We start from the raw sequence: 115,343 nt of genomic DNA, 5'->3' as shown, positions 1-115,343 counted from the left end.
TCCAGTTGCCGGAGAAAAGCGTAGCCTTCGGCCTCGTCCAGGATCAGGTCCAGACCCATGACCCGGACATAGTCCAATACTGGCCCATGAAGTTCTTCAAGCTGCTGCCATACCGCTGGATTCTGGTCCCGGTAGACAACACCTTTCATCAGGTTGACCACAACGACACCCAGATTGGCGTTCCCCTGTGATGGGGCTGATTCATTCTTACTCATTTTGTTATGACGAAGTGATTAATAGGTAAAAAACCATTAACGGGTGAAAATCACCGAAGGCATCCACGCCGCTTTAGTATTCCCGGTATTGTCCAGCCACTGAACCGCTTGATTATGTTCAGCGTTGATTACCGCCCGATCCGATTCAGCCGCGATATGTAAGTAGGCGACCACTTCGCTTAATCCTTTTTTCACCGGGTAGAGTTCCAGCAGTTCTGCCAGGGTGATTTGTGACCGGGTTTGCAGGGCGAAGCGAATCTGGCTTTTCAGGGCCTGCTCATCCACATAGTGCTGATTATAGAGTGCGCTGGTGTCCACATCGCCCTGACCCTCTTCCGGCACTTCATCAATCACCGGGCGCAGGGCAGGGCGGAACAGCCCCCGACCCATGGGCAGCTCCACTTCCGGTTTTAATGGCGACAGTGTGGTGAACAGTTTATCCGGTGGCGGGTGCTGGCGAATGGTGATGGCGTTCTGCTCAATATCCCGGACAATCTCCATAATCCGGCGGTTTTCCAGCCAGGCCTGGTCATCCAGGTAGCGGCGTAACTGTTCCACTAACAGGGCGCAGGTGCTGTTCACTTTTTCCCCGGCTTCCAGCAGACGAAAACGAATGCCGTCCAGCAAAGGGTCTTTATCACTGTTGAGGCTATTGATTTCCGGCAGCCGGAGGACTTTTTGCAATGTCTCCTGCAATTCATCCTGGCTGACCGGGGACATCAGCCAGCTCCAGAATGCCTTGAAGCTGCGCCCCTGGTCCGATTCAGTAATGGCATCCTGCTCCGAGAAAATGGTGTCCAGCATCTGGCCCTTACCGCTGCTGCTGGTGGTGATCCGCTCTCTGACGCCCCGGTCCAGTGCCCGGAAGTTCTCTTCCACCTGACGGAAGTCAGACAACAGCTGCCGTGCGGTATCTTCTGCCTGCAGGAATTTTTCCTTGATACGGGTACCGTCGTGAGGGGTGACATGACCTTCACGAAGCTGGGCAATCTGTCGTTCAATGGCGGTCTTTTCCTGCTCTAATTGTTGAATGCGCAGGGTGGGGTCGGTTTCGGTCTCATCGGCAATTTCCCGCAGTAGCCGGAAAATGGTCAGTAGTCTGGACTCGGTGCCGACAAATTGTTTCTGTTCAAAACTGGCAATCCACTCAATCACTTTTTCGGTGGCGGGCGTCAGGTCAAACAGCGGTTCATCACCCATGCTGGCGGGTGGGTAATACTTTCTTAAATACCCGTGTTCACCGGCAGACCAGTTGTTGAGATAATCCCGCCCTTTTTTGGGGTACCGGTTCTCCCCGGTGGTTTCCCGTAGATGGTGCAGGTAATCGTCCAGCCTGGTGGCCAGCTCTTCTGCCCCCACCGAGCGTTGGTTGGTGGCAATAAAGGCGCGGTGCAGGAAGCTGATAATCAGCGGTGCGCTGTCTGCCTGCAACAGTCGCCAGGCCGGGTGGCTGCGCAGGCCGGAGATACGGTTGAAGTCCATGGGGCAGAATGAGTAATGACAGAGCCAATAATAAATAATGGCTGTGATGGTAGTTGATTACGGAAGCTTATTCCATGACTTCGCTCCTATTCTCTCCCGGTTAGAAATTCTACCTGAATAACTTCCTCTGTTTGCCACAGAGACACGGAGGCTCAGAGGAAAAGATTTTTCTTTTCTCCGCGCATCCGTCTCTCTGTGGCAAGGCTTTTCTTTGCTGGATAACATCGAAAATGTGGCAGTTATTTCAGGGCAGTTCCATAGAGAGCATTCGCCGTTTTTTCCGGTAATGGCGACGATACCTGTTCTCATGCTTACGCCATAAGTCATTTGCCTTTACAATAACCAGCCATAAGATTGATCGAACGAATGCCGGGAAGGATCATGACTGACAGTGGCAAGCAAAAGCATGATGGCACAACGCACTTTGGTTATCGTGATGTGCCAGAGAGTGATAAAGAAGGGCTGGTAGCGGGTGTCTTTCACTCGGTAGCCAGTAGCTATGATGTGATGAATGACCTGATGTCCCTGGGTATTCATCGGCTCTGGAAGCGTTTTACCATTGAGCTTTCTGCCGCCAGGCCCGGTCATGTGGTGCTGGATATCGCCGGGGGGACTGGCGATCTGGCCAGGCAGTTTTCCCGTATCGTTGGAGAAACCGGGCGGGTTGTGCTGGCGGATATCAATGAATCCATGTTGCGCGTCGGTCGGGATCGACTGACTGATCAGGGTATTGTTGGCAATATGGAGTTTGTCCAGGCCAATGCGGAATGCCTGCCTTTCCCGGATAACACCTTTGACTGCATTACCATCTCTTTTGGTCTGCGTAATGTGACGGATAAGAATGCGGCACTTCGCTCTATGTGCCGGGTGTTAAAGCCGGGTGGGCGGTTGCTGGTTCTAGAGTTTTCCAAAACCAACCATCCATTGCTGACCAGGGCTTACGATGCTTATTCGTTCAGTTTGCTGCCAATGATGGGCAAGCTGGTGGCCGGGGACTCCGAAAGTTATCAGTACCTTGCGGAAAGTATTCGCATGCATCCGGATCAGGAGACGCTGGAAGGCATGATGAAACAGGCCGGGTTTGTCAATACGGCCTACCACAATATGACCGGCGGCATTGTGGCGCTGCATAAGGGAGTTAAGCCCTGATGGCCGACTCTGATAACAGCTCTTCTGACAGCTCTGTTGATAACATCGTCGTCAAGATGGGGTTGCTGGCCGCCCTCGAGCGTCAGGTCAATTCACTGTTGGCTCTGGATCCGGTCACCATAAAAAAACTGTCGCACTGGTTTGGTAAGGTGGTGGCTTTTCAGTGCACTTCGCCGCAGTGGTTATGTTATGTCCACTTTGAGCATGACCGTATTCGTCTTGCCAGTACTCTTGGTGAAGAGCGCGAATATGCGGTGGATGCCACCTTTACAGGTTCCAGCATTGCATTTGTCACACTGGCGACGCGCAGGAATCTGCCGTTTGCTGATGTTCCCGGGTTGAGTGTTTCTGGTGATAAGACACTGATTGCTGATTTGCAGCAGATTCACCAGCAGATGGAGTTGGACTGGGAAAGACCGCTTTGCCAGACCTTTGGCGACATCACCGGACATTTTATGGCCCGGGGGCTCCGCTTCGTCGGTGACCATGTTCACCGGGGGCAGCAGCTGGTTATGGACAACCTCGGGGAGTACCTTCAGGAAGAACTTCGCCTGATTCCGTCAAGGATTGAAGTGGAAAGCTTTGCGGAGGAAGTGGGGTGCCTGGCTGAGTCGATGGAGCGGCTGGAGGAGCAATGGCAAACCATACAACCTGCAAAAAATACATCTGATGCCAAATCATAAGTCGGGGGCCTGACGTTGATCCGTTTGTTGAAAATTGTGGCCGCTGTCGCCCGTAACCGGCTGGATAATCTGATTGATTCGGAGCGCTCACCGTTCTGGCTGCGCTGTCTGCTGATTCTGCTGCCCTGGCGCTATGTTATCCGCAATAATGCCCCCCGGGGTGAGCGTGTCCGGCTCTCTCTGGAGGCGCTTGGGCCTATCTTTATCAAGTTCGGGCAAATCCTCTCAACCCGGCGGGACCTGTTGCCGGATGATATCAGTGATGAGTTGTCCCGGCTTCAGGACGATGTTCCGCCGTTTCCCGCCGCCGAAGCGATTGGCATTATTGAGTCCAGCCTGGGCAGCGATGTTGATACCCTGTTTGCCCGTTTTGATCGTGAACCATTGGCTTCTGCCTCGGTGGCCCAGGTTCATACCGCTCAGCTGCATACCGGGGAAGAAGTGGTGGTCAAAGTGATTCGTCCGGGCATTGACCGGGTGATTCGTAAAGACATTGGCTTAATGTATCTGTTTGCCCGCGTGCTGATTGCTTTATCAAAAGACGCTCGTCGTTTGAGGCCGGTGGAAGTGGTGGCCGACTATGAACGTACTATTCTGGATGAGCTTGATCTGTTGCGGGAAGCGGCTAACGCTTCCCAGCTGCGACGTAACTTCCTGACCTCCCCCCTGTTGTTTGTGCCCCAGGTGTACTGGGATTATTGCCGCACAAAAGTGATGGTCGTTGAGCGGATTTACGGGGTGCCTGTTTCCGATATTGCCACGATGAAAGCACAGCATGTGGATATGAAAAAACTGGCAGAACGGGGGGTTGAAATATTCTTCACCCAGGTGTTTCGGGATCGCTTTTTCCATGCGGATATGCATCCGGGCAATATTTTTATTGATACCACCAATCCTGCCGAGCCCCGCTATATCGGGATCGACTGTGGCATTATCGGTACGCTTGAGCCGGAAGATCAGCACTATCTGGCCAGTAACCTGCTGGCTTTCTTTCGGCGGGACTACCGCAAGGTTGCCCAGTTGCATGTGGATTCCGGCTGGGTGCCCAGAGATACGCCGGTAGGAGAGCTTGAAGCGGCGATTCGTACCGTCTGTGAACCGATCTTTGAAAAGCCCCTTAAGGATATCTCCTTCGGCCAGCTGCTGGTCAGGCTCTTTCAGGTGGCTCGCCGCTTTAATATGCAGGTTCAACCGCAGCTGGTGCTGCTGGAGAAGACATTATTGAATGTCGAGGGATTGGGGCGGCAGTTATACCCGGATCTGGATCTCTGGGCCACGGCTCAGCCCTATCTGGAAAAGTGGATGAAAGGCCAGGTCAGCCCAACTGGTATTCTCTGCGATATTAAGGAGCAAAGTGCAGACTGGCTGCTAAGTGCTCCCGTGATGGCCCAGAGAGTGATGTCAACGGTGCGAACCCTGGTTGACCAGCAACAGGCGTTGCATCATCAGCAGGTGAGGGCGGAAAAACGCCAGCAAAAGCAGAGGCGTTTTGGTGTTCTGCTACTTCTGGCAGGCGGGGCGTTGATGGTGACTTCAGGTTCCCTTTTTGTGGAAAAAGAGCTGCTGGATCAGACAATGGTTGGATTACTGGCTGTGGCAATGGGTGGTTGGCTGGTTGTTCGCTAAGAAGGTTGCCAGCTTATACCGTTGCTATGACACCCCCCGGGTCAGGCACGAATCGGCCCATGAACTTTTTTTACTACCGGGGGTCAACATATTGGTATCCATCAGCTATCAGGAGTTGCCCCATGAATTCGGTTCCGGGTGGTTTTGTAAGCCGCGCCCAACCATCAGGCTACGGCGCTACTGAAGCGTCAGGTCCAGATGTGCCTGGACGTTTCTCGGGGCATGACGTTGTTGCTTCCCAGCCTTGTCACCTGTGTGCTGCGCCTCCGCCGTCCTACTCGGAAGCTATGAGGCAGACGCCACAAGCTTTTCCAGACCGTAATAAACCTGTTCCTGAACGTAATCGTAATAATGTGCTTTTGCTCAATAACGTCAGGATGCAGATGAGAGAAGATGCTTTTCAGGTAGAGCGGCGTGCTAACGATAAAGGGTGTTGTGAACAGCTATTTGGCAATGGTTGCTTAGGTGATCTTCTCCAAGCCTGTTGTGTTAGTGCCTGCATGCTAACGTTGTCGTGTCTCGGTGGGTAACAGGGATATGATATCTGATCAGCCGCGTAAGTATGTGAACAAATAAAATGATTGGATAGTGTTATGAAAACAACTCACTGGTTGGATGAGGTTCAGTGGAACGATGATGGCCTGGTGACAGCCATTGCCCAGGACCATAAAACCGCAGAGGTTTTGATGTTGGCCTGGATGAACCGGGAATCGCTGGAACTGACCCTGAAAGAACAGGTTGCCATTTACTGGTCCCGTTCACGGGGCAGGCTATGGCGCAAGGGCGAAAGCTCTGGCCATACGCAACGGCTGGTAGAGTGTCGCCTTGACTGTGATGGCGATGCGATCCTGCTGAAAGTGGAACAAACAGGTGGTATTGCCTGTCACACAGGACGTAAGTCTTGCTTTTATCGTCGCCTCAGGGATAACCATGGAGACGCATCGTGGGATACCGAAGAGCCGGTGTTGCAGGATCCGGCAACGATTTATGGACATCGGTAAAGGCTGTATTCTTTGCTGTAAATCATCCCACAGGTTAAAACATGAACGATATAATCAAAAAATTGACTGAAGTATTAAGCAACCGCAGGCAAGCTGATCCGGATTCCTCTTATGTTGCACAACTTCATAGCAAGGGACTGGACCATATTCTGAAAAAAGTGGGGGAAGAGTCAGCAGAAGTGCTGATTGCCGCCAAGGCATCAGAATATGACCATAATCGGGAGGCGGTTATTTATGAAACGGCTGATCTCTGGTTCCATACCATGGTCATGCTGTCCCATCTTGGGCTTGAGCCTGCTGATGTGTTGAATGAGCTGGATCGTCGTTTCGGGCTTTCCGGTATAGAAGAGAAAGCATCCCGCGGGTAACTGTCTTTCCCGACTTTTCCTGAACGTTTGTTGCAAAATAGCCACGCCCCTGGGAGCCTGACCGAGAATAGCGCCCGTCTAGGCGACCCCGTAGCGAGGATGGCAGAAAATTGAGGATAAAAATTCGGTTTTGTGAGGTGAATAGCGGGGCTATTTGCCGAACAAAAGCGAATTTTTAGACCAATTTGCTGCCACCGCACGACTGTATGGATGCAGGAGCTAGGGCAACGCAGGAGCAGTTGCCGCGTAGGGCAGTCTATTCTCGGACAGGCTCCTGGTGATGGAATGGGGTAATATGTCCTCTCTTTGTGTATTATTTGATCAGCTTTTATGGAGAGCTGAAGGAGTAGAAAATGGGTTTTGGTGGCATCAGTATCTGGCAGTTGCTGATCATTCTGTTGATCGTAGTGATGCTTTTTGGTACGAAAAAGCTTCGTGGAATGGGCAGTGATCTGGGCAATGCAGTAAAAGGTTTTAAAAAAGCACTGGGCTCTGATGAAGAGTCGGAAGGTGAGAAAAATAATGAAAAAAACTCAGGGAAGCCTGAGCTGAAGGCTGGCTCTGTTGAGCAGCGTAATCTGGAGTCTGACCTGGAAAAGTCCAGGCATAAGCAGTCTTGACTGTATATAAGGGCTTTCAGGCCGGTTTTCTGGCGGAAGCTGTTCTTTTGAGCCAGGTGTGATCCCCTCTTGCAGGGGAGCTACAGCTGCCCTTTGGTAATTGAGTGGCGATCGAGAGGTGTGATAGTTCGCTGTGCTTGATATAGGTTTTACAGAGTTGTTATTGGTTGCCGTAATTGCCCTGGTGGTGCTGGGTCCGGAGCGCCTGCCTCAGGCCATCCGGACAACCGCTTACTGGGTGGGCAAAATTCGTCGCAGTTTTCAGTCCGTCAAAGAGGAGCTTGAGCGGGAGATTGATGCCGACGGAATCAAACAGCAATTGCACAATGAAGCTGTCATGAAAGAGTTGAATAAAACTCGCGAACAGTTTCAAAGTCAGATCAATGATCTGAAAAAGTCTGTGAGCATTGATCCTGCCGAAGACCAGACGTCTTCCGGTGTAAATACCTCGTCCGGGGTTGACAGTGGCTCAGTGAGTGGAGATGGCAGTGTTAACCAACAGGCAGTGAATGACACCTCTGCTCGCCTGTCTCAGGAAAAGGGCAGTAACTGACACTCCCCGCCCTGGCGGACGAGGGTTCTTGATCGCTCAAGAACGTTTCTGTTTCACGGTCCGTAGCTCAGGGAACAGGCTTGGTTATCGCATAAAAGTTCCACAGTGGGAGCTTTTACGATGGCGAATCAACCCATGCTCCCCAAGTCTCACACGAACTCCGCAGACTTTACATCCCGTCTGCCCGACGGTAGGTCTACAAAAGACTGGATAAAGTTAGCAAGGAATGAACAAACACTCAAGCGGAGCGCTCTGCGCGCTCCTGTCTTATATCACCGCCCGATTGGGCGATGCTTTACGACGGGTTTGGTAAACTATGTCACAACAAACGTCGGATGATTCTCAACAGACATCAAAAGGTCAGGATAAAGAGCAGCCGCTCGTTCAGCACCTCCTTGAGTTGCGCGGGCGTATCCTGAAAAGCCTGGTTGCCGTGCTGGTGGTTTTTGCCGGGCTGTTTTATTTTGCCAACGATATTTACGTTTATATCTCGGAACCGCTCCGCGCCAGCCTGCCGGAAGGCAGTACCATGATTGCCACCGAGGTGGCCTCACCCTTTCTGGCACCCTTTAAGCTGACCATTGTGCTGTCGCTGTTTATTGCGATTCCATTTATTCTCCATCAGGCGTGGGGCTTTATTGCGCCTGGCCTGTATCGGCATGAAAAAGTCATCGCAATTCCTCTGCTGGTTGCCAGTATTGTGTTGTTTTACCTGGGCATTGCCTTTGCCTACTATGTGGTCTTCCCTTTGATTTTCTCGTTTTTCACCACGGTTGGCCCTGAGTCAGTCACCGTGATGACGGATATCAACAGTTATCTGGATTTTATCCTGAAGTTGTTCTTTGCCTTTGGTATCGCTTTTGAAATCCCTGTGGCGACGGTTCTGCTGGTGTGGTCGGGGGTGACTACGGTCGAAAGCCTCAAGGAAAAGCGCCCATACGTGGTGGTTGGCTGCTTTGTGATCGGTATGATCATGACGCCGCCTGATGTTATTTCACAGTCTCTGCTGGCCATTCCGATGTGGCTGTTGTTTGAGTGCGGAATTCTCTTTGCCCGGTTTGTGAAAAGCCGGAAACCGGATGAGGCAGAAACTTAGTACTCTTTCGCAACGCTTATTATCGTTGTAAGCATTGGTGTTCAATGCAGATATAGAAGTATTGAACCTTTTCTTGTTTTGTCGGTCAAATTCATCTTTAAGCAAAAAATTGAAAGATGATAGGTATATATACCTGGAGTGACAGATGAATCTTAATCCTCATCCTCATCGTTATAGAGAAGTTTGCAGAGCTATTGCTCCCGATTTGCAATCCATGACTTTCGGGTCAGAGCAAGGCTCGGACCCGAAAAATGGCAACGCAGAGAGTGTCAAGGTGTTAACTGGTGTTGAGCCAAAGATTAAACCGGAAACCATTGATCAAACCAGGAAGTTATGTGTCGGCCTGGAACAACACAAGGTGGTTAAGCTGGAGCAGATTCAGACTTATCTTACTGGAGGGGCTGATCTGAATACAGAGATTACCCTCGGCGACTTGAGAGGTTGTAACCCATTGCACTCTGCGGCCATATCAGGCAATGGAGAGGCGGTGGCAGCCATCATTGCCACGGGTAAGGTAAACAATATCAATGTTGTTAATGGACATGGTTTTACGCCACTGGCATTGCTTTGTGGGGCCAGGGCTGAGGACGCCAAATTCATTCGTCGTTTTGACAGTGTATCCGAAGAGCGCAATGGCAGGCGTGTGGGTCTTGAGGCCTTGCTTGGGGCAGGTGCCAATCAGCACATGATGGATAGCAACAGTTGGAAGCCTATTCACCATGCCGCCAGGCACAACTTCCCGGGATTGATCGAACTTCTGGTGGAACAGGACCGGTTCGCTGGTATTGCTGGCATTGCTGGTATTGAGAGCGCCGCACTTTCCACCGATATCATCAATTGCCAGGATCGACAGGGCAATACGCCATTGCACATCGCTGCCAGTAATAACCAACTGCATGCGGTAGAGGTATTAATAAAGCTGGGAGCGAATGTCAACGCGCTCAACAAGGCTAACCAGAAACCATTGCATCGGCTGTGTATGGTTCAAAATAACAATAATACCTACGGAGGTAAGGTAGCCTGTTTGTTGCTGGAGAAAGACCCAGATCATAACTGTCAAGATAAACATGGATTTAACTGGCTTGAATACGCGTGCAGAAACGGCATGGTTTATCTTCTGGTGTATGTTGCAAGCGTGGAAAATTCGGTATTGCACAACCAGGAGAATAAAATCACCGTGGACTTAAATGGTAGATGCAATGTGAATACTGGCAAGAAATCAAGCATAACCCGGAGTCAGTTCGAGCGAGTTATCACGTTGCTCAAGCCACTGTCAGGTGTCGAGGTCTTTGCACCGGAACAATTCTGCGAAGAAGGTGTTCGAGATTCCCGGGTGCAGAATGAGAAAGATACTGATGACGGTCGCATGGATGTGGATGTCAGTGTGGATCAATCGCCATTTCTGCCCCCCTCAATGCAATCAGATTGGAAGGATGACAATAGTTCTTTTGAGTGAACGAAGTTGACCGTGAATGGTATGCCTTGTGTGGCAACTGCTCCAGCAGTTGCCTCTATCCATGCAGTCGCGCGTTGGTAGCAAATTGGTCTGAAAGTCCGATTTTGTTCGACACATAGAACTACTTTCCCCCCAATCTAACAAAACCGTATTTTCCACCAATTTTCTATCATCCTCGTTATGCTCTCTGCTCACCCAGATGGGGTCTCGCCCAGAAGGTTCGGTTGCTATGCTATCCTATGATACGGTTGTTTCAGGGAGGAAGTATGCCATATCCCCACTTATCAGATGGTCAGGAAGCGTTTAATTCTGGCCGGATTTACCATCATTCACCATTTGACGTTCCCATTGAGGTGGTCCAGAACGGCCTGCTCTGGCTACTCTCTGATCCGGTTTTTCACCCACTTAGAGCATCGCTTTCGAGTAATTATTTGTCTGTGGAGGAGTTAAGGGAAGAGCTGGTATCTGGTAAGATCAGGCTACCGTCGGCAGCCATTGATCGGGTACTTGATGAGATTGACCGGCTTGTGGATGATTATCGGAAAGGCGTCGCTTTTTAAGCACTCTGATTTTCCTTTTATATGAATGTGTCAGTTTCAGTTCCCTGCTGATTAACTGTCTTACCAGCGTATGGCTGTTTAGATGAATCTTCTCCTCCTTGAGCAACAACACTTTATTGATGAATGGCATGCAGAGCTGGACCAGCGACAGTTAAGGCATGTGCTGGACGTTCATCAGGCCAGTGAAGGCGATGTGCTGCGTGTTGGCCTGGTGAATGGCAAGATGGGCACGGGGAAAATTACTCATCTGTCTTCAGAAATAATGCGTCTTGAAGTGGAGCTGACTATGCCTCCCCCTCCGGCCTTGCCGTTGACGGTTCTGCTGGCTTTACCCCGGCCCAAAATGCTCAAACGTTCACTCCAGCATCTGACGGCGCTGGGTGTTAAAAAGATTATCCTGATGAACAGTTATCGGGTTGAAAAAAGTTTCTGGCAGTCCCCCTGGTTAAGCCCCGGGAAAGTGCGTGAGCAGCTGATACTGGGTCTTGAACAGGCCCGGGATACGATCATGCCAGAAGTGATTCTGGAAAAGCGTTTCAAACCTTTTGTGGAAGATCGTTTGCCGACCCTGGTGGCAGGAAAGTTGGGACTGGTGGCTCATCCGCTAGGGGGTGAGAGCTGCCCGCATCAGATTTCCAGGCCTGCTGTGCTGGCTATTGGTCCGGAAGGGGGCTTTATTGACTATGAAGTGGATAAACTGGCACAGGCCGGGTTTCAAAGGATCCATCTTGGACCACGTATTTTACGGGTCGAGACGGCGGTAACGGCCATCGTCAGTAAACTTTACGACTGATACTCAACAGAGTATGGTAAAAGTGAGCGTTCTGGCGATAATCCAGTCACTGTCGCTCACTCCATACAGTGGGTTGATAGATATATTAACTGACTGTTTCACAATAAACGGTATCAACACGGCTCTGACTATGGACGGAAAGAGATTAGTAGTTGTAGGTTTGTTCGCTACCCTGCTTTTTACTGCCAATGCATTGGCATCACCTGCAAAGCATCAGCTGTTGGATAAACTTTATGACCAGACAGGACTGGAACGTCAGCTTGACTGGATACACGACAGTATGACTCTTCAGCAGCAGAAATATCCGATTCCTGAGCCAGTTGTGGATACGGTCAATCAGGTGGTCAAAATTCGTTACAGTCCCGACTTTTTTCGGGCTTCCATGAAAGTAACCCTGGATGAAGCGTTGTCGGTGGGTGAATTGGACCGGTTGATTGACTGGTTCGGATCGCCCCTGGGTAAGAAAATTCTCCGCCTTGAGGCTGAAGCCAGTGATCCTGCCAATCAGGCAAAAATGGAGATGTATATCCGGGAAAAACTGTCGGCGGAGCTGCCCAGAAATAACCGGATAATTTTAATAGAAGAGTTGATGGAAGCACTTGATGCTGTTGAGCTGAGTACCGAGCTGGCTGCCAGTGCTTCAGTGGGAGCCCAGAGAATGCTTCGGGAGGTCATGCCCGCAGGTGCCGAGCAGCCAATGAGACCTGCCCAGGTGTTGAAAGCTCAGGAGAAGCCCTATATCCGGAAAGATATGCCGGAAAGAATGCGGGATATCTTTCTTTACACTTATAAATCTCTGCCGGACAGTGATATCCGGAGATATCTCGACTTTGCCCGTAAAAGTGCCATGCAGAACTTCCAGCGTGGACAAATTCAGGCAATATCGCGGATGCTATAGGAGGCTGACCGAGAATAGACTGCCCTCCTCGCTACGTGCGCTATTCTCGGTCAGCCTCAGTTTGACGGGTACAATCTCCGTTCACCCTGAGCGGAGTCGAAGGGTGCTTGGCATGATCTATCAGAGTCCGGAGTTTTCGCCCTTCGACAGGCTCAGGACGAACGGAGTCCGGAGGCACGACAACCCGTCAAATTCATTGAAACCATGTACTAGCTCATCTCCTGAGGGTCAATATCTACCGTCCACTTCAGTTGTCTGGGAAGCCGGTGGCTTTCCAGGTAGCTGACAACGCTACTCACCACCGCGTGTAAATGATTTCTGCTTTTTCCCTGGATAAGAAGGTGCCAGCGGTAGCGTCCCTGACGCTTTTCCATGGGGGCTGGAATCGGACCCAGTAACCGAACATTGCTGCCTTCGGCTGCCCGCTCAGCATAGTGTCTCAACGCTGAGAGTAGGGCTTCACTTTCCCCCTGGTTAACCGACTCTGATCGAACCAGGGTTAAATATCCCTGTGGGGGAAGATTCAGGCTTTTTCTTTCCATAAACAGACTGCTGGCAAAACGGCTGTAATCGTTCATGGACAGAAGCTGGAGCGCAGGGTGTTCCGGATTATAGGTTTGAATAATAACCTGTCCGGGCTTATTCCCCCGTCCTGCTCGCCCCGCCACCTGCATAATCAATTGGCCGGTTCTTTCCGGTCCTCTGAAGTCAGAGCTGAACAGCCCTGCATCGGCATTGACGATGGCAACCAGGGTCACATTCGGGAAGTGGTGACCTTTCGCCAGCATCTGTGTGCCCAGCAGTATGCAGGGTCTGCCGGACTGCACTTCCTCCAGCATATTGCTCAACGCTTGTTTTCTGCGCGTGGTGTCCCGGTCGATTCTCAGCACGGGATAACCGGAGAAGTGTTGGCTGAGGGTCTGCTCTGTCCGCTCCGTACCCTGGCCTACAGGTTGAAGCTTTCTGCTCCGGCACGATGGGCACTGCCATGGGATAGCCTGTTGCAGATCGCAATGATGGCAGTGCATATGGGGAGGGTAACGGTGAATGGTCATGTGCGCATCGCAGTGCGGGCAGTCGATAATGGTGCCGCAGTCCTGACAGATCATGGATGGCGCATAGCCACGACGGTTCAGGAAAACCATCACCTGATTGCCTCGTCCAAGATGAGCAGTCATTCTTTGCAGCAGTTCTGTGGATAAGCCGTCTTTCAGAACCTGGTGGCGCATATCCAGCAGCTCCATGGCGGGTGGACGCGCATTCCCTGCCCTCTGCTTCAGGTGAAGCTGAGTGTATTTTCCCTGATGCGCATTGTGTAGCGTTTCCAGGGAAGGGGTTGCCGATCCAAGGACGACCGGACAGTGGCACTGGCTGCCGCGGAATATGGCAAGATCCCTGGCGTTATATCGCAGGCTTTCCTGCTGCTTATAAGAGCCGTCATGCTCCTCATCAACAATAATAAGCCCAAGGTGTGGCATTGGGGTGAAAATGCCTGAACGGGTGGCAATCAATATGCCAGCCGTGCCCCTGGCCGCTTCGAGCCAGCCTTGTAATCGTTCACCATCGCTGAGCCCCGAATGCAGGCAGGCAACCGGTACCTTGAAACGATCACGAAAGCGCCTGACCGTCTGAGGCGTGAGGCCGATTTCCGGAATCAGCACTAATGTCTGCTTACCGTTGGCCAATGCTGCTGAAATAGCCTGCAGGTACACTTCGGTTTTGCCGCTGCCGGTGATGCCTTCCAGAAGATAAGTGCGATAGGATCCCAGGCAATCGGTAATGGCTTCACAGGCAAACGCCTGTTCTTCGTTCAGCTGAAGGTGAGCAGACTTCAGTGGGTTGGTGGTTTCGGTAAACAGGCGTGGGGAAGGCTCAACATCCCGGGAATGGATCAATCCTTTTTTGGCCAGCTCTTTTAGAGTGCTCTTGCTGAAACCGTATTCATGGAGCTCCGTGGCGCTGATGCCGGCAGGATTTTCACCAATCAGCGTCAGGGCGGCCAGCTGCTTTTTTGATCGCTTCAGCTGGTTTCGTAACTCACTGTCCGGTTCAACCAGGGGGTACCAGAAAGGAATGCTGCCGGTGGATGCCGGTTTTCCCAGGCGCAGGTTTTTCGGCAGAGCCTGGTGCAGGGTTTCTCCGATGCTGTGATGGTAATAACGGGCTGCCCACTGGCATAGCTGGATAATATCCTCTGGTACAAGAGCCCCTTGATCCAGGACAGAAATGACTTGTTTCAGCTTATTGGCAGGAATGTCAGTGCCGGATTCGATGGAGAGCACAATCCCCACCATTTGCCGTGGGCCAAAAGGCACGATAACTCTGCTGCCAGGGTGAATGGCCGTGGCAGAATGCGTGTCTGGTGGTAAGTAGTCGAACAATTGCCTCAGAGGAGAAGGGATGGCGACTCTGATAAATTTTTCTGCAATAAGCCTGGCGGAGACGGATTGTTCGGTGGTTGCTTGATCATTTGCTGCGTCAGAAGTGTCCGCCGGTTTGCTGCTCATTCAGGTTCCATCGTGGTATTTCTATGGGGGAGATGATACAGGAACTGAAAGCTGGCATGAACAGAAACCGGGTCGGGTGGTTTGAGGTTATCCACTTTGATCTCTTCTGCCTCAGTGTTTCAGGAAGGTGTTGGAAGCAGTGGGTTGTAGATAAACTTCTTCAATTGATCGGGCAGTGGCAGTGCTTCAATTGCTGGCCGTACCGGTTGCCCGCTGATATTCAGATTTTCGATCAATCGGTTACGGATGCACGTTCGTGCGCACAGTTGCAGAAGTGTTGGTTGTTGGCATTGTAACTCGGGTATGTGGTTTTTCAGAAGGTAAGTGATTTCGGTTTGTCCTTTCCTGAATGCCCAGGCCAGGGCTGCTGGTGACTGGTGGAGGTTGGCTCCGTGTGTCAGTAAAGTTTTAACGATACTGACATGGCCATTCGAGGAGGCTTGCACCAGGGCTTCAGGAGACTGATGGGGAGTCCCACCGTTGGCCAACAGCATGCTGACAACCTGAATGTGACCCTCACGGGCGGCAATCACGAGGGCATCTGGAGAGTGGTGTGGGATGGCACCATAGGCCAGCAAAGTGTGGACGACCCCTGCATGTCCTCTTGTAGCGGCACAGACCAGGGCCTTGGATAACTGTTGAGGTGTGGCTCCGGTGGTCAGCAATGCGCTGGTGATCTCGACATACCCATTAGTTACGGCATGATCCAGGGCCGCTGGCGACCGATGGAGATTGGCACCTTTGGCTAACAGAGCGTTAACGATCTCAAGCTGTCCCTTTCTTGAGGCATGCACCAGTGCTTCTTGACAATACTCCGGGGGAACTCCTTTGTTCAGCAATGTCTTGACCGTCTCAACGTGACCATTCTCAGCGGCCCACACTAAGGCCTTCGGGCACTGGTTAAGGTCGGCTCCATGGCTCAGCAGGGCGTTGACAATCGTGCTGTGACCCTTTTGGATAGCCCACATCAGGGCTTCTGGTGACTGTTGGGGGGTGGCTCCGTGGGCCAGCAGAGTTTCGACGATCCCGGCATGCCCATTCCGGGCCGCCAGCGACAGGGCAAATGGAGCGAGGCTGGGTGTGGCTCCGTGGGCCAGCAGGATGTCAACGATGTTGGTGTGCCCATTTTTGGCGGCCTTTACCAGGGCGTCTGGCGACTGGTGCACAGTGGCCCCGTGGGTCAGCAGGGTGTTGAAAATCACAAAATGACCATTCTGGGCGGCCCACACCAATGCATCCGGTGACTGATATGGAGTGGCACCGTGGGCCAGCAGAATATCGACGATGTCGGCATACCCCTGGCCGGCTGCCAACGATAAGGCATAGGTAGACAGACTGGGAACAGCTCCATTGGCCAGCAGTTCGTTGACGGTCTCTGTTTGCCCATTCACGGCCGCCCATGCCAGATCATATGGAGGAGGTGAATCGGTTTCGTTGGCTTGCAGCACATTGTGTATTCCGATATAGCCCTGCCTGCTGGCGGCCCACACCAGGTCAATATCATAAAAATACAAGCATTCTATGTTCATGGTATTCACCGGACACAGTTGGGCACTGTTATTTGTGGTTTCATTAATATTGACGATGGATATCCAGTCTACTGCCTCAAGGGCTCTGTCGCCGGTTTTCGTCAGACTTTTTCTGGATGTCCGTTTTTATCCAATAGTTTCTCTTCTGAAACAGAGTGGAAGGTAAAAGAATTGAAACGGTAATTTGTTAATTTTTGTGTACTGTTTTTTTTGTCATTGCAGGTTGTGCTGATGATCGGATAATGGCTTGAAAACTACGTATATGGGACGAACATAAGACTGTTTCCCTCCGCCATAATCTCTGGTAGTATCCACCGCTCTTTACCCTCTCAGCTCATTATGCTGGGGTGGGTTCCGTTTGCGGTGCCTGTCTCCCGAGCCTGATAACACCAGGGCTCTATTGAGAGTCAGGTGGCGGCATACACCAGTTCGAGGAAGCTCAAATGAAGCAGGATATCCATCCTAACTACGAAGAAATCGAAGTTACCTGCAGCTGCGGTAACAAAATCAAAACTCGCTCTACGCTGTGCAAGCCACTGAGCATCGAAGTTTGCTCCAAGTGCCACCCATTCTACACCGGCACTCAGAAGGTGATGGATACCGGCGGCCGTATCGAGCGCTTCAACAAGCGTTTTGGCAAGCTGGGCGCTCGCAAGTAATCGAGCTGACAGCTTACCGACCGAAAGGTTTAAAAAGGCGACTGTTTTGCAGTCGCCTTTTTTGTATGGCCTGATATTTTACCAATTGACCTTGTTCCCCCCATTTCCATCATATATTCTGGGCCTTCATATAACCTCCTCCCCATATCAGTAAAAAACTCATGGAAAAGAAGCAAGCTGCACTTGATTATCACGCTCTTCCAAAACCTGGAAAAATTTCGATTGAAATTACCAAGCCGGCAGAGACCGCGCTGGATCTTTCACTGGCCTATAGCCCGGGTGTCGCGGAGCCGGTGCGGGCGGTTGCCGAAAATCCAGAGGATGTCTACCGTTATACCGGCAAAGGTAATCTGGTTGCGGTAATCAGTAATGGTTCAGCGATTCTTGGTCTGGGTAATCTGGGCGCACTGGCCAGTAAGCCGGTTATGGAAGGCAAGGCTCTGCTGTTTAAACGTTTTGCCGGTGTTAATTCGATCGATATTGAAGTGGAATCTGAGAGTCCGCAGGCGTTTATTGATACGGTGAAGCGAATTGCCTGTACCTTTGGCGGTATTAATCTGGAAGATATCAAAGCACCTGAGTGTTTTGAAATTGAACGTCGTCTGATTGAAGATTGTGATATTCCGGTTTTCCATGATGATCAGCACGGTACCGCGATTGTAACGGCAGCGGCCATGCTTAATGCCCTTGAGATTGCCGGAAAGGATATTGAAGAGGCAAAACTGGTCTGCCTGGGGGCTGGTTCGGCGGCCATTGCCTGTGTGAAACTGCTGATCAGCTGCGGCTTCAAGCCAGAAAATATTCTCATGCTGGACAGCAAGGGCGTCATTCATTCAGAACGGAATGATCTGAACCAGTATAAGGCGATGTTTGCTGTAGAAACACCCTGCCGCACACTGGATGACGCCATTGATGGGGCGGATGCATTCCTTGGCGTTTCCGGTGCCAACCTGTTGTCTCCGGAACAGCTGGCGAAAATGGCTGAAAACCCGATTGTTTTTGCCTGTGCCAATCCTGACCCGGAGATTCGTCCTGAGCTGGCTAAGGCGGTTCGTCCTGATGTCATTATGGCTACCGGGCGCTCAGATTATCCGAATCAGGTCAATAATGTCCTTGGCTTTCCGTTTATCTTCCGGGGGGCGTTGGATGTCCGCGCTTCACGCATTAACGAAGCGATGAAAATTGCGGCCGTGAATGCCATCCGGGAGCTGGCAAAAGAGCCTGTCCCGGAAGTGGTAATGAAGGCGTACGATGGCGTCAGGCTGAGTTTTGGGCCGGACTATATCATTCCCAAACCTATGGATTCCCGACTGCTTGGCAGGGTTTCTGCCGCTGTGGCTCAGGCCGCAGTTGACTCTGGCGTTGCCAGGGCGGAATACCCTGGCCATTACCCTCTGAACTCTGTTGCGGATATTTGATCAATATCAAAAAAGATCTTCCGGTGAAAACTCATGGTCCATCTCACCAAGAGATGGCAGCCCTTCATCACTGTATTGTTGCGGAGCGTTTTCCTGGAGGAAAATTTCAAAAATAGCGTTGGGATCTCCGGGCAGTGCAAGCTGTCCGGTTTCTGGTGAAATTTTCAGGGTGATCATGCCCTCCGGTTGTGCCGGTTTATGTTCCGGTTTGCCTTCCAGGGCGGTGTGCATATAGTCAATCCAGATGGGCAGAGCTGCATTGGCTCCGTATTCCCAGCGCCCGAGGGTTGAAAAGTCGTCCATACCCACCCATACGGCAGTCAGGACATCCGGGTTAAAGCCAACAAACCAGGCATCTTTACTGTCATTGGTGGTTCCGGTCTTACCGGCGATATCCTCCCGTTTTAATTCCCGGGCGCGTCTGCCGGTGCCTTTCCAGATGACATCATTCAGGATGTCGTTCATGATGTAGTTCACTCGGGGTGACATAACGGATTGGGCGATTACCGGCTGATCGTCGGGTTTAGTGAGCAAAGTGTCTTCCTGAATCAGCATTTCCTCAAGCTCTGGATCGCTGAAAAGGGGGGGCTCTTCTTCACCCTCCATGGTGTCTTGATTCAGGCTGGCGATACAGCTTTCATTGCAGGCTATTGCTGCGTTGGCGGCAAAAATAAGTTCGTCATTGGTCTCAATTCGCTGGATAAACCAGGGCTCAATGCGGAAACCGCCATTGGCCAGAACTGCATAGCCAGAAGCCAGTTCCAGCGGTGTCATGGAAACATTGCCCAGGGAAAGTGACAGATCACGGCTTAAAGACTCTTCCTTGAAACCCAGCTGCTTAAGATAGTTAACGGTTTTGCTGATACCCATCTGGCGCAGAACACGGATAGAGACCAGGTTCCTGGAGCGATAGAGACCTTCACGCAGACGCATGGGGCCGTTGAACTTCATATTGTCATTATTTGGCCGCCAGCTATCTTCAAGATTGGCATCATCAAAGACAATTGGTGCATCATTGACGATGGTTGCCGCAGTCATGCCGTTAGCAATGGCTGCTGCATAAACAAAGGGTTTGAATGATGAGCCTGCCTGACGAATGGCCTGCGTGGCGCGGTTATACATGCTGTCATAGAAGTTGTACCCTCCCACCAAAGCCAGAATTGCACCATTTTCCGGGTGCATGGAAATCAGGGCTGCCTGTGCCTGTGGTTCCTGGGCCAGACGATAACTGCCATCTTCTGTAAGCCTGACCCAGATCTGGTCTCCGATTCTCACAACATCCGCAGGTGTTTCAGGTGTACGACCAACGCTGTTTACGGTCAGAAAGGGCTTTGCCCAGCTCAGATTTTCCCAACTGATTTTACCGCTGTTGCCGTCTTTCAGGCCGATTTCAACGTCTTCCTCGCCAACCCGGGTGACCATGGCGGGTAACAGAATACCGGGCGATGGAGTTTTATTGATGCGCTGCTGCCAGCCCTCTTCCGGAATATTATCAAACAGGTTGGTGACCGGGCCCTGGTAACCATGGCGTTCGTTGTAGGCCATTAACCCCTGGGCTACCGAAAGGTTGGCCGCATTTTGCAGCTCGCTGCTGGTGGTGGTGTAGACTTTAAAACCTTCGGTGTAGGCATCCAGACCGTATTGCTCAACCATTTGCTGTCGAACCATCTCGGCGATATAAGGCGCTTCAAGTTCGATTTTTGCGCCATGATAGCGGGCAGTAACCGGCTGGCTGACGGCGTTGCTATATTCTTCATGGGTGACGTAGCCAAGATCTTTCATTCTTCCCAGGATCCAGTCCCGTCGGATCAGGGCCCGTTTGGGGTCATTGATCGGGTTATAGCGGGAAGGTGCTTTTGGTAAACCGGCAATCATGGCAATCTGGGCCAGATTCAACTCATCGATGGCTTTGCCATAGTAAACCTGTGCGGCGGCCTCGACGCCATAAGAGCGGTTTCCCAGGTAAATTTTATTGAGATAGAGTTCAAAGATTTCATCCTTGGACAGTTGCTGTTCTATTTGCAAAGCGAGTAGGATTTCATTGAATTTTCGCGAAAATACCCGCTCGTGGCTCAGGAAGAAGTTCTTGGCCACCTGCATTGTTATGGTACTGCCACCGGACTGAATGCTGCCGGTGCTGACCAGTTGCACAGCGGCCCTCATCAGGCCCATGATGTCAACGCCGGGATGGTAATAAAAACGGTCGTCTTCGGCAGCCATAAAGGCTTTGATCAGGTGTATGGGGGCGTCTTCAAACTGAATGGGGGACCGGCGTTTTTCGCCGAACTCGGCAATGAGAAGATTATCTTGAGAGTAAACTCGCAGAGGTGTCTGTAATTTGGCGTCTCGCAAGGACTCCACAGAAGGTAGCGAAGGACTGAGGTATAAATAGGCACTGGCACTGACAAGCAGAATTCCACTGGCTACTGTTACTAGTGACCAGAGCAGGAATTTAAGAAGTTTAACCGACCGTTTCATGCTGTTAGGGCATCCTGATTAAGCGAAGGCCACCGGCTGAAGTTGTGACATCTTTGAACTGTCTTGTCATAACAAGAGTCGTCCTGACAGCCGTTCGTGACTGAGTATTATATGGTGAAATGGCCATCAGCTGAAAATGTGGTTTTCCTGTACGCGACACCGTCTTGGGTTGCCGAAGGATCTTCCTTAAAAATCCAGTGTTTAGAGTTGGCTGAATGGCGACTGTAATTGCGAAAGTATACAGACTGTTATTAAATTAAGGCCGTTGATCTTATAACTAATAATCAAGGATTGCACCAGTGTTTGGGCTGCTGAAGAAAAAATCAAATGCCGTGTTAGGGGTGGATATAAGCTCGACATCTGTCAAAGTCATTGAGTTAGGGCTGAAAGGCAGTGTTTACCGAGTCGAAGCTTTCTGTGTTGAGCCCCTTCCGCCAGGAGCCGTGGTTGAAAATAATATTCATGAAGTTGATGTCATTGGTGAAGCCGTTGCAAGAGCTCTCTCCCAATCCAGAACTGGCCTGAAAAACGCCGCCGTTGCGGTTTCAGGCGCTGCCGTTATCACCAAAACCATCGATATGGATGCTTCCCTCAGTGAAGATGAGATGGAAACCCAGATTTCTGTTGAGGCAGACCAGTATATTCCTTACGCCATGGATGAAGTGGCCATCGACTTTGAAGTTCAGGGTCTGAACGAAAAAAATCCCGAGCGGGTTGAAGTTTTGCTGGCAGCCTGCCGTCGTGACAATGTTGAAATGCGCGAAGAGGCACTTCGACTTGGTGGATTAACGGCCAGGGTTGTTGATGTCGAAGCCTTTGCCATGGAGCGGGCGTGCGAATTGATTGATGGCCAGCTTGACCTGCCAGATCAGGATCCGGTGCTGGCTATCGTCGATATTGGTGCCACAAAAACCACACTGAATGTGATCAGCCGGGGTAAAACCGTATACACCCGTGAGCAGTTATTCGGTGGACGGCAGTTGACTGATGAGATTCAGCGCCGTTACGGGCTCACCCCTGAAGAAGCCGAGAAAGCCAAGTGCAAAGGGGGGCTGCCTGACGATTATGAACCTGAAGTTCTTGAGCCCTTCCGGGAAACGGTGGTTCAGCAGGTATCACGTTCATTGCAATTCTTTTATTCATCCAGCCAGTTTAATGATGTGGATGCCATTGCCCTGGTAGGAGGATCTGCATCAATCCCGGGTATGGCGGAAATGATTCAGGACAAACTGGGGGTCCCGACCAGGCTGGCAAATCCTTTTGCCGGAATGTCCATGGCAGGGAAAGTGGATAAGGACCAACTGGCCACTGAGGCCCCGGCGCTGATGATCGCCTGTGGCCTTGCCATGAGGAGTTTCGACTGATGGCAAGAATTAACCTTTTACCCTGGCGTGAAGAACTCAGGAAAGAGCGCAAACAGAATTTCATTGCCCTCTGGGCGATAACGGTGCTGGTTGGTATTGGCCTGGTCTTTATCGGTGATCTTTATATCAGCAATAACATCAGTCAGCAGCAGAGCCGTAACCAATATCTGCAAAATGAAATTACGCAGCTTAATCAGCGGATCAGTGAAATCAAGGACCTGAGAACCAAGAAAGAACAACTGCTGGAGAGGATGCAGGTCATTCAAAACCTGCAGGGCAACCGCCCTGTGATTGTTCGCATATTTGACCAGGTCGCACATGTGGTTCCTGAGGGGGTTTATTTCAAGCAGATAACCCTGGAGGGAGATCGTCTGTCGCTGGTCGGGGTTGCCGAGTCCAATAATCGTATCTCTGCCTTGATGAGAAACTTCGATAACTCTGAATGGTTTGCTGAGCCAAATCTGACAGCGGTCAGGAAAGTAGCGGCTAACAGCCAGCGCTGGAATGAGTTTGATCTAACGGTTAAGCAGATCAACCCCACTCAGGCCAAGGGGGGACTATGAACCTTACAGATTCAATACAAAAGCTGAATGAGCTTGATCTGAATGACATTGATTTCGATAACATCGGTTCATGGCCTCTGGGAGCCAGGGTCTTTGTCTGTATTCTGACTCTGGCGTTAGTGCTGGGGCTTGGTTATCAGTTTCACCTGACCGGTTTGCAGAAGCGGTATGATGCTGCTGCCAGTAAAGAGCAGGATTTACGGGAGCAGTATCGAATCAGGGCGTTCCAGTCGGCCAACCTGCAGGCCTACCGCGAACAGATGACGGAAATGGAAAACTCGTTTGGTGCACTGGTGAAACAGCTGCCCAGTGATACAGAGGTGCCCGGGCTGCTTGAAGACATTACCTTTACCGGGCGTGGAGCAGGTCTTCAGATCGAAGAAATAAAACTTCAGGATGAAAATGTCAGCCACTTTTATATAGAGCTGCCAATCAGTATTGGCGTGACCGGCACATACCATGATCTGGGTAACTTCGTCAGTGGTGTCGCCAGTCTTTCGCGAATAGTTACCCTGCATGATTTTGAGATTCGCCCGGGCAAGAATGGTCAGTTAACCATGAACATCCTTGCAAAAACTTACCGCTACAATGATCAGGGGGGGCTATGATGAAGCTGCTTCAACTTGTCTTTGTTGCCGGTGCTGCGCTGATTCTTTCCGGATGTCTGGATGGTGGCCGTGGGTATCAGGATATTGATGACTATATGGCTGAGATGAGGGCCCGTCCTACGGGTAATATTGAGCCATTGCCCAAGTTCAGGCCTTATGAGGCGTTTACTTATCAGGCATCTGCCTTGCGCAGTCCTTTTAAGCAGCCGGTGAAAATTGAACTGACTAAGGAACAGCTCAATAGCAACATCAAGCCAGACCCACACCGTGTTAAGCAGTACCTGGAACAGTTTGAACTGGACTCGTTTCGTTTGGTAGGCTCTATCAGTAACGACGAAGGATTCTGGGGGCTGGTGCGTGGCTCTGACGGTGTTCATCGGGTTCGTGTGGGTGATTTCATGGGGCGTAACCATGGTCGTATCACTTACCTCGATGACCAGGAGTTGCGTGTGACCGAGATAGTTCCTGCTGGTCCAGGTTACTGGATTGAGCGACCAAGAGTTCTCCGCGTTAATTTTAATAATCAGTGATTTTATTTCCTTTATTGTGAATTAATCATCATATTTCCAGCAAGGATGCTGCTGTCACACCCTGAGCGGTTGACAGTGCGCGGCTGGCTGTGTTGAGTTAGTCAACTGTATTCAGGGATGGACGGCTTTTTTTATCTGGGGGATGCTTCAGCATGAGCGGGTATGGTTTTGGGCCATAGTGGCGGAATGGGCTGGATTATTTAACAGTGATGCCGATGAAAAAAACAATTCTAATTCTGAAATAGGTAAGTTAGATGAATATTAGTCCCCTGTTGCAGGCCAGGGCTGTCCGAGGGCTTCTGTATACGTTGCTGGCCATGTTGCCTATTTCCGCGTGGGGTGTCACCCTGAAAAATATGGATTCAGCGGCATTGCCGGGTGAGATGGTTGAGATACGTTTGAGCTTTGATGGCGCGGCACCGGTGGCTCATGGCTACAGCATTGAGAAGCCTCCCCGGATTTCCATAGACCTGCCTTTTACCCGCAGTGAACTCCCCAAGTACAATGAGATTGGTTTTAATAATGCCAAGAGTGTGACTGTGCTTGAGGCCGGAGACAGAACCCGCCTGGTTATTAATCTTCAGCAGCCTACCCGCTTCAGCACCCAGACTGATGGCAGGACGCTCAGCATTTACCTTGGCGAGAATAACAGCACCACGGCGGTGCAAAGGGAGTTACCTCAGCGGAGCCAGTCATCCTATCAAGTCCCGGAAATGCGAAGAGGTATTACCGATATTGATTTCCAGCGAGGTGATGATGGTGAGGGCGAGGTTATCATCGCCCTGTCCGACGCCAGGATTCCGATGGATATGAATGAGCAGGGGGGGCGTATCCGTCTGGAGTTTCAGGGCAATGTATTGCCACAGAACCTGAGAAATCGCCTGGATGTTATCGACTTTGCTACACCGATCAAGTTTATTGATGCCGCTGTTGAGGATGGTAACAGCATTATTACCATAGAGCCCAAGGGAGAGTTTGAGTATCTGGCCTATCAGACAGACAATCTGCTGACTGTCAGTGTCAAGGCTCCAGACCCTAAAGATCGTAGTAGACGAAAAGCAGGGCTCTCCTATAAAGGTGACAAACTGTCGTTAAACTTTCAGGATATTGAAGTCCGGGCGGTGCTTCAGTTGATCGCTGATTTTACCGATCTGAATCTGGTGGCATCGGATACGGTTGGGGGTAATGTAACCCTGCGACTGCAAAATGTTCCCTGGGATCAGGCGCTTGATATTGTGCTTAAGGCTAAAGGGCTCGACAAGCGTTTGGAAGGCAATGTTCTTACCGTGGCGCCGGCAGCGGAAATTGCTGCACGTGAACGTGAGCAGCTGGAGAACGAAAAGCAGATTCGTGAGTTAGCCCCGGTATATACTGATCTGGTTCAGATTAATTACGCCGACGCTGAAGAAATTGCCACGGTACTGAAAGGCGCAGAAGGTGCCAGCCTGCTGACAGAGAGGGGTTCGGTTCAGGTGGTGGCAAGAACCAATAGTCTGTTGATCAAGGATACGCAGGCCAAGCTGGATGAATTAAGAGCTTTGATCGATCAGCTGGATATTCCGATTCGGCAGGTGATGATTGAGGCTCGTATCGTGACACTCAGCTCCAACTTCCAGGAAGAACTGGGTGTTAAGTGGAGTGGGTCAAAAAATGATGCGATCAAGGGCGATAACAGGGATCTCTCGATTGGTGGTGGGCAGGATGATGATGTCTTTACTGACCTGAGTGTAACGGGAGGGGCTTCAAGTGCTATTGCTATCGGCTTCTCCACCAATGGTGGCACGATTTTGAACCTTGAGCTGTCTGCGCTGTTGAGTGATGGTGGCGGTGAAGTCATTTCACAGCCAAAAGTCATTACCGCCGATAAGAAAACGGCGATAATCAAATCAGGTAAAGAAATTCCGTACGAAGAGAAAACCTCCAGTGGGGCCACTTCCGTTGCGTTCAAGGATGCAGTGCTGGGGCTGGAAGTGACACCTCAGATTACCCCGGATGGTCGAGTTATTATGGATATCAAGATCAATAATGACGATACCACTGATCAGGCATCCAATAACGTTCCAATTATTTCCACCAATGAGATTACTACCCAGGTTCTGGTTGAAGATGGTGAAACAGTCGTTCTTGGTGGTGTCTTTAAGCAGAGTAAGAAACAAGGTGTTATCAAAGTACCAGTCCTGGGCGATATTCCCCTGGTTGGTGGTTTGTTCCGCAATAAAACAGAGAGTGATGATAAAGAAGAACTTCTGGTCTTTATAACGCCCAGAATTATTACTGAAGGTGTTTCATTGCGTTAAACTGCTGGCATATAGTCGGCTTTAAAATCTCTGACGGGAGCCTTGGCTCCCGTTTTTTGTTGTCATCACTGCTTACGATGCGCTACGCTCGCTGCACACAGGCAGGAAGTCAGGCTGGCAAAGAGCATGCCATTAACAAATATCTATCTTATTGGTCCCATGGGGGCAGGCAAAAGTACCATTGGCAGGATGCTGGCAAAAGAGCTGGCTCGACCCTTTCTTGACTCGGATCATGTGATTGAAGAACGCAGTGGCGCGGATATTCCCTGGATTTTCGATGTTGAAGGCGAGCTGGGGTTTCGGGACAGGGAAACCCAGGTCATCGAAGATATTTGCACTCAGAAAGGCGTCGTCATGGCAACCGGTGGGGGGGCTGTTGGCCGATTGGAAAACAGACGGCAGTTGAGCACCAATGGGTTTGTGGTTTATTTGAGTACCCCGGTAGCAATTCAATTGCAGAGAACGGAAAAAGACAAACGACGGCCATTGTTGCAACGGGCAGACCGTGCAGAGGTTCTGACCAGGTTGCTTGAAGAGCGTGACCCACTGTATCGGTCGATCGCAGACCTTGTTCTGGACACGGCCACCATGTCACCCCGGCAAGTTATAAAAAAAATCATTCAAACGGTTGGTTTGGGAAAACAGTGAGGGAGTCATCTACCATGCTGGAACTTAAAGTCGATCTGGGAGATAGAAGCTATCCCATTTTTATCGGCTCCGATCTTTTGTCAGACGCTGAGCATTTCCAGTCTTACATTAAAGGTCGGCGTGTTGCCATTGTCACCAACGAGACGATCGCCCCATTCTACCTGGATCTCATTAAGCGCACCCTGGCAAATTATGATTTGACGGTCATCACTTTGCCGGATGGTGAGCAGTATAAAAACCTCGAAACACTCAACCTTATTTTCGATCAGCTGTTGCAGGAACGGCATACCCGCAAAACAACGTTGCTGGCGTTGGGTGGCGGTGTTATTGGGGATATGACCGGTTTTGCTGCGGCCTGCTATCAGCGGGGGGTGGATTTTATTCAGGTACCAACGACACTGCTCTCCCAGGTTGATTCCTCAGTAGGAGGAAAGACCGGGGTCAACCATGCCCTGGGTAAAAACATGATCGGTGCCTTCTATCAGCCCAATGCCGTCATTATCGATACGCTGACACTGAACACATTACCTGACCGGGAGCTATCAGCAGGACTGGCAGAAGTAATCAAATATGGTTTGATTTGCGATCAACCGTTTTATCAGTGGTTGCAGGAAAACATTGGGCGTTTGCTGGATCGTGATCCGGAGGCGCTTTCCTACGCAATCCATCAATCCTGTCAGGACAAGGCCAGAGTGGTCGAGGCGGATGAGACTGAGTCCGGTATTCGTGCCATTCTCAATCTTGGGCACACCTTTGGTCACGCAATAGAAACTCATACCGGTTATGGCTCCTGGCTGCACGGTGAAGCGGTGGCTGCTGGTATGGTGATGGCGGCTGATCTTTCCTGCCGGGAAGGCCATATATCCAGAGAAGACGTCGATGGGCTTATATATTTGCTTGAGCGTGCCATCCTGCCGGTGATGCCTCCTTCTGGTATCAACCCGGATCGCTTTCTTGAGCTAATGGCAGTGGATAAAAAAGTGCTGGATGGCCAGTTGCGGCTGGTGCTTCTGGACTCTGTTGGTCATGCTGTGGTGACGGATGGTTTTAGCCATCAACATTTAATGGACTGCCTTGAGCAGTTCTGTTCCTGAATACTTTCTCAATGGCTGGAGCGTACTCTCCAGCTCTCACTCCATTAGTCATAACTATTCCTGATTGTGTGAATTTGCTGTAAAAAGCTTCGATATATCAATCTATTATTACGGTTTCTACTTGCATTGATGCGGGTCATTTGTGATTGCAGTGACAGCCGTGTAAAATGGCGAGCCGTTTTGCCTGCCAAGTGGCCATAAGCCAGATTTGGTTTTATGCACCTAAGCTGCATAATTATGGCGGGAAGTCCTGTTACCAGAGGCAGAAAGCACACGGGTTACAAAACCGGTTACAAAATAGTTATGGCTCTACAGGGTAGTGTGCCGGTGGTACGCCAAAGATGTTTAAACGATGTGTATTCGCCTGATTCAGAAAGTGGAACATGAAGCCTTCCGGATAGGAGTCAACTTCAAGGTGGAAGCGGGCTCCGGGAAAGTCGGGATGACTTTTGGTTAAGGCGAGGCGAGCCAGAAAAATAATGGGTTGATGAGGTTGGTAGAGAAAGTGCCTATGAAAGCAGGTCTGTATAATCCCGGGGAGTTTCGGGATAACTGTGGTTTCGGGCTGATTGCCCAGATGGAAGGTAAGAAAAGTCACCACCTTCTGAAAACGGCGATTGAAGCACTGACCTGTATGACTCACCGTGGCGGTATTGCTGCCGACGGTAAAACAGGCGACGGTTGTGGTTTGTTGATTCAAACACCGGATACTTTTTTCCGAACGGTTGCGAAAGAAAAGTTTGGCTGCGAGCTGCCCGGCCAATATGCCGTAGGGATGGTCTTTCTCAACACGGACAAGGCCCGGGCGAAAAAAGGCAAAAAAACGCTTGAGAAAGAGTTACAGAAGCAACGGCTCAACGTGGTAGGCTGGCGCCAGGTTCCTGTTAATGTTGACTGCCTGGGCCCCATCGCCAAAGATCTGTTACCAGGCATTGAACAGATTTTTGTTACCCCCGAAGGTGAGCTGGACGAGAAAGAGTTTAATGCCAGGCTCTACATGGCCCGCCGTTACACCAATATGGCGATGGCGGAAGACCAGGATTACTATATCTGCTCACTGTCGCCCAGGGTCATCACCTATAAAGGTTTGATGATGCCGGTGGACCTGCCGACATTTTATCCGGACCTTGGTGATACCCGCTTTGAAACCGCCATCTGTGTATTCCATCAGCGGTTTTCTACCAACACCATGCCGCGCTGGCAGCTGGCTCAGCCATTCCGCATGCTGGCTCACAATGGTGAAATCAATACCATCACCGGTAACCGTAACTGGGCAGAGGCCCGTCGTCAGAAGTTCCAGTCACCGTTGCTGCCAACGCTTGATGATATTTCTCCCCTGGTGAATCGCACCGGCTCTGACTCATCCAGCCTGGACAACATGATGGAGGTGCTGGTTGCGGGTGGTGTGGATCTCTACCGTGCCATTCGCATGCTGGTACCGCCCGCATGGCAAAATGTCGACACCATGGATCCGGACCTCAGGGCGTTCTATGAATACAGTTCCATGCATATGGAGCCCTGGGACGGCCCTGCCGGCCTGGTTATTACCGATGGCCGCAACGCCGTCTGTGCCCTGGACCGTAATGGCTTGCGCCCGTCACGTTGGGTTATTACCAGGAACGGCTACCTGACCGTGGCTTCAGAAGTTGGCGTCCATGGCTATAAGGCTGAAGATGTGGTTGCTAAAGGCAGGGTTGGGCCGGGAGAAGTTCTGGCGATTGATACCGAAACAGGTGAACTGCACCAGGCCCATGATATTGATGACAAACTGAAAGTCCGTCAGCCCTATAAAAAGTGGCTGAAGCAGAACGCCTATCGTATCCGTTCGCACTTCAGTGAAGATGATTACAAGGTTGACCACCTGTCTCCTGAGCAGCTAAACGTCTATCAGAAGATGTTTATGGTCACCTTTGAGGAACGTGATCAGGTGATCCGTCCACTGGTGGAGTCTGGCCAGGAAGCGGTTGGTTCTATGGGCGACGATACACCAATGGCCGTGCTGTCTGGCAGAACCCGAACGGTTTATGACTACTTCCGCCAGCAGTTTGCCCAGGTAACCAACCCGCCTATTGATCCGCTGCGTGAAGCGATTGTCATGTCGCTGGAAACCTGCCTGGGTCGTGAGTTGAACCTGTTTGAAGAAACACCGGAGCATGCTGCCCGGGTCATTCTCAAGTCACCCGTACTGTCCACTGCGAAATTCCTGGACCTGATGAGTGTTCGTCATCAGCATAAGTCCTTTGAGACAGCCACCATCAACCTGACTTACGACCCGTCTATTGGTCTTGAGCAGGCGGTGCTGAATATCTGTGAGCAGGCGGAACAAGCGGTGCAATCCGGCAAGGTATTAATCTGCCTTTCTGACCGCCATATCGATCAGGGACTGCTGCCAGTGCCAGCGGCCATGGCGACGGGTGCCGTGCATCACCGGTTGATTGGCAAAGGCCAGCGTTCTGAGTCGAATATTATTGTTGAAACCGCCTCTGCCCGTGACTCCCACCAGTTTGCGGTGCTGATCGGGTTTGGTGCCACCGCCGTATACCCTTATCTGGCCTATGAAATCATCAATGACCAGATTCGCTCCGGTGAGGTAATGACCGATCCCCGGGAAGCGTACAAGGCTTACCGTAAAGGCATCGGCAAAGGGCTGATGAAAATCCTTTCCAAAATGGGAATCTCGACCATTGCCTCCTATCGGGGAGCGCAGCTGTTTGAAGCCGTGGGTCTTGCCAGAGAGATTGTCGATCTGTGCTTCTGCGGTGTTCAAAGCCGTATTCAGGGAGCCCGTTTCGAAGACTTCCATTATGAACTGGGTCTGCTGGCTGAAACGGCCTGGAAAGCCCGTAAGCCGATTCAGCAGGGCGGCCTGTTGAAGTATGTACACGACAGTGAGTACCACGCTTTCAACCCGGATGTGGTGCAACAGTTACAGGTTGCCGTTAAAACCGGCGACTATCAGGAGTACCGGAAGTACGCCGAACTGGTCAACCAGCGTCCAGTGGCTACTTTGCGTGACCTGCTGGGTCTCAAGCGCAATGATCAGGCACTGGCGGTGGATGAGGTTGAATCTGTTGGCGATATCGTGCGCCGGTTTGACTCTGCGGCCATGAGTCTTGGTGCTTTGTCCCCGGAAGCTCATGAAGCTCTGGCGGAAGCGATGAACCGTCTTGGTGGTCGCTCCAACTCCGGTGAAGGTGGTGAAGATGAAGCCCGCTTCGGCACCAATCGTATGTCCAAAATCAAACAGATTGCCTCGGGTCGTTTTGGCGTAACCCCTCACTACCTGGTGAATGCCGAAGTCCTGCAGATCAAGGTTGCCCAGGGGGCCAAGCCCGGCGAAGGTGGTCAGTTGCCCGGTGGCAAGGTAAATGAGCTGATTGCCCGTCTGCGCTACTCTGTGCCGGGTGTTACCCTTATTTCACCGCCACCGCACCATGATATCTATTCCATCGAGGATCTGGCTCAGCTGATTTATGACCTTAAACAGGTGAATCCCGAGGCGCTGGTTTCCGTCAAGCTGGTATCTGAACCTGGCGTCGGTACTATTGCAGCAGGCGTTGCCAAGGCGTATGCGGATCTGATCACCATCTCCGGTTATGATGGCGGTACTGCTGCAAGTCCTCTGACGTCTATCCGTTATGCCGGTTCACCGTGGGAGCTGGGCCTGAGTGAAGCCCATCAAACGCTGCGTGGCAATGATCTGCGTGGTAAGGTTCGCCTGCAGACGGATGGTGGTCTCAAGACCGGTCTTGATGTAGTCAAGGCGGCCATTCTCGGTGCGGAAAGTTTTGGTTTTGGTACTACACCGATGATTGCCATGGGTTGTAAATACCTGCGTATCTGTCATCTGAATAACTGCGCTACCGGTGTGGCGACTCAGGATAAATCACTCCGGGAAGAGCACTTCAAGGGTGATGTTGAAATGGTTATGAACTTCTTCACCTTTGTTGCTGAAGAAGTGCGTGAGTGGCTGGCCTTGCTGGGTGCCAGAACCCTTGAAGAGGTGGTTGGCCGCACTGAGTTGCTGGAGATTTTGCCGGGCCTGACGGAAAAGCAGCAGAACCTGGACCTGTCCCCGATTCTTGGCAGTGCCGATGTGCCTGCGGACAAGCCCATGACCTGTCAGGTAGATCGTAACCCACCCTACGACCAAGGTGAGTTGGCGGAAGAGATGGTCCGTCAGACGATGGATGTCATCGAAAGCGGAGAAGGTGGTGAGTTCAGTTTTACGGTGGGCAATTGTGATCGCTCCATCGGTGCCCGTCTATCCGGTGAGATTGCCAAACGTTACGGTAACCAGGGCATGGCGGATAACCCCCTGAAGCTGAACCTGACCGGTTCCGCGGGGCAGAGCTTTGGTGTCTGGAACGCGGGTGGTCTGGAGATGCGCCTGGAAGGGGATGCCAACGACTATGTGGGTAAGGGCATGACCGGCGGTAAGCTGGTGATCTATCCGCCGGTTGGCAGCAGTTTTGTCACCCATGAAACCTCTATCATTGGTAACACCTGTCTTTATGGTGCCACCGGTGGAACATTATACGCAGCGGGTCGTGCCGGTGAACGTCTCGGTGTTCGTAACTCTGGTGCCAATGTTGTGGTGGAAGGCGCAGGCGACCACTGTTGTGAATACATGACCGGCGGTCTGGTCACTGTACTGGGCCGGGCGGGTCATAACTTCGGTGCGGGCATGACCGGTGGTTTTGCCTACGTGCTGGATCTGGAAAGAAGTTTTGTTGATCGTTATAACCATGAATTAGTGGATATACATCGCATTGATAATGAAGCCATGGAGCCTTATCAATCACACCTGCTGAGTGTCCTGGAAGACTATGTTGCCGAGACCGGCAGTACCTGGGGGCAGGAGCTGATTGAAGACTTTTATGACTACAGTGGTCGTTTCTGGCTGGTGAAGCCAAAAGCTGCCAGTCTCGATACCTTGCTGGCCAGTACCCACGGTAGCCCTGAGTAATCAGGGTGTCCGCAGGGGGGGCAAACGAACAGGTATTGAATCTACGAACAGCTTTGTGAGGTCAGCGAAATGTCACAGATACCATTAAAAAATGGCAGCAGCCTGAGCCAGAAAGAAAGAAGGCTGAATAACAACTTTCAGTTTGTTGATGTCGGTCGTCATGACCCGGATAAGAAAAGCCTGCGTCAGCGCAAAACAGAATTTGTGGAAATCTACCAACCGTTTGATGAGCGGCAGGTAAAAAATCAGGCGCATCGTTGCCTTTCCTGTGGTAACCCATACTGTGAATGGAAGTGTCCGGTACACAACTACATTCCGGATTGGTTGAAACTGGTCTCTGAAGGTCGTCTTTTTGAAGCGGCAGACCTGTCACACCAGACCAATACACTGCCAGAAGTGTGCGGCCGGGTTTGTCCACAGGATCGCCTCTGTGAAGGTGCCTGTACACTGAATGACGGCTTTGGTGCGGTAACCATCGGGTCTACCGAGAAATACATTACCGACACGGCGCTGGCGCTCGGCTGGCGTCCGGATATGTCCAAGGTGTCCTGGACCGATAAAAAAGTGGCCATCATCGGTGCCGGACCGGCAGGTCTGGGCTGTGCCGATGTACTGGTACGCAATGGTGTGACGCCGGTGGTGTTTGATAAAAACCCGGAAATCGGTGGCTTGTTGACCTTCGGTATTCCAGAGTTCAAGCTGGAAAAGCACGTTATGAGCCGTCGTCGTGAAGTGTTTACTGAAATGGGGATTGAGTTTCAGCTGAACACGGAAATCGGTAAAGACATCACCATGGAGAAGCTGCTTGAGGAGTATGATGCGGTATTCATGGGCATGGGAACTTACACCTATATGAAAGGCGGCTTCCCGGGTGAAGATCTTGAAGGTGTCCATGATGCGCTGCCTTACCTGATTTCCAGTGTGAACCGTAACCTCGGCTTTGAACAGGATCCGGCAGACTTTATTGATATGAAGGGCAAGCGGGTGGTGGTACTGGGTGGCGGTGATACCGCCATGGACTGTAACCGCACGGCGATTCGTCAGGGAGCCAGGTCGGTTACCTGTGCTTATCGTCGTGATGAAGAGAATATGCCTGGCTCCCGCCGTGAAGTTGCCAATGCCAGACAGGAAGGTGTGAACTTCCTGTTTAACCGCCAGCCGGTAGAAATTGTTGGTGATGGCAAGGTAGAGGGCATCCGTCTGGTAACCACTGAACTGGGCGAACCGGATGACAACGGTCGTCGCCGTCCACAGGTAGTAGAAGGCAGTGACCAGATACTGGAAGCGGATGTGGTTCTGGTGGCCTTCGGTTTTCGTCCAAGCCCGGCTGACTGGTTTGAGCAGCACGATATTCAGATTGATGAAGGTGGCCGGGTGGTAGCCCCGGAAAAAGCCAGGTACAAATTCCAGACCAGTAATCCCCAGGTGTTTGCCGGTGGTGATATGGTTCGTGGGTCAGATTTGGTGGTCACCGCCATCTGGGAAGGTCGTCAGGCAGCAGATGGTATTCTTGATTACCTGGATGTCTGATTAATCACTCTTTTTTACGATAATGTAGGGGCGTTTTTCCAATCCGGAAGCGCCCCTGTTTTTTCTACAGCCTGGAATACTGATGGTTCAGGCAACGCTGGTATCGGGACTTTTATGACTCCATTGAAAAATGACCGCTTTCTTCGAGCTTTGCTCAGGGAGCCAGTTGATGTAACTCCCGTCTGGATGATGCGCCAGGCCGGCCGTTATTTACCGGAATACCGGGAAACCAGGGCCCGTGCCGGTGACTTTATGGCCCTGTGCAAGAACGCAGAGCTTGCCTGTGAAGTAACTTTGCAGCCATTGGAACGATTCCCGCTGGATGCGGCGATTCTCTTTTCCGATATTCTCACGATTCCCGATGCCATGGGTCTTGGGCTTTATTTTTCAGCCGGTGAAGGGCCGAAGCTCAAAAAGCCGGTTCGTAATGCCGCTGATGTTGCAGCGCTGACCGTGCCAGACCCGGAAAAAGACCTGGGTTATGTGATGGATGCGGTGAGAACCATTCGGCGTGAACTCAATGGTCGGGTGCCGCTGATTGGTTTTTCCGGCAGCCCCTGGACACTGGCAACCTATATGATTGAAGGTGGCAGTAGCAAAGACTTTCGTCGTATAAAAGCGATGATGTTTGATCAGCCAGAACTGCTGAAGCAAGTGTTGAGCGTGCTTGCCGAGTCAGTGACCAGCTACCTGAATGCCCAGATAGAAGCGGGTGCCCAGGCGGTGCAGATTTTTGATACCTGGGGTGGGGTGCTCAGTTCACAGAACTATCGTGACTTCTCACTGCACTATATGGACAGGATTGTGAAAGGCCTGAAGCGGGAAAATGAAGGCAGAAAAGTGCCGGTTATTCTCTTTACCAAAAATGGTGGGCAGTGGCTTGAAGCGATGGCCGATACCGGTGCCGATGCCCTGGGGTTGGACTGGACAACCGATATGGGTGAAGCACGACAGAGGGTAGGTAACCGGGTGGCGTTACAGGGCAATATGGACCCATCAGCGCTTTATGCATCACCGGAACGTATTCGCCGGGAAGTGGCAACCGTTCTGGAAAAATTTGGCACAGGCAATGGCCATGTGTTCAATCTGGGGCATGGCATTCACCAATATGTTGAGCCGGAAAAGGCGGGTGCCTTTGTGAATGCCGTACATGAACTGTCTGCCCAATATCATGCTTCCGTATAACGCTGTTGCCTGCTGTTAAGGGCCTTTATCAGGGCGCTTTGTACGGTAAACCGGGTAACCGGCTTGGTGAGAATTGAGCTGATACCCAGTTTGCTGGACTGGTGCTTACTGGGAGGGTTACTGACCCCGGTCAGCATAATAATGGCTGGCAATGGGTCAATACCCGGGTCGTCATTGATTCGTTCTGCGACCTGTAAACCTTTCAGCCCGGGCATCTGGTGGTCAAGAATAATGATATCAAATGCCCGGTTCAGGTAAGCTTCGTTACGAATCATGGCAAGGGCTTCCGGGCCATCTTCTGCTTCGATCACCGAAATACCCAATAGATGACATTGCTGGCGGAGCACTTTACGACAGGTTGCACTGTCATCAGCAATCAGTACCCGCATATTTTCATACTGGTTTTGCTGAGGTATTTCATCTTGTCTGGGTTGCTTATTCTCTTCTCCACAGGAGCAGGGCAAAGTAAATGAGAGGATATTGGCCCGTTTACTGACCTTTCCTCCAAGCTGTCGTATAAGACGAGTTGCAAGGTATAGATTCAGCCTCATGACTGTCTCTGCTTTTATCTCGGATAAAGAGTGCTCACCGGATAAATGTTTTTCTGCAATGCTGCTACCGGCAGGGTTTTTGAAACTGAACTCAAACAGCAGTTTACCGGCAGCATCTCTCTGAATAGAAAGTGCAACCTCTCCCGTTTCAGCCTGGCTCAGCCCATAGAACAGAAATGCTTCCAGAATCAATGAGACCCGATAGCCTTCGATATGACATTCGGCGGACATGCTTTCATCAACGAAGCAGATAATTTCAATATTCTGCTGTTCCGCACGATACTGGAAATGATGAATCAGCTCATCCACTGTGTTGTGTATATCAACCAGTCGTGTGTCCGACGTTATTTCCTGGTTTTGAGCCTTAATGCTGGAGGCCAGTAGATTGACCAGGTTGCCCAGTTCATAACCCGCGTAGCGAAGTGTTTGCACGTAGTCTTCCTGCTTCGGGGTCAATGGTGTACTCAGTAACAGCTCTGACATGCCCATCACACCATTCAGTGGCGTTCGCATTTCATGGCCCAGCGATTTCATGGTCTCTTCGTCCAGCTCATCCCGTTGTCGGACGCTATCCGAAAATTTTTCCCTGTTGATCACTTTTCTGTTGACTCTCCCTGACAGCGACAGGAAGCCGAGTGTTAAAGCCAATGTTTGAATCAGTAGCCAGGTCGTGTTTCTGGAAGATATCCCCAATGCACCGGTTTGGTTCAGGGCGAAAATACATTGACTGATGACGAGGGGGACCAGCAACCAGGGTGATATATAGAGGCGATGGGGTTTTACCAGCCAAAAAGACAGGCAGAAGCAGGCATTACCGATCAGCGTCAGTACCAGCAGATGAGTATTTAACATACTACTGTCGCTTAGTGGCAACCAGAGGGCTGATACCAGGTAAATAAACGAGAAAATATTAAAGAAACGGATAAGCAGTGGCCTATGATAGCCAAAGAGGTTTATGGCCAGCTGACAGAAGGTCAGGCTGATTAACAGCAGTGATAATTTGTAGAGCCAGGCTTCTGCGGTGATGGGTATGTAAAACCAGGTGCTCAGATAGCCCTGCCAGGAAGCCATAAAAATGAGTGCAAAGATAGCACCTGAAGCCAGCAGTAGATGAAAAATACGACGGTGATTAGAAGGTGAGAGGCTGTTTGAAGTTTTTGATGGCTGTTTTATCGACAGGAAAAGCCAGGCATTGGCAAGAATCATTGATATCAACAGACCGCTGATTAATCCGGTTTGCCAGTGTTTATACCACTGCTGTTTGATCAACTGATCAAAGCTACCCAGTTTCAGACTATTGCTCAGTTCAGGATGAAACGGTGCTTTAAGGTATATCATTGCGGACTGAGCTGGCAGCAGCGTAAAGCTCGTGGTGTTGACCTGATCCAGTGGCAGTGGTTTAACGACAGTCTTGCCAGTGGCAGCGCTGACGTATGTGAGATAAAGGGTCGGCAGTTCCTGCTGCTGATAATCCACAGACAGGATGGGATGCACTACTTCTGACGTATGGTTGGTAACAGGAAAGCGTAACCAGAGGTTTTGTTGCTGTTCTTCGGTGCGGAGTAAGTTAGGCTGCCATGGGGCAAAGCGGTATTTGAACGCTCCCTCAACCAGCGCATTGATGGATAGTTGTCTAGTGTCGTCAATATAGAACTCTGTACTCGCTCCAGGCTGGAGTAAGTAGGATGATTGATTAATGTCGACATTCGCAGATGCATTCAGGGCGGAGAAAGTAAACGATAAAATAAATAGCAGTGCGAATGTCCATTTTTGCCGTGTAAAGGCTTGATAAAACACTGTTGAAAATTCCGTTTTTCGTATTTATTGCAGAATTATACTGAAAACTGACTGGTTGGACAGTGAATCAGTCGACGGTTTACGCAAGAACAGGAAATTCAGGGGATTTTCCTGAAGTATGACAAAGTGAAAGGCTTTTTTTAAACTGCAGAGAACACAAAGCTCACGAAGAAAAAAGATAAGAAGTTTTATCTTTCTTTGTGGGCTTTGTGTTCTCTGTGGTTAAAAGTCTTTTGCCTGACCTCTGTAACTATGCCTCTTCCCGGACGATGGCTCTATGGCCGATGTCTGTACGATAGTAGACGTCTTTCCAGTCAATGGTTGTGACCGCGTTATAGGCCTGCTGTTGAGCTTCCTTCACGGTCTCGCCCAGGGCGGTCACACAGAGTACCCGGCCGCCATTGGTCAGGGTTTTGCCCTCTTCAACACGGGTTCCGGCCTGGAAGACTTTGGCATTGATGATATTATCGATGCCCGTGATTTCATCACCCTTGCGGTAGGCTTCCGGGTAACCACCGGCTGCCATGACCACGCCAAGGGCAGTGCGGCTGTCCCACTCAATCTCAACCTGATCCAGCTCACCACGGGTACCGGCCAGGCACAGTTCTACCAGGCTGGACTTCAGGCGCATCAGGATGGGTTGGGTTTCCGGGTCACCAAAACGACAGTTGTATTCCAGTACTTTGGGGGTGCCATCAGCATCAATCATTAATCCGGCGTAGAGGAAGCCCCGGTATGGCATGCCTTCGCTGGCCATGCCCTGTACCGTTGGGATGATGACTTCCTTCATGGCTCGGTCATGAATTGTCGGCGTCACCACAGGCGCAGGAGAATATGCACCCATACCGCCGGTATTCGGGCCTTTATCGTCATTGTCACGGGCTTTGTGATCCTGGCTGGTGGCCATGGGGAGAATGTTTTTGCCGTCCACCATGACGATAAAACTGGCTTCTTCGCCGGTAAGAAACTCTTCAATCACCACACGGTGACCGGCTTCACCAAAAGCATTGCCAGCCAGCATGTCGTCAATAGCAGCAAAAGCTTCCTGCTCCGTCTGGGCGAGAATCACGCCTTTACCGGCAGCAAGTCCATCAGCTTTCACCACAATAGGTGTACCCTGTTGTTTGACGTAGGCTTTAGCGGGTTCAATCTCTGTGAAGTTCTGGTAGGCGGCGGTGGGGATATTATGGCGGGCAAGAAAATCTTTGGTGAATGCCTTGGAGCCTTCCAGCTGGGCCGCTGCCTGTGACGGACCAAATATCGCCAGACCTGCTTGTTCAAACTGGTCAACAACGCCCGCCACCAATGGTGCTTCCGGGCCGACAATGGTCAGGTCAATGTTTTCTGACTGGGCAAATTCAACCAGTCTGGTGATATCCAGCACATCGATAGCAACGTTGGATACTTTGTTTTCAGAGGCGGTGCCAGCATTACCGGGAGCGACAAACACTTGTGTAACATTGTCGTCTTGAGCCGCTTTCCATGCCAGGGCATGCTCCCGCCCGCCATTTCCGATGATCAGTACTTTCATAAAGGATGTCCTTTTTTTGAACCACAGAGACCACGGAGTGCACAAAGGTTTTCTTTTTGTGATTTCTGCTGGGGAAAATTTTTCTCAATGGCGGAAATGCCGAACGCCGGTAAATACCATGGCTATGCCTGCCTGGTTGGCGGCGTCAATCACTTCCTGGTCTCGCATGGAGCCACCGGGCTGGATGACCGCAGTAATACCTGCACTGGCTGCGGCGTCAATACCGTCCCGGAATGGGAAGAAGGCATCGGATGCCATCACGGAACCACGAACTTCCAGCCCTTCATCCGCTGCCTTGATGCCGGCAATGCGGGCACTGTAAACACGGCTCATCTGGCCTGCGCCGATACCGATTGTCTGTGAGTGCCTGGCATAGACAATGGCATTGGACTTCACAAATTTCGCGACCTTCCAGGCGAACTGAAGGTCGGCCATTTCCTGCTCGGTCGGGGCGCGATCCGTCACCACTTTCAGATCAGAAGGATCAATAATACGGATATCGGAATCCTGAACCAGCAGGCCGCCATTGACACGCTTGAAATCCGGCAAAGGAGTTGGCTCAGCTGCCAGTTGGCCAGCGGTTAATACCCGAATGTTCTGCTTATTCTGAAGAGTGGCGGCCGCTTCAGCGTCCATTTCGGGAGCGATAATGACTTCCACAAACTGGCGCTCAATAATAGTACGGGCTGTGGTCATATCCAGCTTGCGGTTAAAGGCGATAATGCCGCCGAAGGCAGAGGTTGGATCGGTTTCGTAAGCGCGGTTGTAGGCTTCAAGAATATCTGTGCCGGTTGCCACACCGCAGGGGTTGGCGTGTTTGACGATAACACAGGCTGGCAGATCAAACGCTTTAACGCATTCCAGGGCTGCATCGGTATCGGCAATATTGTTGTAGGAAAGCGCTTTGCCTTGCAGTTGTCTGGCGCTGGAAACCGTGCCTTCAGGCGGGTTCTTTTCTGTGTAGAAGGCGGCTTTCTGGTGCGGGTTTTCACCGTAGCGCAGATCTTCTACTTTAATAAACTGGCTGTTGAAAGTGCGTGGGAAAGCTTCCGGCTCATCGTCATCGCTGTTAATGGCGGTGCCCATGTAGTTGGCAATGGCACCATCGTAGCCGGCTGTATGCTCAAATGCCTTCACGGCCAGATCAAAGCGGGTGGTCAGATCAATCAAGCCATTATTGTCAGCCAGGCTGTCCAGTACGCACTGGTAATCACTGGCGTTCACCACAATGGTGGTATCGCGGTAGTTCTTGGCGGCGGCCCGAACCATGGTCGGGCCGCCAATATCGATGTTCTCAATGGCGGTGGCCAGATCGCAGTCAGGGCGGGCAATGGTTTGCTCGAAGGGGTAGAGGTTGACCACAACCAGGTCGATAGGCTGGATGCCATACTGGTCCATGACGGATTCATCCTGGCCGCTGCGACCCAGAATACCGCCATGAACCTTGGGGTGGAGGGTTTTCACCCTGCCGTCCATCATTTCCGGGAAGCCGGTATAGTCAGAAATCTCAATGGCAGGAATATCGTTCTCAACCAGCAGTGCATAAGTTCCGCCTGTGGACAGAATTTCAACCGAATGCTGTTGCAGTGTCCGGGCGAACTCAACAATTCCTGTTTTGTCGGAAACGCTAATCAGAGCCCGGCGAATCGGGCGTGTCGTGACTGCCATTGTTTCTTACTCACCGCTTGTTGGAATAGATAGTTGGAATAAAAATTCTGGCAGATTTTAGCTGGAAATGATGGCTATTGGCAGGGGGAGAGGGAATAAAGGGGAAATCAGTAGTGTCCTTGGTCCAGAAACTACTGATTAGATTGAAGAGTAGTGAATCAATTAAAGCAGGCCATACTGCTTCAGCTTCTTGCGCAGGGTACCCCGGTTCAGGCCCAGTAATGTGGCCGCGCGGGTCTGGTTGCCCTTGACGTAAGCCATGACCGTTTCCAGCAGAGGTGCTTCTACTTCAGACAGCACCATTTGATAGACATCGGTGACGTCCTGCCCGTCCAGGTGGGCAAAGTAGTTATTCATGGATTTTTCCACACTGTCGCGCAGAGTCTGGGACTCTGGTATTCTCGACGCTGTGGCAAGGCTTCCCCCATGGCCATTTACTGGACGACCTTCTTCTACGATTACTTGTGTTGCCGTCATGCCGCTATGTCCTCTCCGTTACCTTCTGACTTCTTCGCAAAAGTCGACTCTGAAAAACGCTGAAAATACTCCTGAATGCAGGTGCGCTGTTCTTCCGAAGATTCCAGCTTATTAAAATGCCGGCGAAACTCCAGGCCGGATGGCTGGTCCTGCATGTACCAGCCCACATGTTTTCTGGCAATCCGCACAGCCTGGAGCTCCTGGTAAAAAGCGCCGTAGAACTGATGGAGGGCTTCCAGGTGCCTCAAAAGGATTGCCTGAACCTCATTCTGATCCGGGGCTGCCAACCGTTCCCCGTGTTGCAGGTAGTGATTGATCTCCCGGAATATCCAGGGACGGCCCTGGGCGGCACGGCCAATCATTAATGCGCTGGCACCGGTAACGTCCAGCACATGCCGTGCTTTCTCCGGTGAGGTGATGTCACCATTGGCAATCACCGGGATAGTCACCGCCTCAACAATACAGGCGATGGTTTCGTATTCCGCTTCACCGTTATACATGCAGGCCCGGGTGCGGCCATGAACCGCCAGGGCGGCAATGCCACACTGTTCGGCCAGTTTGGCAACCGCAACACCGTTGCGGTTGTCCGGGTCCCAGCCGGTACGAATCTTCAGGGTTACTGGAATATCCACCGCCGCCGTTACTGCTTTCAGGATGGACTCCACCAGATCAATGTCTCGCAGCAGGGCAGAACCGGCCGCCTTATTGCACACCTTCTTGGCAGGGCAACCCATGTTGATATCTATGATCTGGGCTCCAAACTCCTGGTTCAGCCTGGCCGCCTCGGCCATCTGCTCCGGATCACCTCCGGCAATCTGCACGGAGCGTGGTTCGGACTCACAGCTGTGATCCATGCGCAGCCTGGACTTACGGGTATTCCAGAGCTTTGGGTTGCTGGTCACCATCTCCGACACCGCCATGCCTGCACCCATTTTCAGGCAGAGTTTGCGAAACGGACTGTCGGTAACGCCCGCCATGGGTGCCAATACCACCGGGTGAACGATGGAATAAGGACCAATCTTCAACGGTGCTGGCGCTGTGTGTTCTGACAAGAGTTGACCTGACAAAAAAGAAAGCCTCGATCTGATGGATGATGAAACCAACGGGGCATCATACTCTCTACATATTTCACGATAAAGTGAAATTGATCAATATTTGTTCAGCTAAAAGTGGTGGATTTGCTAATGCAAAAACCATTACTCATTTCACCTCAGGCCTTCTGGCGCAGATCAATAATAGAGCCAATGGGTTGTGCATTTTTTGATATAGGTCAGCAAGAAACCGGTTCAATGCAGGCATAAGCACTGAATTTGTTCAATTTGTTGATAGGTCGCATTAAAAGTGGGCATTTTTTGAGCCGTGGAAGGGCTGTTTTTAACCACAAAAGCTACAACGTTATTTTTAGAATGCGTCTTGCACTCCTTGAATGGAACAGCTTTTGGTTCGCGGGAAATCTGTTGAGGCTATATATCTTCTTCCCCAAATAACAGACCTATAAAACGAAAAGGTGAAAACCTTTGAATTCTTCTTGGTTAAAAACATAAAAAAACACCCGATCGAATCGGGTGCATTTAAATCAGTTATCGCTGATGGAGGACTCTCTGTCATTGGAGCCAGAATTAGCAGGAGGCGGTGGTGGTGGAAGTAGTGGGGCGATTTCTTGTTGTTCCGCCTCGATTTCTTCAGTCGTTTCAACATCATCGAGTGCTGTCACCAGTTGCTCAAACTGTCCGGCGGCCTGGTCGATCATGCTCATCAGCTCAGCATTATTGCCAGCTCCTGCCTTGGCTGCATTGACGATGGTTTCTTTTTGGTCAGGTGCCTGACTGATGGCGGCAGAAACAATTTGACCAGTCTGTAGAGGATAAACTTTAACTGCGGCTTCAATCAAAGCAGAAAGGAGTTCTGGCTGATTATTCAGTTGTTGAGCAGCACTGCTGATAACTGATTCAATAGAGGAATTTTCAGCCTGCATTGCTATGGTTAGTGCTTGGTCGGCTGGCATGGTGGCCAGGTCCTGTACCAGATCTGCCTGGGCCATACCAACAATAGCGATCAGCGACAATGCACTTGAGGCAAGTAAGTGTTTTGGTTTCATCCGGGTTCCTGTATGGCAAAGCGCCCTGATGGGCGTGAACGTTTAGGAATTACCATGGGAAGCGATGATTCATTGAAAATAAACAACAATTTCCTGATCAGCGAGATCCAATGAAGTTAGATATCCATTTTTCAGGGATTGGCTTTCGTTTAATAGAAAGAGCCAGTTTTTAAATATATTAATATATTGCTAGAAATTATATTTAAACTGATTTTATAATACAAACTAATTTTTTAGGTCTATTAGTACAACTGCTTATTTTTTAGAGATCTCCGGTTAGTAAATAAATAGGAAAGCAGGCTGGCATCAATTTTGCTGTGTGATTACAGGTCTTACTTCCCAAGGTATGGCGGGATCATTGATGACAAGAGCTTTTCAGGCTCGACATGTCTGGACTGACAAGTGCCTTTAAAAGATGCATTAGGGATGAGTAGGAAATGAAGGGAATAAGTAAGCTCGCTATTGGTATCGCCCTGACCAGTTATGGTTTGAGGGCAGTTGCTGCGGTAGAAGAGCCTGCACATATAGACTGGGGTGTCGTTGAAGTAACTCCTCTGGCTGTTCTGAATATTGGCTATGATGACAATATCTTTCAAAATAGTGTGACCGATGGCCTGAAAAACAAAAGCTCTACGGTTTATGACCTGGAAGCATCTGTTGAATTTAAGGCGCAGCAGGGTTTGAATACCTACGTGGTAAGAGCAGCAGCAAAAAACAAACATTTTACCAGTGAGCAGGATGCTGACTTTACCAATATTGGCCTTGATGCCAACCTTAATCACGAGCTGAATAGTCGTAACCGGATAGATTTGACGCTGGGTATTGGCAATTACCATGATGAAGGTTCAACAGTAAATGGTGTTGTTGATCTAAGTGCCCCTGAATACATCCGCACCACTGGTCGTCTCCTCTACGGTCTGGGTGGCCAGGAAGCCATCCTTCGTGCTGACCTATTTGGTGGCTACAACATGCAGGACTACAAAACCAGTAATGGCCTTGCACAAGGTAATGACCGCAAAACAACGGAATTGGGTGGTACCGCATTTTACCGTTTTATGCCCGTAACTGATGCACTGGTAGAAATCAAGCAGCGCAAGCTGGATTACACCGGTGTAAACAGTGCCGGTTATGACATTACCAGTTATCTGGTGGGTCTGAGTTGGGAAGCTACAGTGAAAACCACCGGTTACGCCAAGCTGGGTCGTCGCTACCGTAGCAGTCAGGTCAGTGGGGTAGGCTCAGAAGGCTATACCGGTTGGGAGGTGGGTGCCAGTTACCTGCCCCTGGAGCACTCCCTGATTCAGTTCAGTACTGCTCGTGACTACGGTCTTGAGTCTGGTAATCCACAGGATGTGACTTTTACTCAGGGTACCAGCACTGAGGTAAGCTGGAAACACGGCTGGACATCTCGTATCTCAACCCGTGTTACTTACCGATACACCAATGAAGAGTTGCAAAGAGCGAGTGGTGAAGCTCTGAAGCACCTTACGTTAAATGATTTTGGTGTAGGAGTTGAATGGCAACTGCGTCGTTATGCGACACTGGGTTTTTCTTGGAATACCATCGACCGGAATGAAAAGGCTCTGGCTGTGGGCCAGACTCCGGATGGATTTAGCCGTAATGTATACATGCTGACGGCTGAAGTGTCTCTTTAATCTTGTTTAAATGTTAATGGTTATAAAATAAGTCGACGACTAAAGTCGTCAGTTTCCTGTTTTTTGCAGAAATGGTAGTGAATATGGAAGGACCCTGTTTGCTGGCTAGAAGGGTAAAACCGCTTCTGGCAATTATCTTCCCCACCCTGACGCTGATGGCAAATATCACGAATGCAGAGCTGGTGAGTTACTCTACCTACGGCCTGAGTTCTGGTGACCAGATAAGTATCACCGTCTTTGGTGAAGAGGATATGGAGGTGGAAACCAGGCTGACCGATGCGGGCACCATCACCTACCCATTTCTGGGTGAGATTCGGGTGAAGGGAAAGACGGTCGGTGAGTTGCAGTCGTTTCTGACCAGTGAGCTTAAGGGGGATTACTTTATTGACCCGAAAGTGACCGTCAGAATTACCGAATACCGCAAGTTCTTTGTCAGTGGTGAAGTTAAATCACCTGGTGGTTTCAGTTTTGAACCGGGGTTAACTCTTGAAAAGGCGGTGGCCCTTGCTGGTGGTTTTACCCAGCGTGCGGCACGTAAGGAGGTGGTGGTTACCCGTGAAGAAAATGGTCATTTGCAGGAACGTACCATGGCACTGAATAACTCGGTGCTTCCTGGTGATATTGTCAATGTTAAAGAGAGCTTTTTCTAAGTAATAAATTCCTGATTCAGGCAGTAAACGGGAGTTTGTTGCCTCATCTGTTAGAAGTCATAGTTATGAGTAATTCACAACCCACTCGACTGCCGGGTATTGCAGAGCAAGATGAAGACATTATCGACCTGCGCCAGATTGTTCAGGTAGTGGTCAATTACCGCTGGCCAATTATTGGCTTTACCCTGGCGGTCACTCTAATTGTCATTCTGGTGGTGTTTTCTATTACACCGGTCTATCAGGCGACCACGGTTCTGCAAATAGAACAGGAGCAGGCCAAGGTGCTTTCCATTGAGGAGGTCTATGGCATTGAAGGCAGCGACAGTTACCTGAATACCCAGTTTGAAGTGCTGAAATCCCGGGGGGTTCTGGAAAAGGTAGTGGATAAACTCGGACTGATGAATAACCCGGAGTTTAATGATCGTTTGAACAGTGCTCCCTGGTATGTCGGACTGCTGGACTGGAAAGTATGGTTAGGCCTTCAGGAGCCCGGGGTAGAAGTTGATGAGTCTTCGGTGCGCAGGGATGTGATCAATGCCCTGAATAAAAAAGTCAGCATTGAGCCTGTACGCAAAACTCAGGTGGTGAAAATACACGCCCAGTCCGAAAACCCGAAACTGGCAGCTGCCATTGCCAATGCGGTGGCCGGTGCCTATATCGAAAGTTATATGGAAGCAAAACTATCCCTGACGCTCAGTGCTACTGACTGGATGCAGGGACGGATGAATGAGCTTTCTGAGAAGTTACGTATTGCTGAGCAGAGTCTTCAGAATTACCGGGACAGTGAAGACCTGGTGGACCTGGAAGGGGTATTAACCATTTCCAGTGATGAGTTAAAAGCCCTGACGAAGTCACTGGTGGCATTGCGTCGGAAACTGGCGGTGTCTGAAGGTATTTATCAGCAGATTCAAAATGGTGGTATAAAAAATAGTCATGATTCACTAAAGGCGGTGTTAAACCATCCACTGATAAAAGACTTAAAAACTGAAGAAGCAAAAAGTCAGCGATTGGTTCAGGAGCTTTCCCGTCGCTATGGGCCAAAGCACCCGAAAATGATTGCAGCACGCAGTGACCTGGAAAGCCTTGAGAATAATATTGACAGCCAGATTGGTAATATTGTTGAAGGAGTAGAGCGGGACTATGAGCTGGATAAAGCCAACGAACGCAGCCTTGAGGACGCGGTTGCGGAGGCAAAGGTCAATGTGCAGGCAATCAACCGCAAACAGTTCCGCTTAAGGGCGTTGGAACGTGAAGTACAGACTAATAAAGATCTTTACGACGCATTCTTTAAACGTATTCAGGAAACTTCGGCCACCAGCGATTTACAGACCGCTAATGCTCGTATTGTGGATCAGGCCTATGCGCCTCAGCACCCAATAAAACCAAAGAAAAAACTGATTGTTGTTGTGGCTGGCTTGATGGGGCTGTTGTTTTCCTGTGGTGTTGCTTTCCTGCTGGAGATGCTGAACAACACTATCCGTACAACAAGCGACGTTGAAGAAAAGCTGAATCTGCCAGTGCTGGGAGTGCTGCCAAAGATGACCGATAAAAAACTGGATGGTCAGATTCACAGCCTGTTCACCAATAAAGACCAGCATGGATTTGGAGAGGCGATTCGGACTATTCGGACCGGCATCAACCTGAGCGCAATGGATCAGGAGCATAAACTCTTTGCTATTACCTCTACTGCGCCCGGTGAGGGTAAGTCATCCATTGCTTCCAATATGGCGCTGGCGCTGGGGCAGCTGGGTAAAACCTTGTTGATTGACTGCGACCTGCGTCGTCCGGTTTTAGGTAAGAACTTCGCTATTAAAGGTGGTTCTGCTGGCCTGGCAAACCTGCTGTTGGGTTCGGCTTCAGTTGATGAAGCGGTGCATACGGTGGATGGCATTGATGTAATTCCCTGTGGCCTGATACCACCAAACCCCCAGGAGCTCCTGGCTTCTGAGCGTTACGGCATGCTGCTGAAACAGCTGAAAGAGCACTACGACTATGTGCTGCTGGACTGTCCACCGGTGCAGAACGTCAGTGATGTGCTGATGATCTCCCGTCATTGCGATGGCTTGATCTATGTGGTCGAAGCTGGCCGCATGCAGGTGAATGCAATACAGGTGGCGGTTGGTCGTCTGTTACAGGCCCGAACGCCAGTGACAGGAGCGGTGTTGAATAAGATCAATCCGTTGCAAAAAGATGCTTATGGCTATACCCAGGGCTATTACGACCATAACGGCTATAACTCTGGCACTGTTTAATTGGCTTTATTGTTAACTGGGGAGGCCACAAAAACAGAAAAAAGAAAAGTTTTTTAATCGTATCCTTTGTGATCAATGTAATTAAAAAAAATTATAAGGAAAATGATAATTAGTAATTCTGTTATTACTTTGTCATTTATTATGTCTACATTAGCTATACATCGATTTTCAAATACCAGATAAATGCCCTCATTGCAGGGGGTGAAAGTTAAAGAGTAGCAATATGCCTGCGGCATGATTTTTACAAACAGACGTTTCGCTGTTCCAACATAGAGCGCAAAAGATGGTGAGCGGTAGCGTGCTTGCGACCAGAGAATCGGGGTAAGGTTTATATCCGGGATTTATTTGGGGTGGATTCTTAAAGCTTCTGATCAACTTCCTGAAAATTACTGAGATGAAAATACAGGACCTGGAGCAGGAAATCGAGAAAACACCTGGCGAGCTACTTCTTGCGCTGCTGACCATTGTTCACAGCTTCGGCAAAATGTTGCCTTGGACAGAGCAGAAGAATCTTTTGCACAAGGGTAAATAGAGGCCGCCAACGGTCGGTGATTACCGGCCACTGGCTGGCTACGGTTTTTCGGGTTTCTGGGCTGATTCCATTGGCTTTTCTGGTACACACTCTCAAGTAATACTATATTAGTATTACTTTAAGCCAGAGATAGAAAATCATGAGAGTTACTATAAAAGGCCAGGTCACTATCCCCAGGGAAGTGAGGGAGGCACTCGGAGTTGTGCCGGGAAGTGAAATAGATTTTATTGAGGAGAACGGCAGATTCTATCTGGCAAAAAGAGACCAACTAAAAACGAAGAAAAAATTTGCCCGGTTCAGAGGAATCGCTTCTGCCCAAATGAGCACAGATGAAATTATGGGGTATACGAGGGGAAAACCGTGAACGGCATTCTCATCGACTCTTCTGTTCTTCTGGACTTATTGACCAATGACAAAAACTGGGCTGATTGGTCAGAAAATATTCTGGAACAGTACAGCCAGAGCAATAGCCTATTCATCAACTCAATGGTATACACAGAAATATCGATTCGTTTCAAAACAATAGAAGAAGTCGATGAAACATTAACTGAAATGGGCATTAAAGTTTTGGAAATGCCACGTGAAGCGCTATTTCTGGCAGGAAAAGTTTTCCTTCAATATAGAAAAAACAAAGGCAATAAAACATTACCATTGCCTGATTTCTTTATTGGAGCCCATGCTTTGACTTCAAATTTCCAACTGATAACACGGGATAATGGAAAATTCACAAGCTATTTTCCCACCCTGAGATTGGTAACTCCTGGCACTAATTAATTAGTGAAGCAGAATTATTTCAGTTCATAGCAAATGGCTGACTGGCTTGTAAAGATGGGCATTACGACAGTAGTCGTTATTCACATAGTGAGTGCTTTTACCACAGCAAATCAGCATGTTTTGGCCAGGTTAAAGTGTTACAAAGGCTTTCAATACAAACGATAGTACCCTTCAAACTCTAAACTCAATTTTTAAATACCTATTGCAAGATAATATTAAAGGATTAATGGTGTCATGAGTGATAGAAGCTTATGGGTGGACTACTCAAAAGCCATCGGTATAGTGCTGGTAGTCTATGGTCATGTTGCAAGAGGTGTTTATAATGCTTCAATTCCATTGAATGTTGGTGTTTACACATTAGTCGACAGTCTAGGAGGCTGACCGAGAATAGACTGCCCTACTGCGGTGGCAGCAAATTGGTCTAAAAATTACGTTTTGTTCGGCAAATAGCCCCGCTATTCACCTCACAAAACGAAATTTTTATCCTCAATTTTCTGCCATCCTCGCTACGGGCGCTATTCTCGGACAGCCTCCTAGTGTATACACTTAGGGTAGAGATTAAGGCCAATAAAGCAGTACTTACAGTGCAGAACTCATCCTGAACAGCCACAATAAAGCTTCGAAACCATTATCAAGACTGAACAAGATGAGTACTACAAATAGTAGATTAGTTAAAAAAAACTGCTGACCTGTTTTGATCGGACAGAACTTCTCAGTATGGCGGAACAGCTTGGTTTTACTATACGAGAGCGAAATATCCGACCTTTGGATTTTATCCTCTCACTGATCGATGCCTTCTCTGGTGATGGAAACTGCGACACTCAGGCGGATCTGCGCCGTAAATTTAACGAGTTGACGGGGCTGAATGTCTCTTATCGTTCTTGGGCAAATCAAGCTAAAAAAGAAGCGCGCCTGCTCTTGTCCTGTGGCTATGGATGCAGTGTCTGGAAATATTTTCCCGCAAATTCTTGGCGTTTGATGAGACCACCTGAATGCAGGCCAGTCCATTTTCAGAGTTTGAGCACATTCTGATTCAGGATGGCTCATCACAAGCTGTTTACAATGCCTTGAAAGAAGCATTTCCCGGCAGGTTCTCAACGGTCAGTCCTGCTGCCGTCGAGCTTCATACGACGATGGAGCTTCTCACCAATAACCTGGTGCGGGTGCAGCTGACTGAAGATACCCGTTCAAAAAGAGACTGTCTGCCACCACTACCGACCTCCATGGCCTGTATCCTGATGCTGATGGATGCTGGTTATTTTGAGCTGAAACTCTTTGCCGCTATTCATGACAGGGAGGGCTCTTTTATCTGCAAGCACCGCAGAGTATTAACCCGACAATACTCAGCGCGGTACGGGAGGATGGCAAGAATCTCAATCGCTACAAAGGGCAAAAACTGAAGGATGTACTGTCTGGCTTCCCTAAAGACCAATGCCTCGACCTGGATGTAGAATGGCCGGGATTCAAAGCCTGGCCATACCGTTTTGTTGTCCGCTGGAATGACAAAAAACAGAAGTGGGTCTTCATTGTGACCAACCTGAACCAGGTGGAGTTCACCTTGAGTGAGGTGGTTCAGGCCTATCGTCTACGGTGGCAGATAGTGCTGATTTTCAAAGAGATCAAATCCTACTCAGGGTGGCATCGTTTTAACACCAAATCAGCGACACTGGTGTTTAGCCTGATTCTGATGTCCTTCGTGGTTGTGACCTTGAAAAGGTACCTTGCCCATGCTGCACAGGCGAACCTCTGTGAAAGTGGGAGCATTGAGGAAATCTCGACGCACAAGGGAATGAAAAGCGGGACTCACCTGTTTGGTAATGTAATTTCATCGTTGATGAATGCAGGAAAGTCATTGGTATCATGCATTAAGAAGCTGCTGGAGTTCTGGGGAGATAATGCGAAACGAGAACACCCTGCGCGGGATGGTTGTTCAGAGCGTACAAGATTAGGCCTTTGTGCGGTGGGTGGGGCTTAATGTCTACCTTAAGATCACTTATTAGTCAGCAGCAAAAACGCAAAGGTACAAGGTACTTCCACCCTAAGCGTGGAAACAAATCAATTCTTAGGAATTGTCCCGGAAAAACTACCTTTTTACCAAGGAGTCACAGAGGAAAATAATTTTCCTTTTCTCCGTGGCAAGGTTTTTATTTACTCGATAACAAACGGAAATGTAGAAGTTATTTCAGGACAGCTCTTTACCTCCTTTTGTGCCTTCTCAACCTTTCCGATAAAGCAAGTGTCCTCAATGATTAAAATTGCAATAGTCGGCACCGGATATGTTGGTTTGTCCAATGCCATGCTTTTGGCTCAACACAATGAAGTGTTTGCCCTCGACATTCTCCCTGAAAAAGTGGATATGCTGAATGATCGATTTTCACCCATTGTAGATGAAGATATTGAACGCTTTTTGAAAAATGATAAACTTCACTTCAAAGCGACACTGGATAAACATCAGGCATTTGCAGGGGCTGACTACGTTATTATTGCCACCCCTACGGACTACGACCCGAAAACCAACTACTTCAATACCCAAAGTGTCGAATCAGTCGTGCGTGATGTGATGGCTATCAACCCGAATGCTATCATGGTCATTAAATCAACCGTACCTGTTGGCTTCACCCGGCAATTAAGAGAAGAGACAGGAAGTCAAAACATCATCTTTTCTCCGGAATTCCTGCGAGAAGGCAGGGCGCTGCACGATAATCTCTACCCTTCCCGAATTATTATTGGGGAACAATCCGAAAGAGCCAAAAAAATAGCAGAGCTGTTTGTTCAGGGCACTACGCAAAAAGAGCCCCCTGTGCTATTTACTGACAGTACAGAAGCCGAGGCGGTGAAGCTTTTCTCAAATACGTACCTGGCTCTGAGGGTTGCATTTTTTAACGAACTGGACACCTACTGTGAAACTCACGGTATCGACTCAAAGCAGATCATAAAGGGGGTTGGGTTAGATCCACGTATTGGCAACCACTACAACAACCCAAGCTTCGGTTATGGTGGCTACTGCCTACCAAAAGACACCAAACAGTTGTTGGCCAATTACCAGGATGTACCCAACAACCTGATCAGGGCGATTGTTGACTCCAATACCACGCGAAAAGACTTTATTGCCGACTCGATTCTGCGGCGCAATCCGGAAGTCGTGGGTGTGTATCGACTGGTTATGAAATCCGGGTCCGATAATTTCCGTGCCTCAGCCATACAAGGCGTAATGAAACGGATAAAAGCCAAAGGCGTTAAAGTCGTGGTTTATGAGCCAGCGCTGAATGAAGAAGAGTTCTTTCATTCAGAGGTGATTAATGATCTGGAAAGTTTTAAAAAGTCTTGTGATGTGATTATTGCTAACCGTAAAGAACCTGAATTAGCAGATGTCGAGGGTAAGGTTTATACTCGGGATTTATTTGGGGTGGATTCTTAAAGCCTCTGATCAACTTCCTGCAAAATACTGAGATGAAAATGCAGGAATTAGAGCGGTAAATCGAGAAAATATTTAGTGAGCTCCTTCCTATGCTGCTGACCATTGTTCACAGCTTCTGCAAAATGTTGCCTTGGATATTGAGTGTGAGAAGCCTGCAACGGGTTGCGTGGATAAAGTTCAAATGATGGCATAAAAGGTAAGTCCTGTACTTCCTTGAGCCTGACCACGGTAAGGGCTCATAGAAGCTGATGGCCTGATGAGGTGGGAGTGAATTCAATCAGGGCTAGAGGCATTGAGACCTCACCCCAAAGGCCATCTCTTTATTAAGAGAATGGAAGCATTACTCTTTAGTCATAATGGAAAACTTTTCCTTGCAATGCTGTGGGGACCATATATGACCTTGGTTTTGTGGTTATTTTCGAAAGTGTTTGACCATGGTTTTGTAAATGCTAAAAAAAAATACATTAATATACCCTATTATATTTACAAATATATTGTTATTACTGCTCGGCAACGGACTGTTTAAAAGGCCTATGATGTTCGCCTCTTTAATAGCATTAATCTTAATAAACATGCGCTCTATGTCAGAGTGGGTAAAGTCGTTATTTAACGCATGGCCAATGCTGCTTCTGATGACATATGCTTTAATATCATCATCATGGTCTATATGGTCAAGCGTATCTATTTACGAAACAATCTGGCAATACATTTTATTGGTGTATGCAAGTGTATTAGTAACTTCTGCTGGCAGAATTGATATACAAAAAATTTCTAAACAACTGGTCATGGTATGGCTGGTCATTGTTGGACTATCTGTTCTTGTATTCGATTATGCAGCAGGCAGAATTATTGAAGTTAAAGGGCTTTACCCTCATAAAAATAACCTTGGAATCATTAGTGCATTTGTTTTTTTAGTAGGGCTTTCGACTCTTGAAAAAAACAAAATAACAAAAATAATGTTATTTGGTGTCTTATTCATTTTAATATCATCACTCTCAAAAACCAGTATGGCACTGGTTTGTTTTATTTTGCTTACATATGGATTAATGAATATTGCAAAAAAGATAATGAATAAAAGAATAACAGATATTCTATTTAAAGCTATAGGGACTTGTGCATTTTTAGCATTGATATGGCTGCTTTCTAATCAGGAGCAATTTCTTAACTTTATTTTTAACAATTTACCGGATGAAGCACTGACTGGTAGAGGGCGATTGTGGATTGTCATGCTAGAGCATGCGTACGACAGGACATTGTTTGGGCTTGGTTATGGATCAGTGTGGGGGCTTGGTGAGTATTCAGAAATCCAATTCACTGAATTAATAAAAACTTCACCTCTATGGGTTGAACAGCTGGCTGCTTCGGACGGTGGCTATGTTGATATTATTTTATCGTTAGGTTTTGTTGGTCTGTTTATATTTATGCTCATCATTGGTTGGTATTACTGGAACTTGCGGAATCTATTTTTAGCAGGTGTAAATAATAAATTAGTTTTTGCACTGTATTCCTGTGGGACATTATTTGTTTTGCATAATATAACAGAAACAACTGTGCTGCTTGCAAATAATCTCCTATGGCTTGGTTTTATAACATGCCTGATCGTTCTGAGGAAGGAGAGCACACTATTACTTGATAAAGACAGAGATTATGATTAAAAGACTGCTTTGGTATGCAGCGGACAACTTTAGTGGACTGTTGTTCGGATTACTAAGTGTAATTGTTATTGCTCGCCAGTATGGAGTAGAAAACACAGGTTACCTAGCGTACATTCAGGCGGTGGCAAGCATGTTTAGCTTCTTCTATGTATTGGGTCTGGACAATGTAATTATGCATACATTTTCCAGTGAAAAAAAGGAGTCTGAAATTGTCAGCGCAGTACTCTTTCTGAGAACCTTAGGCAGTATAATATTTATATTGTCAGTTATCCTTTGGTCACATTTTTTTAGCAATATACCCAATGAGCTAATTATATATCTCAGTATTGCTGTCTGCAGTTTTCTTGTTTTGGGGAAATCATCAGTTTTCAGGTTGTATTTTCAGGCTAGAGGCCAACCTAAAATGCTTTCGCTAGCTACGCTTATTTCCCGGATCGTGGCTTCTGTTTATATTGCCTACGCTATTTTCTATCAGATTGAATATGCAGCTGCAGTTCAGTATTTCCTGGTAGCGGCAATGATTAATTATGGAATTGTTGCTTATTGCTATTTCCGGAAAGGTACATTTTCTTTTCATGTAAAAGAAGTTATTCAAAAAAGTGGGAACCTAATAGCTAAAAGCTATTATATTTTGTTTTCATCGATGATCTTCCCCATTTTTATGTATATTGATATTCTGGTTATTGAGCACTTTCTCAGTGAATACGATCTGGGTATCTATGCAGCAGCAAGTAAACTGGTGGCGCAGGCAATATTTCTTGGTCATATTATCGTTCTATCTTTTTATAAGGAGATTCATGATGAAGTGGTCACTGTCGGCCTGGGTGGGGACAAGCTCAGACTTTCCTATACTCTAATTATTATCCTTGCATTAACAGGTTGTATTCTTACTTTTTTTATCAGTACACCTCTCATTCAACTGTTGTTTGGTGATCAATTTTCAGATTCTGCACCCATCCTGAGTATACTGGTTTGGAAACTATTATTTATTTATCTTGCTGCTTTAAACTCAAGAATATTGGTTATTAATGGGTGGACTCATATTGAATTAATCAAATCCATTCTTGCTGCTGTGTTAAGTGTGGTGATGGCTTTCACGTTGATACCAATGTATGGCACAATTGGTGCCGCTATGGCCTCTGTCAGTAGTTTTATGGTTGCTGACTTACTTCTCTACGTAATTTTTAAAGAAACAAGGCCCTTATTCTTTTTGTTTTTCAAATCATTGTACGGCATAGTATGGCAACCTCTGAAAACCGGCCAAGATTTGATAACGACACTTCGGAGTTAATTTGGATTTATCAATTATTATACCTGCATACAATGCTGAAAAGTATCTGGCAGCGACATTACGCTCGTTAACTTACTCGGCAGAGCAGCTACGCAATACCTTGACTTATGAAATTGTTGTAATTAATGATGGCTCCACTGACGCAACCGAGCAAATCATTAATCATGACTTTTCAGATGAAATAAAAACAGGTCTATTAAAATATTACAGTCAAAAAAATCAGGGTGTCAGTGTTGCAAGAAATTATGGCCTTGAAGTAGCAGTCGGGCGGTATATTACCTTTGTTGACGCTGATGACCTGGTTACTAAGGAATATCTGCCAACAATCTCTTCACTATTAAATAATAAAGATATTGATATATTTGAATTTGGCTATTTTCGCTTTAAAGAAGATGTTGATAACAGAGTTGAAAAAGGTTATGTGTCCCTTTGTTTTGGGATGAAAGAACAAAATATAGCATTTGAAGAATGCCTTATTCGGTTTAAGTGGTTTAGCTGGTGTCGTGTGATAAGAGCTGAATTAGCAAAATCAATACAGTTCCCTATCGGGATAAAGCTTCTTGAAGATTGTATTTTCCTTATTAAGGTCTACCAAAAAGGAAAAAAAATCTATTCTTCTGATTCTGTTGTTTATGCTTATCGTGATGAGAAGAATAGTGCAGTTAATAATGCACGGATTGAACAGTGTTACCCTGCCATCGAGTTTTTAAGGAAAATTAGCCTGCCTAAAAGATTGCAGCGCTATTTAGATATACATATATTTTATTTATTGCACAGCTCTGCAAAAAAGACTATGAGTTTTTCAGAATATCTGATACTTCGAATTAAAAGTAATAAGTTAAGTGCTATCAAACTTATTTTTTCTAAAGAAATAAGCAGGCAAGCTATCATTACCAGCCTTTTTCCACTTATGAAGTTTTTGGTTTATAAGATTCGAAATAGATAATTTGACTACATCATATTGCTGTTTTGTAAAGTTTATTGAGGAAATTTATTTGATGAAAGTTGTATTTCGTATCTCTTATATGGGTTTTGGTGGTGCAGAACAGGTATTTCTGTCATTAGCTAGAGAATTTAAAAAGTTACATGATGTGATGTTTGTTACTGATAAAAACTATGGTAATACTTACGATTCATTAATGAAAGAGAATATTCCTGTTAATAGCCTTGATTGTAGTCGTACTATTCTAAGTGTTATTCCTTTTGCTCAGTTTATTGATTCTTTTAAGCCTGATATTATTCTTTCAGCTTATCCTGACACTAATGGTGCCTGTATTTTATCCAGCAAGCTGGCAAAACATAAATGTAAGATTGTATTGAGTGAACATGCATCTGTTATTGAACATTTTAAACAAAGGTCATTTTTTCAAAGAATTAAAGTAAAACTGATTATAAAACATCTCTATAAATATGCAGACAAAATTGTAGGAGTTTCTAAAGGAGTTTCTGATGAGGTTTCTGCTATTTTAAAGATTGCAGATAAATGCACCTTTATTTATAACCCTGTTCGATTCTTGCCCGTTGAAGATAATTATGTCTTTAAAAAAGAAAAAGGCTTAGTCATAGCTGTAGGTCGTATTACTCCCCAAAAAAATTTTTTAATGTTACTTGAAGCTGCAAAAATAATTAAGAAACTAAATTCTCATTTAAAATTTAAAATTATAGGCGGAATTGATGATCAACAGGAGTATTTGGCACTGCAAGAATATGTTGCCAATAATGAACTTAATGATACCGTAGAATTTGTTGGATTTTGTGCAGATATAGAAAATTATTACAGAAAAGCAGAACTTTTTGTTTTGTGTTCTGCTTGCGAAGGTTTTGGCAATGTTATTGTTGAAGCCCTGTCATTCGGACTTCCTGTTGTATCCACTGACTGTAAAAGCGGTCCTTCGGAAATACTTGAAAATGGACGCTATGGTCGTTTAGTCCCAGTTGGTAATAGTTTAGCTCTGGCAGAAAGTATACAGGCCGAAATGACTGATCCATCATCAACAATTCAAGAACGACAAAATAGAACCCTGTATTTTTCAGAAAAAAATATTTCTAATCAGTACATAAAACTATTTGAATATTTATTGGGTGATTGATTTTGAAACAGTTTGCTTCTTATATTTCATCTGATGTTTTTAGATGGTATGGCCACTCTAGCCTTAAATTTTTTTAAAAGCTCTATTAACCAAAAGAGGTTTTAAATTTATCTTTTTTATGAGGCTTGCGAATTTTTTCAACAAAACCCCTGTTGTAAGATTTTTCTTTATTGTAATTTATAAAGTGGTCAAGATTGTATATTCTAGTGATATCGATTTTAGATGTAGTGTTGGAAAGGGATTAAAACTTCATCATGTAATTGGAACCGCTTGGGGGCCTAACGTAAAGATTGGTAATAACGTAACCATTACTCACAATGTCACGCTAGGCCATAAAAATGGGGTAATGCCAGTAATTGGTAGTTATGTCTACATTGGTCCAGGTGCATGTATTGTTGGCGTAAAAATAGGTGATAATTGCGTCATTGCACCAGGCTCTATTGTCATAACCGATGTACCTGATAACGCTGTGGTCGCAGGTAATCCAGCGAAAATAATTTCTTATAAAGGGGCTTTAGAATTAATAGAGTACCCCTGCAAGATGGGAGTAAATTAATTGAAGATTGTTACTTTGGGGACAGGTGATAAAGGTGGAATAGATTCTGTTATTAATAATATAGAAAGTAATCTTAAACAAGAGTTCAGTTTTAAGCGCTATATTACTCACCTTGGAAAATACAAAATTCAAGATATGGTATTGGCGGTAAATGGATTGCTTATCGTTTTATTCTATTCAATTTTTGTGAAAGATTCTGTTTTTCATTTGCATATGTCCTACCGTGGCAGCTTTTGGCGGAAGTATATCTACTATCGAATTGCAACTTTTTTTAATAAGCGAGTTATCATCCACCTTCACGGGTCTGAATTTAAATGCTTTTATGAAGGGCAAAAACCTTCAGTTCAACGAAGAGTTGTAGAACTTATTCATGGTGCCGATCCGTTTGTCGTTCTTTCTGAAAGCTGGTACCAATATATCAAAAAGATTGCAGGGAAAGATTGTAGAAATATTCGTGTTATTCCTAATTTTGCTGTCGTGGCCCCTATTCCAGACAGAAAAAATCAAGCCAATCATATTTTGTTTTTAGGTGCTTTGATCGAAAGAAAAGGTATTTTTGATCTTCTTGAATCCTTGACCACTTTGCCTGATGTAACGCTGCATGTGGGGGGGACTGGTGATAATCAACGGTTTGAGAAGATGGTCAATGACCTGGACTTGCAGAGGCAGATTATCTACCACGGCTGGGTCAACGCTGAACAAAAAGCGGAACTTTTTGCCCAGTGTCAGTTGCTAATCTTACCTTCCTATAATGAAGGCTTGCCTGTGGTTATTCTTGAGGCAATGGCATCGGGTTTGCCAGTAATTTCCACACCGGTTGGTGGTATACCAGAGGTTGTTTTACCTGAAGAAACTGGTTTTTTAGTTGAACCGGGGAATAAGCTCGCCATTAGTACGATGATCACCAGGGTACTGGCAGATCCAAAACTTCCGGTTATAGCTGAAAATGCCCGAACTCTTTATTATCAATCTTATGATGTCTGCGCAGTGTTGCCTGCGTTGCGGGAGATTTACCAGTAAAAATGAAAGCTGCCATTAACTCATTCTTATCACTGGCAGTGAATCTAACAGCCAGCGCCTCACTAGCTGGTCATTCAGTCAATTATTTACCAGAAAAAATAGACCTTGGTAAAGCCATAAATTTCAACCGCTCCGTTAGCGAGATAAATTATGAAGTAGATGAACATTCATTTGCCCTCACAGAGGATGGTGCGCTATTTTTTCTTGAGGCAGACAGAACATTTATTTATGGTGGGGAACGCTCTGAATTAGCCTTTTTTTCTCCCTACCAGATAGGGGATAGCGTTACTTATGATTTCACTTTCCAACTAAGGAAATCTTCTTCATTTTCCATGGGGTGGTCTTGTGGATGGGTTTTGTTCGCTCAGTGGCATGACCAACCAGTCAAGAACAGAGGTGAAACCTGGGCAACTTTTCCTAAGAATTCGCCACCATTTTCCTATCAACTATTTTTTGAAGATGAATTGAGGGTGGGGATTGTTGCCAGAAACTCCCAGTTTATGTTTCCTGTTGAGCTTGAAATCCCCGTTTCCTGTTCGACTACTGTGACATGGCAATACCCCGAAGATGGCAAGGTAAAGGGCTTTTGTACTCAGGGTGATAATACGTATGCCTTTAATTTTAACGATGTGGTCATGCTTAATGATTATTATCATTACTTTAAATTTGGGCTCTACCGAAAACGCACCATTAACGATTTTATGGCCATTGAGTTAATTAAACTAAATATTTATTAAGGTATAACTTTGTCAGATAAAAAAATTCTTATGGTGGCTTCGCCAGGTGGCCACTTTGTACAGCTAAGCCTGATTGCAGAAGCACTTTCTAACTACTGCAATAATTTTATCATCGTTGGAGTTTATGAGAGCAAACCCTCGTTTATAAAAGGTGACACTTATCGCCAAGTGTCTGATTTTAGCCGTGATAACCCCGCAGTGCTTTTTAAATCCATTAAACAGGCCTGGCTTCTTTTAAGAGAGTATAAGCCTGATCTTGTGATTACTACAGGTGCTGCACCCGGCTTTGTTTTCATTGCTATGTCGAAAATACTTGGAATAAAGGCCGCTTGGGTCGATAGTATTGCCAATTCCAGAAAACTCTCCCTATCCGGAAGGTTTGCCAAATTGCTTGGCGTACATGTGCTAACACAATGGCAAAATGTGGCTAGCGATTCTAGCGTGTTGTATAAGGGAAGGGTGATATGATTTTCTTGACTGTTGGCACCCAGCTACCGTTTGATCGGCTGGTTACCCTTGTGGATAAATTTGCAGAATTGTCGGATGCGACTATTGTCGGGCAGATAGGTAATGGTCTTTATAAGCCTTCTGCCCTCCAGTACCAGCCTTTCTTTGCGCCTGATGAAATGGATCGTTGGTTTGTTCAGGCTGATGTTGTCGTTTCTCATGCTGGGATGGGTTCCATTATTAACTGTTTGAAATTAAAAAAACCGATTATCATTTTTCCTCGACTATCCAGGCTGGGTGAACATCGCAATGATCACCAATTAGATACGCTCAATTCATTTGACAATGTTAAAGGGGTACATATTGCCAGAGACGAGTCTGTACTTAACAATTTATTGGAAAATCACAGAGCACTAAATAAACCGGTTGGCCTTGAAAATTCTGAAATAAACAAGATGACTAAATATCTTTTGTCCCTTATTTAATTTATAGAGCTTTATTATGAGGTCATTGAATCAGTTCCTTTTTTTACAGAGAACCTTAGTGAAAATCAGGCGGTTTTGGTTTACGCAATTTTGGGGAATGGATATCGATAAAACCGTAATATTTTCCATGTCTGCAAAACTGGACAAAACCTACCCACAAGGTATTCATATTGGAAAATATTCATACTTAGCTTTTCAAAGTGCTGTACTGTCACACGATATGATTAGAAAGCTTAAAGTGGATACGGTGATTGGTGAGAACTGTTTTATTGGGGCTAAAAGTGTTATTTTACCTGGGGTTGTTGTTGGTAATAATTCAGTTGTTGCTGCGGGGGCTGTGGTTACAACTAATGTACCACCCAATACTATTGTTGCAGGAAACCCTGCAAAAGTTATAAAGCGTGATATAAAGGTTGGTAAATATGGGGTGTTGATTTCTGAAGCTGAACAAACCTAAACTTGACTTTCCAGGGGAAATTTTATTATTCGATTCCGGTATTTAAATTTGGTTTTCAGATGGCATCATTTGCTATTTTTTATTTTACTATTTTCAGGCACATCAGCAATAGCAAATCAGCAAAGCCAGTATATTAGGATAGCGGCTATTGGAACCAGTCTGACTCGGTATGGCGAATGGCTCCCTACTTTGTCTGAACAAATGTATAAAAGTTACGGCATTTCTATATCCTATCAAAACTATGGCTTTCCTGGTAAAAATATAAAATACGGACTTAGCAAGCTGGATAACATCCTTGATTCTAAAGCAGATATTTACTTGATTGAGTTTTCTGTCAATGACGCAGATCTGTTGAAAGGTGTAACTCTTTCTGAGAGTCGTGAACTGACGTCAACTTTTGTTCAGAACATCAAGATTGAGTATCCAAATGCAAAAATTATTTTGATGAAAATGAATCCGGTATTTGGGTTGCGAAAATGGATGCGGCCTCGTCTTGAGTCATTCTATGATTTGTATGATGATTTAGCTGACGATGGTAATGTAGATATTCTTGATTTTTACAGTGTATGGCAGCAAAAATCCTATAAAAAGTTAAATCTTAATATTCCAGATGGGGTTCATCCGACCCAAGAAAGTACTATTGAAGTAATGATACCTGTGTTACTGAGCTACTTGTCGGAAGAGTTTTGCTTTCATAAATAAAGTCGATGATCGAAATTTTCATATTGGCACGCAGTAGATAAGTTTTACCGGCTAAGAGATCGTACCCCACGACTCAAAATGCAACAATATGAATTTAACGGCCGTTATCATGTCTGGTAGCTCCGGCAGCCGCCTCTGGCCTCAGTCCCGTTCTTTATACCCAAAACAGTTTCTGCCCTTGGTCAACGAACAGACTATCCGCTGAAAAACCCCGGCAAGTTCAACCTTGAGCTGATTGAGGTGCAGAGCGGTGGGTATCTGGGTGAGGATGATATTGTGCGGTTTGAGGATACCTATGGTAGGGCGTGATGAGTTACTGGTTGTCGCTGGCTGTCACCATTTTGGCGTCGTATATAGTGGCACAGGCGGCGCTCAGCCGTCGGCAGGGTCGTTATTTATGCTGCTGTCAAAGCTTACGGATAATTCGGCAATCTCCAGGGTTATTGGTAAATCCACAGGCCACCATAGATGTAGGCCGACATAGACTGTTTTTCACTCCAGGAGTCGAGAATGAGCACTCTTAACTGTTTTAAGGCCTACGATATCCGTGGCCGTATGCCTGATGAATTGAATGAAGATATTGCCTGGCGGATTGGCCGGGCAACAGCGGAATATCTCAAGCCCAAAACGATGGTTGTGGGTGGCGATATTCGCCTGTCTACCCCGGAGTTAAAAGTAGCCCTGAGCGACGGTTTACGGGCAGGCGGAGCCGAGGTGATTGATATCGGCTTGTGCGGTACTGAAGAGGTTTACTTTGCCACATCAAACTTGAAGGCTGATGGCGGCATTATGGTGACTGCAAGCCATAATCCGAAAGATTATAACGGCATGAAACTGGTGCGGGAAGAGAGTAAGCCGATTTCGGGGGATACCGGGTTGCGGGAGATTCAGCGGCTGGCTGAAGAAGCGTTTATGGAATCGAACAGACTCGGTTCCCCGGACATCCCATTTGCCTCTTATCGGAAGATCAGCAACCTTGTCCCTTATGTGAATCATATTCTGGGGTATATCAAACCTGGTGAATTAAAGCCACTGAAACTGGTGGTAAATGCCGGTAATGGGGCTGCCGGGCATGTGATTGATGCCATTGAGGAACGGTTTAAGGAAGCCGGTGTACTGGTGGAGTTTGTGAAGGTTCACCATGAACCGGATGGTAACTTTCCCCATGGAATTCCCAACCCACTATTACACGACTGTCGACAGTCAACGGTGGATGCGGTACTTGAGCATCATGCAGATATGGGCATTGCCTGGGATGGTGATTTTGACCGCTGCTTCCTTTTTGATGAGAAAGGTCAGTTCATTGAGGGTTATTATATTGTTGGGCTCTTGGGCGAGGCGTTCCTGGCGCACTATCCTGGTGCGAAAGTTATCCATGACCCTCGATTGACCTGGAATACTATTGACCAGGTTTCGACTGCCGGTGGTGTGCCGGTGCTCTGTAAAACCGGCCATGCTTTTATCAAGGAGCGCATGCGTAAAGAGGATGCGGTGTATGGTGGTGAGATGAGTGCCCATCACTATTTCCGTGACTTTGCCTATTGCGATTCAGGGATGATTCCGTGGCTACTGGTGGCGGAGTTAATGTCCCATAAGGGCAAGAAGCTTTCTGAGTTGGTGGCCGAACGGCTTGCCCTGTTTCCATCCTCTGGAGAGATCAACAGCAAATTGGCTAACCCACAGGTGGCTATTGATAGGATTCTTTCGATTTATCAACAGGATGCGTTAGCTGTGGATCATACCGATGGTATCTCACTGGATATGGGGCAATGGCGTTTTAACCTGCGACTTTCCAATACCGAGCCGGTGATTCGGTTGAATGTGGAAAGCCGGGGGGATGTGGCGTTGATGAAAGATAAAACGGCTGAGTTGTTGAGTTTGATTCGGCAATGATTTGGAACCACAAATGCCCATGGCACGTGAAAATATTTTGCGCCATCCTCAGGTATGAAAAATCGTTAAGCAGAATATTTTTTACGGCAAAGGACAAGAGCACTGAGGAAAAGGTGTTTCTTTCTCTGTGTTCTTTGTGCCCTCTGTGGTTCAAAAAGGACTCAAGATTTGGTACGGATTTTAGCGATTGGCTGGCTGGTCTTTCTGGTGATGCTTTCGGTCAGTAAAAGCCTCGGCTATGGCCACTGGGCCTGGGGCAGTATTGAGCATTTTCTGGGTGGCAATCTGCAAATGCATTTTGTCATGGCCTTTATTCTTTCTGTACTGGCTCATTTGGCTTGCCCAAGGTCCTGGCACTGGGGCAGGTTGTTATTGCTGTTGATTATTGGCTGCGCTCTTGATGAAAGTTTGCAGGTGGTGTTTCCACTTCGGAATTATAACCCGCTGGATTTTCTCGTAACCTGTACCGGTTTGTTGCTGGCTGCTTTGCCGTTTATGGTTTCTCACTGGCGGATGATTAAAAGTTCTTGAACCACACAGCTCCACAGGGGCGATGATTGCTCCTGAAGAATCGACACTCCCTCTCCTCCATACATGGCAGTCGTAAAAGGAAGGGAAAGAGAAAAAACTTAGCTTTGCCTTTGTTCTTCTTGTTTTTGTGTCTCCAAAACAAAATGGATTTTATGTAGATGCCTACCTCATTGTTGTCGGGCCGATCACGGCTGCCTCTTATTGTTCTGGTTTTTATCGATGTAACCATCGCCTTTGCCTGTGCTGAGCTGTCGGAATGGGTGCGGTTTGGGGAGCACGCCACTCATTATCACAATGTGATGTATATGCAGGCATTGCTGGTGGTAGTGCTCTCGTTCCTGTGCGAAGTGTATGCACCCTGGCGGGGTCGCCGAATCAGTGAGCGACTGACCAAGGTGTTTATTGCCTGGTCTCTGTCGTTTATGGTGATGATTGTCTTTATGGTGATGACTAAAACTACTGAGAAATACTCCCGCCTCTGGCTCGGAACCTGGATTGGCATGGCGATCCCCATGGCACTGGGTATCCGGTATGGCCTTTACCAGCTGTTAAGGTCCTTCCGCAGCCATGGACGCAATACCCGCCATGTACTGGTGATTGGTGATGGCCGTAATTTTGAGGCCATGCGGGCATACTTCTCCCAGGACAATGCCTATGGTTACCGCCTGCAGCATGTGATTGAGCACCATAACAATGAGCAGGCGCTGGCAGAACTGGAACAGTTCCTTGCCAGCAATCAGGCCTTTGATGAATGTTGGCTCTGCATTCCTTTTACCAAGAGCCCTATTCTTCAGCCCGTGATGTTTACCCTGCGCCATAGTACCACCAATATCCGCTATATGCCGGGGCTGCAGGATCTGCCACTCATGAACCACAACATTACCAAAATCGGGGATTTTCTTGTCCTGGATATCAGCTGTTCACCTATGGATAGCATCAACACTATTACTAAGCGAGTGTTTGATCTTGTGATTGGCAGCCTGATTCTGCTGTTGATTTCGCCGGTGATGATTGCTGTTGCCATTGCCGTGAAACTCTCGTCTCCGGGGCCGGTGTTTTTTAAGCAATACCGCCACGGCACCTCAGGCAAGCAGGTGAAGGTGTATAAGTTCAGGAGTATGAAGGTGCATCAGGAAGGTGAAGGTAAGGTGACCCAGGCCACTAAAGGTGACCAGCGGGTGACAAAGGTGGGTGCTTTTATTCGCCGTACCAGTCTGGATGAGCTACCCCAGTTTATTAATGTACTGCAGGGACGGATGTCCATTGTTGGCCCAAGGCCCCACGCGTTGGCTCATAACGAGTATTACAAGGATCTGGTAGAGTCTTATATGAAGCGCCATAAGGTAAAGCCGGGGATTACCGGGCTGGCTCAGGTACGGGGCTTTCGTGGTGAGACCGATACGCTGGATAAGATGCAGCGCCGGGTGGAGTGTGACTTGGAATACATTAATAACTGGTCTCTGTGGCTGGATATCAGGATCGTTATCAGTACGGTTTTTAAAGGTTTTATGAACCCTAATGCTTATTAAAAGATTTTTTTGAACCCCAAGAACATGCCTCTTGCTGGATACAAAGTTGTGGTCTGAAATAGCTGACCCGTCTGTTAAGCGAACCACAGCGTTTGTGGAGGCGTTGCCTGAAATAGAATCTGCGCTCCATTGGTTAACTACTTAGTTGATGGTTAGGAAGTTTAGTAGTGGTTGGCAAGGTGTGAGGTTTGAGAGAAGAGTTAACAGTAAGTAGAGCGAAAGAGCCAATAATACAAGAGTATTTATCATGGCTCTTACTTAGTGGTTCAACGCTTTTTCATGGTTTAAGCATAAAATAACAATGACGTATAGGCAGTGTTTGTTCTGGCCTTTGCTGGGCATCGTTTTCTGGTTGCCCCTGCCGATGGGCAGTAATCCACCATGGGCGCGGGCGATTCTGATATTGCTGATTGCTTTACTCAGTCTATTCTGGGTATTGGGCTATGCCCTTAACCGGCTGGAAACCACAGCGTCTTTCCGTCAGGTAAAATGGTTGCATGCCGGTTTTACTGGCGTTATTGGCTGGTTGTTTGTCCAACAGTTGCCCATGTCGGCTGCGTGGGTCCAGCTGCTTTCTCCTTTCTCATGGAACCTTCATTCCTCTGCTGCAGAGACGCTGGGGCTGGTAACACCCCAGTGGATGACGCTGTCGATCTCTCCTCACGATACGATGGTCAGTGCTCTGTTGACCATGGCCTACTACCTGTTTTTTTGTCTCTGTCTGCTGCTGGTGGACCGGCCTGATAAATTACGCTGGTTTGCCTGGGCCTTTGTGGTCTCCGGAATTTTTCAGGCTGTGTTTGGTTCGCTGAGTACGCTGTCAGGGGCAGAAGTGCTGCTGTTCGGTGAGAAGCCATCTTACTTTGGTGTTGCTACCGGCACTTATGTTAACAGGAACAGTTTTGCCGGGTGTATGGAGATGACGCTGGCCTTTGGTATGGGATTACTGATTGCCCAGTTGAACGATAGAAAAGCGGGCAGCTGGCAGGAGTGGCTTCGCGAGACTCTGCACATGCTGATGAGTAACAAGGTCATACTACGTACCGGGTTGGCCATTATGGTGATTGGCCTGGTGCTTTCCCGTTCCCGCATGGGAAATACTGCTTTTTTTTCCAGTTTGCTGGTGACCGGACTTCTGTTCGTTATCTGTCGTAAACAGCTCAGCCGTGGGATGATCGTTCTTTTTGTCAGCCTGCTGTTGATTGATACGGCTATTCTCAGCCAGTGGTTTGGCCTTGAAAAGGTGATGGAGCGTATTGAGCAAACCTCTCTGGAGCGGGAGACCCGTCCCAATGTGTCTGAGGTTACTTTGGGAGCAATCAGTGATTATTCACTGACAGGCTCTGGTGCAGGTAGCTTTTATACAGCACTGCCTGCTTATCACGATGGTAGCTGGAAAGGCTTTTATGATCTCGCCCATAATGATTTTCTACAGTTTCCCCTGGAGTTTGGCGTTCCAGTATTTCTGATATTAGCGTTGATGGTGGTCTGGTCATCCTGGCAGGCGGTTCAGGCGATGAAGCTGCGTCGCAGCCGACTGATGATTGGTATGGGGTTCTCGTCGTTTATGGGGATGTTGGCGATTATGATTCACTCATCCGTAGACTTTAATCTCCAGATCCCGGCGAATGCGGTGTATTTTGTTGCCTTGATGGCGCTGGCTGTTCTGGCCAGACACATGCCTTCTAATAGGCACAGGTCATCTACCGTCAAGGGTAACGGCTGACCTGCTGGCAGTTGTTTTTCAGAAGAAACTCTCTTGATATATCAATGATCGCCAGGTTCTTCAGGGTATTGGTACCCAGCAGGATCTGGTTTCTAAACCGGGAGCGAGAGGTCAGGCTGAAGTCGGTGCGGGTTTCGACCGGACCAAGACGTATGGTTGCTTCAATTACCGGACGTTTTTGTGGGGTTCCATGGTGGGTTTGCACCCGGGCGAAGCGCTTCAGGGGTTTGGTCATTTTTACCAGTTTGCGTTTGTCGCTGGTGGTAGGAACCTTAAAGTGTACCCATAGTGAGCCGTTGGTGTGCTTCCTGATTTTGATGTCTCTGGCATCCATGGAGGAGAGGGTGGAGCCGGAGTCAATCAACGCATTGATCCGGGTGGAAAATTCATCGATCTGGTCAACCCTTTCCTGCAGGCCAAAGAGATAACGGTCACCTGCCTGGCATGGATGTTGATATGGCGGGGGGGCTGCGGTTACCAGTGCGCTGGGTATGAATGCCAGTGCCAGAATGGCACAAAAGGTCAGGCCTGAAAATCGGGTGGAAAACAACATTACTTCCTCCATGAAGGTACTGCACAACTGAATCCTTCTCTTTATATTTGTAGCTGTTGACGATAGATTGAGCCTCTTTAATGAGAACGGCTGGTATTTGTTGACGGTTTAACGACGGGTTATCTTCTGGCCTTGGGGAGGAACCTGTGGATTGCCAATATTCTGTTATTTGAGGATGTAGACTCTTGAAAAAGTGGGTGACAGGGTGGGGCATCCCCCTGATTATGGTGATTCTGGCCGCTGAAGTTCTGCTGATTAATACCCTTTCCGGGCCAGATAATGCGCCATTGAGCCTGAGTATTGTGGGTGCTGTGTATAGTATTGCCTTTGTATTTACCTATTTTCATGTTCCCGTGCCTGTTGCGTTGTTTCTGACCGGAGCTATGTTGCTTGTTCCAGCTTACTTGCTGACCTTGCTGATTCGTCGATTGATGTTTAGGCGCTGACTATTCGGTCTGCCTGGTACTTAATGATCAGTAATTCCCGATGAATCCTGAAGCACTACAGCCACGAGAGATACAGAAGAGGTAAAAAAATCATGCCCGCACAATTCTTCGACTAAAATTGCATATTACTCAATCATTGTCGTCGAGTCAGTCATGGGTACGGCTATTCAGAAAAATGTCAGGCAATTCAGTGCTTCTTACTTGATAAAAAAGGTATCAGAATGCTTCGACAGCATTCCAGATCATCGTCCAAATAAATGCGTGATACCCTTTCCTAACTTTCTGAAATCTGCTTTTGCGATGATGCATCAAAAGTTCGATTCACTATTAGGGTTTGATGAAGAGCGGCTTGATGAAATCTGCTGTCATAATCTTGAAAAGCTCTATCACGTAAAAGATGGCAAAGTTCCCTCCGATACCAGAATGAGAGAGGTTGTTGACCCGGTTAATCCACTCGGGTTGAAGACGCCGTTTAAAGAATTGTTTTCTGTCGTTCAGCGCAATGGTGCTCTGCAAGCTTATGCATTCGAATGTGGCAAGTTGAAAGATCTTTATCTGCTTCCTATTGATGGTACGGGTCTCTTTTATTCGGGAACCTGCCGCTGTGATGACTGCTGCATTAAAAACGAGGGCAAAAAAAGTGAAACCTTTTACCACAATATTATGGGGGGCTGTATTGTCCACCCTTCCAGAAAAACCGTCATTCCTTTAGCGCCGGAAGCAATTTGCCGACAGGATGGTTCCACAAAAAATGATTGTGAAAAAGCGGCAATAAGACGTTTTCTGGCGCAGACAAAACATGACCATCCACGCCTGAAACTGGTGATTCTTCTGGATGGTCTATATGCGGACAACCCTACCATTGCTCTGATCAGAGAGCATGGCTGGCACTATATTATCGTGGCCAAAGATGGTAACCATGTGTCGCTTATTGAGGCCATGAATGCCCTTTATGACGAAGGCCAGGTTCATCACCACAAAATCGTTGATGAGAAAAATAACACGACTCATAAATTCCGCTACGCCAATAACGTCCCCCTCAATCTTCAGGATGAAACAGAGCGGGTTAATGTTCTGGATTACATTGAAATCGACAAAAAAGGGATCCAGCATGTCTGGTGCTGGGTAACTGATCTTGAATTAACCGATGATACCGTTGAATCCGTGATGCGAGGAGGCCGTTGTAGATGGCGCATTGAAAATGAAACGTTTAATACCCTGAAAAATCAAGGCTATCAACTTGAACACAATTACGGTCATGGCGAAAAACATCTGGCTACGAATTTCGCCTACCTTACTTTTCTCGCATTCCTGGTTGATCAGATTCAGGAATTTTCTTGTCCAAAATTTCAGCAGGCTTTAAATAAACCAAAGAAGCCTACACGAAAGCGATTATGGAGGAAAATCACCAGCTTCTTTCTCACGTTAATGATTGATAGCTGGGACAGTTTGTTTAAAGCCATTGCCCATGGTGCTAAAGCACAAAAGATAGCTTTTGACACATCATGATTTGGCAAGATAGCCAGAATTTTTCAGGGTGATGATAGTTATTTTTCTTAGCAGCGAAAGTTGAGGGTTCTCTTGTGTTTTCAGAAATTATGAGTATGTCAGTTTTCTGGTTGTGGCAGCTGACGTGTATTCATCGGGAGTAGCTGCTTAATGATTGATCTAATTAAATGATTGATATCCACAACCATATAATTCCCGGTATTGATGATGGGGCTGAAAGTCTGGAGCAGGCACTGGCCATGCTGGCACAGGCCCAGGCGGATGGCATCCGGAAGCTGGTGTGCACACCCCATATGCACCCTGGCCGGTTTGATAATGATTTGGGTTCCATTGGTCCGATATTCGAAGGCCTTAAAAAGCAAGCCAGGGCAGCGGGGTTTTCGATTCAGCTGGCGATGGCAGCAGAGGTGCGTTTCAGCGATGAAATGATGTTTCAGTTACGCAGGAATGAAATCCCGATGATTGGTCAATGGGATGGTTTCCAGTGTCTGTTACTGGAAATGTCCCATCAACGAATTCCCGTGGGGATGGAGCAGATGCTGGACTGGCTTTATAAAAGGAAGATAAGGGTAGTGATTGCCCACCCTGAGCGAAATAAAGAACTGATGTCGTACCCTGAGCGTGTATTGCCGTTTGTCGAGCGTGGAGCATTGTTACAGTTGACAGCGGGTTCGGTCGCCTCTCTGTTTGGTGAGAGGGCAAAAACTACTGCCCGCTGGTTTGTGGATCGTGGGCTGGTGCAGTTTGTGGCTTCGGATGCTCATCACCCGGTTCGGCGACCACCAGCCATGGCGCTTGCGGCTGAGACATTAAATCAGTGGGTTGGCAGTGATCAGTGTTCATTGCTGACAACGGGTAATCCCGAGAAGTTAACGCAGTGTCTTTTTGGTGGAGCCTCATGAAAAGTTCGTTATTCCGGCCTCGTGGTTTATTGATGCTGCCGATTGCACTGGGATTGTGTCTGGTGATTTATCAGGCCTTGACCTTGTTGCGCTCCGAGGTCGGGCGTTACCAGACGGAACTCTTCCTGGATCATTGGCAGCAGGAGACCGAAGCCAGTAACAGTTTTGTGGTGGAAACTTCTGAATTGGACATTGCGATCAATGGTGTGGAAAGCGCCATACGGCAAATGCCGGATAATCCTGCACTGTATGTTTTGAAGGCACGAGTGCTTGAACGGGGCAGGCTTTCCGGTATCGATATAGAGAATAATTCGGAGCTGGAAATCTGGCAGAAAGCTATTGCGTTAAGACCTGCCTGGCCATACAGCTGGAGCGACTATGCCCATGCCCGCTCACAATATTCACTGATTGATTCTGAATTTGAAGAGGCATTACTTCGAGCCAGCCAGCTTGGCCCATGGGAGTCACGTGTTCTGGAAAACGGCGCGTTATTCAGTTTTCACTACCGGGGCTGGTTGAGTGATCAGCTGCAGGCAGAGCTGGATAACAGTTATCAGAAACTGGTAAAAATTCATCCACACACTGCCCAGCGTATAGTCAGACAATATCAATAAAACCTTTTTCAATACAAAGGCACAGAGACACAAAGTTATTAGAAGTTTTCTTTGTGTCTCTGTGCCTTTGTTGTTTTAACAGTCTCACGGAAACTCCGGACTCTGATAGATCGTGCCAAGCACCCTTCGACTCCGCTCAGGGTGAGCGGAGATTGTACACGTCAAACTCATTGAAACCATGTACTAATTCAACCGTACCGTTTTGTTTTCACTGAAGGTCAGCTGATAGCTCACTGCCTGTTCACCTGGGTCGACAATTTCCAGTCCCAGGCGGATAGGTTGTGCTTTAGGCATTTCGTCTGAGCCGGCCAGCTCGCCACCGAGGTATTCCGATGGGGTAAAGGTGCGGTTAGCCACCAGTCGGCCGTTGATATCGGTAAAGGTCAGCTTTAAGTCTGGAAACGGTTGTGGGTGCCTGGCTTCATTAATGATGACAGCATCTACCTGCAGGGCGTTGTCTTGATCAGGATGGCTGCGTACCACAAGGTCAACGCTTTTAATGGCGTTGAGGTTGACCATAGGGGGAAGTGTGCAGGAAAGCAGATTACAGGTCATGGCATAAGCCGGTCGTAGGGCAGGGTTCAGTGACAGTGTGCTGCGGTTGAACCAGGCAAATTGCAGTGTCAGCAACACCAGCAGGCTGCAGGCCGCAACACCCCAGTAGGTTCTTTTCCTGCGGAGCTGTTGTTCGTTAATGGTTTCTTCGGTTTCTCGCTGGTCCAGTTCGTGAATCAGGGTTTCGATGCTTTGCTGGTGGTAGCCATCATATTGGATGGGCGCAGTGGCAACCTTTGCCTTTATGGAAGGGTCAAGGTCTTTGCTTCTGGACGTTTCCGGTTGTGTTGAATCCGGTTTTTTAACCGGTTTTTGCTGTTGGACGACCAGTGTTTCCCGCAGCTTTTTTCTGGTTTGAGTGGGTGTCTGGGGTTCTTCCCGGTGGACAGAGGGGGATATTTCAACGTTTTCAGTGGGGGTGTTGAATGCCGCCTTTTCTTGTTCTTTCAGGCGCGGTAGCTGGTCTATGGCATTAAAAACCTGAAGGCATGAACCGCAACGCACCGAACCCCTGGCAGCCTTAAGCTGGGCATGGGTAATGCGGAATATGGTCTGGCAGTGGGGGCAAGTGACACTTGACGGCGTCATGTTGACTGTTTACCTGATCTTAAAGCAGCATTTTTTATTAGACCAGAGCCCCCGTACTGAATCCAGTCTAATTGATAATGCAGGTACATTTGTTTCTATTGAAACCCGGGGAGTAACAAGTTCTGTCATACCTGCATCACATCAATGCCAGCTTATGAACGTCGCTTACCAGAAAGCATGGCCCAGCCATCAAAGGTGACTGCTGTATCCATGGCAAACCACTGTTCATAGGTTTGAATTATTTCATCCGCCTGCTCAGCCAGAATACCGGACAGAGCAATGGAACCGCCTTCCCTGGTCAGACTGGCCAGTTTGGGAGCCAGTTGAGTCAAAGGGCCAGCAAGAATGTTGGCCAGTACTATATCAGCCTGATCTGCTGGTTCGTCATCGGGCAGAAAAACTTCCAGTTTATCCACCGGAATGTTATTCCGTTTAGCATTCTCGATAGTGGCTTCCAGTGCCTGCGGATCCAGGTCAACACCGACTGCGGATTGTGCACCCAGAAGGAGTGCTGCAATAGCAAGGATGCCAGAACCACAACCATAGTCGATAACTGTTTTGCCAGTCAGGTTATTCTGCTGATCCAGCCAACGCAGGCAGAGTGCCGTGGTGGGGTGCGTCCCGGTGCCGAAGGCCAGGCCCGGGTCCAGCATCAGGTTAACAGCCTCAGGATCGGGAACGTCTTTCCAGCTGGGGCAAACCCACAGGCGGTTACCAAACTGCATGGGGTGGAAGTGGGTCATCCACTCCCGCTCCCAGTCTTTATCTTCCACCAGTTCGACCTTGTGATCTGGGAAAGGGTTCAGTCCGGCATGTTCTTTGAGAAAGGGTATAACATCATCGGTGCGGGTCTGGGCATCAAACAAGCCAACAACAATGGTGTTGGTCCACAGCGGTGTGGTACCCAGCTCCGGTTCATAGACCGGTTGATCTTTTGCATCCTGCAGGGTGACCGCACAGGCTCCAGCTTCCAGAAGCAGGTCTTCCAGAATTTCAGCATGGTCAGAAGTTGTGTCCAGTCTGACTTGAATCCAAGACATTGTGTTACCCAGAATGAAAAGCGATAAGAATTCCGACCTGTTCTTCAGGAAAGAAATTCATGGAACATAGGCGACTTATTGTAGCTGAGCACCGGTATTTCATAAACATTTGCTGGCTGATCGACCAATAAAAAGAAAGGCCATCTCCTGTGGGAGACAGCCTTGTCAAAGAGGAAAAAACTGAAAATCACTCAGCCAGTTTCTTTTCCAGATAGTGAATACTGACACCACCTTCCTTGAAGTGAGGATCAGTCACCAACGTCTGGTGAAGTGGAATATTGGTTTTAATCCCCTCAATAACGGTTTCATCGAGTGCGTTCTTCATCCGGATAAGGGCCGTTTCACGATCCGGACCATAACTGATGATCTTGGCGATCAGGGAATCATAGTAAGGAGGAACGCTGTAACCGTTGTACAGATGGCTGTCCACGCGAACACCATTGCCGCCCGGTGCATGGAACTGCAAAACCTTGCCTGGTGATGGCATAAAGGTTTTTGGGTCTTCGGCGTTGATTCGGCATTCGAAGGCGTGGCCTTTGAGTTCGATATCTTCCTGACCAACGCTCAGAGGCAGGCCGCTGGCAATTCTCAGCTGCTCTTTGACAATATCAATGCCGCTGATTAGTTCGGTCACCGGGTGCTCAACCTGAACCCGGGTGTTCATTTCGATGAAATAGAACTCACCGTTTTCATACAGGAATTCAAAGGTTCCAGCACCTTTGTAGCCCAGCTCAATACAGGCACGGGTACAGGCGCTGGCCACTTCCTGGCGCTTCTCTTCCGGAATGCCGGGCGCAGGCGCTTCTTCAATAACCTTCTGATGACGACGTTGCAAAGAGCAGTCGCGGTCACCCAGATGGATGGCGTTACCCTGGCCATCGGCCAGCACCTGGAACTCCACATGACGTGGGTTTTGCAGGAATTTCTCCAGGTAAACCGTATCATTGTTGAATGCCGCACCGGCTTCTGATTTGGTCAGGGCGACGGAGCTGATCAGGTCTTCTTCGTTGTAGACCACGCGCATGCCGCGGCCACCGCCACCGCCGGCAGCCTTGATGATCACCGGATAACCAATATCCCGGGCAATAGCCATGGTGCGGCTGTGATCGTCAGTGAGAGAGCCATTAGAGCCAGGAACCGTGGGAACACCGGCTTTCTGCATGGCTTCGATTGCTGAGACTTTGTCCCCCATCAGGCGGATAACGTCGGCGGAAGGCCCGATAAAGGTAAAGCCACTGCGTTCTACCTGTTCAGCAAAATCTGCATTTTCGGACAGGAAGCCGTAACCCGGGTGAATTGCGGTGGCGTGAGTCACCTCGGCGGCACTGATGATGGCAGGAATATTGAGATAGCTGTCTGCCGGGTTGTTTGGACCGATACAGACGGACTCATCCGCCAGGTGCAGATGCATAAGGTCAGCATCGGCCTTGGAGTGAACCGCAACGGTCTTGATGCCCAGCTCTTTGCAGGCCCTTAATATTCTGAGAGCAATTTCGCCCCGGTTGGCTATTACGACTTTATCGAGCATAACGCGATTCTCAGGCGATTATCAGACAATAGTGAACAGGGGCTGGTCGAACTCAACAGGCTGACCATTCTCGACCAGAACGGCATCAATAGTGCCGGATTTGTCCGCCTTGATCTGGTTCATCATCTTCATGGCTTCAACAATGCAGAGTACATCACCTTCCTTAACCTGCTGGCCGACTTTGGCGAAGTCAGGCGCATCCGGTGACGGAGCACCGTAGAAAGTACCAACCATGGGAGACTTGACCTGATGGCCCGAAACGACAGGCTCAGCAATAACAGGTGCAGCTGCTTCAGTGGCAGCGGGGGCAGCAGCAGGAGCCGTGGCTGTTGCAGCAGCCGGGTAGGCAATGGGGGCGGCGGCTACCGGTGCATTTTTCGAGTAACGGCTGATACGAACGGACTCTTCACCCTCATGGATTTCGAGCTCATCAATACCTGATTCTTCCAGCAGCTCAATGAGCTTTTTTACTTTTCTGATATCCATTGTCAGTCTCAAATGCTTGTACTGGCAGCACTGGCTGGCCAGTCTGGTTGATTTTGCGAAAAATCGAACACTCTACTTGGCGAGTGCAGGATCCCCGGTGGTCAGTTTTTGCCTGACAGTGCCACTGTTTAAAAGGGGGTAAGGCAGTTGCACTGTGATTAACGTAAATCAGAACGTTGTCCTGTGTTGGTGCCGCGTTCTGAAAAAATGGTTCGCGTTCTTATGGCTCCGGCTGTCTGGCAAGTCTGTCAACTGCGGCAGACAGTGCCATTTCGTAGCCTTTAGGTCCCAGTCCGGCAATAACCCCTTCAGCAACGTCACTGAAATAGGAGTGATGACGGAAAGGCTCCCTGCAATGAATGTTCGAAAGGTGTACTTCAATAAATGGAATAGCAACCCCAAGCAGTGCGTCCCGCAGTGCCACACTGGTGTGAGTGAAAGCGGCCGGGTTGATGATGATAAAGCGGACGCCATCCTTGCCTGACTGATGAATACGATCTATCAGTAGATGTTCCGCATTGCTTTGAAAGCTTTCCAGCTTGAGGCCTGCATCAGTAGCCAGCTGGACAAGGTTCTGGCAGATCTGTTCAAGCGTGGTTGCACCGTAAACACCGGGCTCTCGAGTGCCAAGCAGATTCAGGTTTGGACCATTGAGCACAAGAATGTCGGCCATGTTTATCCTCTTAAGACCCCAATGGTCACCGTTGCGACCCTGACCAATGAGAAAGCTTCAGTAGTCAGCCTACTTTGGTTAACCTGGCTACGCAGTTGACCTTTGAAATACATCGCAACCGTTATTGATCTGGCATTTTGCCCCATTGTCAAGAGTGCGTCCAGTTTGTGCGTGTTACAGGAGGTTAACGACAGTTACGAAGCATTTCATGCCCGTTTCAGACAAGTTCAGACATCTGTAGTTGTTCCGGAGGCTATCAGCAGTTTTGTCAGCTTTTGATGCAGCTGCAAGGCGGTGATTTCACCCTGGGATTTTAGTGCAGGCAACTCACTCCCACTGGCATCAAAAAACAGCATGGCGGGAGGTCCGAACAGTTGATGCTGGTTGAGGAACTGCTGGTGTTCCAGCGTATTATCGGTGATATCCAGCTTGATCAGGGCTATTCTGGCCAACTGATCAGTGACCAGCGGGTCTGGGAACACGGTCCGCTCAATGATTTTGCAGGATATGCACCAGTCAGCATAGAAATCCACCAGGGCTGGCTGGTTGTTCAGGGCTGCGTCTGCCAGCAGGTTATTCAGTTCATTCACTGTTGTTACGGTCTTGAAGCGGGAACTCTCTGTCTGTTCAGTGGTGCTTTCTATTGCAGTGCTGCTTTTACCCAATAACGGATTCAATGGGTCACTATTGCCCATGGCGGCACCAATAATCAGGCAGGTCCCATAGATCAGACAGAGTATGCCGACGGTCTGTCGGAACATCTGGTGCGCTTCTTTCAGATTGGTGTGAAGAGCGCCCAGGAATACGGCGCTGCCAATTAGCAAAGCACCCCACAGGAAGAGCGTGACTGATGGAGCGATAACCCGTCCCAGCATCCAGATGGCGACGCCCAGAAGTAATACGCCAAAGAATGAGCGAACACCGTTCATCCAGGCCCCGGACCTTGGCAGCAAGTGCCTTCCGCCTAACGCCAGGACAAATAAGGGAATGCCCATGCCCAGACCCAGGGCAAACAGTGTCAGCCCACCAAACAGGGCATCACCGGTTGAGCTGATATAGATCAGTGCACCGGCCAGGGGTGCCGAGACACACGGGGAAACCACCAGCGCAGACAATAACCCCATCACGGCAGCCCCCGACAAGCTGCCTGAATTTTGCTGGCTGCCACTGAGTTTGTCCCGAACCCGGGCGGGCAGCTGTAACTCGTAAAGGCCAAACATACTCAGGGCCAGCAGCGCAAAGAGTATTGCCACAGGGATCAGCAGCCATGGGGATTGGAGTTTTGCCTGAAGGTTCAGACTGGCACCAAACAGCCCCATTAATGTACCGGCAATGGCAAAGATGGCTGACATGGTGAGTATATAGGTCATCGTCAGGGCAATGGTCCGGGTTTTGGTCTGTGCCCTGGTTCCCAGTATCAGGCTGGACAGTATCGGGAACATGGGCAGGACACAGGGCGTCAGGCTAAGGCCAATACCCGCGAGAACAAAAAGGAGTAGCGCAATCGGCAGACTGTTCTGTTCCAGCTGCTGCTGGAAGGCGTTCCCGGAGTCTGATACCGCCATAAGGGTAACACTGGCTGAAACGGGCGAATCATTGACTTGGGTAATCACCAATGGAATAACAACTTTATGGGGTGGATAACACAGTCCAGCCCTGGCACAGCCCTGGAAGCCGATTTCCAGTTCCGGCAGGTTGCCTGAATGGTTGGCAGGAACTTTGATAACCAGGTTTTCACTGAATACTTCCAGTTCTTTGTTGTAATAAGGGTCAAAAATCGCTTCACCGGCAGGATAGTCAGCTGCACCCAGTGTTGAGATATCGGTTACCGGCGTAAAGGTGAAACGGTGCTTATAAAGGTAGTGCTCTGGTTTTACAGCAACATTAATGATCGCCGAACCCTGCTCAATTTGCCCGGTGAATTGAAAGGCTTCTTCGACTGGAAGAAAACCCTGGTTTTTTCTGGGTTCTGCCCCGAATAACTGGCTCAGATTGGCCTGAGCAGATATTGAGATTACCAGACTCAGGAAAAGGGGCCAGAGCAGGCGGAGTTGGCATTTTGGCATATAAGCAGCTGTTTATAATGGTGAATACTATGTATTGTGCAGTGATATATCAGAGATGCAAGTAGAGAGGGGCTTACAGAGAAAAGAAAACAGCAGAAATGAGTGGAAAAGCTCAGGTCGAAACCTGAGCCATAAGGAAAGTCAGCCTTTATAGTTGGCGGCAGACTTTTTGATGACTTCCAGGGCCGCTTCGGAACCTTCCCAGCCATCAATCTTGACCCACTTGCCAGGCTCAAGATCTTTATAGTTTTCAAAGAAGTGTTCAATCTGCTGGAGCAGCAGGGCTGGCAGATCTGTGTATTCTTTTACGTCTTTGTAGAGCGTGGAGAGTTTGTCGTGAGGAACGGCAATCAGCTTCTCGTCACGGCCACTTTCGTCAGACATGTTCAGCATGCCGACAGGACGGCAGCGAATAACTGAGCCCGGGATAACCGGGTAGGGTGTCACCACCAGAACGTCCAGAGGGTCGCCATCGTCAGCCAGGGTCTGGTTGATGTAACCGTAGTTGGCTGGGTAGAACATTGGGGTTGCCATAAAGCGGTCAACCAGAATGGCATCCATATCCTTGTCAACTTCGTACTTAATTGGCGAAGCATTGGCAGGGATTTCGATAATGACGTAGATGTCTTCTGGCAGACTTTTGCCAGCAGGAACAGATGAATAGCTCATTGACAGTCAATCTCTGTGTGAGGTCAGTTTGAAATTGCCGCGTATTATATAGAGTTTGTTACGCTCTTTTCCACTTGTAAGGGGTATCCCGCCCGGGAACCCGGGAGTGCATCTGGGCCTGGCTTGCTGGCATTGCATATTTCCGGCTGCTTATGCTCAGCTATCTGCTTGATTGAGAGCTAAAATTAATTCATTGTCAGTCGCTGGCGTGAGCTGGATTCATAAGCCAAAGGAGGTGATTGTGAGATCGATCACTGTTGAAGATTGCATGACCCCCAAAGTTGTTACCGTTTCTCCGGATATTCAAGTTGCTGAAGCCATCCGTATTCTGCTGCAACACAATATTACGGCAGCACCGGTAGTCGACAATGAAGGTACGCTTATCGGGATTCTTTCAGAATCAGACTGCCTCGAAGGGACATTGAATGGCAGCTATTTTTCCCAGGATGCGGGATTGGTGCGTGATTATATGACCATTCAAGTGGTCACCGCTGCCCCACAAGAAGATATTATCACTGTGTATCAGCGATTTATGACCGATAAGGCTTACCGTGTTCCAGTTGTTGAAGATGGAAACCTGGTGGGCATACTCAGTCCCAAAGATTTGATGTCTGCAGTTCTCGAATTTTATGAACGCCCGGTCGATTCTGCATAATTGACTTGCCAACCCGGACGATTCATTGATTATCTTGATTCATTCCATGAAATACCTGCTTTCAGGGTTATTACTTTAATTTATATTTTTAATTAATAAATTTTTTTAATTCCCTTTGTTTATTAATTTTGCTTTTCATTCATCAGCTAGACTTTTTCTTTATAGATTGGATATTTTTGAAAAGGAATTTGCATGGGCAGCACAATTTCTCCTCCTACGGGCCGTCATCCGTCATCACCAATTGATGGTTCGTCCTCAGAGTCTGAGTCAGGAAAAGAGGGGACTATGGTTACTCCTTATGGCTCTCGTAAAGTGACGGCCTCCAAAGTGGGCAAAGGAGATCCTTCTGTTCGAGGTGAAAAAGCGCATGATTCTGTAGTTCACCCTCCGGGGGAGAGAACGGTTAAACCTCAACAGGACTCATTGCCATCTTTAAATCCAGTTCCTGATGATGCTGAAGATGGTCCGGGGCCAAACCTTGATTCTACTGAAGCGAGATTATCGGCACCTGATTTGCCTGAAAGAGCATCTGCTGATAATACACTGCCCAATAATGAAGGGTCACGTTCATTTCCATCGACTCATGATTCCCGTGTTGAAAAGGGTTTGTATTGTGATCCATTAGAACCTGAACACCATGAAACAATCTTATCACCGGTTGACGAAGATGAAATTATGTCGGTAACCACTGAGCTTGCAGAAGAGCCTCGTAATGTCAGGACACATGAAATGTTGCCCAGGCATGATTCCAGCAGGTTGTTTGGGCCTGAATTTGGCACAGCAGTGGGACAGATTGTCAGAGAAAACAGAAATCCTGAGCATTCTGAAAGTAAGCTTCCGGCTCGTATTAAACCGCTTGCGGCTCATAGTAAAACGTCATCGATGGATGATGAATCGGACGTTGCCAGCGTTTCGATCGAAGGCGGTGGTCTTGATGATGATCCAACCGTTAGGAGTGGTGGTTCAGTCACTATTGAAGGAGGGGGGGATAAAACCAGCAAAAAGCTATTTCAGCGAGTATTGGGTGCAATTAACAAATTGTTGAATGTGGTCAAAAATAACCCGCTATGGGCTGGATTTGTGATTTGCAGCGCCATTTTTCTTATCACTCTCATGGTAGGACAACCTTATGCAGCGATGTTTTTTGCAATTTGTGCCCTGGCTTTTCTGGGCGTGGCTTTGGGGGTAACAGCGTATAATCTTAGTAAACCGCAGAATCCATCACAGAGTAATAGTGGTCAGAACCAGAATCCACAAAATCCACAGAGTCCACAAAATCCACAGAGTCAACAGAGTCAACAGAGTTCACAGAATTCTCCGGAAGACAGAACACAGACTGACCCAGAGACATCAACCACCAGAACTGAATCTGGCTCAAGCCCACACCCAGGTCCCGGTGGCAGGGATGACAGGCAGACGATAACAGAATCACGGCGACCCCCTGTCAGTAATGGCAGAAGTGAGCCACCTGTCACAGGAGGCAGGGCCTCCAATGCGGCAACGCAAACGGTGGAGGGAGAAAATACCAACGATCTTGCAACAAATCTTGAAAAATTCACACAATTGATCAACGAAAACTTCAGTCCATTCTCAAGTAAGGTTCATGCTCCAGAACAATGGAAGAAGAACTCTCAGGAACCGGACAGAAAAGTTGATAGAGAAACCTTAGAAAAGGTATCGACTGCTGCAGTAGGCCTTATCGACCAGTTTCGCCATATTAAGGACCATAGAGACAGCAAAGGTTCTGATATTTTTCAATATGCCAGGCTGTCTGAGGTTGAAAAGCAAACGAATCAGCTGATGGATTTAATAGAGCCTACAGATGCGTTTATTGAACAATTGACGAATACAGTTTATATGCAATTCGCTGACCCAAAGCTTTCCCCTGATCCAAATGCTTCACCACTGAGCATTGGTGATACGCGCAGACGACTGGAAAATTTTGCTAATAAAGATATGAAGGGAGTTGAGTTTTTTGATCTGTTGGTTGAGTTTGTCCGGGCGGCAAAAGCTTATAGAAAAGGTAGAATGATGTTTGGAGATAAAGCCGGTCCTGATGCTGAATCAGTCCCTTTATCTGTAAAAACTCCGATGTCCGCTCCAAAAGATGATTTGGATGATGAGTTACCAGAATAAGCGGATAAACGGCATTATTAAGTAGTAAAAAACCGAGCTAAAAGTCATTGTCGTAATTTTATATATAAATGATTTTCTGAATTTCTTTTTATAAAAAGAAATCGACCAATGTGTAATTGGCAAGAACGTTGTTTCATAACCTAAAGTTAAAGAAGCGACTTAACGGATATTCAAAATGACAGGGAGTCACTCATGAGTACCTCCATTGGCGGTGTGGATTCTTCCAGTAGCGAATCTGGAGAAAACCCCAAAACCGTTACCTTGAATGATGGCAGGATTAATTCACTCCGGGCTGCCGGCTATACCGATGCCCAGATTGAAGCCTTGTTATCAATGGCTGACCCGGATGATCAGGGTAACTCGCTAACCCCCACCCACTTCTACTCGGTTAATAAGCAGACACTGAACTCGCTTAGATATACGGGACAGCTTGATGAAGCGTCACAGAAGCTGGTTTATTTACAGGCACCTGTCGCCATGGTTCAGGAGGTCAGTAATCCGGCGAACTGGAATGGTGATAATTATATAGGTCCCGGAGCGTCACAAATCAATGCATATCTGATGGGCGAACCAGTGGATTTCACCAAGCCCAGCCTGGACGCATTGATTATGGGCGTGCTGACGGCCCGGGCAGATATTCTCCAGACACAACTGGAAGACCAGATAGAGTCCATCAATCAGAAAAATGATTTGCTGGAAGAGGCCAATATGTATTTGGCCAAAGCCAAGGAGAAAAAGGCAGCGGCTGGCACGTCAGGCTCTTCCATGATGTCAAAGGATATGATTGATTTCTGGAAACAAATGGGCGCTCAGACTGACCGAAGCGGTAATGACGATAGTCATAATGCTGCTGAGTGGGATGCCAATATTGAGCATTTGAAATCAAAAATTGAGTCGCTGACCAGTCAATCACAATTGCAAACCACCAAGCTTCAACAGACTATCAATAAATACAACCAGACGTTTGAAATGCTTTCTAATTTTATCAACAAGTACTTTCAGTCCATAAGTACTATTATTCAAAATATGCGTTAACTCATGGAGGAGTCACACGTGAATAGTGAAGATCTGAATTATGAAGGTGCAGAACTTGAAGACAAGCTCATGAATTTCTTCGGTGAGGGGGGAACCTTCAAAGATTTGAAAAACTTGAGTGATGATGCCATGGAAGCAATATACTCAGTTGCCTACAATCTTTATCAGGGTGGAAAGTACGAAGAAGCAACGAAAGTTTTTCAATTCTTGTGTTTTTACGACCATTTCAATCGTAAATACTTTCTTGGATTAGGTGCCTGTCAACAAATGCAGAAACAATACGACAGCGCCATCGAGATCTTCTCATTTGCTACTCTTCTGGATTCTGATGATCCCCGACCAATGATGTATATCGGCGATTGTCATTTAGCGAAAGGCGACAGGGAAAAGGCTCAGATTTCTTATGAGACTTCCATTGATTGGGCCGGTGATAGCCCGGAATATGCCAAGGATCTGGAACGTGCCAAAAATATGCTGGAAAATCTAAAATAGCCAGGGAGTAAGCAGAATGGATGGTATCCAACAGGGGTATTCGGCGGGGCAGATACCACAACAGGCGGGTATAGACCCATCACTCCGGCAACAACAGACCGATCAGGTTGCGCAAAAAGAAACAGTCAGTCGTGGTTATTCGGAGCAAAACACGGTATCGACGAATCAGGTTCAGGAGAATATTTCTCCTCCCCTTAAGCCGCCGCACAGTCTGGATGTTCCAGCGAAAGGCTCAGATACTCCTTCTGGAAAAGTCCTCAAGGAGATCTCTGTTTTTTCCGAAATCCAGAAGCTGAGTAAAACGAACCCTGAAGCGGTAAAGCTTGGTCTGGCTTCTGAGGCAGTGATCGAACAAGGTGGTCAGGATTATTTGGCTCTGGTCACTGGTGATCTGAAAGCCTTCGCCGAGGGGCCTGGCGGGCGGCCGAATCCACTGGCGGGTCATATCAGTTCTATGCAGAGCAACAAGGACCACCTGTTGTCCATGGGTTACAGTAATGAGCTGGTTGATGGAATGTTGAAATTGGCTGACCCGAAAGATCCGGATAACTCCCTGAGGACCATGCATTCATTCTCTGCCCAGGTGGGTGGCAAACTTGCCGGTGATGACTCGCTTGGACAGCTGGGTGATCTTTTTGCCGATACTTTCAACAAAGTTGCCAACCTGAAAGGGGGACCCACAGACCTTCAAAAAGAATTGCAAGCTGAACTGAAGGCCTTTACTTCAACATTCCTGGATTCAAATAAAACGCTGGATGTGGATACTGCAACTCAAATGCTGATGCAAATTCAGACCAAGTTGCAGGACAGTCGTCTGGTATTCAACCAGGAAAATATCAAAATTAATGAGCAACAGCGACAGCAGGTTTCGGAAAAACGGTTGGCAAAGATTGCCGAATCGATTGAAAAAGCGGAAGAAGCCAAAGAATCAGGAAAGATCGCTAAAATATTCGGTTATATAGCCGTCGCTCTCATGGCTGTTGTTATGGTTGTTATGTTTGCTACGGGTGTTGGTTCGCCATTAGCCATGGGGCTCATGGCCGCATGTCTGGCTCTGACCGTGATGATGACTGTTTCTTCCGAGACCGGCGACTGGATGAACAAGGGAGTTGCCTCGATCTTCGAGGCATTTGGTGCGAATGAAGACCAGGCCATGATTGGCGCGATGGTGTTCTGGTCGTCCTTGATTCTGGTAATGAGTCTTGGTGGTGCGTTTGCCGGAGGGGGGGCCAGTGCTGCGGCTACAGCGGCGAACGCAACTTCTCAGGGTACTGCTGCGGCGGCGGGTGGTGCATCCAGTGCCGCGACAGTCACAGCCTCGGCAACAACGACGGCGGCAACAGCGACAGCCAAGACAGCCAAGATGGCAGCGATTACCACCCGCTGTACCCAGGCCGCCAGACTTACTGGTGGGGCTGCCATGATTGCTGATGGTTCGGTCAATGTTCACATTACCAACCTGAATTATGACGCAGATATGTTAAGAGCCGAGGCGAAAGAGCTGTATGCCTGGATGCTGGCCAATCAGCATGCCATCGATAATCTGACTGAGGATATCCAAAAGGTTATCGAAGATATGCAGCAGGTATGGCAAGTCATGACCAGCATGATGAAAGACAACCACGATACGATGACCAAGCTCAATAGCTCTCTCAAAGGATAATTAATAAAAGTTGCTTTACCCTTAACACTGATACATGGAGGTAACTCATGGCCGAGGGAATTTCTAGTGCAGACCGGGCGGCACACAGTGCAAATATGCAGATGCTCCTTGAAAAACCAGCAACAGCTGACGCAAAGAAAGCGGCAATCAAAAAAGGCGATATTGACTTTCAGCAAGAGAGCGTCCGTCTCGCCTCAACCAAACACGCTAAATCCGAGGTTTTGAACGACCTTAACAAAGCAGGTCAACAGGCCAAGCCGACACTGGCCTCGCCCGATGATCTGTCACCGAACCAAATGACCAATGCCAGTAAAACCCTGGCTACTTTGTCCAAGTCAACCGACGAGGCCATGGAGTCAACCAAACAGCTGTTCACTAATATCCAGAATGGTACGGTGACCAAAGGAGAAACCGCAAAGCTGAAATCACAGGCCGCGCTTCTTGATGATGCTTCTTCGCACATGCAGTTGCTCTCCGGCAAAGGAGTGGAAACCTCTGCAGGAAAGCGGCAGGTACTGGCCGGTATGGGCAGCTTTCAGAAGACTCAGCTGGATAACCTGGAAAAGCTGTCAACCTCTAAAGATATCCAGACGTTTCTTGCCGATCAGCATGGAGGAGCAAAAGGTCTGGACCAGAAAACGGCCATCCTGAGATCTCTGGGTTTTTCAGACAGCCAGATCAAAACGATGATCTCTCTTGCGCCGCCGGATACTGACGGCAGTCGTCTGGATATGATGCGCTCAGCAGGCTCTGATACCAAGGCCGTTCTGCAGGCGCTGGGGTTTGGTGCCGATACGGCCAAAGGGCTGGCAGCACTATTGAACGGCAAACTTGGTCAGCTTGGCAGTGCAGAGCAAAAGCAGCTGCTGGCCAAAATGGGCTTTGGCCAGGAGGAAATACAGGTCATTCTGCAAGCCAGCAATCCTATTTCATTAAAGAACCAGTCCGCCCTTATGCGTAATGCTCCCCAGGGACTTTCACAATTTCTAATGAACAGCAGCAAGGGAATGAACCTGCTTGCTGCTGGTGAAGCCTTTGCGGATATGAAAGTGCTTGAGCAGTTGGTGGATATCTTTGCCGTGATGGAGCTTCTGTTCAAGATGAGTGCCAATCAGCGTGCTGCCTCAAGGGAGTCTCGTTCCATTGAGCAGCAGGCGGCAAAATCTGAGATTCTCAACCAGGCAGAAGAAATGAAGAATGCAGCCCTGATGACTGCCATTGGTGGCTGGGTCAGTGCTGGTACCAAGATCATTTCCGGTGGTATCCAGGTTGGTATGTCAGCTAAAGCCGGTGGACTGGACCAGGGGAATATGCAACGGCAGGTAGCAATTGGTAATGGTCTTTCCCAGATGACCGCTGCAAGCGGTGATATGATCAAGGCTGGTACAGACTACCAGGCAGGCATGCATCAGGCCCAGGGCAAATTACACGAGGCAAACCAGAGAATGCATGATTCTGCTGCACAGTCTGATAGCGAGTTTATGAACCTCCATCAGGATATGGTGAAAACGGTGATCAGCAAGATGGATGAGATCATCCGCTCATGGTTTGAAACGCTCAAATCGACAACAAGAGCCTGATCACAGGTCAATCTGAGCTTGATGACATAATCAAAGGACGTGGTTTATAAGATGTAGCCAACCCTGCGGGTTGGCTTTTTCTTGCACAGAGGGAACGCATGGGTAATCCACTTGGAGGAATACAAGCCTCAGCAGCGGTGCAGCAGATGCAGGCTCCCGGTGCGGCTGGTGAGAGCGCAGCTGGCAAGGCTGGGAAACTGTCAACCGGGCAGGGGGTAGAAGCCTCCAATCAGAAACCATCGATGCTTTCCACTGCCGATGCTGCGGAAGAACTTACCAGTTTGTTGGCTAAGTTCAAGAATCCAAAAGACATTGAAGCCGATAAGGGTAAATCGTCAAGTGCACGGCAGCTTGAATTAATTGAAAAAATCAAGAATGTTGAAGAAGTTCCTGAAACACAGGATTTCAAAAGACGCTTTCCTAAAGAATCAAAAGAGGATTATCGACAAGAAGACTATCTGAAAGGGGCCAAAGAGGAGTTCAAGGACCCTTATCACCAGTATCTTGCGCTTTATGAGATCGCTGTTGATTTTAAAGCCGATCCTGACGCCCTGCCTAAAGATGAAATTTTTAAAGCCATTGAAGCGCTTGAAAATGAGCATCCTCAATATATTGAGATTGGCAGAGAGATCTCAAACGCTGCTGGTAAACTGGCCGAGGACTACCATCCCGGTAAAACCCCGGATGAAGTTCGTTCGCAGTTATACGGTCATGTCAAGGATCATAAATCCCTCGGCGCAGCATTTAAAGACCTGACTAATAACCTGGGTGGGGTGGATGCTGATCCAAACAATAATCAGGTGGCGACCGGTTTTGAGAACTCAGTCGATAGAAGGCTCAGGTTTTTGAGTGGCGAGTTGAATTCCATGACGTCTTCAACGGAAGACACCCACCTGCGCTCAGTGATTAATGATATGACGACCTTGAAAAGGCTGGTGGGTATCCATGATTGCTGTATGGAAACACAAGGGGAGATGAGAAGGCCACCGGTTAGTATTGGGCAATTTGATGGTCAGAAATATATGACCAATGTTCTGGATTTATTGGATCAACAGTTTGTTTCAGGAAGTGACTTTACCAATTTAATTAAGCAAATGGGGTTGAGTGAGCAGCCCGTTGAAGTCAGAACGGCCTTCATGAATAAGACCGCGACCTTGATTCGTGAGATTCCGGAAGAAATTTTTGCCAATGAACAAATTAAAGAAAGCCTGAGTCAAGCAATCCTGGAAGTACAGGATAATCTGGTTTTGGAAGAAGAAGGTTCGGTGAAGACGGATGAAAATTACGGCAAGGGTGGAGAAACCGAAGTCTCGGAGGATGCGTTAAAAGGTTTTCTTGGTTCAAACAGTATTATTGATGATTTGGGTCGTGAATTCAAAGGGGCTCAGGAACCAGATAATCCGTTTATGGCATCCACTGGTGTTCCCACTCTTGGAGCTGGAACGACGCAGCCTGAGCCTGCGGCACAGGGTGAAATGTCAACGACAGCAACTAATGCCACCGTTGATCCGGCAACAGCCACCTCCCCTGAGGTGACTGCCAAAGGAGGTGCCAATGGGGCAACCGAGGTGACGGCAAAGGGCAGCTTTGATGGGCTTTCCGATCAAGAGCTCATACAGAAACAGGATGAGTTACTGGATAAGGCCCGGGATTTGCATCAACGCAAGGATACCAACTTTGTTTTTGACTGCTCATTAACTGCATTGCAACATGCAGAAGAGAATGGTGTTGATATTATTGATGCGCTGAAAGATGTCGCCAGCCAACGGGGTAAAGCCTTTGCCAAAGATCTTAAAGTAGCTATTACACCCGAAGGGGAGGGCAGAGAACTGCAGCTTATCCCGCCAGATACCAAAGCGCTGGGAGAGTGGGTGAAAACTCATCCTGGTCAAAGTGTGAATGATCTGGTTCGTACGGCAATGGAAGTATTGAAAGAGGATCGTGGTCCGGATTTAGATCTTGAGCAGTTAGAAAACAATCTTGCCAGCCTTAAATCAACCATTGCTGAAATAGATTCGAAAATAAAGAAAAGGCCATCTAAATCCTTTCGAGACAGTGTGTCTCCTCACCTCAAAGAAGGTCCCTTCAGTGCTCGTTTGAAGTCGTTCTTTAAGCATCCGTTTGACCCTGTTAGTGAGCCAAAAACACGTCCGCTGGGTACTGATATCTTTGACCGGATGGAATACTCCCACACGTTCAGCATCAGGGCTGAGGAGAAGAGCCTGTCTGTTGAGTCAACCTGGGATGAGTCTGATGGTCAGGATGCCGCGGAGGGTATGCAGGTCCAGGCAACCCTGGATGCAACGGGAAATCAGGAGGTAGATGATGGAATGACGGTTGAAGCAACATTTGAGACTGACAATGCTTCAGTTCCGTCAATTCCTGCCAGGGGAACCGCAGCGTTTATTGCCGCTAAGGTTCAAGGGCAAGTGGAAGGGGAGTTATATGGTGATATTGGTGATGTCCTTAAAGATATCCAGTCAATGGCAGGGGACAAGGCTCAGTTAGAACAGTTACTTGGTTATATGGATCAAGCAAAAGAATCACAAATTGAAATACCTCTACTGGGTGGTAATGAAACCAGGATCGAGACGTACATCCAGTCACTGGTTGATCTTCAGGGGGCTCCGCGGATGAATCCGGGAGGATATGAACCACCAGCGGGTGAAGTGAAAAGTTAAGGAGGACGAATGGATTGGCGTAATAGCGTAGTCTCTGAATTTGCTGAGGCCATGGGTATCAAGGGGTTCGATTTCGGTGATACCGGCGTAGCATGCTTTGAAATTGAGGGTGCCGGATCCTTTTATATGGAACAAAAGGAAGAGGGTGTTTTGATGTATCTGGCCCGGGAGATTGACCCCTTTAACAGCCTGCCCGTTTTAGAAAGTGCACTGGCAGAGTGCCATTACAAAAAGAGCTTTCCTTATCCCTTACAGGTAGGCCTTCAAGAAAATCAACTGGTTATCTGTTTGTTTGTGGATGATTCTGATTTCAACCGCCCCAGTGTGGAGCGCGCTATGCAGTTTTTGATGAACAAGGCAGATGAGCTAAAATTGTAAGATAAAAATATTAAAAAGGTGTTTTAAAACAGATAAGAGGATTTGAAGTACCTCAACCAATCAATAATGAATAGAGGTTACTATCATGGCGGACAATATTATCAAGACGGGTAATCTGGCAGATAAAGCGCTGGAAAAAACGCAGGAAGGCTTTGCCAATCCGAATCAACCAGAAGATGGGGCGGCAGGCCGTTTCGCCCAGCTGGTTTCGCCAGATGGAGCCTCGCAGGCGGCGAACGTTAAACCTATTGACGTGGCAGCTAATCCGGATGCCCCGGCCCTGACGCTGGGAGATAAGGTGCTTCAGGGAATGCAGGGTCTCAGGAATCATGTGGAAGGCAGGGCTGACCTGGTCAAGCAGCACCTGGCACCCGGTGAGGCGATGGGGATGAAGGATATGTTCAAAACTCAAATGGCTATGACCAATCTGATGATTACTGAAGACTATATTGGGAAGATTGTCAGTAAAAGTACTCAGACATTCGATACGCTGTTACGTAACCAGTAATACCCTTTAAACTCCAATTATCCATACGATAGTCTATTAAATTCCATAACGACCAAAGTTACTGAAAACAAAGCGTTTTCAGTAACTTTGTTGCTCTCCCATATGTCACTTGTTTATCTATTGAGAACTAACAGTGACAGATTTTGTCTATTTTTTTGTGCACCAAAATGACAATATTGTTGTGTACCATAAAAATCTGTGTACCAATAATGTGTAAATAGTCAAAAAACGGTATATAGCAAAAAGTAATCAATACCAATAAGAGGAAGTAACGTGCTGAGTGATAAAGAAATTATTCGCATGCATCAGGGTGGGTTTACGGGTAAAAAGGAATTTAAAGTGGTGGATGACGGGGATGGTTCTCTGGCTATTCGCTTTGTGAAAAAAGGTGTGGATTTATATTTTAAGTACCGTGGTGATAAAGGGTTTAAGTACACTAAAGTTGATCGTCATTATTTGGGGAGGGGAGAGGGAATTACCATTGATAAAGCGTTGGAGATTTCCAGAACGGCTGGGTCCATAAAAAATAGCGGTGGTGATTTTATTGGGTATATCCAGACTGCTGTTGGAAAAAAAATAGATGATATAAAGCCGGGTAATGATGTTGAAAAGCCATCGGGATCGGCGGCCACATTCCATCAGTTGCTGAATGATTATTTGGAGCTTCATCTTAAAGGTCGGCGAAGTTATAAAAGTGCAAAAAACTCTTTAAAGAATCATCTGTTTGAAGTGAAGCGTTTTCAATTTATGCTGAAGTTGCCGGCAAATGAAATTCAGCCCTCCCACATTGTTGATATTATTTCCCGACTTATTCATGAAGTGAAGGTGGGGCAGCAGTGCAACAGGGTAAGAAGTATGCTGTCGGCGGCATTTGGTTGGGGGATTAAACATGATCATAATCCCATATTTCAAACCAAAGAACGTAAGCATCTTAAATATCAATTAGAGTACAACCCGGTACAGAACATTCCTGAACAAGGGCATTTGGAAAAAGCTGGTAAGGGCCAGCTGACGGATCGGCAGATATGGGAAGTGTGGCATTTGGCTCCGACCATCATGGGAAAGCCTGGTCTGGTTGCGCAGCTGCTTTTGGCTTTGGGTGGTGTCCGTCAGGAGCAACTGATTACTACACCCTGGGAAAAGGTAACGCTGGAGGGCAGCTACCCTCATATTTTGCTGACCAACGCTAAAGGCAGGTCCAATTATACCGCAGGAGGGCGTGACTATATGGTGCCCTTAAATGAGACAGCAGTGGCATTGTTTTCCCATCTGAAAAGGCTGTATGGTCATTGTGCTTATCCGTTTCCTGGTGGTACAACCGGGCATGAATCTCTGGAAAAGTATATGTCTTATGCTGCATTTAACCGACCTCTGAGCCGGTTTCAGAAGCATCTGAAGAATGTCGTAGGTTCACCTTCTGGCTGGTTTACGATTGGTATGATTCGCGGCAGTATCTCCACCCGGATGAATGAGGCGGGTGTTTCCAAAATGATAAAAGAGAAGATTGCCGGACATAACCAGAGTGACGTTACTACGACCCATTATGATATGTGGGAGTTTAAAAAGGAAAAGCGAGAGGCTGCGGACTTGTGGGAGTCTTATCTGAAGAAAATTATCAGCCTGCCCTATGAAGAAGTGACAGACCGGTTACCGGAAGAAATGGTGTAGCAAGGGCGTCCTTGCTTCACCAGTCACGTTTTCCCTCTACCCATTGCAATACTTCTGCTTTTCTCCAGGCCACTTTGCGTGGGCCCAGTTGTATTTTTTGCGGGAAGGAGCCTTGGGCAACATAGTTATTGATTGAGGCCCGGCAGGCTTTAGTCAGTTTTAATACTTCGTCCATGCGGATCAGTTCTTCTGCCTCTTCCATGGCATTTTTTTGAAAGCCTCGTTCCAATGCTGAATAGAGGGTGACCACTTCACCGTTGGTCAGTTCTACAAATGGAATGCCCAGTTTGTGCAGGTTTTTCACAATTTCTTTTTTGCTGGAGAGATTCATCCATTGTGACAGGGATTTAAGATTAAACAGCAGTCCATTGTCCATGCAATATCCCCGTTATAAAAAAACTTCAAAATGTCATAGCCCAATACCGGCCGGGCATTGCTGGTGGTTAGTCGTTTACTGCTGTGGTTGTGGAATGTTTTTTCTGAAGGATCGTACATCAGGCCGTATTGCCAGCCCTGATCGGTTAGCAGGTATTTTCCCCGTTTACCCTGGCCGGTCCATTTGATGATGCGATGTTTTTCCAGTATTTCCACCACGTACTGGCGGCTTTTGCCGATAAACTCGCCCAGTTCAACCAGAGAGAAGTAATTTTCCAGCCCGTAGCGGTTTCGCTTGCGTTTTTGTTTTCGATGAACGGGCTCAATATCTGCATCCGAGCCTATTTCCACAGGCGTAGTAGGATGGCGTTCCTGATCGATCAAGCTGTTCGTTGATTCATCGCCGGAAATGGTTGGGCTCAGAAGGTTCAGTACCTTTTGGTACCACTTTATCTGTTTAACCGGGGTGCCGGAGTTGTGAGCTTTTCCGGTATCGAGGATTTCACAAAGGGGCTGGCCCTGATCGGTGGGTATCCACTGGTTATCGAATTTGCTCTGGAGTCCAGCTACTTCCAACTGCTTGTTCACTTCTCTGGGGTTGGTGGGGGGTGTCATCATCTGGCCGAGCTGGGTGGGGGTAAAGGTCATTTCCTGAACGGGAGAGGGTAGGATTTTCTGGCCCATTGCTTCTAATGGTGAGAAGCCAATCATGTTTCGGGTGGCGTGATCTGCTGAGATGAGGGCCGCGTTGCCCGAGAACCCAAAAGCTTTGGCCATTTCCAGGGCTTTTTCGGATATCGATATTTGATAAAGAGGGTCGGGTTCTTTTTGTAGTTGGACTAATGGAGTGGACTTTTCGCATTCCAGATCAAACCATCGGTGGATGACTGCTGCCCGACGCTTAACATCGTATCCGGTTATTAGAATTTCAGTTTCAAGCCGGGGTAGCAAATATTCATTTTGCTTGCGATTCATAGAGTCCAGATAGGTGTGTCCATATTTGGACGCATCTTTCTCCAGTTCAGCCATCATGTTTTCAATGTCACGTCGGACATGCTGATGCTGCTTTTCAGTAAGTTCAGCAATCTCACGGCTGGACATAACTTGTGTTTTGCTTTTCTCAACCAGTTCATTAGGGCGTTGTCCATATTTTCCGCTGGTGGTGTTTGTCGTGCTGTCCATTGCGTTTCCCCGTCTTATTTTTTTCGCATTCAGGTCAGTGGGTACTGCCAGTCATTTGCACGACAGGATTCTGGTTGTCCCTGATGCGTTGCAGGATCAGGCCGGTGATCAACATGGATTGAGGCAGCGCCTGCGCACTATTGATGCCAACGGTGATGGCCACGATTAGAGCGGTCATTTCGATCATGACAGTTTCCGCATCCAGTGGTTGGCCATCCATTTCATCGCTGAGGCGGTCGGCAATTATCAGTTTTTCTGCCAGTTCGGCTTCTTCTTTTGCTGTGCTGTAGCCTTGGGCTTTCTTGTGTTTGATTTCCATGGCAAGGGCCAGGTCGTCTGCATTCAGCTGGTTCATGTTTTTTCCTCAGAATGGAATTGATTCGTCGTATTGGTCGTACTGTACCTGCGCAGGCTGGGGCTGTTGCTGGTGGCCTCCGTTACGGGCGTTGGCGTATTGGTTGTTTTGCTGTGGTGGTCGCTGTTGTCGTGGATACTGCTGATGTGCGCTGGTGTTCTGGTTTTGCGGGAGGGTATCCAGAAACTGGAGTGAGCCATTGAATTGATCCACGATAATGTCGGTGGCGCGGCGCTTCTGAGAGCTCTGCTTGTCCTGCCATTCCCGATAAACCAGCTCGCCTTCCACGTAGATTTTGCTGCCCTTGGTCAGAAACTTCTGGGCAAATTCCGCCATCTTTCCGTAGACCTTGACGCTGTGCCATTGGGTTTTCTGCTGGCGTTGTCCCTGTTTGTCTTTATAGGTGTTGCTGGTGGCCACCGAGAGCGTGGTGAGCTGTGAACCATCGGGAAAAAACCGGCTTTCCGGATCTTTCCCTAGATGACCAATAAGCATTACTTTATTCAGGTCTCTCGCCATGATCAGGCTTCCTTAAGTTGTGGTTGGGTCATCAAGGTTTTGATGCCGGTACGGCGGATGACCAGTTCTATGTGGTATTCGTTGCCATTCTGATCAAAGCGGTAGCAATCCAGCGAGCTTTGGCCGACCCACTTTTCTATGGTGTGAATGTCGTTAGTGAGAATTTCTTCTGTCACCTCGCCTTCGGTGTAGAGCAGGTCAGGCTGGTCTTCCTGTTTCTCTGCAGTTGGTATTTTTTTGTCATGCTGTTCTTTTCGCATGGGTTCCTGTGCAGCTGTGAAGGGTAAGTCTTTGGCTTCTTTACGATTCGCTTCTACCTGAGCCTTTTGCTGTTCTTCCCTGCGTATTTGCTGGCGCTGGGCTTCAAGCTTGCTTTCTTCTTCCTGGCGAATCCGTTCACGCTCTGCTTCAAGGCGATTGGCTTCGGCTTCTTTGTGTTCACCGATGCGGACTTTGATCAGGGCCGTGAGGTCGTCATGGTCTTTGCTGATGAGATGTTGCAAGTCGTTGAACAGGAAGTGGTGGTCTGCGGCCAGTTCGTGGTAAGTCCTCAGGTTCTTTGACAGGTGGCGTTCCAACTCTACAGCCTGAATTTTTGCTTTGGCCAGGGCGTCGTTGATGGCTTCCTGCATTTTGGTGAATGAGGATTTGCCCTTGATTGTTGCTGCAAAGTCGTCATTGATACCGGTAAGGGGCAGGGAGACTGGCGATAATTTCCGGTTTAAATCAGCAATCAATTCTATCAATTCAAGGTGAGCAGCCTGTAGCATTTCCGTCTTGCGCTCTTTCTTGCGAGCCGTTACCAGTTTGTTGAGCCACAGTCGTTTTTTCCGCATGGTGTCTTTCAGGTGGTCCACGGTGCGGAATAGTTGCTCGATTTCAACGGTTTGGGACAGGGCGTTTTTCTTGCCGGTTTCCAAGGTTTTTTCGGCCTCTGTGAAATACTTCACCGCTTCTTCAGCATTGGCAAAGTCCTGATCGGTGTTCAGGTCGGTGTTGACCGCTTCTATAACTTGTAGGGCGTGGGCTTCAAAGGCTTGTAGGTTGGAGTGAATGATTTCTCCGGTAAGGTTTATGTTCAGGGTCGGGCATTTCATAATGACTTCCCCTTTTGCTTCAATGACTTCGGGCTGGATGGGTTTGTCACCATAGGCTTGCAGGTCTTTATCAAATTGTTCCCAGCCTGCAATAAGTTCACGGCGGCGTACCGGATCGGATTCGTACCAGCACCAGTGCAGGGTATCCAGGGTGCCATCGGAGCAGGCGAACATGACCCGTTTGGCACCGCTGACCAGCAGTTGCTGTTCAAGCTGCCAGTAGTGAGAAGAAGCGATGTTTTCATCGTCGATCATTGCAGCGACTTTCTGGTTGAACAGTTTATGTTCAAACAGGGCGTCTCCCATCATGGTGACGCCATCGAAGCTGGCCAACAGGGGCAGACCGTTGACTTCTTTGGTGCCGGTGGCGTTGTAGAGTTCTTCACCGATGATGTCTTCTGCCAGTGGTCGCGCCTTTTCTTCTGCATCATGGCCAAGGTTGAAGCGGTACTGCATAGCCGGTGTCACGTCTTCAGTGATACCGGTGGCTTTTTCAGCAAGCAGGGCATCCCGGCTTTTATAAGGGGAGGTGCCCATCATAGCTGGTGCTTCACTGGCGGTGAAATAGTCACGTCGCAGGCGCAGCCATTCATCGCTGCCTTGTTCTACTTTATGGAGTTTCATGGATTTATTTCCTTTTTATAGCGTGGATTTTATTGATTTGTGATTGGCTCAGGGTGAACCGGGATTTCAGCATGATGAGAATGTCTTCAGGGGTTTTCTGACCGTTTTCAATGGCGCTCTTCCAGCTTCCGAAGTTGTTGTTAAAGCGTTCTTGCGGGTAGGCATTGTTGGGCTGACTGGTGGCCGTCGTAGTTTGCGGTTGTGCTGTTTGGTCGTAGTGACCATCGTTGTCTTCATCCACGGTAGCCAGACCAAGCACCCCCGTCAGGGTGTATTTTTTCAGATAAGAAAAACTGGAGGCCAGTTGCTGCATGGGGTTTTTGTTGCCAGTCATATCTGGCAGACCCGCCATGGAGCATGACTCAGAATGACCGCTGGAATGAGTCAGGATGCAGGTGACAGAGATCACCTTTTCATTCATTACCTGTTCAAACCGATAGGAGAGGCCGTGCTTGTGCAGCACTGGATTAATGGCTTTCACTATGTCATCCATGGCGGCATAGCTGTATTGCATCGTGCCGCCCTTGTTGGTGTTGAAAGAGGTTTGCTTGGATTTTTTTACGTTGGGCATCTCAGCCTGAAACCGGGCAAACGCCTGGCTGAATTGCTTTTGTGCATCGTTGCGTTCCCACCGTTCCTGTAGGTCCATTAACCGTTCCAGCTTTTCTATGTCGGCATTCTGGCTGATGGCCAGTTCGATGAGACGGGTTGGTTCGTTGGTGGGTGCCGTTGGTAGACCCTCGGTTGTCTGGACAGCGAGTGGTGCTTTTTTTTTAGCTGGCATGGCGCAGCCTCTCATCACGTTTGATTTGTTGTTGTCTGGCGTCGATCCGATCAAACAGGTCAGCAGACAGCTTGTCCCAATCATCAAAGTGGTAAGGGGTTTCGTATTTCTCACGCCACTGGGTAATCACGGTCTCAATAATGTCACCCAGCTGTTCCTGCGGTGTTTCCAGATCAATCGTTTGTAGCAGCTGGCGCTTCAGCCTGGAAAAATGGGAAAAGTTGTAGCGTGGTGAATTGTCTTCAAGCCAGTCACTGATGGAGTGACGGACACAGCTTTCCAGCCGGTTTACTTCAGCCATTGCAATAACCTCTTTTGATGGCGTAGTTGATGATTTCCCAGCCGGACAGCCGGGAGTTTTCGTCGTTGCAGTCCGCCACAAGCTGTTTGACAGCCAGCCAGCGGAAGCCCTGCATCGGGTGAAATTCTTCAAGGGTTAGAAATTGAAGGAATGAATAAGCGGTGAATGTCCCTTCACGGGATACGTTGAATTGGCCTTGGGATTCCAGAGACTTTATGAATCCGTTTTCAATGGTTTCCAGATAGGATTCAACGCCTTCTTCAAAAGCTTCTTTGGCATCCATGGCAGCAAGAAGCCTGTCTTCGTGGTGCTTTACTGCTTGCATATTTTGATCCGTTGCTTTGTTTATTTATTAATTAAGTAATATGTATAAACGGGAAATAAGCTTCCCGCAATCGGGAAGTGATGAATTTTTACATTAATCATCGGTTATATGATAGATTTTATTAATTATTATGTGGGGCTTGGGTTGTAGGGAGATGCAACGAAACAAAGGAGCAAAAAAGAAGCATGGATGGCGTTGATGAATGGCTGGAAGTCCTTCCCGTTAATGTGCAAATGGAAGTCGAATCAGCACGGAAAAGGGATGCTGCAAGTGTATTTATTGGTATGGCTCCGGTCAGTAAGGGGCGGCCACGCTTTACCAGGCAGGGGCGTTGTCACACACCAAAGGCAACACAAAATGCAGAGAATCAGGTACAACGGGCGGGACAGCTCTGTCACCGGGGCGAACCATTGACCGGTGCACTGGCCGTTCTGCTACTGGCGGTGTTTCCGATCCCTGCGAGCTGGTCAAAGAAAAAAAAGCAGGAGGCAGAGGCGGGGATGGTACGGCCTGCGGTGAAACCGGATTTTGATAATGTGGTGAAACTCTATTGTGATGCTCTGAACGGAATTGTCTGGGAAGACGACAAGCAGATTGTTGATGGCCGCTGCATTAAGGTGTACGGGCAGCGGCCGGGGGTGTTGGTGTTGAGCTGGGGTTTATAGGGGGGAGCTGTAGCCCACGGCGGTACCTTTGAATACCTCCAGAATATCGCCTTCATAATTGAAGGTCAGGGATGTGTAGAGGGGGTTGCCCACCATAAAAATATGCTCGTTTTCGCTGATGCGTTTCCATATCCGCAGCATTAACCGGCCATTGTGCTGGATGAGCAGCACCTTTCCCGGTTTCGGTTCGGTATCCACATCAATCTGCACTGTACTGCCTTCCGGTATATTGAGTTTTTCCCCGTTGTTGGGGTCAATCATGCTGTCGTTATCGAGCTTTATCAGATAGCTGTTCTCGTTGCCGGATTCAATGATCCGTACTCCGGAGTCGGCCTGCTGTGCCTTGTCAGCTTTTTCATTGATAAAGGCTTTCAGGTCATCTAGTGAGAGTTTCGGGATGTGATTGACTTTCAGGGTTTGCTCGCCGGTATCCAGCCAGTGGGTCGTGGTATCCAACGCCTCGGCCAGTGCCATCTTTTGTTCCAGCTTGGGTTCGCGCTGGCCGTTCATCCACGCATTGACCGTGGTTTTGCTCCAGCCGACTCGCCTGGCAAGTTCCACGTCGGACAGCTTCAGCTCTTTGGCTTTTTCCCTTGCTCGCTCAGACCAGTGAATCGTCACGTTGTTATTCCGTTTTCCAAGTATTGGTTAGTCATATCACCTTAAAACAAATCAGCCTTTTACCACATAGAAGCAAAAATGAATCACGGTTCTGGCGTTCCGAATTTAGGAAAAGTGTTGAAATTAAATTCCCGTTATTGGGATACTGGCGGTGTAATAACCCAAAAAAAGGAAGTCTGTATGGATGGCTTTATCCCCTCAATATCCCTGGTGCCAGCCAGTATCCACTGGATTTGCAGGAAAATCAGCGACGCTACACAGGCCGATATGGACTTTTTGTTGAGTATGTCCGCTTCCGAATACGGGAAGATCGAAGCCGGTTTGCTGACCTGGAAAGATGATCAGGCTTCAGTCTTTGACCTGCTGGACATTACCTGGGATCAGTTAGACCAACCGCTCACAGAGTATAACCACAACCACCGGGATCGGGCGATGGGGGAAGTATTGTGATTTCCCGGGTTATTTATAAAAAGAAAAGGACGTATGCACCAATGATAACAAAGACGACCGCACAGGCAGCCAAGGTCTTACCACAGTCACTGAAACGATTGAGATGGGAAATACAAGACAGGGATAAGCCGGTGGTGATCACAGAAGACTGCTACGGAGAACTGCGGCAGCTCTTTCCCGATGTGGATCTTGACTGTGAAATACTGAACGCACACCAGTATTACGTCACCACATTTACGGATACGTTCAGGGATGGCAGGCACCTGAGAGGTTTTTTAATAAGCTGGGGGCGTCGGCACCAGAAGGAATTCGATCGGGCAGCCAACTGGTTTGCGGAGGTGGACGAATGAAAGCCTTTGGCAAGATCGAGAGCCGGTTTTGGGATAGTTTGCGCCATGAGCAGGTTAGCGATCAGGGTAAGTTGTTGGCGGCTTATCTGTTGACCTGCAAGCACGGCAATATGCTGGGTATTTTTAGTCTGCCCCCGGCGTACATCATGGGTGACCTTGGCTGGGATGCATCAATGGTGTCACGAACACTTCACGAACTGGTCACGAACGAGTTCCTAACCACCGCCGAAGAGCATGATTACCTCTGCATCAACAAATTTATAGACCATAACAAAACCGATAACGTGGCACAGATGGATGCACGGTTGCGTCTGTTTCTGGATCTGCCTCGTACCCTGCCACGCACTTTGCTCCCGGTCATGGGCATCGTTGAGCAGGAATTACTGAGAGCCAGTAATTACAAAGCTTCCAAGGACACCAAGGGGCTTGTCGAACAGGTTCGTGAATGGTTCGGAAATGGTTCGTCAAAAGTTCGCCCAGAGAATAAGAGAAATAGAGAAATAGAGAACGCTTTAAAAACTATGGGTACATCCGACGATGTACCCGGTCAGTCAGACATTGCCCCCGCAGTTGCCACCGCAGCACCAGAATTCCCCGACCATTTTGAGCAATGGTGGGCACAGTACCCAAACCGGGAAGGTCGCAAGGGACACAAGCGACAGTCTTACGGGAAGTACAAGACCCGGATCAAGGAGGGCGTCAGTCAGGAAGCTATGCTCGACAATGTGATGCGCTATGCCCGTTACTGCGATCAGACCGGCAAGACTGACACCGAGTACGTGATGCAGACCCTGACTTACCTGAACGACCCCGATAACGTAATCAGCCAGTGGATGGTGAACCATGAAAACCGGCAAGGAACTGCTGAAAAACCCAGCCTCATTGATCAAGTCTACGAAGCGAACAAGCACCTCTACGAACCAGAACACGACAATGGCTATCACCCCGAGAATGATAGCGGACCTGTTTGGAACCATGACGGGCATATTCGGGGCAAAGTGGACACGGGAGCACGGACTGGTGGATCGGACGGGGCAGTGGCTGGAGACCCTGAAGGACTTGCACCCCAACCAGTTGGCGATGGGTACTAACCGGGTTCGGTTAGGGGGTAAGGACTGGCCTCCCACTGCTCCGGAGTTTCGCAAGCTGTGTCAGCCATTGCCAGAGGAAATGGGTTTGCCCACGTTAGGCAAAGCCTGGCTGGAAGCCAATGAGTTTGCTGGTCAGCCCAACCACCACGAATGGAGTCACCGGGCGGTGTATCTGGCCGGGCATGCCGCTGGTTGGTATGAACTGAGGAATGCCGGTACCGCTGATGAGTGTCGGGAAGTGAAGCGCCGGTTCGGAGCAGCGTACCAGAAGCAGGTTAACCGTGTATGTCAGGGCTTGCCTCTGGAAGACCAGTTATCCATTGAGTATCAGTTTGATCCGTCCACCCATTCGGATCAATTGCAGCGGGACACCATGGAGAAACAGGGCATTGATCCCCTGGATGGTGAGGGAGCTAGGGCAAAGCTGCAGAAAATGTTTTGATGAATGAGCTAAGGGATGGCGCGATGCTGGCGGTAGTCTGGGTCTCGTTGGTGATAATGGGCTGCTGGATTTTTGTGGAAACGATCTGATGGGGGCTGAACTGGAACTGGTTCGCAGCTATCAGCCACAGCCGATTTTGTTGCCTGTGTCTGCTAGCGATGAGCAGTTCATTCTCAAACTGAAGCCGGGGCAGATGATCAGTGCTGAGTTTCGCAAGACCCGCAATGGCCTGTTCCATCGCAAGTTTATGAAGCTCTGCACTCTGGCTTATCAGGTGTTTGAAGAGTTACCACAGGCACCGGTGAGGATTGCCGGTTCAAATCAGTGGGTCACACCAGCGCCTGATTTCGATGAGTTCCGTTATTGGGCCATGGTCAAGGCTGGATTTTATGACGTGTTTGGTTATCCGGATGGCAAGGTGCGGGTAAGAGCCAGAAGTGTCGCTTTCCGGAATATGGATCAGGTGGAGTTTGAGAAAGTGTACTCAGCGGTGCTGGATGTATTTCTCCGCTATGTGCTGAGTCCAAAGCGTGGCTGGAGTCGTGAGCAAGTGGATCAGCTGGTTGAACAGTTTATCCACTATGACGAATAGGTGACGGATGACCAAGGCAGAAAAGGGCTATATGGCAGCTGTTGCGCAACTGGGTTGTATTGCTTGTCGGTTAAATGGGTTTTCTGGTGTGTTGGCAGAGGTTCACCATCAACGCAGTGGTACTGGATCTGGAAGACGGGCCAGTCATTTTGACACGATGCCGTTATGTCCTGGTCATCACCGGTTTTATCCTGATGCTATACACGTCAATGCAACTCTGTTTGTAAAACGCTATGGCACAGAAGCTGAACTGGTCAGGCGTACCCGTGATGAGGTGCAGCGTTATCGCCAAACCTTTGTGGGTTATATCGGAGTCTGAAGATGTTGTTTGCTATGGATTGAAGTTCGCACAAGAACAAGCCTTGAATCAGGAGAATACCATGTACTTTGCCCTCGAACCTGCGTTGATGCGCATTTTCGGAACACCTGAGCTGATGATAAAAACCGCCAGCTGGCAGCAGGATATCAACGCTGGTTATCGCAAGACAGCCGTTGCGCCAGAGCATCGCAGCACCAGGGATGAGCGACTAGGTGATGATGGTATTCGTAAGGGTGAGTTGCGGGAAAGAATGCAGCCGGAACTTTTTGCCATTTTGACGATCCGGTATGACGATAATCAGGCAAATCGTATTCACGCATGGCAGCTGATACAGCATCACCTACGAACAGATCAACGGTTGCCGAAACCCCTTCGCTGTAATCCGGTGCTGCTGAGACTCTGGCTAATGTACGAACTCCAACACAACTATCTGAGGAAAAAAAGGGGGGCGTAGGGGTTGAGATCAAGGGACGGAGTGAGCGGACGATGTTCCGTTGGAAAAAAGCCTGTCTTACGGTTTGTGATGAGTGGGTAAATCAGGCGGAAGATAAGGCTCAGCACCTGTTGGAACAGATGGGCGTCATTCATTTTGAGTATTAACTTGCAGCCTTTCCACTTCTGATCTTGGTTATATACATTGAGTTGGGTTATGGAGAGCAGCGTATTTTTTAACAATAAAACGCAGGCTGTCAGAATTCCAAAAGAGCTTGTCTTTCCTGGTACGGTTTAGTAAGTCATGGTGCGTAAAGGCTCAGTTCCAGATAAGTGTTGGTGCTTTTCCACAAAACCTCTGACAGTATGCTGTGGTGAGGAAAGCGGCAATTCCGGAAAACTACCGATTTCTCTGGCTTTGGGGAGTGGACCAACACTTAACCTGAACTGAGCCGTGCGTAAAGAAGGAAAAGCCATTATCCTGACGCCTGTCGAAGACTACTGGGAAGAGTTCCTAAAGGTGGAACCCATTGATGGTTTGCCAGCGAGAGCAACCAGCATGCCAGGATCGGGAGGACTTTTAAGTAGCTAACCATATGAAATCATATATTTCTGACTCCTTGTTCAGACACTATACTTCGTTACAACTCCGGTCACATAACTACGGCTATGCTCCCTCCGTTGTGCCTCGCATAGCACCTGCCCAAGTAGCCAGAAATATGTGATTCCATATGGCCAGCTACTTAATGGCTGAATACATAGTTGATACTGACATTTGTAATGCGGTTTTAAAACATAATCGCCCGGTCATTGATAAGTTTATTGAGCATCAGGGAAAGGTCAATGTTTCATCCATTTCCTGTTACGAATTGCAGTTTGGCACTGAAAAAGGCGACTCTGAACACAGACAGTCCAAGGAAAGTAAGCTGTCGTTCTTTTTAGAGGGGGTGAACCTGATCGACTTTGATTGGGCAGCCGCCCGGGAGTCAGCAAAAGTCAGAGAGGAACTAAGAAGTGGGCAGCAGATCGGTGCTTATGATACTTTGCTGACAGGCCATGCCAGAAGCAGGGGGATGGTCACTTATAATCAGCGGAAATTTTCCAGAGTTTCTGGATTACAACTTGCCGATTGGCTGGGCTGAAAAAAGAGTGATGTGAACGCCCAATTTCAGCAGAACGAGCGAAGCGAGTGTCCGTTAGAATTTTTTTTAGATTGCAGTTCATGGAACTTTTCATAGTTTAATTAGTCCAATATCTCAAATGGATTCTATGTAAGCTGAACCAACGAAATTTTATGACTGCAGGATACGTTTATATTCTTAAAAATGAAGCATTCCCTGATCGCTTAAAAATCGGGTACACAAAAAAGACACCTGAAGAGCGCATAAAAGATAGTGACTTAAATAATACAGGAGTTCCACTTCCATTTAAGGTTGCCTATTGGGTTTATTTTCAGAATGCAAGAAAAGCTGAAAGTCTTATCCATCGTAGCTTGGCAGCTTATCGTCAAAATAAAAAAAGAGAGTTTTTTAGCTGTGACATAGATATGGCTATTGATGCTTTCATGTCAATAAATATGCCGTATAGCAATATCTTTACTGATAAGTTTTTACAGAGTGAAATTAATAAAATAAAAACATTAGACGAAACTGATCACAACCAAGAAGAGAAAAATAATAAAGTTACCACGCCTAAAAAATCGAGAAATAATTTAGTAACTGATCAAAATTCGGTGGGAAATTTCGCAAAGATACCGATGCAGCCCAGTAAAATCAATGAAGATTTTTCAGAAAATGTATTTTTACCTACAAAAGATAAGCAGTTACATGATTATAATGCAGAAGAAACAATTTATAAACTCGAAGATAAATTCAGAGCCACTTCTTACATTGTAATGGCTTTAGTAGGATGTTCCCTTTACTTATTACTTTCAAGCAAAACATCTATTTCTGACGGTGATGCTAAAGGCATTGCTTTTATTTTTTCATACCTTCCAATTTCTTATATACGGTGTTTTATACAGATTAGAAGTATTTATTCATTATTTCGAAAAAGAGTAATCACGTTCACTCGAATGCTGAAAACAGAACCTTGCGTATTTTCTCTATGTTATTCACCATTTATTACGATAGCTTTGTATCATCTTGCCAAAGCAATCTAACAAAACTTTATCTGTAGCTTGACTCATAATGTCAGTATAAGTACGGTAAAAGCTCATGTTGGGAAAGTTCCCGATAACGCACTTCCCACTGCTTGATTCATTCAAAGAAACCCGGCCCTCATTGCCGGGTTTTCTTTTTTTATCCCTCCAAACTGAACCACTATAAAAAAGGGGCTTCATGTTTCACTTTTCCGCTTCGTCCAGGCGACATTTGTCGACTTGTGATGAGCGGCTTCAGCGTGTCTTCAAAAAAGTGATTGAGCATTACGATTGCACGATTATTTGTGGTCATCGGGGCAAAGCTGCCCAGATGCTGGCGTTTGAAAATGGTCAGTCGCAGTTGCAATGGCCAGACAGTAACCACAATCAGCTGCCCAGCAAGGCGGTGGATGTAATGGCTTATCCCTTGGACTGGTTTGATTATCAACGGTCTGCTCACTTTGCCGGGTATGTGTTGGGGGTTGCTGAGGGTATGGGCATCAAGCTGCGCTGGGGTGGTGACTGGGATCGAGATGGTAAGTTGAAAGATCACCGGTTTAAGGATTACCCGCACTTTGAGCTGGTGGACGATGATTAACCTGAACCCAATGGCTGGAATTGCCAAAGCGCTGATGGGTGGGCTTGATGGCTTGTTCACGTCTGATGAAGAGCGAGCCAAAGCTGAACTGTCTTTGAATCACCAGTTGCAACAGCCTCATATTCTCCAGGCATTGGCCAATATCGAAGAAGCCAAACATCCCTCCGTCTTTGTCTCCGGTTGGCGACCCGCTCTTGGTTGGCTCTGTGTGTTTATTCTTGCCTGGACCTGGATTGTTCGTGATGTGGTGATCATCGGACTGATGCTTGTTGATAAGTCTGAAGTGGTTCAACAGTTACCCACAACAGACACCAGCACGGTGATTACTTTGTTGCTCTGTCTACTTGGATTGGGTGGTGCCCGAACCATTGAGAAACTAAAGGGTGTTGCAAGGAGATAGCCATGGGTGATGAAGAACGGTTCAATCGCATTGAGCAGAAGCTGGACGGCATCACCCAGATCCTGCAGACCTTGGCTAAACACGATGAAAGGATGGTGAACTTGGCTCTGAGGGAAAAGCGCAGTGAAGAACGGCTGGACACTATTGAGAAAGCCGTACTCAAAAACTCGACCATCAGCAGTGTGATTCAATGGATCGCTGCCACCACTACCGCAGGCATCATAGCCTTTGCCATCAAACAGCTATTCTAACCATGGCCAACCACAGCAAATACAAACCGGAAATGTGTGATCAGGTGAAGGAGTTGATGAGCACCGGTTTAAGCCGAAAGGCTACCGCTACGGAAATGGGGATCAGCTATAACACGTTTCTGTCATATATGGACAAGTATGAGGAATTTGCTGAGGCCGTGGCTCAGGCAGATGTTCTGGCTGAAGTATTTTGGGAAGAAAAATACATGCAGGGAGCATTGGGGCTTAACAAGGATGTTTCACCAGCCATGTTGATTATGTATATGAAAAACCGTTACCACTGGCGGGATCGCCATGAGCAGACTGTGGTAGCGGAAAAGATACCGACGCTGGACGAATGGCTGGAAGAAAAAGACGGGTAAAGCCAGCCCGGGAACGGCTGTTGACTGAGTTTCAGTTTTACGCCAGCAAGTGCCTGAAGATCCGCACCAAAAGCGCCAAAGTCATTCCCTTTCAACTCAATAAGGCTCAGCTCTACCTGGATAGACGCATTGAGGATCAACGCCAGCGCACGGGCAAGGTGAGAATTGTTGTACTGAAAGGACGACAACAGGGCTGCTCCACCTATACTGAAGGTCGTTTTTACTGGCTGGTGAGCAATCGCAAGGGGTTACGAGCCTACATCCTGACCCATGAAGCCGATGCCACCGCCAATCTGTTTGATATGGTGCAGCGGTACCACGACAATCAGCCACCGTTTACCCAGAGGGAGCTCAAGAATAAAAGCTCCAAGCTGTTGGAGTTTTACCACGATTCCGGGTATCGGGTGGGAACCGCTGGCAATAAGGGAGCAGGTCGATCATCCACAGCGCAGCTGTTTCATGGATCGGAAGTAGCCTTCTGGCCCAATGCGGATGAACACCTGGCGGGTATATTACAGGCAGTACCTAATGAAAAAAATACTGAGGTCATTCTGGAGAGCACTGCTAACGGCGTCGGTGGTGTGTTTTATGATTATGTTATGGACGCTGATGCTGGGCGCGGTGATTTTGAACTGGTGTTTATACCTTGGTTCTGGCAGGACGAATACCGTGCCGAAGTCCCCCAGGAGTTCACGACAGATGCCGACGAACGATACCTGAAACAGACTTACGATCTGGATGATGGGCAGCTGCAGTGGCGACGCCAGAAAATCTATGAGCTGAAATCCGAAGACAAGTTCAAGCAGGAATACCCCTGCAATATTCAGGAAGCGTTTCTGTTCTCTGGTCGGCCTGTCTTTGATCCCAAACATACCGAAGCTGCGAAGCTGGAGTGCTATTCGCCCAAGTGGCAGTGTGAGTTAACACCTAATGGCTTGAACCGGAAGAAACCGGGACTGTTGAAAACCTGGTATCCACCAGATGGTGCCCAGCAGTATGTGATTGGCTGCGATGTTGCTGAGGGACTAGCTCCCATCAATGACAAACACAAGCACGGTGATTATTCATCCATCGACGTATTGGATCGTTCCGGTTATCAGGTTGCCCACTGGTCTGGCCATGTGGCTCCGGATGATCTGGGTAAGATGCTTAATCACTTGGGTCGTTATTACAACAATGCTTTGATCGGTGTGGAAAGAAACAACCACGGCCTGACCACCATCACCAAACTGAAAGACCTGAAGTACCCCAATCTTTACATGGAAACCACCGTGGACCAGCGCACCCAGAAACGCACCAAGCGGATCGGCTGGCTGACCACGACCAAATCAAAACCGTTAATGATTGATCACCTGGCGGCATTGCTCAGGGATGGTGATGCGGGGATCTGCAACGTAGAGACGGTAAAGGAATGCCAGACCTACGTGATTGAAGACAATGGAGCAACCAATGCCCAGGAAGGTTGCTTCGACGACCGGGTGGTCAGCTACGCCATCGCCCAGCAAATGGTGCTGAAGCTGCCACGGCGCAAGATCAATATCAATGAGCTGAAGTATCGGGCTCCAGGGAAATCGGCTTACTGATGGAACGGATAATCATTCTTTTTACTCAGCAGATGGTGGGTAGCTGGCCAGCCATTATGGCCGGCCATCGTTTTGAGTGGCAGCGACGCAGGGGCAAGAAGGTCAGGTAATGGAACACGGACTGGTAATGGTCGCTACTCCGGATCAAGTGACTCAGGCGGAGCTGGATGAAGCACTGGACAACGAACGTCGTGAACAGGCGGTGCGTGATGCCTTTGCTTCAGATCTTTACAGCCGTTGGCAGGGTTATCGGGAAGCCCGAAGGGAAGTGGAAGACGAGTGGTTGGAAGCTCTACGGGCGGTGAAAGGTGAATACGGACCCGAGCAGGAAAAGGTGATGGAAGAGCAGCAGGCCTTGAGCCGGGTGTTTATCAAAATCACCGCCACCAAAGTGAATGCGGCCTACTCACGACTTATTGATCTGTTGTTTCAGAATGTGGATTCTTTCTGGGATATTGTTCCCAGTCCACTGTCTGATATTCCTGCCGCCATTAAGCAGCAGATCCGGATGATGGCTATTCAGGAACTATTGCCATATCGACTTGATCCCCGAACCCGAAACCAACTCATCCAGGAACGTAACGATGAAATGGAGCGGGAACTGATGGCGGAAGCATTGGAAAAGGCCAATACCGCTGCCATGAAGATGAAGCGTTTGATCAAGGACTATCTGATTAATGCCAACGTACTTACCGAAATCAAAAAAATGGTTCGTGAGCAGGTAACCCTGGGAACCGGTTGCATCAAGGTAGCCACTCTGAATATTCGGAACCATGAGAAGTGGGAAAGTGAAGGTGACGAATGGAAACTCAACGAGCACCAGAGCATTGAGCCGGATATTGAATGGGCCAGTGTCTTTGATCTGTTTCCGGATCCCTATTCCCATGATCCGGGTAAGCCTAATGATCTTTTTCGGCGCCATGTGCTGACCAAACATGAGTTTCGGGAACTGGCAGGTAGTCCCGGTTTTGAGACTGATACCATTCACGCCATTCTGATGGAGTCTCCCCAGGGTAATCATGTTCCTGAAGATTACGAACGGGAACTGCGCAATATCAACAATAACGATGAGCAATATGTTACGCCCCAGCGTTTTGATGTGCTGGAGTACTGGGGGCCGGTAGATGGTCATCAGCTCATGGAGTATGGCGTTACCGATATTGATGAGCAGGCAGAGTATCAGGCCAATATCTGGATCTGCGATGGCCGGATGATTATGGCCAGACTGAACCCACTGAAGCCGGAAGCGATTCCCTATAAGTTTGTTCCTTATGAAAGTGTGCTGCATCGGTTCTGGGGTATCGGCATCCCCTACATGATGAACGACAGTCAGGATGTTATGAACTCCACTGGCAGAGCCCTGCTGGATAACGCAGCCCTGACTGCAGGTCCCATGTTCCAGATGGATGTGAGCAAATTTCCGGAAGGTATGAGCCTGGAAGATGCCAAGAAGATCTATCCCTACCGGCTCTGGTTTTATGATGGAGAGGCCGGTGAAGGGCCGATGATTCAGGCCATCAATATCCAGAGCAATCAGAATGATTTGTCCGGCATCTTTGAAATGTTCCGGAGGTTTGCGGATGAAGAAACCTCACTCCCCAGTTATACCCATGGCGAACAGACTCAGAGCCTGAACAAAACTGCCAGCGGTATGAGCATGCTGATGACCGCTGCCAATGTGGCCCTGAAAAGCGTGGTGAAAAATATAGACGACTACGCAACAGTTCCTCTGATCGACAGTCTGTTCAATTTCGCCATGCGCTGGAGTGATAGCGAAGATGCCAAACGGGGCGATCTGGATGTGGTGGCTATGGGCAGTGCCGCGCTGGTGGCCAAAGAGCTGCAATCGGAACGGATGATGAATGCCCTGAATGTCAGCATGAATCCGGTGTTGGGGCCCATGACTGACCATCGCTATCTGTATAACGAATACCTGAAATCCCTGGATATTGATCCGGATAAAGCCCTGAGACCCGAGGAAGAACTCTATGCCCAATCCCATGCACCTGAAGCCGCAGGAGGCAGAAGCCGTTCTGACGGTGAGCAATCGTCCGGAGTACGAAGTGGTGGAGGAGTATCTTCTGCGCCGACGCAAGCTGCTGCTGGAGAAACTGGCAACGTGCCAGGATTCAACCAATTTGCGCGTCCTGCAGGGTAGAGTGCAGGAGTTGGATGACATTATCGCCTTGCAGCTCAGGGCTGCGACGTATTTGAAACAGCAGTAAAAACTAATCCGCTTCGGCGGTTTTTTTATGCCCAGGGATGGGCGGTATGCCGGTAACGCATGGAGCGGTTACCGGTGAATGCCTGAAATATGTGGATAAGCCCGAGCCCCACAAAATCAGGCTAAACCAAATGTGGACAAGCCATAGCGCCCCACAGGGAGAGTGAAAATGGCAATTGATGCCGAAAAGCTGGATCAGGAAACTGATGCTGAACTGGCAGCCTTAATGGGTCTTGAAACGGAAGCCCCTGCCGCTTTTGCACAGCAAGAGGACGAGCAGGACAAGCAGACCGACCAGAACCCACCCGCTGATAAGTTACCCCCGCCACCGGAGCCGGAAGCGACTGACGAAGAGTCAGAGCCGCCTGCCCCCACATCTCGTGAAGAGAGCGGTGAAGACTGGCAGGACAAGTACACCAAAGCGGAAGAGTCCCGCAAGAATGCCCATGCCCTGATGACCCGGGCGACGCAAAAAGCCGCTGATCTGGAGCGCAGCAATACGGAGCTTCAGCAACAGATGGCTTTGCTGCAGGCCAAAGTGGATCTGCTCAGTCAGCAGAGTCTGAGTCAGCCGAACCAACCCAGTAGCGAACCAGAGCCGTCTGATCAGTTTCAGGAGCTCCGTAAGGATTACCAGGAACTGGATCCGGTGTTTAACAAGCTGGATGAGTCAGAACAGCTCAACCGGAGACTGGAGCAGCGGCTGGTGGCTATTGAGAAGGCACGGCAGGAGCAGGAGGCGAAGCAGGCCTGGCAGGTATTCTGGAGCAAGTTGCGCAGTCTTCATCCTGATGTGGAGCAGATCTCTGCCAGTGAGGACTTTAAAGGCTGGTTTGCACGACAAACGGCTGATGTTCAGGAGCTGAGTCGTGTCAGCCCATTAGGGGCAGCGCAGGTCATGAGTCTCTATAAAGAGGCTGCCGGTCTGAATAAGCCTGCGCCCAAACCTGCACCTGATCCAGCGCAAAAAATGCAGCAGGCAAAACAGATGAGCGAACCGCCAGTGCGGTCCCGCTCGAAACCGACCACTCAGGGTCGCCAACCGGCAATGACACTGGACCAGATTGCGGCCATGCCGCAGAAAGAGTTTAACGACAATGAAGAAAAACTCGATGAAATTCTGGCCCAGTGGATCAAGCAGGGAGGCAGGCTCTAATCGTTTCTCGAAAGAGATTCAAGGGATCTGAATCATGGCAACGACCACGTTTCCAACGGGGGCTATGGCAAATGCCCTGCCCGTTATTTATTCCAAAAAGCTCAACGCGAAGTTCTATAAACGAACTGTGTTGTCGGCTATCTGCAACACCAACTGGGAAGGTGAGATCCAGTCGGAAGGCTCCAAGGTAGTGATCCGTACCCGCCCCGATATTACGGTAGCGGATTATGACCGTGCCGTGGGGGTTGAGTATCAGGATCTGGAACCACCCAAGGTGGAAATGCCCATCGACAAGACCAAGTACTACGCCTTTATTGATGACTACATCCAGAGCGCACAGTCCAATATTGAGCTGATCAACGAGTCTTCTGCTGATGCAGCAGAAAACGTGAAGATCGCAGTAGACGGCGATGTACTTGGGAATATCTATACCGATGTCCATCCAGATAACAAGATCGACGGCGGTGGTACCGGCGTGGTTGTGGATAAGTCCAATGTGCTGGATTACATCGTCGATATGGGCACCCTGCTGGACGAGAAGAACATTCCCGAGTCCGGCCGCTGGCTGGTACTGCCACCCTGGGTGTGCGGCATGATCAAGAAGTCCGAGCTGAAGGATGCTTCGCTGGCCGGAGATGGTACCTCCATCATGCGAAATGGCCGCCTGGGCATCATTGATCGGTTCACGCTTTATTGCAGCAACAACCTGGCCACCGCTTCGGGGGTGACCCAGTGCATGGCGTGCGTGAAGGATTTTGCCGGATTCGCTTCGCAGTTTATCAAGCATGAAAGCCTGACGCTGGAGAAGCACTTCGGTATGGGCCATCGTGGCCTGCAGGTGTATGGCTACAAGGTGTTGAAGCCTGATGCTGGTGTGCTGCTGGCAGCCAAGCGTTCTTAACCTCTTTTTTGAACCACAAAGTCACAAAGGCACGAAGGAAAAGACAAAAAGCTTTTCTTTGTGTCTTCGTGTCTTTGTGGTGAAAAGCTTTTCATGGAGATACAAAAGATGGCCTTTGATTTGGAAACCTGCCGCAGCAAGGATGAACTGGAATCTTTTGCCCGGCAGATGTTTAACGTGGAGCTGGACAAGCGCAAGAAGCTGGATGATCTAAAAGATGAAGTTCGCTTACTGATGAATGGTGATGATCTGCTGGAAAAGCCAGAAGAGCCGGAGGAGCCGACAACTTCATCCAAGGCCGGGAAAAAGCCTCTGCAGTTTGTACTGAACAAGAACACCAATAGCGTCTTTATCTACAACCCCAAGCTGAAGAAACGAATGGGGGTAGATCTGGAGTTCTGTGACCAGCAGGGAAACCGGCTATAAGGTATGAAGGTTATCGCCATCATCCAGCGGGTGCGCAACCTGCTTCAGGACAACACAGCTGTGCCACGTTGGACTAACAGTGACCTGCAGGATGCTTATAACGAAGCGCTACTGGCCGTGGTGCAGAACCGGCCAGACGTGAACTCGCAGCTACTGGCCTTTACCTGTCAGGCACAGGCTGTGCAGTCGCTGCCCCCTGGTACGTACCGGCTGCTGGACATTGTGGATAACCCGACATCAGGCCGGACGGTGATCGCCACCACCCGCAGCAGCCTCGACAGTCTGCTGCCCAACTGGACGACAGCCACCGGCACGGACGTGGAGCAGTATGTCTATGACCAGAAAAGCCCATCGGTCTTTTATGTGTACCCTGTGCCCCCAGCAGATCATCAGCTGAATCTTCTGGTCAGTCAGGCTCCCGCACGAATAGAGATTACCGATTTTGACACCGACACTCAGTTATTCAGCCTTGATGATCTGTGGCTGAACCCGGTGATCAACTACATGCTGTTCAGGGCATTCAGCATGGATATGGAAACGGAAGCCAATATGCAGCAGGCCCAGAGTTACCTTGCCATGTTTGCCAATGACCTGGGGTTGAAGTGGAACGTGGATCAAATGTTCCGGCAGATGCTTCAGGGTAGTATCGGGGAGAACTAAGTGGAACTGGACGCCTACCTTTCCCGAATCCGCCCTTATGCCAAGGGCTGTCCGGATCAGGTAATCCGTAATTACCTGATTATTGTCCTGCGGGATATTTGCCACCGGGCAAATCTTTGGCGACACCATGACAAACTGTTTATGGTCAAGGGGATCAAGGATTACGACCTGACCGCACCTGCTGGCAGCGACATCGCTACAGTGCAGAATATCCTGCGCGAAGACGGCACCCGGCTGGAAAGCCGTGATCTGCTGCCCCCTTATCTTTCTGCCGGAACCCCTTACTACTACCGCCATGTTGAAACTACTGCCCTGCACGTTGCCCCGATCCCGGACAAGGACGCCATGCACGACATCGAGCTGACCCTGATGCCTGCCTTTGAAGCGACAGAGATACCGGACGATGTGGGCAACCTGACCCTTGAGTTTGCCTGCTGGGGTGTACTGGCCGACCTGCAAATGATGCCCGATGAACCCTGGACGAACCCGCAGCTCAGTGAGGTAAACCGGCAGAAGTATGAGAAGGAACTGAACCGTAAGCGTATCCGTGGTTTGGTCGGAGTCAGCGGTGGCGAGCAATCGGTGACGAGAAGGAGATTTGTCTGATGGCCATGCCAACCGAAAAGCAACTGCCCGCCTTTTTACGGGGAGACAGTTATGCCATCCCGATAGCGTTCGAGGGGGATGATGGCCAGCTTCAGGACCTGACCGGCTGGAAGCTGATCTTTACCCTGAAATTTCACCGGATGCAGCCGGACGACGATGCCGTACTGCAAAAACGGATGACGGTATCCGGTTCGACGGCGGTGATGTACCTGGCACCGGAAGACACCAACGAGCTGACACCTTACCGCTACGAATACGATTTGCAGTTAATTACCCCGGATGGCAGTGCCGTATCGACCATTGCTATCGGTAAGGTGGAGATTCAGTCCGGGGTTACCCACGCACTTGGATAGGAGAAACAGGTATGACCACTGAAGCCACCGTTGTGACCAACATCGTCAATGATGTGGCCGTTGTTGCAGCCTTGCAGCAAAAGATTGTTGCAGACCGGCTTGCCATTGAACAGGCAGTAGCCAGTAGCCTACCGCTGATCAATAGTGCTTCAGACCGGGCTGATACATTGTCCAGCTCGTTGTGGGGCATGACCACGGAAAACCGGCAGATCAACACGGACATTACCCAGCGATATAACGAGATCAAAAGCTGGCACGATGCCCACGACGCCGACAAGTTGCAACTGACCACCCTGAAACAGGAAATGGTGGTCTTGCATCAATCGGTGGAGG

Annotated in this window: 116 protein-coding genes and 1 pseudogene (1 of these 117 running past the window's edge); 89 read left to right on the top strand and 28 right to left on the bottom strand. The window is 48.5% G+C overall.

The window, feature by feature from the left end; translation table 11 throughout:
* Positions 1 to 215, bottom strand: the start of a protein-coding gene (locus ACO6UX_RS07605; RefSeq protein ID WP_101744996.1) for a DUF4194 domain-containing protein. It extends 403 nt beyond the left edge of the window; the window shows 215 of its 618 coding nt (coding positions 1–215); the start codon lies at positions 213 to 215; the stop codon falls past the left edge of the window.
* Between the two features lie 36 nt (positions 216 to 251).
* Positions 252 to 1,697 carry a DUF3375 domain-containing protein gene (locus ACO6UX_RS07600; RefSeq protein WP_422446374.1) on the bottom strand — a complete coding sequence of 482 codons (1,446 nt, stop codon included), beginning with the start codon at positions 1,695 to 1,697 and terminating at the stop codon, positions 252 to 254.
* Positions 1,698 to 2,078: 381 nt separating this feature from the next.
* On the opposite strand from ACO6UX_RS07600, the gene ubiE reads away from it, so the two are divergent.
* From ubiE to ACO6UX_RS07540, 12 genes are all read left to right on the top strand, one after another.
* Positions 2,079 to 2,846, top strand: coding sequence for a bifunctional demethylmenaquinone methyltransferase/2-methoxy-6-polyprenyl-1,4-benzoquinol methylase UbiE (gene ubiE, locus ACO6UX_RS07595; protein WP_422446372.1), 768 nt, complete (start codon positions 2,079 to 2,081; stop codon positions 2,844 to 2,846).
* Entirely contained in the window at positions 2,846 to 3,529 is a 684-nt protein-coding gene (locus tag ACO6UX_RS07590; RefSeq protein ID WP_422446370.1) for a ubiquinone biosynthesis accessory factor UbiJ, read from the top strand. The genes ubiE and ACO6UX_RS07590 overlap by 1 nt, the downstream gene beginning before the upstream one ends.
* Positions 3,530 to 3,538: 9 nt before the next feature.
* On the top strand, positions 3,539 to 5,155 hold the full coding sequence (gene ubiB / locus ACO6UX_RS07585) for a ubiquinone biosynthesis regulatory protein kinase UbiB (protein ID WP_422447897.1): 1,617 nt from the start codon (positions 3,539 to 3,541) through the stop codon (positions 5,153 to 5,155).
* Positions 5,156 to 5,748: 593 nt separating this feature from the next.
* On the top strand, positions 5,749 to 6,156 hold the full coding sequence (gene hisI / locus ACO6UX_RS07580) for a phosphoribosyl-AMP cyclohydrolase (protein WP_422446368.1): 408 nt from the start codon (positions 5,749 to 5,751) through the stop codon (positions 6,154 to 6,156).
* Positions 6,157 to 6,197: 41 nt separating this feature from the next.
* A complete protein-coding gene (locus tag ACO6UX_RS07575; protein WP_422446366.1) occupies positions 6,198 to 6,524 on the top strand; it encodes a phosphoribosyl-ATP diphosphatase in 327 nt (108 codons plus the stop codon).
* A 353-nt stretch (positions 6,525 to 6,877) separates the two neighbouring features.
* A complete protein-coding gene (gene tatA, locus ACO6UX_RS07570; RefSeq protein WP_422446364.1) occupies positions 6,878 to 7,144 on the top strand; it encodes a twin-arginine translocase TatA/TatE family subunit in 267 nt (88 codons plus the stop codon).
* Positions 7,145 to 7,277: 133 nt separating this feature from the next.
* Entirely contained in the window at positions 7,278 to 7,697 is a 420-nt protein-coding gene (gene tatB / locus ACO6UX_RS07565; RefSeq protein ID WP_422446362.1) for a Sec-independent protein translocase protein TatB, read from the top strand.
* 316 nt (positions 7,698 to 8,013) lie between these two features.
* A complete protein-coding gene (tatC, locus tag ACO6UX_RS07560; protein ID WP_163369373.1) occupies positions 8,014 to 8,793 on the top strand; it encodes a twin-arginine translocase subunit TatC in 780 nt (259 codons plus the stop codon).
* A 145-nt stretch (positions 8,794 to 8,938) separates the two neighbouring features.
* Positions 8,939 to 10,249 carry an ankyrin repeat domain-containing protein gene (locus ACO6UX_RS07555; protein ID WP_422446360.1) on the top strand — a complete coding sequence of 437 codons (1,311 nt, stop codon included), beginning with the start codon at positions 8,939 to 8,941 and terminating at the stop codon, positions 10,247 to 10,249.
* 266 nt (positions 10,250 to 10,515) lie between these two features.
* A complete protein-coding gene (locus tag ACO6UX_RS07550) occupies positions 10,516 to 10,809 on the top strand; it encodes a hypothetical protein (RefSeq protein ID WP_422446358.1) in 294 nt (97 codons plus the stop codon).
* 82 nt (positions 10,810 to 10,891) lie between these two features.
* Positions 10,892 to 11,602, top strand: a complete 711-nt coding sequence (locus ACO6UX_RS07545; protein WP_422446356.1) for a 16S rRNA (uracil(1498)-N(3))-methyltransferase — start codon at positions 10,892 to 10,894, stop codon at positions 11,600 to 11,602.
* Positions 11,603 to 11,822: 220 nt separating this feature from the next.
* Entirely contained in the window at positions 11,823 to 12,500 is a 678-nt protein-coding gene (locus tag ACO6UX_RS07540; protein WP_163369377.1) for a DUF2059 domain-containing protein, read from the top strand.
* 209 nt (positions 12,501 to 12,709) lie between these two features.
* On the opposite strand, the gene ACO6UX_RS07535 is transcribed toward ACO6UX_RS07540, so the two are convergent.
* Both ACO6UX_RS07535 and ACO6UX_RS07530 read right to left on the bottom strand, forming a co-directional pair.
* Positions 12,710 to 15,007: a primosomal protein N' gene (locus ACO6UX_RS07535; RefSeq protein ID WP_422446353.1), complete on the bottom strand. Its 2,298-nt coding sequence runs from the start codon at positions 15,005 to 15,007 to the stop codon at positions 12,710 to 12,712.
* 119 nt (positions 15,008 to 15,126) lie between these two features.
* Positions 15,127 to 16,536, bottom strand: coding sequence for an ankyrin repeat domain-containing protein (locus tag ACO6UX_RS07530; RefSeq protein WP_422446351.1), 1,410 nt, complete (start codon positions 16,534 to 16,536; stop codon positions 15,127 to 15,129).
* Positions 16,537 to 16,979: 443 nt separating this feature from the next.
* On the opposite strand from ACO6UX_RS07530, the gene rpmE reads away from it, so the two are divergent.
* Both rpmE and ACO6UX_RS07520 read left to right on the top strand, forming a co-directional pair.
* Positions 16,980 to 17,195 carry a 50S ribosomal protein L31 gene (gene rpmE, locus ACO6UX_RS07525; protein ID WP_101745013.1) on the top strand — a complete coding sequence of 72 codons (216 nt, stop codon included), beginning with the start codon at positions 16,980 to 16,982 and terminating at the stop codon, positions 17,193 to 17,195.
* A gap of 161 nt (positions 17,196 to 17,356) precedes the next feature.
* A complete protein-coding gene (locus tag ACO6UX_RS07520) occupies positions 17,357 to 18,613 on the top strand; it encodes a malic enzyme-like NAD(P)-binding protein (protein ID WP_422446349.1) in 1,257 nt (418 codons plus the stop codon).
* Positions 18,614 to 18,619: 6 nt separating this feature from the next.
* Here ACO6UX_RS07520 and ACO6UX_RS07515 read toward each other — a convergent pair whose 3' ends face one another.
* Positions 18,620 to 21,091, bottom strand: a complete 2,472-nt coding sequence (locus tag ACO6UX_RS07515) for a penicillin-binding protein 1A (RefSeq protein WP_422446347.1) — start codon at positions 21,089 to 21,091, stop codon at positions 18,620 to 18,622.
* 299 nt (positions 21,092 to 21,390) lie between these two features.
* Here ACO6UX_RS07515 and ACO6UX_RS07510 point away from each other — a divergent pair, with 299 nt between their 5' ends.
* The 10 genes from ACO6UX_RS07510 to hemE all read left to right on the top strand — a co-directional run bounded on the left by ACO6UX_RS07510 (position 21,391) and on the right by hemE (position 35,879).
* Positions 21,391 to 22,455: a pilus assembly protein PilM gene (locus ACO6UX_RS07510; RefSeq protein WP_422446345.1), complete on the top strand. Its 1,065-nt coding sequence runs from the start codon at positions 21,391 to 21,393 to the stop codon at positions 22,453 to 22,455.
* A complete protein-coding gene (locus ACO6UX_RS07505) occupies positions 22,455 to 23,018 on the top strand; it encodes a PilN domain-containing protein (RefSeq protein WP_422446343.1) in 564 nt (187 codons plus the stop codon). Before ACO6UX_RS07510 ends, ACO6UX_RS07505 begins: the two co-directional genes overlap by 1 nt.
* The gene (locus tag ACO6UX_RS07500) at positions 23,015 to 23,626 is read left to right on the top strand and encodes a type 4a pilus biogenesis protein PilO (protein ID WP_422446341.1); all 612 of its coding nucleotides are present in this window, start codon (positions 23,015 to 23,017) and stop codon (positions 23,624 to 23,626) included. The genes ACO6UX_RS07505 and ACO6UX_RS07500 overlap by 4 nt, the downstream gene beginning before the upstream one ends.
* The gene (locus ACO6UX_RS07495; protein WP_422446339.1) at positions 23,623 to 24,156 is read left to right on the top strand and encodes a pilus assembly protein PilP; all 534 of its coding nucleotides are present in this window, start codon (positions 23,623 to 23,625) and stop codon (positions 24,154 to 24,156) included. The genes ACO6UX_RS07500 and ACO6UX_RS07495 overlap by 4 nt, the downstream gene beginning before the upstream one ends.
* A 254-nt stretch (positions 24,157 to 24,410) precedes the next feature.
* A complete protein-coding gene (locus ACO6UX_RS07490; RefSeq protein ID WP_422446337.1) occupies positions 24,411 to 26,453 on the top strand; it encodes a type IV pilus secretin PilQ in 2,043 nt (680 codons plus the stop codon).
* A 126-nt stretch (positions 26,454 to 26,579) separates the two neighbouring features.
* The gene (gene aroK / locus ACO6UX_RS07485; protein WP_101745020.1) at positions 26,580 to 27,101 is read left to right on the top strand and encodes a shikimate kinase AroK; all 522 of its coding nucleotides are present in this window, start codon (positions 26,580 to 26,582) and stop codon (positions 27,099 to 27,101) included.
* 14 nt (positions 27,102 to 27,115) lie between these two features.
* Positions 27,116 to 28,195, top strand: a complete 1,080-nt coding sequence (gene aroB, locus ACO6UX_RS07480) for a 3-dehydroquinate synthase (protein WP_422446335.1) — start codon at positions 27,116 to 27,118, stop codon at positions 28,193 to 28,195.
* A 511-nt stretch (positions 28,196 to 28,706) separates the two neighbouring features.
* Positions 28,707 to 33,164 (top strand): glutamate synthase large subunit, encoded by a 4,458-nt coding sequence (gltB, locus tag ACO6UX_RS07475; protein WP_422446333.1) that lies wholly within the window; start codon positions 28,707 to 28,709, stop codon positions 33,162 to 33,164.
* 69 nt (positions 33,165 to 33,233) lie between these two features.
* The gene (locus ACO6UX_RS07470; protein WP_422446331.1) at positions 33,234 to 34,694 is read left to right on the top strand and encodes an FAD-dependent oxidoreductase; all 1,461 of its coding nucleotides are present in this window, start codon (positions 33,234 to 33,236) and stop codon (positions 34,692 to 34,694) included.
* A gap of 114 nt (positions 34,695 to 34,808) precedes the next feature.
* Positions 34,809 to 35,879, top strand: a complete 1,071-nt coding sequence (hemE, locus tag ACO6UX_RS07465; protein WP_422446329.1) for a uroporphyrinogen decarboxylase — start codon at positions 34,809 to 34,811, stop codon at positions 35,877 to 35,879.
* Here the strand turns inward: hemE and ACO6UX_RS07460 are convergent.
* The 6 genes from ACO6UX_RS07460 to ACO6UX_RS07435 all read right to left on the bottom strand — a co-directional run bounded on the left by ACO6UX_RS07460 (position 35,864) and on the right by ACO6UX_RS07435 (position 44,001).
* Complete coding sequence (locus tag ACO6UX_RS07460) at positions 35,864 to 38,227, bottom strand: hybrid sensor histidine kinase/response regulator (protein ID WP_422446327.1); 2,364 nt, start codon at positions 38,225 to 38,227, stop codon at positions 35,864 to 35,866. The genes hemE and ACO6UX_RS07460 overlap by 16 nt on opposite strands.
* 250 nt (positions 38,228 to 38,477) lie before the next feature.
* Positions 38,478 to 39,758 (bottom strand): phosphoribosylamine--glycine ligase, encoded by a 1,281-nt coding sequence (purD, locus tag ACO6UX_RS07455; RefSeq protein WP_422446325.1) that lies wholly within the window; start codon positions 39,756 to 39,758, stop codon positions 38,478 to 38,480.
* 84 nt (positions 39,759 to 39,842) lie between these two features.
* Entirely contained in the window at positions 39,843 to 41,426 is a 1,584-nt protein-coding gene (purH, locus tag ACO6UX_RS07450; RefSeq protein ID WP_422446322.1) for a bifunctional phosphoribosylaminoimidazolecarboxamide formyltransferase/IMP cyclohydrolase, read from the bottom strand.
* A 162-nt stretch (positions 41,427 to 41,588) separates the two neighbouring features.
* Entirely contained in the window at positions 41,589 to 41,903 is a 315-nt protein-coding gene (gene fis / locus ACO6UX_RS07445; RefSeq protein ID WP_209199972.1) for a DNA-binding transcriptional regulator Fis, read from the bottom strand.
* Positions 41,900 to 42,928, bottom strand: a complete 1,029-nt coding sequence (gene dusB, locus ACO6UX_RS07440) for a tRNA dihydrouridine synthase DusB (protein ID WP_422447895.1) — start codon at positions 42,926 to 42,928, stop codon at positions 41,900 to 41,902. The genes fis and dusB overlap by 4 nt, the downstream gene beginning before the upstream one ends.
* Positions 42,929 to 43,479: 551 nt before the next feature.
* Positions 43,480 to 44,001: a hypothetical protein gene (locus tag ACO6UX_RS07435; protein WP_422446320.1), complete on the bottom strand. Its 522-nt coding sequence runs from the start codon at positions 43,999 to 44,001 to the stop codon at positions 43,480 to 43,482.
* A 437-nt stretch (positions 44,002 to 44,438) separates the two neighbouring features.
* Between ACO6UX_RS07435 and ACO6UX_RS07430 the strand changes: the two genes are divergently transcribed.
* The 27 genes and pseudogenes from ACO6UX_RS07430 to ACO6UX_RS07300 all read left to right on the top strand — a co-directional run bounded on the left by ACO6UX_RS07430 (position 44,439) and on the right by ACO6UX_RS07300 (position 68,401).
* Entirely contained in the window at positions 44,439 to 45,656 is a 1,218-nt protein-coding gene (locus tag ACO6UX_RS07430) for a hypothetical protein (protein WP_422446318.1), read from the top strand.
* Between the two features lie 83 nt (positions 45,657 to 45,739).
* A complete protein-coding gene (locus ACO6UX_RS07425; RefSeq protein ID WP_422447893.1) occupies positions 45,740 to 46,306 on the top strand; it encodes a polysaccharide biosynthesis/export family protein in 567 nt (188 codons plus the stop codon).
* A gap of 65 nt (positions 46,307 to 46,371) precedes the next feature.
* Positions 46,372 to 48,558: a GumC family protein gene (locus ACO6UX_RS07420; RefSeq protein WP_422446316.1), complete on the top strand. Its 2,187-nt coding sequence runs from the start codon at positions 46,372 to 46,374 to the stop codon at positions 48,556 to 48,558.
* Between the two features lie 394 nt (positions 48,559 to 48,952).
* On the top strand, positions 48,953 to 49,090 hold the full coding sequence (locus tag ACO6UX_RS07415) for a hypothetical protein (RefSeq protein WP_422446314.1): 138 nt from the start codon (positions 48,953 to 48,955) through the stop codon (positions 49,088 to 49,090).
* Positions 49,091 to 49,229: 139 nt separating this feature from the next.
* Complete coding sequence (locus tag ACO6UX_RS07410) at positions 49,230 to 49,454, top strand: AbrB/MazE/SpoVT family DNA-binding domain-containing protein (RefSeq protein ID WP_422446312.1); 225 nt, start codon at positions 49,230 to 49,232, stop codon at positions 49,452 to 49,454.
* Positions 49,451 to 49,864 (top strand): type II toxin-antitoxin system VapC family toxin, encoded by a 414-nt coding sequence (locus tag ACO6UX_RS07405; protein WP_422446310.1) that lies wholly within the window; start codon positions 49,451 to 49,453, stop codon positions 49,862 to 49,864. The genes ACO6UX_RS07410 and ACO6UX_RS07405 overlap by 4 nt, the downstream gene beginning before the upstream one ends.
* A 717-nt stretch (positions 49,865 to 50,581) precedes the next feature.
* Entirely contained in the window at positions 50,582 to 50,896 is a 315-nt protein-coding gene (locus tag ACO6UX_RS07400; protein WP_422446308.1) for a hypothetical protein, read from the top strand.
* Positions 50,857 to 51,264, top strand: a complete 408-nt coding sequence (locus ACO6UX_RS07395; protein WP_422446306.1) for a hypothetical protein — start codon at positions 50,857 to 50,859, stop codon at positions 51,262 to 51,264. The genes ACO6UX_RS07400 and ACO6UX_RS07395 overlap by 40 nt, the downstream gene beginning before the upstream one ends.
* On the top strand, positions 51,174 to 51,839 hold the full coding sequence (locus ACO6UX_RS07390; protein ID WP_422447891.1) for a transposase: 666 nt from the start codon (positions 51,174 to 51,176) through the stop codon (positions 51,837 to 51,839). The genes ACO6UX_RS07395 and ACO6UX_RS07390 overlap by 91 nt, the downstream gene beginning before the upstream one ends.
* A gap of 273 nt (positions 51,840 to 52,112) precedes the next feature.
* Complete coding sequence (locus ACO6UX_RS07385) at positions 52,113 to 53,282, top strand: nucleotide sugar dehydrogenase (protein ID WP_422447889.1); 1,170 nt, start codon at positions 52,113 to 52,115, stop codon at positions 53,280 to 53,282.
* Positions 53,283 to 53,863: 581 nt separating this feature from the next.
* Positions 53,864 to 54,937, top strand: coding sequence for an O-antigen ligase family protein (locus ACO6UX_RS07380; RefSeq protein WP_422446304.1), 1,074 nt, complete (start codon positions 53,864 to 53,866; stop codon positions 54,935 to 54,937).
* Positions 54,930 to 56,228, top strand: coding sequence for a flippase (locus ACO6UX_RS07375; RefSeq protein WP_422446302.1), 1,299 nt, complete (start codon positions 54,930 to 54,932; stop codon positions 56,226 to 56,228). The genes ACO6UX_RS07380 and ACO6UX_RS07375 overlap by 8 nt, the downstream gene beginning before the upstream one ends.
* A 1-nt stretch (position 56,229) precedes the next feature.
* Positions 56,230 to 57,174, top strand: coding sequence for a glycosyltransferase family 2 protein (locus ACO6UX_RS07370; RefSeq protein ID WP_422446300.1), 945 nt, complete (start codon positions 56,230 to 56,232; stop codon positions 57,172 to 57,174).
* Between the two features lie 52 nt (positions 57,175 to 57,226).
* The gene (locus ACO6UX_RS07365; RefSeq protein ID WP_422446298.1) at positions 57,227 to 58,318 is read left to right on the top strand and encodes a glycosyltransferase; all 1,092 of its coding nucleotides are present in this window, start codon (positions 57,227 to 57,229) and stop codon (positions 58,316 to 58,318) included.
* Between the two features lie 118 nt (positions 58,319 to 58,436).
* On the top strand, positions 58,437 to 58,874 hold the full coding sequence (locus tag ACO6UX_RS07360) for a serine O-acetyltransferase (RefSeq protein ID WP_422446296.1): 438 nt from the start codon (positions 58,437 to 58,439) through the stop codon (positions 58,872 to 58,874).
* Complete coding sequence (locus ACO6UX_RS07355) at positions 58,875 to 59,894, top strand: glycosyltransferase family 4 protein (RefSeq protein WP_422446294.1); 1,020 nt, start codon at positions 58,875 to 58,877, stop codon at positions 59,892 to 59,894.
* A gap of 2 nt (positions 59,895 to 59,896) precedes the next feature.
* Positions 59,897 to 60,631, top strand: coding sequence for a heparin lyase I family protein (locus tag ACO6UX_RS07350; protein ID WP_422446292.1), 735 nt, complete (start codon positions 59,897 to 59,899; stop codon positions 60,629 to 60,631).
* A 9-nt stretch (positions 60,632 to 60,640) separates the two neighbouring features.
* Positions 60,641 to 61,099 carry a hypothetical protein gene (locus ACO6UX_RS07345; RefSeq protein ID WP_422446290.1) on the top strand — a complete coding sequence of 153 codons (459 nt, stop codon included), beginning with the start codon at positions 60,641 to 60,643 and terminating at the stop codon, positions 61,097 to 61,099.
* The gene (locus ACO6UX_RS07340; protein ID WP_422446288.1) at positions 61,096 to 61,563 is read left to right on the top strand and encodes a glycosyltransferase; all 468 of its coding nucleotides are present in this window, start codon (positions 61,096 to 61,098) and stop codon (positions 61,561 to 61,563) included. Before ACO6UX_RS07345 ends, ACO6UX_RS07340 begins: the two co-directional genes overlap by 4 nt.
* A 97-nt stretch (positions 61,564 to 61,660) precedes the next feature.
* A complete protein-coding gene (locus ACO6UX_RS07335) occupies positions 61,661 to 62,020 on the top strand; it encodes an acyltransferase (RefSeq protein WP_422446286.1) in 360 nt (119 codons plus the stop codon).
* A 69-nt stretch (positions 62,021 to 62,089) separates the two neighbouring features.
* Positions 62,090 to 62,722 carry an SGNH/GDSL hydrolase family protein gene (locus ACO6UX_RS07330; RefSeq protein WP_422446284.1) on the top strand — a complete coding sequence of 211 codons (633 nt, stop codon included), beginning with the start codon at positions 62,090 to 62,092 and terminating at the stop codon, positions 62,720 to 62,722.
* A gap of 88 nt (positions 62,723 to 62,810) precedes the next feature.
* Positions 62,811 to 62,927 (top strand): sugar phosphate nucleotidyltransferase, encoded by a 117-nt coding sequence (locus tag ACO6UX_RS07325; RefSeq protein WP_422446282.1) that lies wholly within the window; start codon positions 62,811 to 62,813, stop codon positions 62,925 to 62,927.
* Positions 62,924 to 63,031 (top strand): annotated as a pseudogene (locus ACO6UX_RS07320) (mannose-1-phosphate guanylyltransferase); the annotation flags it as partial. The gene ACO6UX_RS07325 and the pseudogene ACO6UX_RS07320, both read left to right, overlap by 4 nt.
* Before the next feature lie 201 nt (positions 63,032 to 63,232).
* Entirely contained in the window at positions 63,233 to 64,615 is a 1,383-nt protein-coding gene (locus ACO6UX_RS07315; RefSeq protein WP_422446280.1) for a phosphomannomutase CpsG, read from the top strand.
* Between the two features lie 168 nt (positions 64,616 to 64,783).
* Positions 64,784 to 65,146 (top strand): hypothetical protein, encoded by a 363-nt coding sequence (locus ACO6UX_RS07310; protein ID WP_422446278.1) that lies wholly within the window; start codon positions 64,784 to 64,786, stop codon positions 65,144 to 65,146.
* 158 nt (positions 65,147 to 65,304) lie between these two features.
* Positions 65,305 to 66,675 carry an undecaprenyl-phosphate glucose phosphotransferase gene (locus ACO6UX_RS07305; RefSeq protein ID WP_422446276.1) on the top strand — a complete coding sequence of 457 codons (1,371 nt, stop codon included), beginning with the start codon at positions 65,305 to 65,307 and terminating at the stop codon, positions 66,673 to 66,675.
* 301 nt (positions 66,676 to 66,976) lie between these two features.
* Positions 66,977 to 68,401 carry an O-antigen ligase family protein gene (locus ACO6UX_RS07300; protein WP_422446274.1) on the top strand — a complete coding sequence of 475 codons (1,425 nt, stop codon included), beginning with the start codon at positions 66,977 to 66,979 and terminating at the stop codon, positions 68,399 to 68,401.
* On the opposite strand, the gene ACO6UX_RS07295 is transcribed toward ACO6UX_RS07300, so the two are convergent.
* The gene (locus ACO6UX_RS07295) at positions 68,385 to 68,954 is read right to left on the bottom strand and encodes an ATP-dependent zinc protease (protein WP_422446272.1); all 570 of its coding nucleotides are present in this window, start codon (positions 68,952 to 68,954) and stop codon (positions 68,385 to 68,387) included. The genes ACO6UX_RS07300 and ACO6UX_RS07295 overlap by 17 nt on opposite strands.
* A 185-nt stretch (positions 68,955 to 69,139) precedes the next feature.
* On the opposite strand from ACO6UX_RS07295, the gene ACO6UX_RS07290 reads away from it, so the two are divergent.
* The 4 genes from ACO6UX_RS07290 to ACO6UX_RS07275 all read left to right on the top strand — a co-directional run bounded on the left by ACO6UX_RS07290 (position 69,140) and on the right by ACO6UX_RS07275 (position 72,425).
* Entirely contained in the window at positions 69,140 to 69,400 is a 261-nt protein-coding gene (locus ACO6UX_RS07290) for a hypothetical protein (protein WP_422446270.1), read from the top strand.
* Positions 69,401 to 69,553: 153 nt separating this feature from the next.
* Positions 69,554 to 70,909, top strand: a complete 1,356-nt coding sequence (locus tag ACO6UX_RS07285; RefSeq protein ID WP_422444684.1) for a transposase — start codon at positions 69,554 to 69,556, stop codon at positions 70,907 to 70,909.
* A 167-nt stretch (positions 70,910 to 71,076) separates the two neighbouring features.
* On the top strand, positions 71,077 to 71,811 hold the full coding sequence (locus ACO6UX_RS07280) for a tyrosine-protein phosphatase (RefSeq protein WP_422446268.1): 735 nt from the start codon (positions 71,077 to 71,079) through the stop codon (positions 71,809 to 71,811).
* Entirely contained in the window at positions 71,808 to 72,425 is a 618-nt protein-coding gene (locus ACO6UX_RS07275) for a hypothetical protein (protein ID WP_422446266.1), read from the top strand. Before ACO6UX_RS07280 ends, ACO6UX_RS07275 begins: the two co-directional genes overlap by 4 nt.
* Positions 72,426 to 72,608: 183 nt before the next feature.
* Here ACO6UX_RS07275 and ACO6UX_RS07270 read toward each other — a convergent pair whose 3' ends face one another.
* The 7 genes from ACO6UX_RS07270 to ppa form a co-directional block, all read right to left on the bottom strand.
* Positions 72,609 to 73,568, bottom strand: a complete 960-nt coding sequence (locus ACO6UX_RS07270) for a DUF3426 domain-containing protein (RefSeq protein WP_422446264.1) — start codon at positions 73,566 to 73,568, stop codon at positions 72,609 to 72,611.
* A 152-nt stretch (positions 73,569 to 73,720) separates the two neighbouring features.
* Positions 73,721 to 74,608 carry a 50S ribosomal protein L11 methyltransferase gene (gene prmA, locus ACO6UX_RS07265; RefSeq protein WP_422446262.1) on the bottom strand — a complete coding sequence of 296 codons (888 nt, stop codon included), beginning with the start codon at positions 74,606 to 74,608 and terminating at the stop codon, positions 73,721 to 73,723.
* Positions 74,609 to 74,795: 187 nt separating this feature from the next.
* A complete protein-coding gene (accC, locus tag ACO6UX_RS07260) occupies positions 74,796 to 76,136 on the bottom strand; it encodes an acetyl-CoA carboxylase biotin carboxylase subunit (RefSeq protein WP_422446260.1) in 1,341 nt (446 codons plus the stop codon).
* 21 nt (positions 76,137 to 76,157) lie between these two features.
* Complete coding sequence (gene accB / locus ACO6UX_RS07255; protein WP_422446258.1) at positions 76,158 to 76,622, bottom strand: acetyl-CoA carboxylase biotin carboxyl carrier protein; 465 nt, start codon at positions 76,620 to 76,622, stop codon at positions 76,158 to 76,160.
* Between the two features lie 220 nt (positions 76,623 to 76,842).
* Complete coding sequence (gene aroQ, locus ACO6UX_RS07250) at positions 76,843 to 77,295, bottom strand: type II 3-dehydroquinate dehydratase (RefSeq protein ID WP_422446256.1); 453 nt, start codon at positions 77,293 to 77,295, stop codon at positions 76,843 to 76,845.
* Between the two features lie 227 nt (positions 77,296 to 77,522).
* Positions 77,523 to 79,361, bottom strand: coding sequence for a protein-disulfide reductase DsbD (gene dsbD, locus ACO6UX_RS07245; protein ID WP_422446254.1), 1,839 nt, complete (start codon positions 79,359 to 79,361; stop codon positions 77,523 to 77,525).
* A 141-nt stretch (positions 79,362 to 79,502) separates the two neighbouring features.
* The gene (gene ppa, locus ACO6UX_RS07240; protein WP_101745973.1) at positions 79,503 to 80,030 is read right to left on the bottom strand and encodes an inorganic diphosphatase; all 528 of its coding nucleotides are present in this window, start codon (positions 80,028 to 80,030) and stop codon (positions 79,503 to 79,505) included.
* 268 nt (positions 80,031 to 80,298) lie between these two features.
* On the opposite strand from ppa, the gene ACO6UX_RS07235 reads away from it, so the two are divergent.
* The 10 genes from ACO6UX_RS07235 (at position 80,299) to ACO6UX_RS07190 (ending at position 92,826) form a co-directional block, all read left to right on the top strand.
* The gene (locus ACO6UX_RS07235) at positions 80,299 to 80,685 is read left to right on the top strand and encodes a CBS domain-containing protein (RefSeq protein WP_422446252.1); all 387 of its coding nucleotides are present in this window, start codon (positions 80,299 to 80,301) and stop codon (positions 80,683 to 80,685) included.
* Between the two features lie 285 nt (positions 80,686 to 80,970).
* On the top strand, positions 80,971 to 82,821 hold the full coding sequence (locus ACO6UX_RS07230; RefSeq protein ID WP_422446250.1) for a hypothetical protein: 1,851 nt from the start codon (positions 80,971 to 80,973) through the stop codon (positions 82,819 to 82,821).
* Between the two features lie 192 nt (positions 82,822 to 83,013).
* On the top strand, positions 83,014 to 83,856 hold the full coding sequence (locus ACO6UX_RS07225) for a hypothetical protein (protein ID WP_422446248.1): 843 nt from the start codon (positions 83,014 to 83,016) through the stop codon (positions 83,854 to 83,856).
* Between the two features lie 18 nt (positions 83,857 to 83,874).
* Positions 83,875 to 84,348: a SycD/LcrH family type III secretion system chaperone gene (locus ACO6UX_RS07220; RefSeq protein WP_422446246.1), complete on the top strand. Its 474-nt coding sequence runs from the start codon at positions 83,875 to 83,877 to the stop codon at positions 84,346 to 84,348.
* Between the two features lie 16 nt (positions 84,349 to 84,364).
* Positions 84,365 to 86,011 carry a type III secretion system translocon subunit SctE gene (gene sctE / locus ACO6UX_RS07215; protein WP_422446244.1) on the top strand — a complete coding sequence of 549 codons (1,647 nt, stop codon included), beginning with the start codon at positions 84,365 to 84,367 and terminating at the stop codon, positions 86,009 to 86,011.
* A 47-nt stretch (positions 86,012 to 86,058) separates the two neighbouring features.
* Positions 86,059 to 87,591 carry a hypothetical protein gene (locus ACO6UX_RS07210; protein WP_422446242.1) on the top strand — a complete coding sequence of 511 codons (1,533 nt, stop codon included), beginning with the start codon at positions 86,059 to 86,061 and terminating at the stop codon, positions 87,589 to 87,591.
* A gap of 98 nt (positions 87,592 to 87,689) precedes the next feature.
* The gene (locus tag ACO6UX_RS07205) at positions 87,690 to 90,272 is read left to right on the top strand and encodes a TyeA family type III secretion system gatekeeper subunit (protein WP_422446240.1); all 2,583 of its coding nucleotides are present in this window, start codon (positions 87,690 to 87,692) and stop codon (positions 90,270 to 90,272) included.
* Between the two features lie 9 nt (positions 90,273 to 90,281).
* A complete protein-coding gene (locus ACO6UX_RS07200) occupies positions 90,282 to 90,650 on the top strand; it encodes a hypothetical protein (RefSeq protein WP_101745965.1) in 369 nt (122 codons plus the stop codon).
* A gap of 85 nt (positions 90,651 to 90,735) precedes the next feature.
* Positions 90,736 to 91,158, top strand: a complete 423-nt coding sequence (locus ACO6UX_RS07195; RefSeq protein WP_101745964.1) for an EscI/YscI/HrpB family type III secretion system inner rod protein — start codon at positions 90,736 to 90,738, stop codon at positions 91,156 to 91,158.
* 273 nt (positions 91,159 to 91,431) lie between these two features.
* Positions 91,432 to 92,826, top strand: a complete 1,395-nt coding sequence (locus tag ACO6UX_RS07190) for a tyrosine-type recombinase/integrase (RefSeq protein WP_422446237.1) — start codon at positions 91,432 to 91,434, stop codon at positions 92,824 to 92,826.
* 16 nt (positions 92,827 to 92,842) lie between these two features.
* On the opposite strand, the gene ACO6UX_RS07185 is transcribed toward ACO6UX_RS07190, so the two are convergent.
* Genes ACO6UX_RS07185 through ACO6UX_RS07150 form a run of 8 tightly spaced genes read right to left on the bottom strand, consistent with a single transcriptional unit; the run spans position 92,843 to position 98,388 of the window.
* A complete protein-coding gene (locus ACO6UX_RS07185; RefSeq protein WP_422446235.1) occupies positions 92,843 to 93,202 on the bottom strand; it encodes a helix-turn-helix transcriptional regulator in 360 nt (119 codons plus the stop codon).
* Complete coding sequence (locus tag ACO6UX_RS07180) at positions 93,154 to 94,383, bottom strand: Rha family transcriptional regulator (RefSeq protein WP_422446233.1); 1,230 nt, start codon at positions 94,381 to 94,383, stop codon at positions 93,154 to 93,156. The genes ACO6UX_RS07185 and ACO6UX_RS07180 overlap by 49 nt, the downstream gene beginning before the upstream one ends.
* Before the next feature lie 34 nt (positions 94,384 to 94,417).
* On the bottom strand, positions 94,418 to 94,738 hold the full coding sequence (locus tag ACO6UX_RS07175) for a hypothetical protein (protein ID WP_422446231.1): 321 nt from the start codon (positions 94,736 to 94,738) through the stop codon (positions 94,418 to 94,420).
* A gap of 9 nt (positions 94,739 to 94,747) precedes the next feature.
* Complete coding sequence (locus ACO6UX_RS07170) at positions 94,748 to 95,257, bottom strand: single-stranded DNA-binding protein (protein ID WP_422446229.1); 510 nt, start codon at positions 95,255 to 95,257, stop codon at positions 94,748 to 94,750.
* A 2-nt stretch (positions 95,258 to 95,259) separates the two neighbouring features.
* Positions 95,260 to 96,978 (bottom strand): YqaJ viral recombinase family protein, encoded by a 1,719-nt coding sequence (locus ACO6UX_RS07165; RefSeq protein WP_422446227.1) that lies wholly within the window; start codon positions 96,976 to 96,978, stop codon positions 95,260 to 95,262.
* Positions 96,979 to 96,982: 4 nt separating this feature from the next.
* A complete protein-coding gene (locus ACO6UX_RS07160) occupies positions 96,983 to 97,762 on the bottom strand; it encodes an ERF family protein (protein WP_422446225.1) in 780 nt (259 codons plus the stop codon).
* Positions 97,752 to 98,063, bottom strand: coding sequence for a hypothetical protein (locus ACO6UX_RS07155; RefSeq protein ID WP_422446223.1), 312 nt, complete (start codon positions 98,061 to 98,063; stop codon positions 97,752 to 97,754). Before ACO6UX_RS07155 ends, ACO6UX_RS07160 begins: the two co-directional genes overlap by 11 nt.
* Positions 98,056 to 98,388 carry a hypothetical protein gene (locus ACO6UX_RS07150; RefSeq protein ID WP_422446221.1) on the bottom strand — a complete coding sequence of 111 codons (333 nt, stop codon included), beginning with the start codon at positions 98,386 to 98,388 and terminating at the stop codon, positions 98,056 to 98,058. The genes ACO6UX_RS07155 and ACO6UX_RS07150 overlap by 8 nt, the downstream gene beginning before the upstream one ends.
* A 185-nt stretch (positions 98,389 to 98,573) precedes the next feature.
* Between ACO6UX_RS07150 and ACO6UX_RS07145 the strand changes: the two genes are divergently transcribed.
* Entirely contained in the window at positions 98,574 to 99,053 is a 480-nt protein-coding gene (locus ACO6UX_RS07145; protein ID WP_422446219.1) for a RusA family crossover junction endodeoxyribonuclease, read from the top strand.
* Here the strand turns inward: ACO6UX_RS07145 and ACO6UX_RS07140 are convergent.
* Positions 99,048 to 99,674, bottom strand: a complete 627-nt coding sequence (locus tag ACO6UX_RS07140) for a helix-turn-helix domain-containing protein (protein WP_422446217.1) — start codon at positions 99,672 to 99,674, stop codon at positions 99,048 to 99,050. The two genes, ACO6UX_RS07145 and ACO6UX_RS07140, sit on opposite strands and share 6 nt — an antisense overlap.
* 180 nt (positions 99,675 to 99,854) lie before the next feature.
* Here ACO6UX_RS07140 and ACO6UX_RS07135 point away from each other — a divergent pair, with 180 nt between their 5' ends.
* The 23 genes from ACO6UX_RS07135 to ACO6UX_RS07025 all read left to right on the top strand — a co-directional run.
* Positions 99,855 to 100,124 carry a hypothetical protein gene (locus tag ACO6UX_RS07135; RefSeq protein WP_422446215.1) on the top strand — a complete coding sequence of 90 codons (270 nt, stop codon included), beginning with the start codon at positions 99,855 to 99,857 and terminating at the stop codon, positions 100,122 to 100,124.
* A gap of 41 nt (positions 100,125 to 100,165) precedes the next feature.
* Positions 100,166 to 100,474, top strand: coding sequence for a hypothetical protein (locus ACO6UX_RS07130; protein WP_422446213.1), 309 nt, complete (start codon positions 100,166 to 100,168; stop codon positions 100,472 to 100,474).
* A complete protein-coding gene (locus tag ACO6UX_RS07125; RefSeq protein WP_422446211.1) occupies positions 100,471 to 101,565 on the top strand; it encodes a hypothetical protein in 1,095 nt (364 codons plus the stop codon). Before ACO6UX_RS07130 ends, ACO6UX_RS07125 begins: the two co-directional genes overlap by 4 nt.
* A complete protein-coding gene (locus tag ACO6UX_RS07120; RefSeq protein ID WP_422446209.1) occupies positions 101,450 to 102,007 on the top strand; it encodes a replication protein P in 558 nt (185 codons plus the stop codon). The genes ACO6UX_RS07125 and ACO6UX_RS07120 overlap by 116 nt, the downstream gene beginning before the upstream one ends.
* An 88-nt stretch (positions 102,008 to 102,095) precedes the next feature.
* Entirely contained in the window at positions 102,096 to 102,599 is a 504-nt protein-coding gene (locus ACO6UX_RS07115; protein WP_422446207.1) for a DUF1367 family protein, read from the top strand.
* Between the two features lie 7 nt (positions 102,600 to 102,606).
* Entirely contained in the window at positions 102,607 to 102,918 is a 312-nt protein-coding gene (locus tag ACO6UX_RS07110) for a Ref family recombination enhancement nuclease (protein WP_422446205.1), read from the top strand.
* Positions 102,919 to 102,979: 61 nt separating this feature from the next.
* The gene (locus ACO6UX_RS07105) at positions 102,980 to 103,372 is read left to right on the top strand and encodes a hypothetical protein (protein ID WP_422446203.1); all 393 of its coding nucleotides are present in this window, start codon (positions 102,980 to 102,982) and stop codon (positions 103,370 to 103,372) included.
* Positions 103,373 to 103,804: 432 nt separating this feature from the next.
* Positions 103,805 to 103,942 (top strand): hypothetical protein, encoded by a 138-nt coding sequence (locus ACO6UX_RS07100; RefSeq protein WP_422446201.1) that lies wholly within the window; start codon positions 103,805 to 103,807, stop codon positions 103,940 to 103,942.
* Between the two features lie 139 nt (positions 103,943 to 104,081).
* Positions 104,082 to 104,492, top strand: coding sequence for a PIN domain-containing protein (locus tag ACO6UX_RS07095; protein WP_422446199.1), 411 nt, complete (start codon positions 104,082 to 104,084; stop codon positions 104,490 to 104,492).
* A 152-nt stretch (positions 104,493 to 104,644) separates the two neighbouring features.
* Positions 104,645 to 105,511 (top strand): GIY-YIG nuclease family protein, encoded by an 867-nt coding sequence (locus tag ACO6UX_RS07090; protein ID WP_422446197.1) that lies wholly within the window; start codon positions 104,645 to 104,647, stop codon positions 105,509 to 105,511.
* 178 nt (positions 105,512 to 105,689) lie between these two features.
* On the top strand, positions 105,690 to 106,088 hold the full coding sequence (locus tag ACO6UX_RS07085) for a M15 family metallopeptidase (protein WP_269671913.1): 399 nt from the start codon (positions 105,690 to 105,692) through the stop codon (positions 106,086 to 106,088).
* Positions 106,066 to 106,488, top strand: a complete 423-nt coding sequence (locus ACO6UX_RS07080; RefSeq protein ID WP_422446194.1) for a 3TM-type holin — start codon at positions 106,066 to 106,068, stop codon at positions 106,486 to 106,488. Before ACO6UX_RS07085 ends, ACO6UX_RS07080 begins: the two co-directional genes overlap by 23 nt.
* Positions 106,489 to 106,490: 2 nt before the next feature.
* A complete protein-coding gene (locus ACO6UX_RS07075) occupies positions 106,491 to 106,739 on the top strand; it encodes a hypothetical protein (RefSeq protein WP_422446192.1) in 249 nt (82 codons plus the stop codon).
* Between the two features lie 2 nt (positions 106,740 to 106,741).
* A complete protein-coding gene (locus tag ACO6UX_RS07070) occupies positions 106,742 to 107,101 on the top strand; it encodes a hypothetical protein (RefSeq protein WP_101746078.1) in 360 nt (119 codons plus the stop codon).
* Positions 107,077 to 108,684, top strand: a complete 1,608-nt coding sequence (locus tag ACO6UX_RS07065) for a hypothetical protein (protein ID WP_422446190.1) — start codon at positions 107,077 to 107,079, stop codon at positions 108,682 to 108,684. Before ACO6UX_RS07070 ends, ACO6UX_RS07065 begins: the two co-directional genes overlap by 25 nt.
* Positions 108,685 to 108,793: 109 nt before the next feature.
* Entirely contained in the window at positions 108,794 to 110,842 is a 2,049-nt protein-coding gene (locus ACO6UX_RS07060; RefSeq protein ID WP_422446188.1) for a portal protein, read from the top strand.
* A gap of 235 nt (positions 110,843 to 111,077) precedes the next feature.
* Entirely contained in the window at positions 111,078 to 112,064 is a 987-nt protein-coding gene (locus tag ACO6UX_RS07055; RefSeq protein ID WP_422446186.1) for a hypothetical protein, read from the top strand.
* Positions 112,065 to 112,098: 34 nt separating this feature from the next.
* Entirely contained in the window at positions 112,099 to 112,965 is an 867-nt protein-coding gene (locus ACO6UX_RS07050) for a hypothetical protein (RefSeq protein ID WP_422446184.1), read from the top strand.
* A 108-nt stretch (positions 112,966 to 113,073) separates the two neighbouring features.
* Positions 113,074 to 113,391: a hypothetical protein gene (locus ACO6UX_RS07045; protein ID WP_422446182.1), complete on the top strand. Its 318-nt coding sequence runs from the start codon at positions 113,074 to 113,076 to the stop codon at positions 113,389 to 113,391.
* A gap of 3 nt (positions 113,392 to 113,394) precedes the next feature.
* Complete coding sequence (locus ACO6UX_RS07040) at positions 113,395 to 114,051, top strand: DUF6682 family protein (protein ID WP_422446180.1); 657 nt, start codon at positions 113,395 to 113,397, stop codon at positions 114,049 to 114,051.
* Positions 114,052 to 114,657, top strand: coding sequence for a hypothetical protein (locus ACO6UX_RS07035; protein ID WP_422446178.1), 606 nt, complete (start codon positions 114,052 to 114,054; stop codon positions 114,655 to 114,657).
* Entirely contained in the window at positions 114,657 to 115,010 is a 354-nt protein-coding gene (locus tag ACO6UX_RS07030; protein ID WP_422446176.1) for a hypothetical protein, read from the top strand. The genes ACO6UX_RS07035 and ACO6UX_RS07030 overlap by 1 nt, the downstream gene beginning before the upstream one ends.
* An 11-nt stretch (positions 115,011 to 115,021) precedes the next feature.
* On the top strand, positions 115,022 to 115,343 hold a 322-nt coding region (locus tag ACO6UX_RS07025; protein ID WP_422446174.1), incomplete at its 3' end, for a hypothetical protein.

Origin of the sequence: Endozoicomonas sp. ALB091 (assembly GCF_049310265.1) — a bacterium.
GTDB lineage: Bacteria > Pseudomonadota > Gammaproteobacteria > Pseudomonadales > Endozoicomonadaceae > Endozoicomonas.
Note: the sequence above shows the minus strand (reverse complement) of the source record. Positions and strands in the feature narration are given on the sequence as shown.

Excerpts from the sequence above, each read along its gene's own strand:
- ACO6UX_RS07150 (WP_422446221.1), bottom strand. The coding sequence starts at position 98,388 with ATGCAAGCAGTAAAGCACCACGAAGACAGGCTTCTTGCTGCCATGGAT.
- accB (WP_422446258.1), bottom strand. The coding sequence starts at position 76,622 with ATGGATATCAGAAAAGTAAAAAAGCTCATTGAGCTGCTGGAAGAATCA.
- ACO6UX_RS07165 (WP_422446227.1), bottom strand. The coding sequence starts at position 96,978 with ATGAAACTCCATAAAGTAGAACAAGGCAGCGATGAATGGCTGCGCCTG.
- ACO6UX_RS07590 (WP_422446370.1), top strand. The coding sequence starts at position 2,846 with ATGGCCGACTCTGATAACAGCTCTTCTGACAGCTCTGTTGATAACATC.
- ACO6UX_RS07060 (WP_422446188.1), top strand. The coding sequence starts at position 108,794 with ATGGAACACGGACTGGTAATGGTCGCTACTCCGGATCAAGTGACTCAG.
- ACO6UX_RS07315 (WP_422446280.1), top strand. The coding sequence starts at position 63,233 with ATGAGCACTCTTAACTGTTTTAAGGCCTACGATATCCGTGGCCGTATG.
- ppa (WP_101745973.1), bottom strand. The coding sequence starts at position 80,030 with ATGAGCTATTCATCTGTTCCTGCTGGCAAAAGTCTGCCAGAAGACATC.
- ACO6UX_RS07300 (WP_422446274.1), top strand. The coding sequence starts at position 66,977 with ATGACGTATAGGCAGTGTTTGTTCTGGCCTTTGCTGGGCATCGTTTTC.
- ACO6UX_RS07095 (WP_422446199.1), top strand. The coding sequence starts at position 104,082 with ATGGCCAGCTACTTAATGGCTGAATACATAGTTGATACTGACATTTGT.
- ACO6UX_RS07285 (WP_422444684.1), top strand. The coding sequence starts at position 69,554 with ATGGGTACGGCTATTCAGAAAAATGTCAGGCAATTCAGTGCTTCTTAC.
- ACO6UX_RS07395 (WP_422446306.1), top strand. The coding sequence starts at position 50,857 with ATGCAGGCCAGTCCATTTTCAGAGTTTGAGCACATTCTGATTCAGGAT.
- ACO6UX_RS07185 (WP_422446235.1), bottom strand. The coding sequence starts at position 93,202 with ATGGACAATGGACTGCTGTTTAATCTTAAATCCCTGTCACAATGGATG.
- ACO6UX_RS07045 (WP_422446182.1), top strand. The coding sequence starts at position 113,074 with ATGGCCTTTGATTTGGAAACCTGCCGCAGCAAGGATGAACTGGAATCT.
- ACO6UX_RS07435 (WP_422446320.1), bottom strand. The coding sequence starts at position 44,001 with ATGAAACCAAAACACTTACTTGCCTCAAGTGCATTGTCGCTGATCGCT.
- hisI (WP_422446368.1), top strand. The coding sequence starts at position 5,749 with ATGAAAACAACTCACTGGTTGGATGAGGTTCAGTGGAACGATGATGGC.
- sctE (WP_422446244.1), top strand. The coding sequence starts at position 84,365 with ATGGATGGTATCCAACAGGGGTATTCGGCGGGGCAGATACCACAACAG.
- ACO6UX_RS07340 (WP_422446288.1), top strand. The coding sequence starts at position 61,096 with ATGATTTTCTTGACTGTTGGCACCCAGCTACCGTTTGATCGGCTGGTT.
- ACO6UX_RS07090 (WP_422446197.1), top strand. The coding sequence starts at position 104,645 with ATGACTGCAGGATACGTTTATATTCTTAAAAATGAAGCATTCCCTGAT.
- ACO6UX_RS07210 (WP_422446242.1), top strand. The coding sequence starts at position 86,059 with ATGGCCGAGGGAATTTCTAGTGCAGACCGGGCGGCACACAGTGCAAAT.
- ACO6UX_RS07600 (WP_422446374.1), bottom strand. The coding sequence starts at position 1,697 with ATGGACTTCAACCGTATCTCCGGCCTGCGCAGCCACCCGGCCTGGCGA.
- ACO6UX_RS07050 (WP_422446184.1), top strand. The coding sequence starts at position 112,099 with ATGGCAACGACCACGTTTCCAACGGGGGCTATGGCAAATGCCCTGCCC.
- ACO6UX_RS07520 (WP_422446349.1), top strand. The coding sequence starts at position 17,357 with ATGGAAAAGAAGCAAGCTGCACTTGATTATCACGCTCTTCCAAAACCT.
- purH (WP_422446322.1), bottom strand. The coding sequence starts at position 41,426 with ATGGCAGTCACGACACGCCCGATTCGCCGGGCTCTGATTAGCGTTTCC.
- ACO6UX_RS07550 (WP_422446358.1), top strand. The coding sequence starts at position 10,516 with ATGCCATATCCCCACTTATCAGATGGTCAGGAAGCGTTTAATTCTGGC.
- ACO6UX_RS07505 (WP_422446343.1), top strand. The coding sequence starts at position 22,455 with ATGGCAAGAATTAACCTTTTACCCTGGCGTGAAGAACTCAGGAAAGAG.
- ACO6UX_RS07205 (WP_422446240.1), top strand. The coding sequence starts at position 87,690 with ATGGGTAATCCACTTGGAGGAATACAAGCCTCAGCAGCGGTGCAGCAG.
- ACO6UX_RS07085 (WP_269671913.1), top strand. The coding sequence starts at position 105,690 with ATGTTTCACTTTTCCGCTTCGTCCAGGCGACATTTGTCGACTTGTGAT.
- ACO6UX_RS07350 (WP_422446292.1), top strand. The coding sequence starts at position 59,897 with ATGAAAGCTGCCATTAACTCATTCTTATCACTGGCAGTGAATCTAACA.
- ACO6UX_RS07305 (WP_422446276.1), top strand. The coding sequence starts at position 65,305 with ATGCCTACCTCATTGTTGTCGGGCCGATCACGGCTGCCTCTTATTGTT.
- ACO6UX_RS07070 (WP_101746078.1), top strand. The coding sequence starts at position 106,742 with ATGGCCAACCACAGCAAATACAAACCGGAAATGTGTGATCAGGTGAAG.
- ACO6UX_RS07420 (WP_422446316.1), top strand. The coding sequence starts at position 46,372 with ATGAGTAATTCACAACCCACTCGACTGCCGGGTATTGCAGAGCAAGAT.
- ACO6UX_RS07200 (WP_101745965.1), top strand. The coding sequence starts at position 90,282 with ATGGATTGGCGTAATAGCGTAGTCTCTGAATTTGCTGAGGCCATGGGT.
- ACO6UX_RS07280 (WP_422446268.1), top strand. The coding sequence starts at position 71,077 with ATGATTGATATCCACAACCATATAATTCCCGGTATTGATGATGGGGCT.
- ACO6UX_RS07040 (WP_422446180.1), top strand. The coding sequence starts at position 113,395 with ATGAAGGTTATCGCCATCATCCAGCGGGTGCGCAACCTGCTTCAGGAC.
- ACO6UX_RS07130 (WP_422446213.1), top strand. The coding sequence starts at position 100,166 with ATGATAACAAAGACGACCGCACAGGCAGCCAAGGTCTTACCACAGTCA.
- ACO6UX_RS07105 (WP_422446203.1), top strand. The coding sequence starts at position 102,980 with ATGTACTTTGCCCTCGAACCTGCGTTGATGCGCATTTTCGGAACACCT.
- aroK (WP_101745020.1), top strand. The coding sequence starts at position 26,580 with ATGCCATTAACAAATATCTATCTTATTGGTCCCATGGGGGCAGGCAAA.
- ACO6UX_RS07515 (WP_422446347.1), bottom strand. The coding sequence starts at position 21,091 with ATGAAACGGTCGGTTAAACTTCTTAAATTCCTGCTCTGGTCACTAGTA.
- ACO6UX_RS07145 (WP_422446219.1), top strand. The coding sequence starts at position 98,574 with ATGGATGGCGTTGATGAATGGCTGGAAGTCCTTCCCGTTAATGTGCAA.
- fis (WP_209199972.1), bottom strand. The coding sequence starts at position 41,903 with ATGACGGCAACACAAGTAATCGTAGAAGAAGGTCGTCCAGTAAATGGC.
- ACO6UX_RS07380 (WP_422446304.1), top strand. The coding sequence starts at position 53,864 with ATGTCAGAGTGGGTAAAGTCGTTATTTAACGCATGGCCAATGCTGCTT.
- ACO6UX_RS07125 (WP_422446211.1), top strand. The coding sequence starts at position 100,471 with ATGAAAGCCTTTGGCAAGATCGAGAGCCGGTTTTGGGATAGTTTGCGC.
- tatC (WP_163369373.1), top strand. The coding sequence starts at position 8,014 with ATGTCACAACAAACGTCGGATGATTCTCAACAGACATCAAAAGGTCAG.
- ACO6UX_RS07195 (WP_101745964.1), top strand. The coding sequence starts at position 90,736 with ATGGCGGACAATATTATCAAGACGGGTAATCTGGCAGATAAAGCGCTG.
- ACO6UX_RS07365 (WP_422446298.1), top strand. The coding sequence starts at position 57,227 with ATGAAAGTTGTATTTCGTATCTCTTATATGGGTTTTGGTGGTGCAGAA.
- aroB (WP_422446335.1), top strand. The coding sequence starts at position 27,116 with ATGCTGGAACTTAAAGTCGATCTGGGAGATAGAAGCTATCCCATTTTT.
- hemE (WP_422446329.1), top strand. The coding sequence starts at position 34,809 with ATGACTCCATTGAAAAATGACCGCTTTCTTCGAGCTTTGCTCAGGGAG.
- ACO6UX_RS07335 (WP_422446286.1), top strand. The coding sequence starts at position 61,661 with ATGGATATCGATAAAACCGTAATATTTTCCATGTCTGCAAAACTGGAC.
- ACO6UX_RS07575 (WP_422446366.1), top strand. The coding sequence starts at position 6,198 with ATGAACGATATAATCAAAAAATTGACTGAAGTATTAAGCAACCGCAGG.
- rpmE (WP_101745013.1), top strand. The coding sequence starts at position 16,980 with ATGAAGCAGGATATCCATCCTAACTACGAAGAAATCGAAGTTACCTGC.
- ACO6UX_RS07160 (WP_422446225.1), bottom strand. The coding sequence starts at position 97,762 with ATGCCAGCTAAAAAAAAAGCACCACTCGCTGTCCAGACAACCGAGGGT.
- ACO6UX_RS07375 (WP_422446302.1), top strand. The coding sequence starts at position 54,930 with ATGATTAAAAGACTGCTTTGGTATGCAGCGGACAACTTTAGTGGACTG.
- ACO6UX_RS07400 (WP_422446308.1), top strand. The coding sequence starts at position 50,582 with ATGGCGGAACAGCTTGGTTTTACTATACGAGAGCGAAATATCCGACCT.
- ACO6UX_RS07110 (WP_422446205.1), top strand. The coding sequence starts at position 102,607 with ATGACCAAGGCAGAAAAGGGCTATATGGCAGCTGTTGCGCAACTGGGT.
- ACO6UX_RS07430 (WP_422446318.1), top strand. The coding sequence starts at position 44,439 with ATGAAGGGAATAAGTAAGCTCGCTATTGGTATCGCCCTGACCAGTTAT.
- accC (WP_422446260.1), bottom strand. The coding sequence starts at position 76,136 with ATGCTCGATAAAGTCGTAATAGCCAACCGGGGCGAAATTGCTCTCAGA.
- ACO6UX_RS07235 (WP_422446252.1), top strand. The coding sequence starts at position 80,299 with ATGACCCCCAAAGTTGTTACCGTTTCTCCGGATATTCAAGTTGCTGAA.
- gltB (WP_422446333.1), top strand. The coding sequence starts at position 28,707 with ATGAAAGCAGGTCTGTATAATCCCGGGGAGTTTCGGGATAACTGTGGT.
- ACO6UX_RS07410 (WP_422446312.1), top strand. The coding sequence starts at position 49,230 with ATGAGAGTTACTATAAAAGGCCAGGTCACTATCCCCAGGGAAGTGAGG.
- ACO6UX_RS07325 (WP_422446282.1), top strand. The coding sequence starts at position 62,811 with ATGAATTTAACGGCCGTTATCATGTCTGGTAGCTCCGGCAGCCGCCTC.
- ACO6UX_RS07415 (WP_422446314.1), top strand. The coding sequence starts at position 48,953 with ATGAAAATACAGGACCTGGAGCAGGAAATCGAGAAAACACCTGGCGAG.
- ACO6UX_RS07230 (WP_422446250.1), top strand. The coding sequence starts at position 80,971 with ATGGTTACTCCTTATGGCTCTCGTAAAGTGACGGCCTCCAAAGTGGGC.
- ACO6UX_RS07055 (WP_422446186.1), top strand. The coding sequence starts at position 111,078 with ATGGCAATTGATGCCGAAAAGCTGGATCAGGAAACTGATGCTGAACTG.
- ACO6UX_RS07530 (WP_422446351.1), bottom strand. The coding sequence starts at position 16,536 with ATGAACATAGAATGCTTGTATTTTTATGATATTGACCTGGTGTGGGCC.
- ACO6UX_RS07075 (WP_422446192.1), top strand. The coding sequence starts at position 106,491 with ATGGGTGATGAAGAACGGTTCAATCGCATTGAGCAGAAGCTGGACGGC.
- prmA (WP_422446262.1), bottom strand. The coding sequence starts at position 74,608 with ATGTCTTGGATTCAAGTCAGACTGGACACAACTTCTGACCATGCTGAA.
- ACO6UX_RS07495 (WP_422446339.1), top strand. The coding sequence starts at position 23,623 with ATGATGAAGCTGCTTCAACTTGTCTTTGTTGCCGGTGCTGCGCTGATT.
- ACO6UX_RS07180 (WP_422446233.1), bottom strand. The coding sequence starts at position 94,383 with ATGGACAGCACGACAAACACCACCAGCGGAAAATATGGACAACGCCCT.
- dsbD (WP_422446254.1), bottom strand. The coding sequence starts at position 79,361 with ATGCCAAAATGCCAACTCCGCCTGCTCTGGCCCCTTTTCCTGAGTCTG.
- ACO6UX_RS07360 (WP_422446296.1), top strand. The coding sequence starts at position 58,437 with ATGAGGCTTGCGAATTTTTTCAACAAAACCCCTGTTGTAAGATTTTTC.
- ACO6UX_RS07295 (WP_422446272.1), bottom strand. The coding sequence starts at position 68,954 with ATGTTGTTTTCCACCCGATTTTCAGGCCTGACCTTTTGTGCCATTCTG.
- ACO6UX_RS07170 (WP_422446229.1), bottom strand. The coding sequence starts at position 95,257 with ATGGCGAGAGACCTGAATAAAGTAATGCTTATTGGTCATCTAGGGAAA.
- purD (WP_422446325.1), bottom strand. The coding sequence starts at position 39,758 with ATGAAAGTACTGATCATCGGAAATGGCGGGCGGGAGCATGCCCTGGCA.
- ACO6UX_RS07535 (WP_422446353.1), bottom strand. The coding sequence starts at position 15,007 with ATGAGCAGCAAACCGGCGGACACTTCTGACGCAGCAAATGATCAAGCA.
- ubiE (WP_422446372.1), top strand. The coding sequence starts at position 2,079 with ATGACTGACAGTGGCAAGCAAAAGCATGATGGCACAACGCACTTTGGT.
- ACO6UX_RS07065 (WP_422446190.1), top strand. The coding sequence starts at position 107,077 with ATGGCTGGAAGAAAAAGACGGGTAAAGCCAGCCCGGGAACGGCTGTTG.
- aroQ (WP_422446256.1), bottom strand. The coding sequence starts at position 77,295 with ATGGCCGACATTCTTGTGCTCAATGGTCCAAACCTGAATCTGCTTGGC.
- ACO6UX_RS07155 (WP_422446223.1), bottom strand. The coding sequence starts at position 98,063 with ATGGCTGAAGTAAACCGGCTGGAAAGCTGTGTCCGTCACTCCATCAGT.
- ACO6UX_RS07425 (WP_422447893.1), top strand. The coding sequence starts at position 45,740 with ATGGAAGGACCCTGTTTGCTGGCTAGAAGGGTAAAACCGCTTCTGGCA.
- ACO6UX_RS07030 (WP_422446176.1), top strand. The coding sequence starts at position 114,657 with ATGGCCATGCCAACCGAAAAGCAACTGCCCGCCTTTTTACGGGGAGAC.
- ACO6UX_RS07555 (WP_422446360.1), top strand. The coding sequence starts at position 8,939 with ATGAATCTTAATCCTCATCCTCATCGTTATAGAGAAGTTTGCAGAGCT.
- ACO6UX_RS07490 (WP_422446337.1), top strand. The coding sequence starts at position 24,411 with ATGAATATTAGTCCCCTGTTGCAGGCCAGGGCTGTCCGAGGGCTTCTG.
- ACO6UX_RS07545 (WP_422446356.1), top strand. The coding sequence starts at position 10,892 with ATGAATCTTCTCCTCCTTGAGCAACAACACTTTATTGATGAATGGCAT.
- ACO6UX_RS07120 (WP_422446209.1), top strand. The coding sequence starts at position 101,450 with ATGACGGGCATATTCGGGGCAAAGTGGACACGGGAGCACGGACTGGTG.
- ACO6UX_RS07225 (WP_422446248.1), top strand. The coding sequence starts at position 83,014 with ATGAGTACCTCCATTGGCGGTGTGGATTCTTCCAGTAGCGAATCTGGA.
- ACO6UX_RS07500 (WP_422446341.1), top strand. The coding sequence starts at position 23,015 with ATGAACCTTACAGATTCAATACAAAAGCTGAATGAGCTTGATCTGAAT.
- ACO6UX_RS07270 (WP_422446264.1), bottom strand. The coding sequence starts at position 73,568 with ATGACGCCGTCAAGTGTCACTTGCCCCCACTGCCAGACCATATTCCGC.
- ACO6UX_RS07135 (WP_422446215.1), top strand. The coding sequence starts at position 99,855 with ATGGATGGCTTTATCCCCTCAATATCCCTGGTGCCAGCCAGTATCCAC.
- ACO6UX_RS07470 (WP_422446331.1), top strand. The coding sequence starts at position 33,234 with ATGTCACAGATACCATTAAAAAATGGCAGCAGCCTGAGCCAGAAAGAA.
- ACO6UX_RS07175 (WP_422446231.1), bottom strand. The coding sequence starts at position 94,738 with ATGAACCAGCTGAATGCAGACGACCTGGCCCTTGCCATGGAAATCAAA.
- ACO6UX_RS07275 (WP_422446266.1), top strand. The coding sequence starts at position 71,808 with ATGAAAAGTTCGTTATTCCGGCCTCGTGGTTTATTGATGCTGCCGATT.
- ACO6UX_RS07115 (WP_422446207.1), top strand. The coding sequence starts at position 102,096 with ATGGGGGCTGAACTGGAACTGGTTCGCAGCTATCAGCCACAGCCGATT.
- tatA (WP_422446364.1), top strand. The coding sequence starts at position 6,878 with ATGGGTTTTGGTGGCATCAGTATCTGGCAGTTGCTGATCATTCTGTTG.